The 81,687-nt window shown below is 65.9% G+C and carries 63 protein-coding genes and 1 other RNA gene; 42 read left to right on the forward strand and 22 right to left on the reverse strand.

Annotated elements, in window-relative coordinates:
* Positions 1-260: 260 nt before the first annotated feature.
* The gene (locus NJG22_RS18310; RefSeq protein ID WP_253096489.1) at positions 261-13,208 is read right to left on the reverse strand and encodes a non-ribosomal peptide synthetase; all 12,948 of its coding nucleotides are present in this window, start codon (positions 13,206-13,208) and stop codon (positions 261-263) included.
* A 308-nt stretch (positions 13,209-13,516) separates the two neighbouring features.
* Between NJG22_RS18310 and NJG22_RS18315 the strand changes: the two genes are divergently transcribed.
* Positions 13,517-14,044 carry an RNA polymerase factor sigma-70 gene (locus tag NJG22_RS18315; RefSeq protein WP_217853698.1) on the forward strand — a complete coding sequence of 176 codons (528 nt, stop codon included), beginning with the start codon at positions 13,517-13,519 and terminating at the stop codon, positions 14,042-14,044.
* A 108-nt stretch (positions 14,045-14,152) separates the two neighbouring features.
* Here the strand turns inward: NJG22_RS18315 and NJG22_RS18320 are convergent, their stop codons facing one another.
* Entirely contained in the window at positions 14,153-15,166 is a 1,014-nt protein-coding gene (locus NJG22_RS18320) for a GNAT family N-acetyltransferase (RefSeq protein ID WP_253096490.1), read from the reverse strand.
* 63 nt (positions 15,167-15,229) lie between these two features.
* Positions 15,230-16,024 carry a transporter substrate-binding domain-containing protein gene (locus tag NJG22_RS18325; RefSeq protein ID WP_253096491.1) on the reverse strand — a complete coding sequence of 265 codons (795 nt, stop codon included), beginning with the start codon at positions 16,022-16,024 and terminating at the stop codon, positions 15,230-15,232.
* A 196-nt stretch (positions 16,025-16,220) separates the two neighbouring features.
* Here NJG22_RS18325 and NJG22_RS18330 point away from each other — a divergent pair, with 196 nt between their 5' ends.
* Together NJG22_RS18330 and NJG22_RS18335 are read left to right on the forward strand one after the other, a co-directional pair.
* The gene (locus NJG22_RS18330) at positions 16,221-16,772 is read left to right on the forward strand and encodes an exonuclease domain-containing protein (protein ID WP_253096492.1); all 552 of its coding nucleotides are present in this window, start codon (positions 16,221-16,223) and stop codon (positions 16,770-16,772) included.
* 73 nt (positions 16,773-16,845) lie between these two features.
* Entirely contained in the window at positions 16,846-17,130 is a 285-nt protein-coding gene (locus NJG22_RS18335) for a pyrimidine/purine nucleoside phosphorylase (RefSeq protein WP_134691795.1), read from the forward strand.
* Between the two features lie 30 nt (positions 17,131-17,160).
* Here NJG22_RS18335 and NJG22_RS18340 read toward each other — a convergent pair whose 3' ends face one another.
* Entirely contained in the window at positions 17,161-17,883 is a 723-nt protein-coding gene (locus NJG22_RS18340; protein WP_253096493.1) for an alpha/beta family hydrolase, read from the reverse strand.
* Positions 17,884-17,932: 49 nt separating this feature from the next.
* Here NJG22_RS18340 and ccoN (NJG22_RS18345) point away from each other — a divergent pair, with 49 nt between their 5' ends.
* The 16 genes from ccoN (NJG22_RS18345) (at position 17,933) to NJG22_RS18420 (ending at position 33,554) form a co-directional block, all read left to right on the forward strand.
* The gene (gene ccoN, locus NJG22_RS18345) at positions 17,933-19,357 is read left to right on the forward strand and encodes a cytochrome-c oxidase, cbb3-type subunit I (protein WP_253096494.1); all 1,425 of its coding nucleotides are present in this window, start codon (positions 17,933-17,935) and stop codon (positions 19,355-19,357) included.
* 13 nt (positions 19,358-19,370) lie between these two features.
* Positions 19,371-19,979 (forward strand): cytochrome-c oxidase, cbb3-type subunit II, encoded by a 609-nt coding sequence (ccoO, locus tag NJG22_RS18350; protein ID WP_253096495.1) that lies wholly within the window; start codon positions 19,371-19,373, stop codon positions 19,977-19,979.
* Positions 19,980-19,984: 5 nt separating this feature from the next.
* Positions 19,985-20,176: a cbb3-type cytochrome c oxidase subunit 3 gene (locus tag NJG22_RS18355; protein WP_134691797.1), complete on the forward strand. Its 192-nt coding sequence runs from the start codon at positions 19,985-19,987 to the stop codon at positions 20,174-20,176.
* Positions 20,173-21,114: a cytochrome-c oxidase, cbb3-type subunit III gene (ccoP, locus tag NJG22_RS18360; protein ID WP_253096496.1), complete on the forward strand. Its 942-nt coding sequence runs from the start codon at positions 20,173-20,175 to the stop codon at positions 21,112-21,114. The genes NJG22_RS18355 and ccoP (NJG22_RS18360) overlap by 4 nt, the downstream gene beginning before the upstream one ends.
* A gap of 477 nt (positions 21,115-21,591) precedes the next feature.
* Positions 21,592-23,034 (forward strand): cytochrome-c oxidase, cbb3-type subunit I, encoded by a 1,443-nt coding sequence (ccoN, locus tag NJG22_RS18365; RefSeq protein WP_217853692.1) that lies wholly within the window; start codon positions 21,592-21,594, stop codon positions 23,032-23,034.
* On the forward strand, positions 23,034-23,642 hold the full coding sequence (gene ccoO / locus NJG22_RS18370; RefSeq protein WP_134693551.1) for a cytochrome-c oxidase, cbb3-type subunit II: 609 nt from the start codon (positions 23,034-23,036) through the stop codon (positions 23,640-23,642). The genes ccoN (NJG22_RS18365) and ccoO (NJG22_RS18370) overlap by 1 nt, the downstream gene beginning before the upstream one ends.
* A 5-nt stretch (positions 23,643-23,647) precedes the next feature.
* Entirely contained in the window at positions 23,648-23,839 is a 192-nt protein-coding gene (locus NJG22_RS18375) for a cbb3-type cytochrome c oxidase subunit 3 (RefSeq protein WP_134693554.1), read from the forward strand.
* A complete protein-coding gene (ccoP, locus tag NJG22_RS18380; protein WP_253096497.1) occupies positions 23,836-24,813 on the forward strand; it encodes a cytochrome-c oxidase, cbb3-type subunit III in 978 nt (325 codons plus the stop codon). The genes NJG22_RS18375 and ccoP (NJG22_RS18380) overlap by 4 nt, the downstream gene beginning before the upstream one ends.
* A 280-nt stretch (positions 24,814-25,093) precedes the next feature.
* A complete protein-coding gene (gene ccoG, locus NJG22_RS18385; protein ID WP_253096498.1) occupies positions 25,094-26,509 on the forward strand; it encodes a cytochrome c oxidase accessory protein CcoG in 1,416 nt (471 codons plus the stop codon).
* Between the two features lie 15 nt (positions 26,510-26,524).
* Positions 26,525-27,055 (forward strand): FixH family protein, encoded by a 531-nt coding sequence (locus tag NJG22_RS18390; protein WP_253096499.1) that lies wholly within the window; start codon positions 26,525-26,527, stop codon positions 27,053-27,055.
* Between the two features lie 150 nt (positions 27,056-27,205).
* Positions 27,206-29,677 (forward strand): heavy metal translocating P-type ATPase, encoded by a 2,472-nt coding sequence (locus NJG22_RS18395; protein ID WP_253096500.1) that lies wholly within the window; start codon positions 27,206-27,208, stop codon positions 29,675-29,677.
* Positions 29,659-29,871: a cbb3-type cytochrome oxidase assembly protein CcoS gene (gene ccoS / locus NJG22_RS18400; protein WP_253096501.1), complete on the forward strand. Its 213-nt coding sequence runs from the start codon at positions 29,659-29,661 to the stop codon at positions 29,869-29,871. Before NJG22_RS18395 ends, ccoS begins: the two co-directional genes overlap by 19 nt.
* A complete protein-coding gene (locus NJG22_RS18405) occupies positions 29,864-30,547 on the forward strand; it encodes a sulfite exporter TauE/SafE family protein (protein WP_253096502.1) in 684 nt (227 codons plus the stop codon). The genes ccoS and NJG22_RS18405 overlap by 8 nt, the downstream gene beginning before the upstream one ends.
* Positions 30,548-30,644: 97 nt before the next feature.
* Positions 30,645-32,027: an oxygen-independent coproporphyrinogen III oxidase gene (gene hemN, locus NJG22_RS18410; RefSeq protein WP_253096503.1), complete on the forward strand. Its 1,383-nt coding sequence runs from the start codon at positions 30,645-30,647 to the stop codon at positions 32,025-32,027.
* Positions 32,028-32,216: 189 nt separating this feature from the next.
* Entirely contained in the window at positions 32,217-32,951 is a 735-nt protein-coding gene (gene fnrA / locus NJG22_RS18415; protein ID WP_023630845.1) for a Crp/Fnr family transcriptional regulator FnrA, read from the forward strand.
* 54 nt (positions 32,952-33,005) lie between these two features.
* Positions 33,006-33,554, forward strand: coding sequence for an adenine phosphoribosyltransferase (locus NJG22_RS18420; RefSeq protein ID WP_028692867.1), 549 nt, complete (start codon positions 33,006-33,008; stop codon positions 33,552-33,554).
* A gap of 132 nt (positions 33,555-33,686) precedes the next feature.
* Here NJG22_RS18420 and recR read toward each other — a convergent pair whose 3' ends face one another.
* From recR to NJG22_RS18440, 4 genes are all read right to left on the reverse strand, one after another.
* Positions 33,687-34,289: a recombination mediator RecR gene (gene recR, locus NJG22_RS18425; RefSeq protein ID WP_253096504.1), complete on the reverse strand. Its 603-nt coding sequence runs from the start codon at positions 34,287-34,289 to the stop codon at positions 33,687-33,689.
* A gap of 89 nt (positions 34,290-34,378) precedes the next feature.
* Positions 34,379-34,714, reverse strand: coding sequence for a YbaB/EbfC family nucleoid-associated protein (locus NJG22_RS18430; protein ID WP_253096505.1), 336 nt, complete (start codon positions 34,712-34,714; stop codon positions 34,379-34,381).
* Between the two features lie 63 nt (positions 34,715-34,777).
* Complete coding sequence (gene dnaX / locus NJG22_RS18435) at positions 34,778-36,826, reverse strand: DNA polymerase III subunit gamma/tau (RefSeq protein WP_253096506.1); 2,049 nt, start codon at positions 36,824-36,826, stop codon at positions 34,778-34,780.
* Between the two features lie 138 nt (positions 36,827-36,964).
* Positions 36,965-37,462 carry a DUF2938 domain-containing protein gene (locus tag NJG22_RS18440; RefSeq protein ID WP_253096507.1) on the reverse strand — a complete coding sequence of 166 codons (498 nt, stop codon included), beginning with the start codon at positions 37,460-37,462 and terminating at the stop codon, positions 36,965-36,967.
* 83 nt (positions 37,463-37,545) lie between these two features.
* On the opposite strand from NJG22_RS18440, the gene NJG22_RS18445 reads away from it, so the two are divergent.
* Positions 37,546-37,950 (forward strand): helix-turn-helix domain-containing protein, encoded by a 405-nt coding sequence (locus NJG22_RS18445; RefSeq protein WP_253096508.1) that lies wholly within the window; start codon positions 37,546-37,548, stop codon positions 37,948-37,950.
* 72 nt (positions 37,951-38,022) lie between these two features.
* On the opposite strand, the gene NJG22_RS18450 is transcribed toward NJG22_RS18445, so the two are convergent.
* The 7 genes from NJG22_RS18450 to NJG22_RS18480 form a co-directional block, all read right to left on the reverse strand.
* A complete protein-coding gene (locus NJG22_RS18450; RefSeq protein WP_253096509.1) occupies positions 38,023-39,969 on the reverse strand; it encodes a hypothetical protein in 1,947 nt (648 codons plus the stop codon).
* 25 nt (positions 39,970-39,994) lie between these two features.
* A complete protein-coding gene (locus tag NJG22_RS18455) occupies positions 39,995-40,375 on the reverse strand; it encodes a hypothetical protein (RefSeq protein ID WP_253096510.1) in 381 nt (126 codons plus the stop codon).
* 154 nt (positions 40,376-40,529) lie between these two features.
* Positions 40,530-40,626, reverse strand: an RNA gene (ffs, locus tag NJG22_RS18460) — signal recognition particle sRNA small type.
* Positions 40,627-40,753: 127 nt separating this feature from the next.
* Positions 40,754-43,108, reverse strand: a complete 2,355-nt coding sequence (gene ligA / locus NJG22_RS18465; RefSeq protein ID WP_253096511.1) for an NAD-dependent DNA ligase LigA — start codon at positions 43,106-43,108, stop codon at positions 40,754-40,756.
* 100 nt (positions 43,109-43,208) lie between these two features.
* Complete coding sequence (zipA, locus tag NJG22_RS18470; protein ID WP_253096512.1) at positions 43,209-44,099, reverse strand: cell division protein ZipA; 891 nt, start codon at positions 44,097-44,099, stop codon at positions 43,209-43,211.
* A gap of 204 nt (positions 44,100-44,303) precedes the next feature.
* Positions 44,304-47,792 carry a chromosome segregation protein SMC gene (smc, locus tag NJG22_RS18475; RefSeq protein ID WP_253096513.1) on the reverse strand — a complete coding sequence of 1,163 codons (3,489 nt, stop codon included), beginning with the start codon at positions 47,790-47,792 and terminating at the stop codon, positions 44,304-44,306.
* Between the two features lie 4 nt (positions 47,793-47,796).
* Positions 47,797-48,456 (reverse strand): GntR family transcriptional regulator, encoded by a 660-nt coding sequence (locus tag NJG22_RS18480; protein WP_217853675.1) that lies wholly within the window; start codon positions 48,454-48,456, stop codon positions 47,797-47,799.
* 272 nt (positions 48,457-48,728) lie between these two features.
* Between NJG22_RS18480 and xdhA the strand changes: the two genes are divergently transcribed.
* The 4 genes from xdhA (at position 48,729) to guaD (ending at position 54,887) form a co-directional block, all read left to right on the forward strand.
* Entirely contained in the window at positions 48,729-50,183 is a 1,455-nt protein-coding gene (gene xdhA / locus NJG22_RS18485; RefSeq protein ID WP_253096514.1) for a xanthine dehydrogenase small subunit, read from the forward strand.
* Positions 50,176-52,575, forward strand: coding sequence for a xanthine dehydrogenase molybdopterin binding subunit (gene xdhB, locus NJG22_RS18490; protein ID WP_253096515.1), 2,400 nt, complete (start codon positions 50,176-50,178; stop codon positions 52,573-52,575). Before xdhA ends, xdhB begins: the two co-directional genes overlap by 8 nt.
* Before the next feature lie 151 nt (positions 52,576-52,726).
* Positions 52,727-53,572 (forward strand): xanthine dehydrogenase accessory protein XdhC, encoded by an 846-nt coding sequence (gene xdhC / locus NJG22_RS18495; protein ID WP_253096516.1) that lies wholly within the window; start codon positions 52,727-52,729, stop codon positions 53,570-53,572.
* A 10-nt stretch (positions 53,573-53,582) separates the two neighbouring features.
* Positions 53,583-54,887 (forward strand): guanine deaminase, encoded by a 1,305-nt coding sequence (guaD, locus tag NJG22_RS18500; RefSeq protein ID WP_253096517.1) that lies wholly within the window; start codon positions 53,583-53,585, stop codon positions 54,885-54,887.
* Here guaD and aqpZ read toward each other — a convergent pair.
* Positions 54,884-55,582: an aquaporin Z gene (gene aqpZ / locus NJG22_RS18505; protein ID WP_253096518.1), complete on the reverse strand. Its 699-nt coding sequence runs from the start codon at positions 55,580-55,582 to the stop codon at positions 54,884-54,886. The genes guaD and aqpZ overlap by 4 nt on opposite strands.
* Before the next feature lie 249 nt (positions 55,583-55,831).
* Entirely contained in the window at positions 55,832-56,587 is a 756-nt protein-coding gene (locus NJG22_RS18510) for a GntR family transcriptional regulator (protein WP_217853669.1), read from the reverse strand.
* Between the two features lie 354 nt (positions 56,588-56,941).
* On the opposite strand from NJG22_RS18510, the gene NJG22_RS18515 reads away from it, so the two are divergent.
* Entirely contained in the window at positions 56,942-58,291 is a 1,350-nt protein-coding gene (locus tag NJG22_RS18515; protein ID WP_253096519.1) for an NCS2 family permease, read from the forward strand.
* Positions 58,292-58,582: 291 nt separating this feature from the next.
* Here the strand turns inward: NJG22_RS18515 and uraH are convergent, their stop codons facing one another.
* The gene (gene uraH / locus NJG22_RS18520) at positions 58,583-58,936 is read right to left on the reverse strand and encodes a hydroxyisourate hydrolase (RefSeq protein ID WP_253096520.1); all 354 of its coding nucleotides are present in this window, start codon (positions 58,934-58,936) and stop codon (positions 58,583-58,585) included.
* A gap of 377 nt (positions 58,937-59,313) precedes the next feature.
* On the opposite strand from uraH, the gene puuE reads away from it, so the two are divergent.
* From puuE to NJG22_RS18555, 7 genes are all read left to right on the forward strand, one after another.
* Positions 59,314-60,240, forward strand: coding sequence for an allantoinase PuuE (puuE, locus tag NJG22_RS18525; protein WP_217848824.1), 927 nt, complete (start codon positions 59,314-59,316; stop codon positions 60,238-60,240).
* Positions 60,240-60,755, forward strand: coding sequence for a 2-oxo-4-hydroxy-4-carboxy-5-ureidoimidazoline decarboxylase (gene uraD, locus NJG22_RS18530; RefSeq protein ID WP_253096521.1), 516 nt, complete (start codon positions 60,240-60,242; stop codon positions 60,753-60,755). The genes puuE and uraD overlap by 1 nt, the downstream gene beginning before the upstream one ends.
* A 103-nt stretch (positions 60,756-60,858) precedes the next feature.
* Positions 60,859-61,362, forward strand: a complete 504-nt coding sequence (locus NJG22_RS18535) for an ureidoglycolate lyase (RefSeq protein WP_217848828.1) — start codon at positions 60,859-60,861, stop codon at positions 61,360-61,362.
* A 57-nt stretch (positions 61,363-61,419) separates the two neighbouring features.
* Entirely contained in the window at positions 61,420-62,739 is a 1,320-nt protein-coding gene (locus tag NJG22_RS18540; protein ID WP_253096522.1) for a urate hydroxylase PuuD, read from the forward strand.
* A gap of 184 nt (positions 62,740-62,923) precedes the next feature.
* Positions 62,924-64,279 carry a nucleobase:cation symporter-2 family protein gene (locus tag NJG22_RS18545; protein WP_253096523.1) on the forward strand — a complete coding sequence of 452 codons (1,356 nt, stop codon included), beginning with the start codon at positions 62,924-62,926 and terminating at the stop codon, positions 64,277-64,279.
* 141 nt (positions 64,280-64,420) lie between these two features.
* Positions 64,421-65,206 (forward strand): outer membrane protein OmpK, encoded by a 786-nt coding sequence (locus NJG22_RS18550; RefSeq protein WP_253096524.1) that lies wholly within the window; start codon positions 64,421-64,423, stop codon positions 65,204-65,206.
* 351 nt (positions 65,207-65,557) lie between these two features.
* Positions 65,558-66,340, forward strand: a complete 783-nt coding sequence (locus NJG22_RS18555; protein ID WP_253096525.1) for an outer membrane protein OmpK — start codon at positions 65,558-65,560, stop codon at positions 66,338-66,340.
* Between the two features lie 159 nt (positions 66,341-66,499).
* Here the strand turns inward: NJG22_RS18555 and NJG22_RS18560 are convergent, their stop codons facing one another.
* Positions 66,500-67,414: a DUF808 domain-containing protein gene (locus NJG22_RS18560; RefSeq protein ID WP_253096526.1), complete on the reverse strand. Its 915-nt coding sequence runs from the start codon at positions 67,412-67,414 to the stop codon at positions 66,500-66,502.
* A 132-nt stretch (positions 67,415-67,546) separates the two neighbouring features.
* Here NJG22_RS18560 and NJG22_RS18565 point away from each other — a divergent pair, with 132 nt between their 5' ends.
* A complete protein-coding gene (locus NJG22_RS18565) occupies positions 67,547-68,158 on the forward strand; it encodes a TetR/AcrR family transcriptional regulator (protein ID WP_253096527.1) in 612 nt (203 codons plus the stop codon).
* Positions 68,159-68,283: 125 nt separating this feature from the next.
* Here the strand turns inward: NJG22_RS18565 and NJG22_RS18570 are convergent, their stop codons facing one another.
* On the reverse strand, positions 68,284-68,724 hold the full coding sequence (locus tag NJG22_RS18570) for a heme-binding protein (protein WP_253096528.1): 441 nt from the start codon (positions 68,722-68,724) through the stop codon (positions 68,284-68,286).
* 257 nt (positions 68,725-68,981) lie between these two features.
* On the opposite strand from NJG22_RS18570, the gene gcl reads away from it, so the two are divergent.
* From gcl to NJG22_RS18610, 8 genes are all read left to right on the forward strand, one after another.
* On the forward strand, positions 68,982-70,757 hold the full coding sequence (gene gcl / locus NJG22_RS18575; protein WP_217848842.1) for a glyoxylate carboligase: 1,776 nt from the start codon (positions 68,982-68,984) through the stop codon (positions 70,755-70,757).
* A 53-nt stretch (positions 70,758-70,810) separates the two neighbouring features.
* A complete protein-coding gene (gene hyi / locus NJG22_RS18580) occupies positions 70,811-71,593 on the forward strand; it encodes a hydroxypyruvate isomerase (protein ID WP_253096529.1) in 783 nt (260 codons plus the stop codon).
* A 177-nt stretch (positions 71,594-71,770) separates the two neighbouring features.
* Complete coding sequence (locus NJG22_RS18585; protein WP_217848846.1) at positions 71,771-72,664, forward strand: 2-hydroxy-3-oxopropionate reductase; 894 nt, start codon at positions 71,771-71,773, stop codon at positions 72,662-72,664.
* 260 nt (positions 72,665-72,924) lie between these two features.
* Positions 72,925-74,199 carry a glycerate kinase gene (locus NJG22_RS18590; RefSeq protein WP_253096530.1) on the forward strand — a complete coding sequence of 425 codons (1,275 nt, stop codon included), beginning with the start codon at positions 72,925-72,927 and terminating at the stop codon, positions 74,197-74,199.
* Positions 74,196-75,611 (forward strand): pyruvate kinase, encoded by a 1,416-nt coding sequence (pyk, locus tag NJG22_RS18595; protein ID WP_217848850.1) that lies wholly within the window; start codon positions 74,196-74,198, stop codon positions 75,609-75,611. Before NJG22_RS18590 ends, pyk begins: the two co-directional genes overlap by 4 nt.
* A gap of 207 nt (positions 75,612-75,818) precedes the next feature.
* On the forward strand, positions 75,819-76,694 hold the full coding sequence (locus NJG22_RS18600) for an urea transporter (protein WP_253096531.1): 876 nt from the start codon (positions 75,819-75,821) through the stop codon (positions 76,692-76,694).
* A 45-nt stretch (positions 76,695-76,739) separates the two neighbouring features.
* Positions 76,740-77,561 carry an ion transporter gene (locus NJG22_RS18605; RefSeq protein WP_253096532.1) on the forward strand — a complete coding sequence of 274 codons (822 nt, stop codon included), beginning with the start codon at positions 76,740-76,742 and terminating at the stop codon, positions 77,559-77,561.
* Between the two features lie 166 nt (positions 77,562-77,727).
* On the forward strand, positions 77,728-78,726 hold the full coding sequence (locus tag NJG22_RS18610) for a sulfate ABC transporter substrate-binding protein (protein ID WP_217848856.1): 999 nt from the start codon (positions 77,728-77,730) through the stop codon (positions 78,724-78,726).
* Positions 78,727-78,795: 69 nt separating this feature from the next.
* Here NJG22_RS18610 and NJG22_RS18615 read toward each other — a convergent pair whose 3' ends face one another.
* Positions 78,796-79,725: a class I SAM-dependent methyltransferase gene (locus NJG22_RS18615; RefSeq protein WP_253096533.1), complete on the reverse strand. Its 930-nt coding sequence runs from the start codon at positions 79,723-79,725 to the stop codon at positions 78,796-78,798.
* 160 nt (positions 79,726-79,885) lie between these two features.
* Here NJG22_RS18615 and NJG22_RS18620 point away from each other — a divergent pair, with 160 nt between their 5' ends.
* Positions 79,886-80,515 carry a DsbA family protein gene (locus NJG22_RS18620; protein ID WP_253096534.1) on the forward strand — a complete coding sequence of 210 codons (630 nt, stop codon included), beginning with the start codon at positions 79,886-79,888 and terminating at the stop codon, positions 80,513-80,515.
* A 10-nt stretch (positions 80,516-80,525) separates the two neighbouring features.
* Here the strand turns inward: NJG22_RS18620 and NJG22_RS18625 are convergent, their stop codons facing one another.
* A complete protein-coding gene (locus NJG22_RS18625; RefSeq protein WP_253096535.1) occupies positions 80,526-81,428 on the reverse strand; it encodes a LysR family transcriptional regulator in 903 nt (300 codons plus the stop codon).
* Positions 81,429-81,687 lie beyond the last annotated feature (259 nt).

Below are 81,687 nucleotides of genomic sequence, written 5' to 3' on the forward strand. Positions count from 1 at the left end.
GCAAGCCGGCTCCTACAGGTTTGCGCCGCACCCTGCCCCGTAGGAGCCAGCCTTGCTGGCGAACCAGGCGACGCGGTGGCTGGCACCGGCCATGCCGGTGTTCGCCGGCAAGCCGGCTCCTACAGGTTTGCGCCGCACCCTGCCCCGTAGGAGCCAGCCTTGCTGGCGAACCAGGCGACGCGGTGGTTGGCACCGGCTTTGCCGGTGTTCGCCGGCAAGCCGGCTCCTACAGGGCTAGTGCATTCCTGACGGCAGTCCTTTTACAAAGCCTCCAGCTCCGCCATCAGATCGCTCAGGCGATCGACCTTGTCCTCGTCCAGCGCACTGTCCTGCAACCCCTGCACGTAGCCGGCCAATTCCTCCACGGTGCTGCACTCGAACATCGCCCGCAGCGGCACATTGAGCTGCAATGCCTTCTGCACCCGCGAGGCGATCTGCGTGGCCAGCAGCGAATGCCCGCCCAACTCGAAGAAGTTGTCGCGCACCCCTACCCGTTCAGCCTTGAGCACATCGGCCCAGATGCCAGCGAGGGTTTGCTCGAGCGCGTTGCGCGGCGCCAGGTAGGCCTGGCTGTGCTGGCCACCGATGTCGATGGCCGGCAGCGCCTTGCGGTCGAGCTTGCCGTTGGCATTGTGCGGCAGGCTGTCGAACCAGCCCCAGTGCAGCGGCACCATGTACTCCGGCAGTTCGGCGCGCAGGCGGTGCTTGAGCTGGTCGAGCAGGTCGGCATCGGTGGCGACACCCTGGTGGGCCACCAGGTAACCAACCAGGTGCTTGCCATTGACGCCCTCCTGCACACCGACCGCGGCATCGCGCAACTCCGGCTGCTCGTGCAGGCGCGCCTCGATCTCGCCCAGCTCGATGCGATAACCACGGATCTTCACCTGATGGTCGATGCGCCCGACGTACTCCAGCACCCCATCCGGTCGGCGGCGGGCCAGGTCGCCAGTGCGATACAACCGCTCACCCGGCGCGCCGTAAGGGTGCGGGATGAACGCCTGGGCAGTACGCAGCGGATCGCCCACATAACCACGGCCGACACCCGTACCGGCGACACACAGCTCGCCCACTGCGCCCAGTGGCACCAGGGCCTGGTCCTCGCCGAGCAGGTACAGGCGGTTGTTGTCGGTCGGCGTGCCAATCGGCAGGTAGCTGCCCTGGGTCGAGGCGGCATCGACGCGGAAGAACGCCACATCGTCCGAGCATTCCGCCGGGCCATAGGCATTGACCAGGCCAATGGCCGGGTAGCGCTGCAGCCACTGGGCGGCCAGTTCCGGCGGCATCGCCTCGCCGGTAGGCAGCATCCAGCGCAGGCCGTCGAGGGCCTGGTGGTCGCTGGCGAGCATGCCCTGGATCAGCGACGGCACGCTTTCCAGCACGCTGATACCGGTGTCCTGGACATGCGCCAGCAGGCCCTGCGGATCGTGGGCGATGGCGTTGGGCACGATCTGCACCGTGGCGCCGAACAGCGGCGCGGCGAGGAACTGCCACACTGAAATGTCAAAGCTCTGCGAGGCGGTCTGGGCGATCACGTCCTGCTCGTCCAACGCCAGGTACGGCACCTTGCTCAGCTGGTTGTTGAGCATGCCGCGCTGCTCGACCATCACGCCCTTGGGCAGGCCGGTGGAGCCGGAGGTGTAGATCACATAGGCGAGGTTGTCCGGCGCGCTGTGGATGCCTGGGTTGTGACTGGCCACATGGCTCGCCTGCACCTCTTCCCACACCAGCAACTTCGGCCGCACCGCGCCGGCCACTTCATCGAGCAGCTGGCGCGCCTGCTCGGCGCAGGCGGCGCTGCACACCAGCACCGGCGTGCGGCTGAGCTCGACGATGCGTTGCAGGCGCGCCGCCGGCAGGCCCGGGTCCAGCGGCAGGTAGCCGGCGCCGGCCTTGAAGCTGCCGACGATCATGCCCAGCAGCGCCAGGCCACGCTCGGCCAGCAACGCCACCGGCTGGTCGATGGCCACGCCCGCCGCGACCAGGGCATGCCCCAGGCGGTTGGCCGCGACGTTCAGCCCGGCATAGTCGTAGGACGCCTCCAGGCAACGGGCGACGGTGCGCTGCGGATGCGCGGCGACCCGCGCCTCGAACAGCTCGACGTAGCTCTGTTCCAGGGCATAGGGGTGCGCGCTGCGGTTGCAGTCCTCGAGCAGGAAGCGTTGCTCCTCGGCGCCGAGCAAGGGCAGCGCGTCCACCTCGCCGTCGAAGCCTGCGACCAGCGCCAGCAGCAGGCGCTTGAATTCGGCCAGCAGGCGCTCGACGGTGGGGAAGTCGAAATAGCGCTGGTCGAACGACAGGTGCAGGCCCAGGTCATCGCCGGGGTAGCACACCGCGGTCAGCGGGAAGTTGGTGTGGGTCCGGCCCGAGTCGGAGCTGGCGTTCAGATGCTGGGCATGGTCGAGCACCGCGGTTTCCACCGGGGCGTTCTCGAACACGAACAGGCTGTCGAACAGCGGCTGGCCCTTGGGCAGCTCGCTGCACTCCTGGATCGCCACCAGCGGCAGGTATTCGTACTCACGCAGCTGCATGTTGCGCTCGAGCAAGCCTTGCAACCACTGGCGCACGCTGCGCCGCTCACCCGGCTGGGGCAGCTGCACGCGCAGGGCGATGCTGTTGATGAACAGGCCGACGGTGCGTTGCATCTGCGGCAGGCTCACCGGGCGCCCGGCCACGGTGACGCCGAACACCACGTCGCGTTCGCCGCTGTAGCGCGCCAGGGTCAGGGCCCAGGCCGCCTGGGCGAAGGTATTGACGGTGAGCTGATGGGCCTGGGCCAACTCGCGCAGCCGCGCGCCTTCGCTGACCTCGAGGCGAGTGTAGCAATCGCCCACCCGCATGCCGTCGCCGGCATGCTCATGGCGCAGCGGTCGGTCGCTGGGGATCGCCGTGGCGCGTTCGAAACCGGCCAGGTTGTCCTGCCACCACTGGCGCGCCTCGGCCAGGTCCTGGCGTTGCAGCCAACCGATGTAGTCGCGGTAGCGCGGCGGTACCGGCAACGTCGCCTGGCGGCCTTCACCCAGTGCCTGGTACAGCTCGAAGAAATCGTTCATCAGCAGCGAACGGCACCAGGCATCGATGAGGATGTGATGGTTGCTCATCATGAACCAGTAGCGTGCCTCGTCCACCCGCACCAGGCGCAGGTGGAACGGCGCCTCGCGCAGCAGCTCGAAGCCAGCCTCGCGCTCCTGCTTGTGCAGGGCTTGCAGGCGCAGCTCCTGGGCGGCTTCGTCGAGGCCGCGCCAGTCCTGGTAGTCCACCGCCAGCTTGCCCGGCTTGTGGATGATCTGCAGCATCGCCTCGCCGGCGTTCCAGCTGAACGAGGCGCGCAAGGCCTCATGCCGCGCCACCACGGCCTGCCAGGCCTGGGTGAAGCGTTCGGGGTCCAGGGCGCTGTTGATCCGGTAGCGGTCCTGCATGTAGTACAGGCCCGTGCCCGGCTCCAGCAAGGTGTGCAGCAGCAGGCCTTCCTGCATCGGCGTCAGCGGGTAGACATCCTCGATTTCGGCGGCCGGCACCGGCAGCGCGTCGATCTGCTCCTGGGTCAGCTGCGCCAGCGGGAAGTCCGACGGCGTGAAGCTGCCGTTGCCCTCGGCCAGGCAGTGAGCGACCAGGGCCAGCAGTTCCTGGCGATAAGCCTCGGCCAGCTCGGCGATGGTCGAGGCCTCGAAACGCTCGGCGCTGAACGTCCAGCGCAGTTGCAAGGCCCCGCCATACACCTGGCCGTCGACGCTGAGCCAGTTCGGCAGCGGCGCATCCGGGTCATGGGCCAGGCCCGCCGGCGCATCCAGCGGCTGGAACAACGCCGCGGCGTCGAATTGCTGGTCGAACTGGCCGAGGTAGTTGAAGGTGATGCGCGCCTGGGGCAAGGCTGCCATGCGCTCGCGTCCGGCCTGGTCGGCCAGGTAGCGCAGCACGCCATAACCCAGGCCCTTGTGCGGCACCTGGCGCAATTGCTCCTTGATGCCTTTGATCGATGCTGCCCGCGCCGCCTCGTCATCACCCTGGGCGGGGCTCAGGCTCAGCGGATAGGCATTGGTGAACCAGCCCACGCTGCGGGTCAGGTCCAGGTCCTCGAACAGCCCGTCGCGGCCATGGCCTTCGAGCTGCACCAGCACCTGGGCGCCGCCGGTCCAGCGGCACAGGGTGCGCGCCAAGGCGGTCAACAGCAGGTCGTTGACCTGGGTGTGATAGGCCGCCGGGGCCTGTTGCAGCAACTGCCGGGTCTGTTCGCGATCCAGTTCGATGGCCAGGCTCTGGGCATGACGCTGCAGATTGCCGCCCTGAGGATGGTCGCAGGGCAGCTCGAGGCGCGCGTCGCCCAGTTGGTTTTCCCACCAGCTCAGCTCGTCGCGCAGCGAGTCGCTGCCGGCATAGCTGGCCAGGCGCGCCGCCCAGTCGCCCATGGCGTGGGTCTTGGCCGCCAGCGCTTGACCGCGGTACAGCGCTTGCAGGTCTTCCAGCAGCACGCGCCAGGACACACCGTCGACCACCAGGTGATGGATCGCCAGCAGCAGGCGCTGCCCGCCCTGGCCGTCGGTCACCAGCAAGGCGCGCAACAGCGGCCCCTGGCCAAGGTCGAGGCTGCGCTGCACATCGGTATACAGCGCCTGGCAGTCGGCAAAATCGCTGACCGTGGCGGTCCAGAGCAGGGGCTGGGCGGCCGGCTGGGCGTAGTCGCCCTGCCAGCGGCCATTGGCCTGGCTGAAGCGCAGGCGCAAGCTGTCGTGGTGCGCCACCAGCGCGCCAAGGGCCTGCTCCAGCAGCTCGGCCTGCAACGGCTGACGGGCCTCCAGCAGCACCGCCTGGTTCCAGTGCTGCGGTTGCGCCACCTCGCTGTCGAAGAACCAGTGCTGGATCGGCGTCAGGCCGATACGGCCCTGGCGTGGCCCCTGCTCGATGGCGCTGGGCGCCGCGCTGCGGGTGACCACCGCCGCCAGGGTCTGGATGGTCTGGTGCTGGAACAGGTCGCGCGGGGTGAATTGCAGGCCCAGCTGGCGGGCACGGCTGACCACCTGGATCGACAGGATCGAGTCGCCGCCCAGTTCGAAGAAGTTGTCCTGCACGCCGATGCGCGAAACGTTGAGCACCTCGCGCCAGACTTGTGCCAACTGGTTTTCCAGCTCGCTGGCCGGCGCCTGGTAGTGCTGGCGCGCCTGTTCAAGGTCCGGGGCCGGCAGCGCGCGGCGGTCGAGCTTGCCGTTGCCCATCAGCGGCAGGCGCTCGAGCAGCACCAGGTGCGCCGGCACCATGTAATCGGGCAGGTGCAGGCGGGCATCGGCCTTGACCGCTTCCCGCAGCTGGGCCTGGGCCTCGCTGCCGGCCGTGGCCTGGGCGCACACCAGGTAGCCGACCAGCTGCTTGCCACCGGGCAGGTCGAGGGCCAGGACCACCGCCTCGTCGACCTCGGCATGGGCTTGCAGGCAGCTCTCGATTTCACCCAGCTCGATGCGGAAACCGCGGATCTTCACCTGCTGGTCGGCGCGGCCGACGTACTCCACCAAGCCGTCGGCGCACAGCCGTACCAGGTCGCCCGTGCGGTACAGGCGTCCACCCGTGTGGCTGAAGGGGTCGGCGACGAAGCGCTCGGCACTGAGCCCCGGGCGCTCGTGGTAGCCCTGGGCCAGGCCAGCGCCACCGACATACAGCTCGCCGATGCCACCGGGTGGCAGCAGGGCCAGGTCCTCGTCGAGGATGTACGCGGTACGGGCACCGATCACCCGGCCGATCGGCACGCTGCCGGCCTCGTCGGGCAGCACGTCCGGGGCCAGGCAGGCCAGTGGCATGACCACGGTTTCGGTCGGGCCGTAGGCATTGAACAACTGCTGCGGGGCGAACGCCTGGCGGATACGTTGCAGGTGCTCGCCGGTCAAGGCCTCGCCGCCGGTGATCACCAGGCGCACAGGCAACTGCTCGCCTTGCACGGCCAGGTGCTGGGCCAGCTGGCTGCCGTAGCTTGGGGTGAACCCGAGAATACTGACCTGCTGGCTGCGCGCCAGTTGGCAGATTTCCTCGGCGTCCCATTGACCCTGGGCCCGCAGCACCACCCGGGCACCGCACAGCAAGGGGCTTAGTAGGCGCTCGCTGGCGGCGTCGAAGTTGATCGAATAGAAGTGCAGCTCGCAGTCGTCGCTGCGCATGCCGAACTCGGCGATCACCGCCTGGCAGTGCATGGCGATCTCGCCATGGCTGACCACCACGCCCTTGGGCTTGCCGGTGGAGCCGGAGGTGTAGATCAGGTAGGCCTGGTGGCCGGGCAGGTTGAGGTTGTCCAGCGGCGCATCGCTGTAGGCCGACAGGCTCGCGGCGTCGTCCTCCTGGCACCAGCGGGCCACGCCCTCGGGCAATGGCGCCAGGCGCTCGAGCAGTTCACGCTGGGCAAGCAACAGGCCCAGGCGGCTGTCCTCGATCATGTAGCGCAGGCGGTCGAGCGGGTATTCCGGGTCCAGCGGCACATAGGCGCCCCCGGCCTTGAGGATCGCCAACAGGCCGACCACCATTTCCAGCGAGCGCTCCAGCGCCAGGCCGACGCGTACCTGCGGGCCCACCCCGCGCTCGCGCAAGGCGCGGGCCAGGCGGTTGGCCTGCTGGTTCAGCTCGGCGTAGCTCAGGTGCTGGCCCGCGAAGGTCAATGCCAGGGCTGCAGGGGTGCGTTCGGCCTGGGCGGCGAACAGGCCGTGCAGGGTCTGGTCGAGGGCGATATCCTGTGCGCCCTGGAGCTGGCCGATCAGGCGCTGCTGCTCGGCCACGCCGAGCATCGGCAATTCGCACAGGCGCTGCGCCGGATTGTCGAGCAAGGCCACCAGCAACTGCTGCCAGTGCCCGGCCATGCGCGCGATACGCGGCTCGTCGAACAGGTCGCGGCTGTAGGTGAAGCAGCAGCCCAGGCGACCGTCGAGGTCGGTGACCTCCAGGTACAGGTCGAACTTGGTGGCACTGGCGTCGTTGACCAGGTAGTCCACCTGCATGCCGGCCAGGCTGCGACTTTGCTGGAAGGCCCAGCGCTGCACGTTGCACATCACCTGGAACAACGGGTTGTAGGCACTCGAGCGTGGCGGCTGCAAGGCTTCGACCAACTGATCGAACGGCAGGTCCTGGTGCGACTGGCCTTCGATGATGGCCTGGCGCACCTGCGCGAGCAGCGCTTGGCCGCTCATCTGCCCATCCAGCTCGCAGCGCAGCACCTGGGTGTTGAGGAAGGCGCCGATCAGCCCCTCGCTTTCCGGGCGAATGCGGTTGGCCACCGGCGCGCCGATGCGCAGGTCGCGCTGGCCACTGTAGCGGTGCAGCAGCGCGGCCAGGGTGGCGGTCATGGTCATGAACAGGGTCAGGCCGTGCTGGCTGTTGAAGGCATGCACGCGCTGCACCAGCGCCGGCTCCAGGTCGAAGCGGTACAGCGCGCCACGGTGGCTCTGCACCGCCGGGCGCGGCCGGTCGGCCGGCAGCGCCAGCACCGGGTGCTCAGTGCCCAGGCGCGCCTGCCAGTAGGCCAGTTGCCGGGCGCCCTCGCCGCCTTCGAGCCACTGGCGCTGCCACTGGCTGTAGTCCAGGTACTGCACCGCCAGCGGCGGCAACGGCGACTCGCGCTCATCGACGAAGGCCTCGTACAGCTCGCCCAGTTCGCGGGCGAAGATATCCATGGCCCAGCCTTCGGTGACGATATGGTGCAGGGTCAGCACGAAGTAGTGCTCGCGCTCGCCGGCCTTGACCAGGCAGGCACGCAGCAGCGGCCCGCGCTCCAGGTCGAACGGCAGGTGCGCCTGGGCGTCGGCCAGCTGCTGCAGGCGCTGCTCGCGCACCTGGGCGTCGATGCCGCTGAAGTCGTGCCAAGCCAGTTGCAGGTTGCTGTCGTCGGCCACGCACTGGTAGGGCTTGCCGTCGATGCTGGGGAAGGTGGTGCGCAGGGTTTCGTGGCGCACGATCAGCGCCTGCAGGGCGCGCTCGAAGGCGTCCACGTGCAGCGCGCCGCGCAGGCGAGCCATGCCACCGACGTTGTAGGCCGGGCTGTCCGGCTCCATCTGCCAGAGGAACCACATACGCTGCTGCGAGTAGGACAGCGGCACCGCCTGGCGTCGGTCGACCCGGGCGATGGCGCCTTGCAGGTTGCGCGCGCCGCTATCGCGCAGGCCCTCGACCTCGGCGCAGAAGGCGCCCAGCTCGCTGGCCTCGAACAGCGCCTTGAGCGGCAGCTCGACATCCAGCGCCTGGCGGGTGCGCGAGACGATCTGGGTGGCCAGCAACGAGTGGCCGCCCAAGGCGAAGAAATCATCCTGCAGGCCAATGCGCGGCAGGTTCAGCACCTCGCGCCAGATCGCCGCGACCTGCTGCTGCAGCGCCGATTGCGGCTCGACATGCTCACGCTGCTGCCACACCGGGGCCGGCAGCGCCTTGCGCTCGACCTTGCCGCTCGGGCCCAGGGGCATCTGCGCCAGGTGGATCAGTTGCGCCGGCACCATGTAGGCCGGCAGGCGCTCACCCAGGGTGGCCAGCAACGCGGCAGTCTGCTCGACCCCGCTGTAATAACCGAGCAACTGCGCGCCGACGGCATCCTGGTGGATCAGCACCAGCGCCTGCTCGACACCGGCCTGGGCCAGCAGCACGGCCTGGACCTCCTCGGGCTCGACCCGGAAACCACGCACCTTCACCTGCTGGTCGAGGCGCCCGAGGTAGTCCAGCGCGGCAATGCCCACCTGCCAGCGGACGCGGTCGCCGCTGCGGTACAGCCGCGCGCCGTCACCGTCGGGCTGCGGCACGAAGCGCTCGGCGGTCAGCCCCGGGCGGCCGAGGTAACCACGGGCCAGGCCCGCGCCGCCCAGGCACAGCTCGCCGGGCACGCCCGGCGCGCTCAGTTCGAACTCATCGTCCAGCACCCGGCACAGCACATTGCCCAGCGGCCGGCCGATCGGCGAGCGTTGGCCGTCGCTGGCCTGGCAGTGCCAGTGGGTGACGTTGATCGCGGTCTCGGTCGGGCCGTAGCGGTTGTGCAGCTGCACCTGGGGCAGCAGTTGCAGCACCCGATCACGCAGCGCCGCGGACAACGCCTCGCCACCTGAGAACAGCCGGCGCAGGCTGGTGCACGCGCCAGCCTGCGGCTCCTGGACGAACACCTGGAGCAACGGCGGCACGAAGTGCAGCGTGGTTACCCCAAGCTGCTGCACCAGCTGCGCGATGCGCTGCGGGTCACGGTGCTCGCCGGGGCCGGCCAGCACCAGCTTGCAGCCACTGAGCAGTGGCCAGAAGCACTCCCACACCGACACGTCGAAGCTGATCGGCGCCTTCTGCATCAGCACGTCGCTGGCATCCAGGGCGTAGGCCTGCTGCATCCAGTGCAGGCGCTCGGCCAGGGCGGCATGGGTGTTGCCCACGCCCTTGGGCTGGCCGGTGGAACCGGAGGTGTAGATCACATAGGCCAGGTTGTCGCCGTGCAGGTGCAGGCCGGGGGCCTGGCTCGGCCAGCTGTCCAGGTGCAACTGGTCGAGGGCGATGACGCTGACGCCGTCCACCTGGGGCAGCGTCTGCAGCAGGTCGCTGTGGCTGAGCAGCAGGCCGGCCTTGCAGTCGGCGAGCATGTAGGCCAGGCGTTCGGCCGGGTAGTCGGTGTCGAGCGGCACGTAGGCGCCGCCGGCCTTGAGGATCGCCAACAGGCCGACCAGCAGTTGTGGCGAGCGCTCCAGGGCGATGGCCACGCAGGTGTCGGGACCAACGCCTTTGTCCCGCAGGTAATGGGCCAGGCGGTTGGCCTGCTGATGCAGTTCGGCGTAGTCGAGCTGGCCGCCGTCCCACACCAGCGCGGTAGCTTCGGGCGTGCGCCGGGCTTGTTCGTTGAGCTGTTCCACCACCAGCTGCGGCGCGTTGGCCATGGGCGCCTGGCCCCAATCCAGCAGCTGCGCGCGACACTGTTCATCCAGCAGTCGCACCTCGCCCAGGGCAAGGTGCGGCTCGGCGCACACCTGCTCCAGCAGTGCCAGCAGGTGACCGGCCAGGCGCTGCACGGTGGCCGCCTCGAACAGCCCAGCGGCGTAGTCGAAGGCCAGGGTCAGGCGACCTTGATGGTCTTCCTCGCTGTGCAGTTGCAACGCGAACTTGGCCTCGCGGCTGTGCCACGGCAGCTCCTCGGCCAGCAGGCCGGGCAGCCGGCGCAGGGCCGAGAGGTCGCGTTGCTGGTGATTGAACATGACCTGGAACAGGCCCTGCTCTCGGGCCTGGGGCAGCGCCTCGAGCAACTGCTCGAACGGCAGGTCCTGGTGCGCCTGGGCCTCCAGGGTGGCCTGGCGCACCTGGTTCAGCAACTGGACGAACGGCAGGCGGCCATCGAGCTCGGCACGCAGCACCTGGGTATTGATGAAGAAGCCGACCAGGCCCTGGGTTTCCAGGCGCGGGCGGTTGGCGTTGGGTACCCCGACGCGGATATCGCCTTGGCCGGTGTAGCGGTGCAACAGCGCCTGCCAGCCGGCCAGCAGGACCATGAACAGGCTGGCCTGCTGCGCGCGGGCCAGGTCCTTGAGGGCGCTGCCGAGCGCGGCCGGCACCTTGAGGCTCAGGCGCGCGGCGCGGGCATCGCGCAGGCTCGCCCGCGGCTGGTCGGTGCACAGGTCGAGCACCGGCAGCTCGCTGCCGAGCTTGGCTTGCCAGTACGCCAGCTGCCGCGCGCTTTCGCCGTCGGCCAGCCACTGGCGCTGCCAGTGGCCGTAGTCGGCATAGCCCAGCGGCAGCTCGCCCAGGTTCAGCGCCTGGCCTTGGGCGGCATACAGGCGGGCGAATTCGTCGAGCAGGATATTCAGCGACCAGCCGTCGGCGACGATATGGTGCAGGGTCAGCCACAGCTGGTGCTGCTCGTCGTCCAGGCGCGCCAGGGTTACCCGCAGCAGCGGCCCCTGGCGCAGGTCGAACGGTTGTTGCGCTTCCTGCTCGCGGCGTGCCGCCACCTGGTCGGCGTCCAGGCCTTCGAGGTCCAGGCGCTGCACGGTCAATGGCAGGCTCGGCAGGATGCGTTGCAGCCCCTGGCCATCGACCTCGTCGAAGACCGTGCGCAGCGACTCGTGGCGCGCCACCAGGGCCTGGAAGCTGGCCTGCAGGGCTTGCTCGTCGAGCTCGCCGCGCAGGTGCAGGCCCGCCGGAATGTTGTAGGCGGCCGATTGCGGCTCCAGCTGCCACAGCAGCCACAAGCGGTTCTGTGCCAGCGACTGCGCCAGCGCCTGGTCACGGCCCTGGCGCTCGATGCGCCCGGCAACGCTGCTGCCGTCGGCGAGCAGGGCCGCCACGGCGGCGCTGTATTCGGCCAGGGTCGGCGCTTCGAACAAGGTGCGCAGGCTCAGCGGGATACCCAGCGCATCACCCAGGCGCGCACTTACCTGGGTGGCGACGATGGAGTTGCCGCCCAGCAGCAGGAAGTGATCGTCCGCGGCCACCGCTTCGATGCCCAGCAGCTCGCACCAGAGGCTGGCGATACGGGCTTGCAAGCCTTCGCCGGTGGCCGCGGCGAGCGGCGGCTGCACAGCCGCCGGGAAGCGTGCGTAGCAATCGAGGCTACCGTCCTCCATGCGCAGGCGGCACGCCGAACGCTGCAACTTGCCGCTGGAAGTCTTGGGCAAGGCCCCCGGATTGAGCAGCAACACCACCGCCGGCGCCTGGCGGCAGGCGTCGGCGATTACCCGGCGCAGGGTGTTGATCAGCGCTTCGGGCTGGCGCGCTTTCTGCACGTTGCGGCTGATCTCCACCGCCACGCCGATACCCTCCTCGCCCTGGTCGTCGACGGCGAACACCGCCACCCGCCCCTTGCGCAGGTCATCGACCTCGCGCTCCAGGGTTTTCTCCAGGTCCTGGGGGTAGAGGTTCTGGCCACGGACGATGAGCATGTCCTTCAAGCGACCGGTCACGAACACCTCGCCATCGCGCAGGAAGCCCAGGTCGCCGGTGCGCAGCCAGGTCTGGCCGTCGCGCTCGACGAAGGTGCGGGCACTGGCCTCGGGGTTGCGCCAGTAGCCCAGGGCGATGCTCGGGCCAGCGGCCCAGATCTCGCCGACCTGATTGTCGCCGAGCTGCGCCAGCTGCTGCGGCTCGACGATCCGCACCGCGTGGTCCGGCTGCGGATAGCCGCAACTCATCAGCACGCTGCCCTGGCCTGCTTCGGCGCGATTGCCGGCCAACGCCTCGGCGTCCAGCGCCAGGGCAGCGATGCCCTGGCCACGGCGGCTGCCGCTGACGAACAGGGTGGCCTCGGCCAGGCCATAGCTGGCGAAGAAGCTGCTGGCCTGGAAACCACAGGCGGCGAACTTCGCGGCGAAGGTCTCGAGGCTGTCCTGGCGAATCGGCTCGGAGCCCGAGTAGGCAACGCGCCAGCGGCTCAGGTCGAGCCCGGCCAGGGCCGACTCGCTGACCCGCTCGCTACACAGCCGGTAGGCGAAGTCAGGACCACCGCTGATGGTGCCGCCGTATTCGCTGATGGCCTGCAGCCAACGCAGGGGCCGGGCGAGGAAATAACCCGGCGACATCAGCACGCACGGCACACCGCTGAAGATTGGTTGCAGCAGCCCGCCGATCAGGCCCATGTCGTGGTACAGCGGCAACCAGCTGACGATCACGTCGTCCGGGTTGAGGTCGATACCGAAGCCGCGGCGGATCAATTGCTCGTTGGCCACCAGGTTGCCGTGGCTGACCTGCACGCCCTTGGGCAACGCGGTGGAGCCGGAGGTGTATTGCAGGAAGGCGATGTCATGCCCCGCCAGCGACGGCTCGCGCCATTGCGCGGCGAGCTGCGGGTCCAGGCGGTCCACCGCCAGCAGCGTCGGGCCGTGGTCCGCGGCCAGGACGTCAAGGCCCTGCAAACCGTCGCACAGCGCTTCGACCGTCAGCAGCAGGCGCGGCTCGGCATCGGCGATGATCGACAACAAGCGCTCCTGATGATGCTGGCGCGAGGATTCCGGTGGGTAGGCCGGCACGGCGATCACCCCGGCGTACAGGCAGCCGAAGAACGCCGCGACATAGTCCGGCCCGCTGGGGAACAGCAGCACGGCGCGCTCGCCAAACCCGGCACGGGCCTGCAAGGCCGCGGCAATCGCCCGGGCGCGCTGGTCGAGGTCCCGGTAGCTGAGCACCGCCTGTTCACCGGGCGCGTCGGCGAGAAAGCGCAAGGCAATCCGCTCCGGGGTCTGGGCGGCGCGTTGCGCCAGGGCCTGGACCAGCGAGTGCGGGAGTTCGAAGGCGTCCGTCATGGAATGTTCCTGCCAGTGTCTGGGTGAGTCGTGCCTGGCTGGCCCCGCACATGACAGGCGGGCAGCGTTCGGCAGCCGGATGTACACAGGGGAACGGATAAACCAGGGCAGAAATTAGGCCCGGAACAGGCCGTGGCAAGCGGCAAGGTTGACGTGCTTCACAGCGTCGACGCTTAGAACCGAAATTAATCGAAACTCATTAACTTTCGTATTTGACAATCATTATCATTCTGAATAGCTTGTCGCACGTCGTAGGAAGCATCGCTTTTAGCTGTGCTCCCTTTCCCCTCCGAGACAAGGTGATTTCCATGGCGGAACAACTATCCACAAGTAAGTGCGATTCACCGTTACTCCAGGCGTTCGTCGACAATCGCAATATCCTGGTCAAGATCGCGGCGCGCATCACTGGCTGCCGCTCACGCGCCGAGGATGTAGTGCAGGACGCGTTCTTCCGGCTCAGTGCCGCCCCACAGATCACGTCATCGTTCAAGGCCCAGCTCAGCTACCTGTTCCAGATCGTGCGCAACCTGGCCATCGATCATTACCGCAAGCAGGCCATGGAGCTGAAGTACTCCGGCAGTGAAGAGGAGGGCCTGAACGTGGTCATCCAGAACGCCTCGCCCGAAGCCACCCACATCAACCTCGCCACCCTCGAACACATTGCCGCCTCGCTCAACGAGCTGCCCGCGCGCACCCGCTACGCCTTCGAGATGTACCGGCTGCACGGCGTGCCGCAAAAGGACATCGCCAAGGAGCTCGGGGTCTCGCCGACGCTGGTCAACTTCATGATTCGCGATGCGCTGATCCACTGCCGCAAGAGCAGCCGCCAGGGCTGACGGCAGGGTTCGCCGGCAAGCCGACTCCTACACAGTTCTCGCCCGGCCCTGTAGGAGCCCGCCTTGCTGGCGAAGCAAGCAACGCCGAGTCCTACAGGGCAACGCGCCTCACACCAAGGTGCAGCGATCGAAGAATCGCTCACGCCCCAGGATCATCAGCGCCGCACGCTTGTGCGGAAAATCGAATTCCTTCTCGCAATGGAAGCACTGGTCGTGCATGTAGCCGATCATCTTGCCGTTGTCGGCGCGCGGCTCGGCCACCACCCGCTGGGTGCGCGGGTCGTCGAGGAACAGGTAGTGGACCAGCGCCGACAGCCAGCTGGCCACCTTGTGCGGCCCGCGGTGCGCCTGCTCCCCCACCAGCATGTGGATGCCGCGATCGTAGTCGTCGGCAGGATAGAACGGCGCGATACGATCCTCCTTGGCCCAGTAGGCCTCGAAGTAGGCGAACGGCTCATCGTCGAAGCAGCCGATCAGGGTCAGGGTGTGCGGGTCCTGCTCGAGCTTGCCGAGGTATTCGCGGTGTTGCGCCAGCGTGCCGCCCTCCTGCCAGAACTGCGCGACCCGCGGGCTGTTCTGCCAGCGATTGAAACGCTCCAGGTCCTGCTCGATCTCCAGGGTGCGCAACGACACCCAGGCCCCCAGGCGCGCATCGAAACGCCGGTACACCTCGCCGCGCGGCTTGGGCGCGCGACGTGGGTGGCGCTTGCCTTGGCTGATCTGCATCTGCTGCGGGTAGACGTCGGCCCGCGACTCGCCCAGCCACGGCTGGGGCAATTGCCAGAACAACGCGCGCTCGCACAGGTACTGCCCCGGCGCCTCGCCTGGTACCAGCAAGCCGCTGGCCAAGGCCTGCGACTGTACATCCGGCAAGTGCCAGACCAGGCGCTGACAGCCTGGATCACGGGACAGCAACCAGTAACAGGCTGCCCACAACGCCTGCTCAGGACGCTCCGGGCAAAGCTGCTCGAGGTGCACATGCAGCGCATCCTCCGGCGCCAGGCGCACGCCGATCAACGGGCGTCCTTCCAGGGCAAGACTCAGGCGGCAATCGCCTTCGTCGGCGTGCAGGGTGCGCCAGCGAGGCGCGCAGAGGGGCGGCGAAGCAGCATCGAACGGCATGGTCATGGCTCACGGCAAGTGAAAGAAGGCTCACTCCTGTGAACGTGACCCGCCTTGGGCAATTTAGTCGCGCGGGGCTTCGACAGTGATCTGGTAGGGCTGGAAGATGCGCAGCAGCTCACCGTTCTCGCGCAGGCCGCGCAGCAGGCCGGCAAACGCTTCGGGGCTGATCGGCGCGTCGGGGCGCAGCAGCGCGTAGTGGTGGTAGACCTGGTCGACCCGCTCCGAGGCCATCAACGCGCTGCCGGGGTTGCGCTTGAGAAAATCGATCAGGTACGAACGGGTCACCAGGGCGACATCGGCACGCCCGCGCTCGACCATGTTCAGGTTGCTGTCGTGGGAGTAGGTCAGGGTCGCCCGGTAGCGTTTCTTCAGGTAGGCCGGGTCTGGGTTGAAATCGGCGAAGGCATAGTGATAGCCGTTGAACAGCGCCAGGCGCTTGCCGTCGAGGTCGTCGAAATAGCGTTGGTCACGCTCGGGCTGCTGGTGGGCGACGAAGATCTCGGCATCCTCAAGGCCCATGTCCACGGCCTTGTGCGCGATGCCCTGCCAACCCCATTGCGGGTTCTCGAAGATCGCCATGTCGGTGCGGCCCTGCTGGAAGTCACCGAAGCGCCGGGGGATCGAGGTCGGTACCAGGACGAAACGGTACTGCCCCTGCATCCGGTTCAGCGCCTCCACCAACTGCGGCAGCAAGCCGGTATCGGCCCCCTGCTCCGGGCGCACCGTGTAGGGCGGGAAGTGCGCCGCGCCGACCTTCACCTCATGGCCCTCGTCGGCCCGCGCCGCAGCTGTCAGCAACAAGGTGGCGAACAACAGCAAGGTGGACGACAGCTTGAGGCTGGGCAAAGGGATCAAGTCGGGACACTCATCACAGGTTGGGACCTTAATGCGCCTAAGCTAGGCGTTTTCCCTGACCGGCACAACCGCTGGATATGCCAAAGTGCCAGGGGATGCCGTGCGCGCCGACTTTGGCTACGCTCTACTGGCCCGCGCGCTGGCGCCTCTTCGAGGGCTTGCCGAGGGATCTTCGTGCATTGATAGGGAGCCTGGCATGGGCCATTGGTTGGTGATCGACCTGGAAGCCACCACCGACGAAGGTGGCTGGCCGGTCACGGATATGGAAGTCATCGAGATCGGCGCGAGCCTGGTCACCCGCGACGGCCGCGAGGTCGAGCATTTCCAGCGTTTCGTGCGGCCCAGGCGGCGACCGCAACTGACCCCGTTCTGCCGCGAGCTGACCCACATTCGCCAGGCCGACGTCGACGGCGCCGCGCCGTTCGCCGAGGTCTGGGGGCAGTTCGAGCGCTGGCTGGTGCATCACCAGGGGCAGTTGCAGGCCTGGGTCAGCTGGGGCGACTACGACCGCAAGCAGTTGCTGCAAGAATGGCAGTTGCACCAGGTGCACAGCCTGCTGGCGCAGTTGCCGCACATCAACCTCAAGCAGCGCTTCGCCAAGGCCCGTCAGCTGCAACGACCGGCGGGGTTGAACGGCGCCCTGCAACTGGCCGGGCTGCAGTTTTCCGGACGCCAGCACCGGGCCCTGGAGGATGCGCGCAACACCGCCCGCCTGCTGCCCTTGAGCCTGCCAGCAGGGGATGCCTGAAACAGATGACGCCGCCGTGGGCCTTGGGCATACTGGCCAGCCCATTTTTCAGCCCTTTTTCAGGAGCCGCCCCATGTTCAAGGTCAATGAGTACTTCGATGGCACCGTCAAGTCGATCGCCTTCGAAGGCCATGAAGGTCCGGCTACCGTCGGCGTCATGGCGCCGGGTGAATACGAGTTCGGCACCGCCAAGCGCGAGATCATGCACGTGGTCTCCGGCGCCCTGACCGTCAAGCTGCCAGGCAGCGACAACTGGGAGAAATTCGCCGCGGGCAGCCAGTTCAACGTGCCGGCCGACAGCAAGTTCCAGCTCAAGGTCGCCGTCGATACCGCCTACCTGTGCGAGTACCGCGACTAAGCGCGTATTGGTTCGCCGGCAAGCCGGCTCCTACAGGGAGCAGCGTAACCGACTTGCCGGCGCATCGGTCAAAAACCCCGCCACCCGCTGCGCCGCCGTCTGCAGATGCTGCTCATGGCTGAACCCGGACACCTTCAGCGGCTTCAAGTCATGATCCGCCGCCGCCAGCCAGCACACCTCGATCGCCGGCGATAGTGCATACCCCGCCACCGCCTCACGATTGCCCAGGGCATCCCGCTCGCCCTGCACGATCAGCGTGGGCGTACGCAGCCCCGCCAGGTGCTCGACCCGGGGTTTTTCCGGCTTGCCCACCGCATAGAACGGATAGCCCAAGCACACCAGCGCATCAGCGCCGAGTTCGTCGGCCAGCAAACTGGCCATGCGTCCGCCCATGGACTTGCCGCCAACGGCCAATTTGCCTGCGACTAAAGGTCGCACCTGTTCGTATACAGTCCGCCAGGTTTCCAGCAACACCTTCTGCGGATTGGGCGGCCGTTTAGCACCGCTGACACGCCGCTGGGCCATGTACGCAAACTCGAAGCGCACCACCCCTACCCCTTGCCCCGCCAGCCTTTGCGCCATGTCCTCCATGAACCCGCTGTCCATTGGCGCACCGGCGCCATGGGCCAGGATCAGGCAGCCGCAAACGCCGCGATCCCCCGGACTTTTCGGAGGATCGCAGCGCAAGCCTGGGACATTTGCGATCTTCGCCCATTGATCCCCGTCAATACCGGCACTTTGCCCATTAATCATGCTTGCCTCGCTGTCTAGCCTGCCTATAACCGTGGATGGGAACCCATACATGAACACAACCAGCAGTACCGCCTACAACTATCAGGTGGTCCGCCAATTCGCCATCATGACGGTGGTGTGGGGCATCGTCGGGATGGGGCTCGGCGTCTTCATCGCCGCCCAGCTCGCCTGGCCCGCCTTCAACCTTGACCTGCCGTGGACCAGCTTCGGCCGCCTGCGACCCTTGCACACCAACGCGGTGATCTTCGCCTTCGGCGGCTGTGCCCTGTTCGCCACCTCCTATTATTCGGTGCAACGCACCTGCCAGACCACCCTGTTCGCGCCACGCCTGGCCGCGTTCACCTTCTGGGGCTGGCAACTGGTGATCCTGCTGGCGGCGATCAGCCTGCCGCTGGGCTACACCAGCACCAAGGAGTACGCCGAACTGGAATGGCCGATCGACATCCTGATCACCATCGTCTGGGTCGCCTATGCCGTGGTGTTCTTCGGCACGCTGATGAAGCGCAACACCAAGCACATCTACGTGGGCAACTGGTTCTTCGGCGCCTTCATCCTCACCGTGGCGATCCTGCACATCGTCAACAACCTGGAAGTGCCGGTCAGCCTGACCAAGTCCTACTCGCTGTACGCCGGCGCCACCGATGCCATGGTGCAGTGGTGGTACGGCCATAACGCCGTGGGCTTCTTCCTCACCGCCGGCTTCCTGGGCATGATGTACTACTACGTGCCCAAGCAGGCTGAACGCCCGGTGTATTCGTATCGCCTGTCGATCGTGCACTTCTGGGCGCTGATCACCCTGTACATCTGGGCCGGCCCGCATCACCTGCACTACACCGCCCTGCCCGACTGGGCCCAGTCGCTGGGCATGATCATGTCGCTGATCCTCCTGGCCCCGAGCTGGGGCGGCATGATCAACGGCATGATGACCCTCTCGGGCGCCTGGCATAAGCTGCGCAGCGACCCGATCCTGCGCTTCCTGGTGGTCTCGCTGGCGTTCTACGGCATGTCCACCTTCGAAGGCCCGATGATGGCCATCAAGACGGTCAACGCCCTGTCCCACTACACCGACTGGACCATTGGCCACGTGCACGCCGGCGCCCTCGGCTGGGTGGCGATGATCTCCATCGGCGCGCTGTACCACACCATCCCGAAAGTGTTCGGCAAGGAACGCATGTACAGTCTCGGCCTGATCAACGCGCACTTCTGGCTGGCCACCATCGGCACCGTGCTGTACATCGCCTCGATGTGGGTCAACGGCATCGCCCAGGGCCTGATGTGGCGCGCGGTCAACAGCGACGGCACGCTGACCTACTCGTTCGTCGAAACCCTGGTGGCCAGCCACCCAGGCTTCGTCGTGCGCTTCGTCGGCGGCGTGATCTTCCTCAGCGGCATGTTGCTGATGGCCTGGAACACCTGGCGCACCGTGCGTGCCCCGGCTGCCGAGCAAGCCACCGCCAACGCCCAGCTGGCTTGAGGAGTAGAGCCTGATGAAACACGAAGTCGTTGAGAAAAACATAGGCCTGATGGCCCTGCTGATGGTGTTCGCCGTCAGCATCGGCGGCCTGACGCAAATCGTCCCGCTGTTCTTCCAGGACGTCACCAACAAGCCGGTCGAAGGCATGAAGCCCTACACCGCCCTGCAACTGGAAGGCCGCGACATCTACATCCGCGAAGGCTGCGTGGGCTGCCACTCGCAGATGGTCCGGCCGTTCCGCGCCGAGACCGAGCGCTACGGCCACTACTCGGTGGCCGGCGAGAGCGTGTGGGACCACCCGTTCCTGTGGGGCTCCAAGCGCACCGGGCCGGACCTGGCCCGCGTCGGCGGCCGCTACTCGGACGACTGGCACCGCGCGCACCTGTACAACCCGCGCAACGTGGTGCCGGAATCGAAGATGCCGTCCTATCCGTGGCTGGTGGCCGCGGCGGTCGACAACAGCCACACCGACGTCAAGATGCGCGTCCTGCGCAGCCTCGGCGTGCCCTACAGCGACGACGACATCGCCGGTGCCAAGGACGCGGTCAAGGGCAAGACCGAGATGGACGCGCTGGTCGCCTACCTGCAGGTGCTCGGCACCGCGATCAAGAACAAGAGGTGAGTGCGATGGACCTAGACATCGGCATGATCCGCGGCCTGGGCACCCTGGTGGTGATGATTGCCTTCATCGGCCTGTCACTGTGGGTGTTCAACCGCCGCCGCGACCGAGATTTCGCCGAAGCGCGCCTGCTGCCCTTCGTCGACGACCGCCTGCCCCCCGCCGGGCAGGAACCTGCCATGAGGAGTAACGGGCAATGACCACCTTCTGGAGTACGTATATCAGCGTACTGACCATCGGCAGCCTGATCGGCCTGACCTGGCTGCTGCTCAGCACCCGCAAGGGCCAGAGCAGCGACACCACCGACCAGACCATGGGCCACAGCTTCGATGGCATCGAGGAGTATGACAACCCGCTGCCCAAATGGTGGTTCTGGCTGTTCGTCGGCACCCTGGTGTTCTCGGTCGGCTACCTGATCCTGTACCCGGGCCTGGGCAACTGGAAGGGCATCCTGCCCGGCTACGAGAACGGCTGGACCCAGGTGGACGAGTGGCAGAAAGAGATGGACAAGGCCGACGCCAAGTTCGGACCGATCTTCGCCAAGTACGCCGCCATGCCTGTGGAGGAAGTGGCCAAGGACCCGCAAGCGCTGAAGATGGGCAGCCGCCTGTTCGCCTCCAACTGCTCGGTGTGCCACGGCTCCGACGCCAAGGGTTCCTACGGCTTCCCCAACCTGACCGACAGCGACTGGCGCTGGGGCGGCGACGCCCAGACCATCAAGGCGACCATCATGAACGGTCGCCATGGCGTGATGCCGGGCTGGTCCACGGTGATTGGCGAGCAGGGCGTGGCCGACGTGGCCGCGTTCGTGCTGACCAACCTCGACGGCCGCCAGCTGCCGGCGGATGCCAAGGCCGACCCGGTCAAGGGCAAGGAGATCTTCGCCAGCAACTGCGTGGCCTGCCACGGGCCTGAAGGCAAGGGCACCCCGGCCATGGGCGCGCCCAACCTGACCCATCCGCAGGCGTTCATCTACGGCTCGAGCTTCGCCCAGCTGCAGCAGACCATCCGCTACGGCCGTCAGGGCCAGATGCCGGCCCAGGCCGACATCCAGGGCAACGACAAGGTCCACCTGCTGGCGGCGTATGTGTATAGCCTTTCGCAGGAGCAGACGCCTGAAACCGTAACCGCCAAGTAACACCCCCGTGGAAGCGGGCTTGCACCGCGATGGCATCAGCGCCAACGCCGTCACCGGGCAAGCCCGCTCCCACGAACCTTCTCCCCGCGCTCCTTCCTCCGCGCCTTGCACCCCCTCCGAACACAACTAAGCTTGTTGCCACAGTGGCTCCGCTCGCAGCGACCGGAACAGACGTGGTGCACAGCCTGACATCACGCATCGACTCCACGCTCACGCGCCTGCGGCTTTGGGATGACGCCTTGCGTGCCCGTCCCCGTTTAAAAGCTTGACCGATCGATCAGAAAAATATGGAAAACGGTACACATTACAAATATTTGTTTGTGTACAATCGTTCGACCCCAACGCCACGGGACGGTGGCGAAACGGGTCTGGACACGGGTCGGCGCCCGATCCCTTGCGTTGCCATAACCCTGGTGGTTATCGATACTGGCGCCGATTTACCAACCAACAAGAACACCCAAACCGTGGAACCTTAGAATGAGCACTGCAATCAGTCCGACTGCTTATAACTATAAGGTCGTCCGCCAGTTCGCCATCATGACGGTGGTCTGGGGGATCCTTGGCATGGGGCTCGGCGTCTTCATCGCCTCGCAACTGGTATGGCCCCAGCTCAACCTGGACCTGCCATGGACGAGCTTCGGCCGCCTGCGCCCGCTGCACACCAACCTGGTGATCTTCGCCTTCGGTGGCTGTGCCCTGTTCGGCACCAGCTACTACGTGGTGCAGCGCACCTGCCAGACCCGCCTGATTTCCGACAGCATGGCCGCCTTCACCTTCTGGGGCTGGCAGGCGGTGATCGTCGGCGCACTGATCACCCTGCCGATGGGCTTGACCACCACCAAGGAATACGCCGAGCTCGAGTGGCCGCTGGCGATCCTCCTGGCCATCGTCTGGGTCACCTACGCCCTGGTGTTCTTCGGCACCATCGTCAAGCGCAAGACCAAGCACATCTACGTCGGCAACTGGTTCTACGGCGCCTTCATCGTGGTCACCGCGATGCTGCACATCGTCAACCACATCTCGCTGCCGGTGAGCCTGTTCAAGTCGTACTCGGCCTACGCCGGCGCCACCGACGCGATGATCCAGTGGTGGTACGGGCACAACGCCGTGGGCTTCTTCCTCACCACCGGCTTCCTGGGGATGATGTACTACTTCGTGCCCAAGCAGGCCGAACGCCCGATCTATTCCTATCGCCTGTCGATCGTCCACTTCTGGGCGCTGATCACCCTGTACATCTGGGCCGGCCCGCACCACCTGCACTACACCGCCCTGCCCGACTGGGCCCAGTCGCTGGGCATGGTGATGTCGATCATCCTCCTGGCACCGAGCTGGGGCGGCATGATCAACGGCATGATGACCCTCTCGGGCGCCTGGCATAAGCTGCGCACCGACCCGATCCTGCGCTTCTTGGTGGTGTCGCTGGCGTTCTACGGCATGTCCACCTTCGAAGGCCCGATGATGGCGATCAAGACGGTCAACTCGCTGTCGCACTACACCGACTGGACCATCGGCCACGTCCACGCCGGCGCCCTCGGCTGGGTGGCGATGATCTCCATCGGCGCGGTCTACCACATGATCCCGAAACTCTACGGTCGCGAGCAGATGCACAGCGTCGGCCTGATCAACGCGCACTTCTGGCTGGCCACCATCGGCACCGTGCTGTACATCGCCTCGATGTGGGTCAACGGCATCACCCAGGGCCTGATGTGGCGCGCCATCAACGACGACGGCACCCTCACCTACTCCTTCGTCGAAGCCCTGCAGGCCAGCCACCCGGGCTTCATCGTCCGCGCCCTGGGCGGTGCGTTCTTCGCCTCCGGCATGCTGCTGATGGCCTACAACGTGTTGCGCACAGTCCGCGCCGCCAACCCGGTACAGGCTGAGGAAGCCGCCAAGATCGTCGTCGTGGGAGCGCACTGATGAAGCACGAAGCAGTCGAGAAGAACATTGGCCTGATGGCCTTCTTCATGGTCATCGCGGTGAGCATCGGTGGCCTCACGCAAATCGTCCCGCTGTTTTTCCAGGACGTCACCAACAAGCCGGTCGAAGGCATGAAGCCGCGCACCGCGCTGGAGCTCGAGGGCCGCGATATCTACATCCGCGAAGGCTGCGTGGGCTGCCACTCGCAGATGATTCGCCCGTTCCGTGCCGAAACCGAACGCTACGGCCACTACTCGGTGGCCGGCGAGAGCGTGTGGGACCACCCGTTCCTGTGGGGCTCCAAGCGCACCGGGCCGGACCTGGCCCGCGTCGGCGGCCGCTACTCGGACGACTGGCACCGCGCGCACCTGTACAACCCGCGCAACGTGGTACCGGAATCGAAGATGCCGTCCTACCCCTGGCTGGTCGAGCACAAGCTCGACGGCAAGGACACCGCCAAGAAGATGGAAGTGCTGCGCACGCTTGGCGTGCCCTACACCGACGAAGACATCGCCGGTGCCAAGGACGCAGTCAAGGGCAAGACCGAGATGGACGCCATCGTGGCGTACCTGCAAGGCCTTGGCACCCTCATCAAGAGCAAACGGTGACCATGATGGATATCGGGATGATTCGCGGTCTGGGCACCGCGCTGGTGCTGGTGGCCTTCGTGGGCCTGGCGTTGTGGGTGTTCAGCCCACGGCGCAAGAAGGATTTCGATGAAGCGACGCAATTGCCGTTCGCGGACGATCCCGAGGCCATCCGGCACCTCGAGCAAGCACGAGCTTCTGGGAGCAAACAACAATGACAACCTTCTGGAGTCTGTACGTCAGCGTCCTGACCCTGGGCACCATCTTCGCCTTGACCTGGCTGCTGCTGTCGACCCGCAAGGGCCAGCGCGAGGAAATCACCGACGAAACCGTCGGCCACGCCTTCGACGGCATCGAGGAGTACGACAACCCGCTGCCGAAATGGTGGTTCTGGCTGTTCGTCGGCACCGTCGTCTTCGCCCTCGGCTACCTGGTGCTCTACCCCGGCCTGGGCAACTGGAAAGGCATCCTGCCGGGCTATGCGTACCTGGATAACGACAAGCAGACCGAGTTCAGCAACGGTCAGGCCGGCTGGACCGGCGTGCACGAATGGGAAAAGGAGATGGCCAAGGCCGACGCCCGCTTCGGGCCGATCTTCGCCAAGTTCGCCGCCATGCCGGTGGAAGAAGTGGCCAAGGACCCCCAGGCGCTGAAGATGGGCGCGCGGCTGTTCGCCTCCAACTGCTCGGTGTGCCACGGCTCCGACGCCCGCGGCGCCTACGGTTTCCCCAACCTGACCGACAACGACTGGCGCTGGGGCGGTGAACCGGAGACCATCAAGGCCACCATCATGAATGGTCGCCACGGGGTGATGCCGGGCTGGGCCACGGTGATCGGCGAGCAGGGCGTGGCCGACGTGGCCGCCTTCGTGCTGACCAACCTCGATGGCCGCAAGCTGCCCGAAGACGCCAAGGCCGACCCGGTCAAGGGCCAGCAGATCTTCGCCAGCAACTGCGTGGCCTGCCACGGCCCCGAAGGCAAGGGCACCCCGGCCATGGGCGCGCCCAACCTGACCCACCCACAGGCGTTCATCTACGGTTCGAGCTTCGCCCAGCTGCAACAGACCATCCGCTACGGTCGCCAAGGGCAGATGCCGGCCCAGGCGCAGATGCAAGGCAACGACAAGGTGCACTTGCTGGCAGCCTATGTGTACAGCCTGTCGCATCAGGCGGAACCGGCCAAGGCCGAGTAAGGCAGGCCAGGCCGCTCAAGGATGAATCCGCTCCTACCACCCCCTGTAGTAGCGGATTCATTCCTGATGAGGCCAGCAAACTCAGCACCAGCTGACCTGAATCAATTGACACCCGCCCTATCACGATTCACACCACAAACCCAACGCGACTAAGTGTCGCAGCGCGCCCCAGGCATGCCATCACAGGCGTATCATGGGCCGCAGAGCGCTAGCAGAACGCGCGAGACTGCGGCCGGCAAGCACTGGCCGCGGCATTTCTCCACTGCCGTGGGACTTGATGATGAGCAAGCAAATTCCGGTACATGACGTCACCCCGCCTGCCAACAAAGGGAAGGATTCCGTCGATCTCTACGCTTCGCGCGAAAAAATCTATACCCGCGCCTTCACCGGCATCTTCCGCAGGTTGCGGATGGTCGGCGGCGCGGTGCTGTTCCTGCTGTACTTCGGCACCGTCTGGCTGAGTTGGGGCGGCCGCCAGGCCGTGTGGTGGGACCTGCCCGAGCGCAAGTTCTACATCTTCGGCGCCACCATCTGGCCGCAGGACTTCATCCTGCTCTCGGGCATCCTGATCGTCGCCGCCTTCGGCCTGTTCTTCATCACCGTGTACGCCGGCCGGGTCTGGTGCGGCTATACCTGCCCGCAAAGCGTATGGACCTGGGTGTTCATGTGGTGCGAGAAAGTCACCGAGGGCGACCGCAACCAGCGCATGAAGCTGGACAAGCAGCCCATGAGCGCCAACAAGTTCCTGCGCAAGTTCACCAAGCACAGCCTGTGGCTGCTGATCGGCTTCGTCACCGGCATGACCTTCGTCGGCTACTTCACCCCGGTGCGCGAACTGGTCTTCGAATTCTTCACCGGGCAGGCCGACGGCTGGGCCTACTTCTGGATCGGCTTCTTCACCCTGGCCACCTACGGCAACGCCGGCTGGCTGCGCGAGCAGGTGTGCGTGTACATGTGCCCCTACGCGCGCTTCCAGAGCGTGATGTTCGACAAGGACACCCTGATCGTCTCCTACGACCCGCGCCGCGGCGAAACCCGGGGCCCGCGGAAGAAGGACATGGACTACAAGGCCAAGGGCCTGGGCGACTGCATCGACTGCACCATGTGCGTGCAGGTCTGCCCGACCGGCATCGACATCCGCGACGGCCTGCAGATCGAGTGCATCGGCTGCGCCGCGTGCATCGACGCCTGCGACGCGATCATGGACAAGATGAACTACCCCAAGGGCCTGATCAGCTACACCACCGAGCACAACCTGTCCGGGCAGAAGACCCACATGCTGCGCCCGCGCCTGATCGGCTACGCCCTGGTGCTGCTGGTGATGATCGGCGCCCTGGCCACCGCCTTCGCCACCCGCTCGCTGGTCGGCTTCGACGTGGCCAAGGACCGCGTGCTGTACCGCGAGAACGCCCAGGGGCGGATCGAGAACGTGTACAGCCTCAAGGTGATGAACAAGGACCAGCGCGACCACGTCTACCTGCTCGACGCCGCCGGCCTGCCGGACCTCAAGCTCGAAGGCCTGCGCGAGATCCGCGTCAGCGCCGGCGACATCGTCACCCTGCCGGTGCAATTGTCGGTCGCCCCGGAGCAGCTGCCCTCGACCACCAACGAAATCACCTTCATCCTCAAGGCCGCCGACGACGGTGCCAGCCAGGTTGAAGCCAAGAGCCGCTTCATCGGCCCACAGATCCGCTGAGAGAGAGTTTCGACAATGCCTGCCGCCACCGCCGCCAGCCCCTGGTACAAGCACCTCTGGCCCTGGATCATCATCGGCATCCTGGCCACCTCGGTGTGCCTGAGCCTGACCATGGTCAGCATCGCCGTGCGCAACCCGGACAACCTGGTCAACGACAACTACTACGAGGCCGGCAAGGGCATCAATCGCTCGCTGGACCGCGAACTGCTGGCCCAGGCCCTGAACCTCAAGGCCAGTGTGCACCTGGACGAACTGACCGGCGAGGTCGAAGTGCGCCTGACCGGCAACAGTGCCCCACAGACGCTGGAGCTGAACCTGATCTCGCCGACCCAGCCGGACAAGGACCGCAAGGTTCCGCTGGCGCGCAGCGAGCCGGGGCGTTATGTCGGCCAGCTCGACGACAAGGTCCAGGGCCGGCGCTTCGTCGAATTGCTGGGCAGCCAGGACGACCATGTGTGGCGGCTGTTCGAGGAAGAGAAGGTCGAGCATGGGGTGACCTTGCAGCTGGGGGATGAAGCGCTGCAAGGTGCCGAGCACCAGCAATGAATCGCCACACCGCTGGGGGAGCCTTGCGCCCCTTTCGCGACACAAGGCCGCTCCTACAAGGAATCGCATGCCCCCCTGTAGGAGCGGCCTTGTGTCGCGAAAGGGCCGCAAGGCGGCCCCGGCAATCCCAAGCCAAAAGATAGACTCAACATGACCCACCCCACCCCCTGCTACCACTGCGCCTTGCCCGTCCCCGCCGGCAGCCGCTTCACCGCCGTGGTGCTCGGCGCGCCTCGGGCATTCTGCTGCCCCGGTTGCCAGGCGGTGGCCGAGTCCATCGTCGCCGGGGGCCTGGAGCACTACTACCAGCACCGCAGCGACACCAGCGCCAACCCCGAGGCCCTGCCGCGGCAACTGCAGGACGAGCTGGCGCTGTACGACCGCGACGACGTGCAACGCAACTTCGTCCGCCACGAAGGCGAACTGGCCGAAGCCACGCTGCTGGTCGAAGGCATCAGCTGCGCCGCCTGTGGCTGGCTGATCGAGAAGCACCTGCGCAACCTGCCCGGCGTCGCCGAAGCGCGCCTCAACCTGTCCAACCACCGCCTGCTGCTCAGCTGGGCCGATCACCAGCTGCCGCTGTCCAGGCTGCTCGCCGAGCTGCGCCAGATCGGCTACGCCGCCCACCCCTACCAGCCCGACCAGGCCGCCGAACAGCTGGCCCGGGAAAACCGCAGTGCCCTGCGCCGCCTCGGCGTGGCCGGCCTGCTGTGGTTCCAGGCGATGATGGCGACCATGGCCACCTGGCCGGAATTCAACATCGACCTGTCACCAGAGATGCACACCATCCTGCGCTGGGTCGCGCTGTTCCTCACCACGCCCATCGTGTTCTACAGCTGCGCGCCGTTCTTCAAGGGCGCCGCCCGCGACCTGCGCACCCGCCACCTGACCATGGATGTCTCGGTGTCGCTGGCCATCGCCCTGGCCTACTGCGCCGGCATCTGGACCGCGATCACCGGCAGTGGCGAGCTGTACTTCGATACCGTGGGCATGTTCGCCCTGTTCCTGCTCACCGGGCGCTACCTCGAACGCCGCGCCCGCGAGCGCACCGCGGCAGCCACCGCGCAGCTGGTCAACCTGCTGCCGGCCTCGTGCCTGCGCGTGACGACCGACGGCCAGGCCGAACGCATCCTGCTCGGCGAGTTGCAGTGCGGCGACCACGTGCAGGTGTTGCCCGGCGCGGTGATTCCCGCTGACGGGCGCATCGTCGCCGGTCGCTCCAGCGTCGATGAGTCGCTGCTGACCGGCGAATACCTGCCCTTGCCACGCCAGGCCGGCGACCGCGTCACCGGCGGCACCCTCAACGTCGAGAGCACGCTCACGGTGGAGGTCCAGGCCCTGGGCCATGACTCGCGGCTGTCGGCCATCGTGCGCCTGCTGGAACGCGCCCAGTCGGAAAAACCACGCCTGGCCGAGATCGCCGACCGCGCCTCGCAGTGGTTCCTGCTGTTCACCCTGGTGGCGGCGGCGCTCATCGGCCTGGTGTGGTGGCAGCTCGATGCGCCCCGGGCGTTCTGGATCGTCCTCGCCATGCTGGTCGCCACCTGCCCATGCGCACTGTCGCTGGCCACCCCGACCGCCCTCACCGCCGCCACCGGCACCCTGCACAAACTTGGCCTGCTGGTGACCCGCGGCCACGTGCTGGAGGGCCTGAACCAGATCGACACGGTGATCTTCGACAAGACCGGCACCCTCACCGAAGGCCGCCTGGCACTGCGTAGCGTGCGCCCGTTGGGGCGCCTGGACAGCGACAGCTGCCTGGCCCTGGCCGCCGCCCTGGAGAATCGCTCCGAACACCCGATCGCCCGCGCCTTCGGCCGTGCCGCGCGGCCCGCCGAGGCGGTCAATGCGGTGCCGGGGCTGGGCCTGGAAGGCGACATGGACGGCCAGCGCCTACGCATTGGCCAGGCCCCCTTCGTCTGTGGCCTGAGCGGCGCCGAGGTGCCCGGCGTACCCGAACCACGCGGGCAATGGCTGCTGCTGGGCGATCGCCAGGGGCCACTGGCCTGGTTCGGCCTGGACGACCGCCTGCGCGACGATGCCGCCGACCTGGTGGCCGCCTGCAAGGCACGTGGCTGGCAGACCCTGCTGTTGTCCGGCGACAGCTCGCCGATGGTCGCCGAGGTGGCCGCGCAACTGGGCGTCGACCAGGCCGTCGGCGGCCTGCGCCCGGACGACAAGCTCGCCCGCCTGAAAGCCCTGCAGGCCGGGGGGCGCAAGGTGCTGATGCTGGGCGACGGGGTCAACGATGTGCCGGTGCTGGCCGCCGCCGACATCAGCATCGCCATGGGCAGCGCCACCGACCTTGCCAAGACCAGCGCAGACGCGGTGCTGCTGTCCAACCGCCTGCACGCGCTGGTGCAAGCCTTCGACCTGGCCCGCCGCACCCGCCGCAACATTGTCGAGAACCTGCTCTGGGCGACCCTGTACAATGGCCTCATGCTGCCGTTCGCCGCGCTCGGCTGGATCACCCCGGTATGGGCGGCGATCGGCATGTCGGTCAGCTCGCTGATCGTGGTGCTCAACGCCCTGCGCCTGACCCGGCTGCCCGCCGCGGCCGAGGCGCCTGGCGAGGCGCCGCCGTCGCCTGAAAGGAAACCGCTATGCCCGCCCTCTACGTGATGATCCCCGCCGCCCTGCTGTTGGTCGGCGTCGCCGTGTACATCTTCTTCTGGGCAGTGGACAGCGGCCAGTACGACGACCTCGAAGGCCCGGCCCACAGCATCCTGTTCGACGACCAGGACCCGCGCCACCAGGCGGCCGTGAAGCACGACGAAACCAAGCCTGACGACCAGGACCCGATCCCGCGTGCCTGAGCTGATCCCCCTGCTTGGCTCGGCCCTGGTGCTCGGCCTGCTCGGCGGCGGCCATTGCCTGGGCATGTGCGGCGGCCTGATGGGCGCCCTGACCCTGGCCATCCCCCCCGAGCAGCGCGGCAAGCGCCTGCGCCTGCTGCTGGCCTACAACCTCGGGCGCATCCTCAGCTATGCCAGCGCCGGCCTGCTGCTGGGCCTGGCCGGGGTGGCCCTGGCCAGCAGCCCGCTGGCGACCGGCCTGCGGCTGCTGGCGGCGCTACTGCTGATTGCCATGGGCCTGTACCTGGCGGGCTGGTGGAGCGGCCTGACCCGTATCGAGGCGCTGGGGCGCGGGCTGTGGCGCCATGTGCAACCGCTGGCCACGCGCCTGCTGCCGGTCTCCAGCCTGTCCCGCGCCCTGCTGCTTGGCGCCCTGTGGGGCTGGCTGCCTTGCGGCCTGGTGTACAGCACCCTGCTGTGGGCGGCCAGCCAGGGCGATGCGCTGCACAGCGCGGCGCTGATGCTGGCCTTCGGCGTCGGCACCTGGCCGGTGCTGCTGGCCACCGGGCTGGCCGCCGAGCGCGTCGGCAAACTGCTGCGCAAGCGCGGGGTGCGCATGGCCGGGGGCGTGCTGGTGATTCTGTTCGGCTTGTGGACCCTGCCCGGGCCGCACCAGCACTGGCTGATGGGGCACTGATCGCAGGGCCGCCAACTGCCCTTGATACAAATCAACACAGATTCCTACAGACGCCCCTAGACTCCGGACACTGCAGCTCTATCCGGGGACCACCCACATGCTCGACGACCTACGTTGGGACGCCGACCTGATTCGTCGCTACGATCTGGCCGGGCCACGCTACACCTCCTATCCGACCGCCGTGCAACTGCACGGCGAAGTGGGCTCGTTCGACCTGCTCCACGCCCTGCGCGAGAGCCGTCGCGCCACCCGTCCGCTGTCGCTGTACGTGCACGTGCCGTTCTGCGCCAACATCTGCTACTACTGCGCCTGCAACAAGGTCATCACCAAGGACCGCGGCCGCGCCGCACCCTACCTGCAACGCCTGGAGCAGGAGATCCAGCTGATCGCCTGCCACCTCGACCCTAAACAAGTTGTTGAACAGCTGCATTTCGGCGGCGGCACGCCGACCTTCCTTAGCCATGTGGAACTGCGCCAGCTGATGGCCACCCTGCGCCAGCACTTCAACCTGCTGGACGACGATTCCGGCGACTACGGCATCGAGATCGACCCGCGCGAGGCCGACTGGTCGACCATGGGCCTGCTGCGCGAACTGGGCTTCAACCGCGTCAGCCTCGGCGTGCAGGACCTCGACCCGGCCGTGCAGCGCGCGGTCAACCGCCTGCAGAGCCTGGAACAGACGCGCACCCTGATCGAGGCGGCGCGCACCTTGCAGTTCCGCTCGATCAACCTCGACCTGATCTACGGCCTGCCCAAGCAGACCCCGGAAGGCTTCGCCCGCACCGTCGAGGAAGTCATCCGCCTGCAACCCGACCGCCTGTCGGTGTTCAACTACGCGCACCTGCCCGAACGCTTCATGCCCCAGCGGCGCATCGACAGCGCCGATCTGCCGGCACCGGCGGCCAAGCTGGAAATGCTGCACGCCACCATCGACCAACTGACCGCAGCCGGCTACCGCTACATCGGCATGGACCACTTCGCCCTGCCCGACGACGAGCTGGCCATCGCCCAGGAAGAAGGCACCTTGCAACGCAACTTCCAGGGCTACACCACCCACGGCCACTGCGACCTGATCGGCCTGGGCGTGTCGGCGATCAGCCAGATCGGCGACCTCTACTGCCAGAACAGCAGCGACCTCAACACCTACCAGGACACCCTCTCCACCGCGCAGCTGGCGACCCAGCGCGGCCTGCTGTGCAACCAGGACGATCGCTTGCGCCGGGCCGTCATCCAGCAACTGATCTGCCACTTCGAGCTGGACTTCGAGCCAATCGAGCGGGCGTTCACCATTGATTTTCGCGGCTACTTCAACGATCTCTGGCCGCAGTTGCAGGCCATGCAGCGCGACGGCCTGATCACCCTGGACGCCCAGGGCATACGCATCCTGCCAGCCGGCCGCCTGCTGGCACGCTCGGTATGCATGGTCTTCGATGCCTACCTGGCGCAGCAGAACCGCCAACGTTTTTCACGGGTGATCTAAGGGTTGTATTGAGGCGTTTCACCGCATGGACAGCGGGCCTTTCGAGGCACACTATGGACAGTTGTACGGTGCCGGAACACCCCACCGGACCGAAGCCGGCGCGCACCAAAAAAGCGCATGCTGGCCTACAGCCCATGCCACGGGTTATCCTTACGGCTTATGTGTGCTTTCCCACAAGGATCGAAAGAAATGTCCGAGCCAGTAAAACTGCGCCCACACAACCAGGCCCATTGCAAGGATTGCAGCCTGGCCCCCCTGTGCCTGCCCCTGTCCCTCAACCTCGAGGACATGGACGCATTGGATGAAATCGTCAAACGCGGCCGCCCGCTGAAAAAGGGTGAGTTCCTGTTCCGCCAGGGTGACAATTTCGGCTCGGTCTATGCCGTGCGCTCCGGCGCCCTGAAAACCTTCAGCCTGAGCGACAGCGGCGAAGAGCAGATCACCGGCTTCCACCTGCCCAGCGAGCTGGTCGGCCTGTCCGGCATGGACACCGAGGCCTACCCGGTGTCGGCCCAGGCCCAGGAAACCACCTCGGTGTGCGAGATCCCGTTCGAGCGCCTCGACGAACTGTCGGTGCAACTGCCGCAACTGCGGCGCCAGCTGATGCGGGTGATGAGCCGCGAGATCCGCGACGACCAGCAGATGATGCTGCTGCTGTCGAAAAAAACCGCCGACGAGCGCATCGCTACCTTCCTGGTCAACCTGTCCGCGCGCTTCCGTGCCCGTGGCTACTCGGCCAACCAGTTCCGCCTGAGCATGTCGCGCAACGAGATCGGCAACTACCTGGGCCTGGCCGTGGAAACCGTGTCCCGCGTATTCACCCGCTTCCAGCAAAATGGCTTGCTCAAGGCCGAAGGCAAGGAAGTGCATATCCTCGATCCGATCCAGCTGTGCGCGCTGGCCGGTGGTGCGCTAGAGGTCTGATCCTGGCGTGAACAGGGTATACTGGCGCCTTGGTTTTTCCAGGATACCCGCCCCATGCACAGCGACACCTTCGACCTCAAAGCCCTGATCCGCCCGGTAGTGGACTTTCCCAAGCCGGGCGTGATCTTCCGCGACATCACGCCGCTGTTCCAATCGCCGCGCGGGCTGCGCTATGTCGCCGACCAGTTCATCGAGCGCTATGTCGAAGCCGAGTTCAGCCACATCGGTGCCATGGACGCGCGGGGCTTCCTGATCGGCTCGATCATCGCCCACCAGTTGAACAAGCCGCTGATCCTGTTCCGCAAGCAGGGCAAGCTGCCGGCCGACGTCTTGAGCGAGGGTTACCAGACCGAATACGGCGAGGCCTTCCTGGAGGTGCACGCCGACAGCCTTTGCGAAGGGGACTCGGTGCTGATCTTCGATGACCTGATCGCCACTGGCGGCACCCTGCTGGCTGCGGCCAACCTGGTGCGCCGCACCGGTGCCCAGGTGTTCGAGGCGGCGGCGATCATCGACCTGCCGGAGCTGGAAGGTTCGCGTCGCCTGCAGGCGGCCGGGGTGCCGACCTTCTGCCTGACCGAGTTCTCCCTCAGCGAATATTGAGTTCGCCTGCACATTGGTCGCGCCCCTTGCAGGAGCGGCCTTGTGTCGCGAAAGGGGCGCAAAGCGCCCCCAGCAATGTTGAGCTCAAACGGCCATAGCTTAAAAATCGCAAGACCTTTACGGGGCTGGGCCTTACAGCGAAATCGGCTTGCGCCCGGCGAAGGCGTGGGCCAGGGTCCCACCGTCGACCAGCTCCAGCTCCCCACCCAACGGCACGCCATGGGCGATGCGCGTGGCCGCCAGGCCTTTCTCGGCCAGCAGCTGGGCGATGTAATGCGCCGTCGCCTCCCCTTCCACCGTCGGGTTGGTCGCCAGGATCACCTCGCTGAAGGTAGCCTGCGCCTCGATCCGTGCCATCAACTGTGGAATGCCAATGGCATCAGGGCCCAGGCCGTCGAGCGGCGACAGGTGCCCCTTGAGCACGAAATAGCGACCACGGTAGCCGGTCTGCTCCACCGCATAGACATCCATCGGCCCTTCGACCACGCACAACTGCGTGTCGTCGCGGCGCGGATCGGCGCATTGCGGGCACAGCTCCTGCTCGGTCAGGGTGCGGCACTGGCGGCAATGACCGACGCCGTCCATGGCCTGGCTCAGAGCCTGGGCCAGGCGGGTACCGCCGCTGCGGTCGCGCTCGAGCAGCTGCAAGGCCATGCGCTGGGCGGTTTTCTGGCCAACACCGGGCAGGATGCGCAGGGCGTCGATCAGTTGGCGGATCAGGGGGCTGAAGCTCATGTATGCGGGCCTGCCAATTCAGGAATCAGAATGAACAAGGGAGCAACGCCCGCTGGGTCGTTGCTCCCCCTTATGACGCAAGCCGCCGATCAGAACGGCATCTTGAAACCAGGCGGCAGCTGCATGCCGGCGGTCATGCCGCCCATCTTCTCCTGGCTGCTCTGCTCGATCTTGCGCACGGCATCGTTCAGCGCCGCGGCGACCAGGTCCTCGAGCACTTCCTTGTCATCCGCATCGGTCGACATCAGGCTCTGGTCGATGCTAACGCGCTTGACGTCGTGGCGACCGGTCATCACCACGCTGACCAGGCCGCCACCGGACTGGCCGGTGACTTCCGCATTGGCCAGTTCTTCCTGCATCTTCTGCATCTTTTCCTGCATCTGCTGGGCCTGCTTCATCAGGCCGGCCATGCCACCTTTCATCATGGGGTGTACCTCGATTGGGTCATGTGATGCGGCCCGCCCCGTGGCCGGCCGCATGGTTATCCGTCATTGACCCTGGCTGACCAGGGCGTCTACCGGCTCAATAGTATCCTGTCGTACCGTCGCGCCGAACTGCCGAATCATCTGCTGGATGAGCGGGTCCTGCTCGATCGACACCTCGGCGTCGCGCTGGCGGTTGGCGCGCTTGCGCGCTGCAGCCTGGGCCGGGGTTTCCTGCGCGGGGCGGATCAACTCGATGCTCAGGTTGATGCTACGCCCCAACAGCTGGTTGAGCGCGTCGTTCAGGCGCCGTTGCTGGGTGGCGTTGAACAGCGCGCCCTGGCCTGGGTCCAGGTGCAGCAGCCAGTCGTCGCCCTCGGTGGCGATCAGGGTACAGTTGGCGGCGATGTTGCCTGTCATCCCAGAGACAGGCAACTGTGGGAATAATTCCAGCCATTGCAGGGCCAGACCGGTGGCCGGCTGAGCGGCGGGCAAGGGTTCGGGTGCCTGGGCGGGAGGCTCTTCCTGGACGTGCTCGGCGAGCTCGTCCAGGTAGCTGAAACCGGCCGGATCGCTGTCCGGGACGTAGTAGTCCTCATCGCCTGGCGGTTCGTCATCACGCTCCATGCCCGCCGGGCTGTAAGCGGACGGGTCGAACGGCGGCGCATCATCGTCGGGCTGGTAGTGCGCCGGTTCGGCGGCTGGGGGCTCAGGCTCAGGCGGCGGCTCGATAGCCACTGGCGCAGGCGCGGCGACAGGCTCTTCCCACGGCAAGTCGACGACTTCCTCGGCCGCTGCCGGCAGCGCCACCGGCTCGGCGACGGGCTCTGGCGGCGCTGGTTCGAGCACTGCGGGCACAGGCACCACTGGCACGGGGGCCGCTTCGACAACCTCGGCGGGCGCCGGCGCGGCCTCGTGCGCCACGGGGGGCGCGACGACAGCAGCCGTCGCTGCCACCGGTGTGGTTGGATCAGCTGTGGCCTGGCTGATCCCCACCGGCTTTAGCACCGGCTTCGGCGCATCGTCGGCATCGGCCGGACGGAACGCCAGCATGCGCAGCAGGACCATTTCGAAGCCGCCACGTGGGTCCGGCGCCAACGGCAGGTCACGGCGGCCGATCAGGCCCATCTGGTAGTAGAACTGCACGTCTTCGGCCGGCAGCGCCTGAGCCAGCGCCAGCACGCGGTCGCGGTCGCCCTGGCCGTTGTCGACGGCCTCCGGCAGCGCCTGGGCAATGGCCACCCGGTGCAGCACGTTGAGCATTTCCGAGAGCACGCCGTTCCAGTCCGGGCCTTGCTCGGCCAGGTCGCGCACCGCTTCCAGCAGCGCCCGGGCATCGCCCTCGAGCAGCGCCTGGAGCACGCCGTACACCTGGCCATGATCGAGGGTGCCGAGCATCGCCCGCACATCGGCCGCCAGCACCCGCCCTTCACCGAAGGCAATGGCCTGGTCGGTCAGGCTCATGGCGTCGCGCATCGAGCCGTCGGCGGCGCGCCCGAGCAGCCACAGGGCATCGTCCTCGAACGGCACGTTCTCGGCACCCAGCACGTGGCTCAGGTGCTCGACCACCCGCTCCGGGCTCATGTTCTTCAGCGAGAACTGCAGGCAGCGCGACAGGATGGTGGCTGGCAGCTTCTGCGGGTCGGTGGTGGCGAGGATGAACTTGACGTAGGGCGGCGGCTCTTCCAGCGTCTTCAACAAGGCGTTGAACGAGTGGCTGGAAAGCATGTGCACTTCGTCGATCAGGTAGACCTTGAAGCGCCCGCGGCTGGGGGCGTACTGCACGTTGTCGAGCAGTTCGCGGGTGTCCTCGACCTTGGTGCGGCTGGCGGCGTCGATCTCGATCAGGTCGACGAAGCGGCCCTCGTCGATCTCCCGGCACACCGAACAGGTGCCGCAGGGCGTCGAGGTGATGCCGGTCTCGCAGTTAAGGCACTTGGCGATGATTCGCGCGATGGTGGTCTTGCCCACGCCACGGGTACCGGTGAACAGATAGGCGTGGTGCAGGCGCTGGTTGTCCAGGGCGTTGATCAAAGCCTTGAGCACATGGGTCTGGCCGACCATTTCGCGGAACGAGCGCGGACGCCATTTACGTGCAAGAACCTGATAACTCATCAAAAAACCATCGTGACCGGAGCGGGCGGAAAGAGCGCTAATGCTAGCGGAGCGGGGCCAAAATTGCACCCTGCCGTTGTCGTCCAGGCGCAAGCCCGGGCAGACCGGCAAGGCGCAACGCCCTGCTACCCCGCCCGCCTACCCCTGCAGGCACCAGGCCAGGGCCCAGGCGCTGAGGAACAGCCCAAGGCCAAACACGCAGTGCGTCGCCAGGCTACGCAGGCAACTGCGCAGCGGCGCCGGGGTGTTCGCCGCGAAGTAGCCGGCGCCCAGAGCCGGTTGCACGACGCACAAGGGCACCAGCACGGTCACCGCCCCGACCAGCAACGCGGGCCACAGGGTCGGTGCGCGCAGCCAGGGCTGCCCGGCCACGGCCACCAGCAACAGGGCGAACGCCAGCCCGGTGGCGTAGTGGATCAGCCAACCCCAGCCCCGCTCGCCGCGCACTGGCGCGGCCTTGCCGATCGCCGCATGGCGCCAGCGCCCCTGCAGCAGATGCCCGGCCCAGCGGCCGATCATCGCGTAGTTCAGGGTGGTCACGCCCAGGCGCTTGAGCAGCCAGGTCCACAGGTCCATGAGCAGGGTCGCGCCGATACCGACCAGCACGATGGAGAGAGCAAGGAGTGAGGTAGTCATGGTAAAGCCCTTGGCAAGTTGACGAAAAGGTACCTGCCGAGCAGCATGCAAGTTGAAGTCAACTTCAAGTCAAGGGGATTAGCATGGACATCGCCGATGTCGCCCGGCGCACCGGGGTGCCTGCATCGACACTGCGTTACTACGCGAACAAGGGCCTGCTCAGGTCACTGGCTGGCCGCGGTCAGCGCCGGCAGTTCCCAGCCGACACAGCAGAACGCCTGGCACTGATCGCCCTCGGCCAGGCAGCCGGGTTTTCCCTGGACGAGGTGGCGGCGATGCTCGTGGAACAGCAGGTCGACCGGCAGATGCTGCTGGCCAAGGCCGACGAGATCGACCGCAAGGTCCGACGCTTGCAAGCCATGAGCAAGGGGTTGCGCCATGCAGCGGCCTGCCCCGAGGCGCATCACCTGCACTGCCCGACATTCCAGCGCTTGGTGCAGGTATCGGCTAGCCAGGGCAAGCGCGGCAGGTCAGCCGCCAAGGCCTGAAGCCTGCTCGGCGATGGCTGGCGGCGACTTCGCCGGTATCGCGGGGCGCTGCCGCGCCCCATCCAGCAAGCCTCAGTAGCCGTGCAACTCGCGAAACGGCTGGCCCTTGTGGTAGTCGATCCACTCCTGCACGTCATACGGCAGGTACAACTGCCGGCGCGCCCGCGACAAGGCGATATACACCGCGCAGATCCGCGCATCGAAGGCGTAGGCATCCTTGAAGCGCTGGGTGGTCATCAACTCCGGGGTCAGCAGCACCTGGTCGAACTCCAGCCCGCCGGCCTGCTCGGCCTGCATCAGGGTAAGGCTGCCGCGGCGATCCGCGACCCGGGCATCGAGCAGGGTCAGGTCGGCCAGTTTGAACCCGGCCTCCAGGCGCGCCTCGACCCACTGGAACGACGCATCGAAGCGCTCCGACTCACGCACCTGGGGCCAATCGAGCAGATGGGCAAAATAACCGTGCTGGCCCTCGGCATCCGGCCCCGTGGCATGGAACGCCGACCTGAACAGGCTGATCGCCGTGGCCATGAAGCGGCGCATGTCGGGCCAGTCGGGGAAGTTCAGCTGGCAATTGCAATCGATCAGCTCCATGGCCCAGCGCATCGTGTCCCAGCGCGAGGCGGTCAGCACCACGCAGCCCTCGGGCGGCACGAAGCCTTCAGGAAAATGCTCGATCCCGACATCCACAGCGTCCGCCGCTTCGAAGGCCACCTTGGATTTTTGCGAGTGCACGCCAATCAAGGGGTTGATCAGGCGCTCGACCTTGCGCCCGGAGCGCACGGCAAACGCCATGTCCTTGTGCCGCACCTGGCGCTCGCGGCGCACCACCTCGCCGCTGGCCTTCTGGTATTCGTCACCCAGGGTGATCAGCACCTGGCGACCGCGCTCGATGGTTTGCAACAGCGACGCTGGTACATCCTGGCTCTCATCGATGATCACATGGCTGAAACGCCCGGGCACGCTGCAACCGGCCAGACTCGCGCGCTTGATCAGCAGCAGCGCCTCGAAGCCGGTCTGCGCGCCCCAGGCCGGATTCGCCTGCAGGTAGCGCCACAGCCGGCTGGCATACTCCAGCAGCACCTGCGCGTCGAGGGCCGACAACGCCTGGCGAAAGAACGGCAAGTGGCGGTTCGACAGGCTGTAGTCGCGTGACTCGCAGTAGCGCTGCAGTACTTCCAGGCAGATCTCCAGGGCATGCTCGGCATCGTACTGGCGCAGCCCGACGATGCCCAGCTCTTCGGCCAGGCGGCGCTTGCCCGGCCCCCGCGGCGAGGCCTTGGCCGCCGGCGGCCTGGCCTCCTTGAGCAGCGCGTGGGCGAACTGGCCGAAGGTCATGCCGACCTTGGCCTGGGCATCCAGCCCCATGCGCTGGCGCAGGGCACCGAGCTTGGCCGGCGTGCGCGCCAGGGCCAGCACCCGCCCCCGCGGCAGGCAGTCCATCAGCGCGCCGAGCAGGTAGCTCTTGCCGATCCCGGCATAACCTTGCACATGCAGATCTTCATCGAGGTTGGCGCGCACCACCTTGAGCAGCTTGTCCTGCTCGACGGTCAGCCAGCGCTCCTTGTCGAAGCCCGTGGTCACCTGCTGGCTGAACGGGTTGCCGTCTTGCTGCAGACGGATACGGAAAGCGAAATCCCACTTGCCGTCCGCCAGCAGGTAGGCCCGCGCCTGTACCTGTTCGGCATCGAGCAGGCGCAGGCGCGAGCCTTTGATCACCTCGAGGCCAAAGTACAGCTTGCGCGCATCGAACAGCCGGCGTGCCTCCGACAACAGGCCGACATCGGCCGAATGCGGCCCGTCCACTGCCCAGGCCAGCAACCGGCCCAGCACCTTCTCGGCGGCCAGTGCATCGACCTTGCCGCCCTGGGCCAGGTTCTGGATCACCAGCAAGGCGGCAAGTTCGGGGTCGCTCAGGGCCTCGAGCGCAGGCGCGCCTTCGGCCTGCAACAGCCCCTGGCAGACCTCGGCGGTCACCGGCAGGTAGACCGGACGGGAGAAGTCGAAGTGTTCAGGCTGCATGAGGGCGCAGGTTCCGGGCAATCATTCAGGATTCGCCGGGCTCGACGCTCAGCGCGAAGCGGTAGGCGCCGAGCGAGCCGGCCATGTCGGCGCATTGGCTGCCCGGGCGAGGCTCGGCCAAGGCGTCATCGAGCTCGTGCAAGGCCAGCTCGAGCAACTTGCGCAGATCGCGGGCATTGTTCGCCGAGACCTGCAGGTGCAACTCCAGTGGCGCGGCGCTGGGCGTCATGCTGGCCGGCGGGGTTGCCTGCTCGAGAATCCGCTCATGCTCTTCTTCCATCTGGTCGAGCACCTGCGACAGCTCCAGCACGCGCTCGGGCTGGGCGGCCATCTGGTCCTTGATTTCCAGGCGGCGCAATTGCCACTCACGGATTTTCTGGCGGGTGAGGTCGTCGACATGTTCCACGGTCGCTATCTCCTGGCCGAACGGACTGACACGATGGGATGCATGATAAAGCGCCGCGCACGCTTGTGCAGGTGTAAAACGATGCGAGGAAAGGCGTCGAGCGGGGTAGGAAAGGCGGCGCACCGGAAAATGCCTACGCCCAAAATGGAGGCGGCCCCACCAGCCACACCCCGGCACTCGATGTTCCCGCTATGGCTGCTCCCTTCCGGGCCTGACCAGGTTAACGGGTAATCAATGCGGGGGGACCGATGGGGCCACCACGACGGCTCGCCAAGTGACGAGCCGCGCCATTGTACAGCGCCAGAGCGAAGTTACAACCTTTGATCGTGAAAAAACCATCATTTCTCAAGGACTTGCCCCGCGATAAAGCCAGCGGGCTCAGACGCTGATGCCGCGCTCCGCCAGGAAGCCCACGAATGCCTCCTCGTCCATCACCGCAACGCCCAGCTCAGCGGCCTTGGCCAGCTTGGAGCCGGCGCCGGGGCCGGCGACCACGCAGTGGGTCTTGCCGGACACCGAGCCTGCCACCTTGGCCCCCAGGCTTTCCAGCTTGTCCTTGGCGATATCGCGGCTCATGCGCTCCAGGGTACCGGTCAGCACCCAGGTCTGGCCGGCCAGGGGCAGGCCCTCGGCGCTCTTCTTCTCGCACGACCAGTGCATGCCGAAGTCCAGCAACTGGGCCTCGATGGCACGGGCCAACTGCTGGTTGGCCTCGACCTTGAAGAACTCGCGCACGCCGTCAGCCGCCTTGGTATTCAAGGCCTGGCGCAGGTCGATGCCGTCGGCGGCAATGATCTTGTCCAGGGTGCCCAGCTTGTCGACCAGCTTCTCGGCCCCGGTTGGCCCCACCGATGGGATATCGAGCTTGGCGAGCATGCCGGCCAGGGTGGTGCTGGCCGCGAACTCGGCTGCCAGCTCGCCCTCCTCCTGCAACTGCAGGCCGCTGTCGAGCAGTTGCCTGATCACCGCGCGGTTGTGCGCGTCCTCGAAGAAGTTGTGGATCTCGTGGGCGACTTCCAGGCCGATGTCCGGCAGGTAGGTGAGCACTTGCGGCAAGGCCACCTGCACCCGCGCCAGGCTGCCCAGCGAGCGTGCCAGCACCTTGGCGGTTTCCTCGCCCACGTCGGGGATGCCCAGGGCGTAGATGAAGCGCGCCAGGCTCGGGCGCTTGCTGGCTTCGATGGCCTCCAGCAACTTGCGGCTGGAGACCTCGGCGAAACCTTCGAGCGCGACCACCTGCTCGAACGCGAGCTGGTAGAGGTCGGCCGGCGAGCGAATCAGGTTCTCATCGACCAACTGCTCGACGCTCTTCTCGCCCAGGCCGTCGATATCCATGGCCCGGCGCGACACGTAGTGGATGATCGCCTGCTTGAGCTGGGCAGCGCAGCTCAGGCGCCCGACGCAGCGGTACACCGCGCCTTCGCTGGTGGTTTCCTTGCCCTTGCTGCGCTTGACCAGCTGGGTGCGCTCGACCTGCGAGCCGCACACCGGGCAACTGCTCGGCACCTCGACCGCGCGGGCATCCGCGGGGCGCCGCTCGAGCACCACCTGCATCACCTGGGGGATCACGTCACCGGCCCGGCGGATGATCACCGTGTCGCCAATGCGCAGGCCCAGGCGGGCGATCTCGTCCATGTTGTGCAAGGTGGCGTTGGACACCGTGACCCCGGCGACCTTGACCGGCCTCAGGCGGGCCACCGGGGTTACCGCACCGGTACGGCCGACCTGGAACTCGACATCGAGCACCTCGGTGAGCTCTTCCATGGCCGGGAACTTGTGGGCGATGGCCCAACGCGGCTCACGGGCGCGGAAACCCAGCTCGCGCTGCGCGGCCAGGGCGTTGACCTTGAACACCACGCCGTCGATCTCGTAGGGCAGGTCGTTGCGACGGGCGCCGATATCGCGGTAATAGGCCAGGCACTGCTCGATCCCCGCGGCGTGGCGCAGCTCGCGGCTGATCGGCAGGCCCCAGGCCTTGAGCTTCTCGAGAATGCCGATATGGCTGTCGCCGAACGCCTCGGACACCTGACCGACGCCATAGCAGCAGAACTCCAGCGGGCGGCTGGCGGTGATCTTCGAGTCCAGCTGGCGCAAGCTGCCGGCGGCGGCGTTGCGCGGGTTGGCGAAGGTCTTGCCGCCGGCTTCGGCCTGGGCGGCATTGAGCCGGTCGAAACCGGCCTTGCTCATGTACACCTCGCCTCGCACTTCCAGCACCGCCGGCCAGCCTTGCCCCTGCAACTTCAGCGGGATGTTGCGCACGGTACGGACGTTGGCGCTGATGTCCTCGCCGGTGGTGCCATCACCGCGGGTAGCCCCCTGCACCAACTGCCCATCACGGTACAACAGGCTCACCGCCAAACCGTCGAGCTTGGGCTCGCAGCTGTAGTCGACGGCGGCTCTTGCGGCGAACAAATCGTCACCTGGCAGGTCGAGGCCCTCGACCACGCGTCGATCGAAGTCGCGCAGGTCATCTTCCTCGAAGGCGTTGCCCAGACTGAGCATGGGGATTTCATGACGAACCTGGCTGAATGCCGCGAGCGCCGCGCCACCGACGCGCTGGGTCGGCGAGTCGGGCGTCACCAGGTGCGGATGCTCGGCCTCCAGCGCCTTGAGCTCTTTGAACAGGCGGTCATATTCGGCGTCCGGCACACTGGGCTCATCGAGCACGTAATAGCGGTAGTTATGCTGATCGAGCTCGGCACGCAACTCATGGATTCGGGATTCGGCGTTCATTCTTCGTCTTCTCTTGCAAAGCAAAAGAGCAGCCCCAGGCTGCTCTTTTGCTTGAATCATCACGAAATGGGCCGAGGCAAGGCCCACTCGCTCGGGTACATCAGCGTTTCTGGGTCAGTGCGCGGCGCTCGAACTCGACGATGCGCTGGCGGTAGTGCTCGATGGTCTGGGCGGTCAGCACGCTGCGCTGGTCGTCCTTGAGCTCGCCATCGAGTTCATGGGCCAGTTTGCGGGCAGCGGCGACCATCACGTCGAACGCCTGCTTGGGGTGACGCGGGCCCGGCAGGCCGAGGAAGAAGCTCACGGCGCGGGTGCTGAAGTGGTCGATGTCGTCCAGGTCGAACACACCCGGCTTGACCGCGTTGGCCATGGAGAACAGCACTTCGCCGTGACCGGCCATGCTCTCGTGGCGGTGGAAGATGTCCATGTCGCCGAAGCGCAGGCCGCTTTCCAGGATGTTCTGCAGCAGGGCCGGCCCCTTGAAGCCGCCTTCGTCACGGGAAATCACGCTGATCACCAGCACTTCCTCGGCGGGCGGCAGTTCCTTGGCCGGGGTGCTGGCTGCCGCGAAGCTGGCGTTGCGCTTGCTGTCGGCGGCGAGCTCGTCGCTGCCTTCGTCGAACAGGTCGGGCTCGCGCGGCTCGGCGGCCAGGTTCAGGTCACCCTGCTGCGGCTCGCTGTTGCTGCGCTTGCCACGCTTGGCGGCCTTTGCCGGCTTGGCTTCGCGCTCACGCTCGCGTTCACGGGCAGGCGCGCTCACCGACGGCAGGTCGCTTTCGTCCAGCTCGGGCTCTTTGTGGGTGTCCAGCACACGTGCAGGGCCAAGCACCTCGGCGCTGCCCTCGTCGTCCGGAACGTTGGCGTAGCTACGGTCCAGGCGGAACTTCAACTTGCCCTTGCCGCCGCGCATGCGGCGCCAGCCGTCGAAAAGAATACCGGCGATGACAATGATGCCGATGACGATCAGCCACTCGCGCAGACCGATTTCCATGTAATCCCGTGCCTCTATAAAAAATATGCTTGAAAACAAAGGCTTCAAAGGCCTTTAACACGTGGCGCCAACTCTATGTTCTGACAGGCGTTTTACCCACGCAAAAAACAAGTGACATAAAGCTAGCACGACCAAAGGCAACTTTACACCGTCTGTCGCATCTGCCGCGGAAATTGCCTACAAGATCGAGCCCTTTCATACACCTCATGTGTCAACCATGGCCATGGCCTCTTCCACATCAACTGCAACAAGACGTGAACAGCCCGGCTCGTGCATGGTCACCCCCATCAGTTGATCGGCCATCTCCATGGCGATCTTGTTATGGGTGATGTAGATGAACTGCACGGTTTCGCTCATTTCCTTCACCAGCCGTGCATAGCGGCCGACGTTGGCGTCGTCCAGCGGCGCGTCGACCTCGTCGAGCATGCAGAACGGCGCCGGGTTCAGCTTGAAGATGGCGAACACCAGTGCCAGTGCCGTCAAGGCCTTCTCGCCGCCGGACAGCAAATGGATGGTGCTGTTCTTCTTGCCCGGCGGGCGCGCCATGATCGTCACCCCTGTATCGAGTAGATCTTCGCCCGTCAGTTCCAGATAAGCGCTGCCGCCACCGAAAACTTTTGGGAAAAGTGCCTGTAATCCGGCATTTATCTGATCAAAGGTATCCTTGAAGCGGTTACGGGTTTCCTTGTCGATCTTGCGGATGACGTTTTCCAGGGTGTCGAGCGCCTCGACCAGGTCGGCGTCCTGGGCATCCAGGTAGCGCTTGCGCTCGGACTGCTGTTCGTACTCCTCGATGGCCGCCAGGTTGATCGCGCCCAGACGCTGAATACGCACCTCGAGTTGCTCCAGCTCCTGCTCGGTGCCTTGCTCGCTGGCATCGGCTTCGAGCGTGGCGAGCACGCCTTGAAGATCGTAGCCGTCGGCCAGCAATTGTTCCTGCAGGGTTTTGCGCCGTACATCCAGCCCCTGGGACTCCAGGCGCTGTTGCTCCAACTGGCCACGCAGCAACTGCGATTGCTGTTCGGCCTGGGTGCGGCGGCGTTCGGCATCGCGCAGTTCGCGGTCGGCCTCGTCCATGTGCAGGCGGGCCTGGCGCATCTGCTCGTCGACACTCATGCGCCGCTCGAGCAGTTCCTCGAGCTTCAGGCGCAGCTCTTCCTGCGGCGCCTCGCCTTCCTCCAGGTTCAGGTTCAGCTGTTCCTGACGCTCGCTCAGGCGCGCGGCCTGCTGTTCCAGGCGTTCGAGGGCCTGGCCAGTGGAATCGTGCTGGGCGCGCAACGAACCCAGGCGCACGGCCAGCTGGTGGGCGTGATCCTTGTGCTGGCGAGCTTCCTGGCGAATCCGGTCGAGGCCTTCGCGCAGCGTATCGCGGCGCGCCATCAAGGCTTCGCGCTGCTCGGTGTCCTGGGCCATCAGGTCGAGGGCGTCCTGCAGCATCAGCCGCGCCTCGCCCAGTTGCTCGTGCTCGACGGCGCGCTGCGCCTGCAGTTCGGCCAGCTCTTCCTGCAAACGCCGCCGCCGCAGCTCGACCTGCTCGGCCCGGGCCTTGCCGGCGGACAGGCGCGCCTTGAACTCGCCGTGCTGGCGGCTTTCGTCCTGGCTGCGCCGGCGCAGTTGCTCGCGTTGCGCCTCCTGCTCGCGCTGTCGCTCGCGCAGACGCAGCAGCTGCTCATCCTGCTGCTCCAGCAGGGCTTGCTGCTCCAGTTGCTCCTGGCCCAGGCGCTCGATTTCCTGAGCCCGGGCCAGCACGCCGCCCTGGGCCTCGCCGCCACGACTGACCCGCAGGAAATGGCGCCCAACCCAGTAACCGTCGCGGCTGACCAGGCTTTGCTCACCGCTCAGCGTGGCGCGCAAGGCCAGGGCCTGCTCCAGGGTTTCCACCGGCTTGACCTGGCCCAGCCAGGGCGACAGGTCGGTAGGTGCCTCGACTTTGTCGAGCAGGCTGCCGGCCATCCGCGCGCCCTCGCCGGCGGCCAGCAACAGGCGCAGCTCACCCTGCTCCAGCGTGGCGAAGTCGAGGTTGTCGAAGCCCTCGAGCAACACCGCTTGCAGGTCGGCGCCGAGCACTGCCTCTACCGCCAACTCCCAGCCTGGCTCGACCCGCAGGCCCTGGGCCAGGCGCGGGCGCTGCTGCAAACCTTGCTCGCGCAACCACTCGGCAGCGCCCACGCCTGGCTCGAGCGCGGCTTGCTGCAGGGCCTCCAGCGAGGCCAGGCGGCCACCGCGGCGCTGCAAGTCACCCTGCTGTTGCTGCTGGGCCTGGGCGGCCTGCTGCAACTGCTCGCGCAGCGCCTCGAGGCGCTCGACCACCTGCTGCTCCTGCAACTGCAGGTCTTCGAGCAGCAACTCGCTGCTGGCCAGCTGTTCGGCCACCTCCAGCAGCTCGGCGCCCTGCGGATCACCCTCCAGCTGCTCGCCCTCTTCCCCCAGCTTGCGCTGGCGCTCGGCCAGGCGCTCCAGGCTGGCCTCGAGCTGGGCCAGGCGTGCCTGCTGCACCTCGGCCTGGCGACGCGGCTCGGCGGAGCGGGTATTGAAGCTGTCCCATTGCTCCTGCCAGCCGTGCATGCCCAGCTCGGCCTCCTCCAGCGTCGCCGCCGCTTCCTCGGCAGCGGCCAGGGTGAGTTCCTGCTCCGGCTCGAGCAGCGCCAGTTCTTCGTCCAGGGTCGCCAGCAAGGTGCGGTCGTGTCCCAGGTGCGATTCGGTTTCCAGGCGGGTGCGCTCGGCTTCCTTCAGGTCGTCCTGCAACTGGCGCAGGCGTTGCTGGCCATGCTGGATGCTCTGCTCGACCCGGGCGATATCGCCGGCCACCGAATAGAAGCGGCCCTGCACCTGGTTGAAACGCTCGGACAACTCGTGGTGGCCATCGCGCAGGCGCTCGATGCTGGCGTCGGCGTTGCGCTGCTCGGCCACCAGCGCCTCGAAGGCGATCTCCTGGTCGCCAATGACCGTCTCGCGCTGGCGCACCCGCGCATCCAGCTCACGCCAGCGCAAGGCCGACAGGCGCGCCTTGAGCTGGCGCTCCTGGGCCTTGTACTCGCGGTACTTCTCGGCGGCCTGGGCCTGGCGGTGCAGACGTTCGAGCTGGCGCTCCAGCTCCTCGCGCAGGTCGGTCAGGCGCGCCAGGTTTTCCTGGGTGCGGCGTATGCGGTTTTCGGTTTCGCGGCGGCGCTCCTTGTACTTGGAGATCCCCGCCGCTTCCTCGATGAAGTTGCGCAGTTCCTCGGGCTTGGCCTCGATCAGCTTGCTGATCATGCCCTGCTCGATGATCGAGTAGCTGCGCGGGCCCAGGCCGGTGCCGAGGAAGATATCGGTGATATCCCGGCGCCGGCACTTGGTGCCGTTCAGGTAATAGGTGTTCTGGCCGTCACGGGTGACCTTGCGCCGGATCGAGATCTCGGCATAAGCGGCGTACTCGCCCACCAGGCTGTTGTCGCTGTTGTCGAACACCAGCTCGATGCTCGCCTGGCTGACCGGCTTGCGGCTGGTGGAGCCGTTGAAGATGACGTCGGTCATCGACTCGCCACGGAGGTTCTTCGCCGAACTCTCGCCCATCACCCAGCGTACCGCATCGATGATGTTGGACTTGCCACAGCCATTGGGGCCGACCACCGCCGCCATGTTGCTGGGGAAGTTGACGGTGGTCGGGTCGACGAACGACTTGAACCCGGCCAGGCGAATGCACTTCAGGCGCATGGCGTCAGGCTCGCGCCAGCGCCGCCAGCACCAGCTCGCAGCTGCGCTGGCAATAGGCGGTGAGGACCTCGCGGATGCGCGGCAGGTCGCGGGCGACCACCGCCTCGAGCAGGCTGGCGAACAGGGTGAGGTAGTCGACCATGCTGGCCTGGCGCTGGTCGAGGGCCAGGTAGTAGGCACGGCTCATGGCCGGCTGCAGGTTCTCGACGGTCTCCTGCAGGTACGGGTTGTTGGCGAACGGATAGGCCGCGCGCATCACCGCGAAGCTGTCGGCGACGAAGGCCTTGATGTCCTTGCCGGCATGGGCCTGCTGCAAGCGCTGCTGGATCTCCAGGAACGGGCGCAGGTCGCTGTCGCTGCGCCAATGCTCGGCGACGGCGTTGCCCAGCAGGATGTAGAACTCGCCCATCAGGGTGCACAGGCTGCGCACGCTGTTTTCGTCCAGCTCGGTCACATGGGCGCCACGGCGCGGCAAGATCGCCACCAGGTGGCGACGCTCGAGGATCAGCAGCGCCTCGCGCACCGAGCCGCGGCTGACGTTGAGGGCCTGGGTGACCTTCTGCTCCTGGATGCGCTCGCCGGGTGCGAGTTCGCCGCGGATGATCCGCTCGGCCAGGTAGTGGGCAATTTGCTCGGAGAGGCTGTCCGGCGCCTTGAACGTCATGGTTTTCCTTCGCGATCTGGGTAGCTGTGCACAAGGGCGCGATTGTAGCGCACTTGCCCTGCGCTCGCGCAGCGCGACGAGGTGCTTTGTGCGACCGTCGGGTCGAGCGTGGGCCACGCCGCGAACTATGCTTGGGAAAAGGCGCGATGAGGCGGTCGGGAAAGGGCTCGAGCAAAATCTTGACCTTTGAGTCAGAAAATTATTGACCACAAGGTCAAGCGTTGCTTAGAGTCCGCCCGAACAACAATAAAACCATTGCGAGGCCCTCCCCCGTGATCCAGTTTCTCGTCAACCAGGAGCTGCGCAGCGAGCACGCCCTGGACCCGAACATGACGGTGCTGCAGTACCTGCGCGAGCACCTGGGCAAGCCCGGCACCAAGGAAGGCTGCGCCAGCGGCGACTGCGGCGCCTGTACCGTGGTCGTCGGCGAACTGCTGCAGGACCAACAGGGCGGCGACAGTATCCGCTACCGCAGCCTGAACTCATGCCTGACGTTCGTCTCGTCGCTTCACGGAAAACAGCTGATCAGCGTCGAGGGCCTCAAGCACCAGGGCGAACTGCACAGCGTGCAACAGGCCATGGCCGACTGCCATGGCTCGCAATGCGGCTTCTGCACCCCAGGCTTCGTCATGTCGCTGTTCGCCTTGCAGAAGAACAGCAGCGGCCACCACCTGCACCAAGCCCAGGAAGCCCTGGCCGGCAACCTGTGCCGCTGCACCGGCTATCGGCCGATCCTCGACGCCGCCGAGCAGAGCTGCGCGCGCCCCTGCCGCGACCAGTTCGACACGCAGCAGGCCCAGACCATCGCCCGCCTCAAGGCCATTGCCCCGCAGCAGACCGGCGAGCTCAACAGCGGCGACAAGCGTTGCCTGGTGCCGCTGACCGTGGCGGACCTGGCCGAGCTGTACAGCTCGCACCCCGAGGCCCGGCTGCTGGCCGGCGGCACCGACCTGGCCCTGGAGGTCACCCAGTTCCATCGCACCTTGCCGGTGATGATCTACGTCGGCCATGTCGCCGAGCTCAAGCGCATCGACAAGAACGCCAGCCACCTGGAAATCGGCGCCGCCACCCCGCTGACCGACTGCTATACCGCGCTCAACGAGGAGTACCCCGACTTCGGTGCCCTGCTGCACCGCTTCGCCTCGCTGCAGATCCGCAACCAGGGCACCCTGGGCGGCAACATCGGCAACGCTTCGCCGATCGGCGATTCGCCGCCCCTGCTGATCGCCCTGGATGCGCAGATCGTCCTGCGCCAGGGCGAGCACCAGCGCACCCTGGCGCTGGAAGACTACTTCATCGACTACCGCATCACCGCGCGCCAGGACAGCGAGTTCATCGAGAAGATCATCGTGCCGCGCGCCAGCAACGACTGGACGTTCCGCGCCTACAAGGTGTCCAAGCGCCTGGATGACGACATCTCCGCCGTGTGCGCGGCATTCAACCTGAGCCTCGACAACGGCGTGGTCAGCGGCGTGCGCATCGCCTTCGGCGGCATGGCCGCCATCCCCAAGCGCGCCCGCGCCTGCGAAGCTGCCCTGCGCGGCAAGCCGTGGAACCAGGCCAGTATCGAGCGCGCCTGCCAGGCGCTGGCCGAGGACTTCACCCCGCTCAGCGACTTCCGCGCCAGCCGCGAGTACCGCCTGCTGACCGCGCAGAACCTGCTGCGCAAGTACTTCATCGAACTGCAAACGCCGCACATCGAAACCCGGGTGACCGCCTATGTCTAACCATCACGCCGTCAAGAGCCAGGCCGAGATGGCCGCACTGTTCAGCCAGGGCCTGACCACCGGGGTCGGCCGCAGCCTCAAGCACGACAGCGCCGACAAGCACGTGGCCGGCGAGGCGGTGTACATCGACGACCGCCTGGAATTCCCCAACCAGTTGCACGTCTATGCGCGCACCGCAGACCGCGCCCACGCGCGCATCCTGCGCATCGATACCGCGCCCTGCTACCAGTTCGAGGGCGTGCGCATCGCCATCACCCACGAAGACATTCCCGGGCTCAAGGACATCGGCCCGGTGGTCGCCGGCGACCCGCTGCTGGCCATCGACAAGGTCGAGTTCTTCGGCCAGCCGGTGCTGGCCGTGGCCGCCCGCGACCTGGACACCGCCCGCCGCGCCGCCATGGCCGCCATCGTCGAGTACGAAGACCTGGAGCCGGTGCTCGATGTGGTCGAGGCACTGCGCAAGCAGCACTTCGTGCTCGACAGCCACACCCACCAGCGCGGCGACTCGGCCGCCGCCTTGGCCAGCGCCCCGCACCGCATCCAGGGCAACCTGCACATCGGCGGCCAGGAGCACTTCTACCTGGAGACCCAGATCAGCTCGGTGATGCCCAGCGAAGACGGCGGCATGATCGTCTACTGCTCGACGCAGAACCCCACCGAGGTGCAGAAGCTGGTAGCCGAAGTGCTCGACGTGCCGATGCACAAGATCGTCGTCGACATGCGCCGCATGGGCGGTGGCTTTGGCGGCAAGGAAACCCAGGCCGCCAGCCCCGCGTGCCTGTGCGCGGTGATCGCGCGGCTGACCGGCCAGCCGACCAAGATGCGCCTGCCCCGGGTCGAGGACATGATGATGACCGGCAAGCGCCACCCGTTCTACGTCGAGTACGACGTCGGCTTCGACGACAGCGGCCGCCTGCATGGGATCAACTTCGACCTGGCCGGCAACTGCGGCTACTCGCCCGACCTGTCCGGTTCGATCGTCGACCGCGCCATGTTCCACGCCGACAACGCCTACTACCTGGGCGATGCCACGGTGCATGGCCATCGCTGCAAGACCAACACCGCCTCCAACACCGCCTACCGCGGTTTCGGCGGCCCCCAGGGGATGGTCGCCATCGAGCAGGTGATGGACCATATCGCCCGCCACCTGGCCCTCGACCCGCTGGCGGTGCGCAAGGCCAACTACTACGGCAAGACCGAGCGCAACGTCACTCACTACTACCAGACCGTCGAGCACAACCTGCTCGAGGAGATGACCGCCGACCTGGAGGCCAGCAGCGACTACCATGAGCGCCGCGAGTCGATCCGCCGCTTCAACGCCAACAGCCCGGTGCTGAAGAAGGGCCTGGCGCTGACCCCGGTGAAATTCGGCATCTCGTTCACCGCCACCTTCCTCAACCAGGCCGGCGCCTTGATCCACATCTATACCGACGGCAGCATCCACCTCAACCACGGCGGCACCGAAATGGGCCAGGGCCTGAACACCAAGGTGGCGCAGGTGGTGGCAGAGGTGTTCCAGGTGGACTTCGGCCGCATCCAGATCACCGCCACCAACACCGACAAGGTGCCCAATACTTCGCCGACCGCGGCCTCCAGCGGCGCCGACCTGAACGGCAAGGCGGCGCAGAACGCCGCCGAGATCCTCAAGAAGCGCCTCACCGAGTTCGCCGCGCGGCATTACAACGTCACCGAGGAAGACGTCGAGTTCCGCAACGGCCATGTGCGCCTGCGCGAGCAGATCGTCAGCTTCGAGCAACTGGTGCAGCAGGCGTACTTCGCCCAGGTGTCGCTGTCGACCACCGGTTTCTACCGCACGCCGAAGATCTTCTACGACCGCGCCCAGGCCCGTGGCCGGCCGTTCTACTACTACGCCTTCGGCGCCGCCTGCGTGGAGGTGATCGTCGACACCCTGACCGGCGAATACAAGATGCTGCGCGCCGATATCCTCCACGACGTGGGCGACTCGCTGAACCCGGCCATCGACATCGGCCAGGTCGAGGGTGGTTTCGTCCAGGGCATGGGCTGGCTGACCACCGAGGAACTGGTGTGGAACGCCAAGGGCAAGCTGATGACCAACGGGCCGGCCAGCTACAAGATCCCGGCGGTGGCCGACATGCCGCTGGACATGCGGGTCAAGCTGGTGGAAAACCGCAAGAACCCCGAGGACACGGTGTTCCATTCCAAGGCCGTGGGCGAGCCGCCGTTTATGCTCGGCATCGCCGCCTGGTGCGCGATCAAGGATGCGGTGGCAAGCATCGCCGACTACCGCGTGCAACCGAATATCGACGCGCCGTCGACGCCGGAGCGAGTGCTGTGGGGTTGTGAGCAGATGCGCAAGGCGGTGGCTGCGCAGCAACCTGCCGAACAGCAACTGGAACCGGTGACGCACTGATAACGCGGGCCCCTGTAGGCGCGGCCTTGTGTCGCGAAAGGGGCGCGAAGCGGCCCCAACCCCTGTGCAGCGATGAAGATTTCTGGGGCTGCCATGCAGCCCTTTCGCGACACAAGGCCGCTCCTACAAGGGCACGAGGAGGATGCAAATCATGCACCAATGGATCAACGCCCTCGCCGAGCATCAAGCCCGCGGCGAACCCTGCGTGCTGGTGACCATCATCGAGGAACGCGGCTCCACCCCGCGCAACGCCGGCTCGAAAATGGTGGTCAGCGCCAGCGCCCTGTACGACACCATCGGCGGCGGCCACCTGGAGTTCAAGGCCCTGCAGATCGCCCGGCAGATGCTCGAGGAGCAGCGCAGCACCCCGCACCTGGAGCGCTTCAGCCTCGGCGCCAGCCTCGGCCAGTGCTGCGGCGGCGCCACCGTGCTGCTGTTCGAGCCGATGACCGGAGTGCAGGCGCAGATCGCCGTGTTCGGCGCGGGCCATGTCGGCCGGGCTCTGGTACCCTTGCTCGCCGCCCTGCCCTGCCGGGTGCGCTGGATCGATTCGCGCGAGCAGGAATTCCCCGCGCTCATCCCCAACGGGGTGAGCAAGGTGGTCAGCGAGGAACCGGTCGACGAAGTCGCCGAGCTGCCCGCCGGCAGCTACTGCATCGTCATGACCCACAACCACCAGCTGGACCTGGAACTGACCGCCGCCATTCTCAAGCGCAATGATTTCACCTGGTTCGGCCTGATCGGCTCGAAGACCAAGCGCGTCAAGTTCGAGCACCGCCTGCGCGAGCGCGGCTTCGACGACGCGCTGATGGCGCGCATGCGCTGCCCGATGGGCCTGGCCGAGGTCAAGGGCAAGCTGCCGATCGAGATCGCCGTGTCCATCGCCGCCGAAATCATTGCCACCTACAACGCCTGCTTCGGCCAGCACGACGCTGGCGCCAACGCAGGCCCCATCGCCCAGTTGCTGCCGCCGTCCCGGCGCAGCCAAGCCATTTGACGAGAGCCTCATGAGCGCAACCCGCAAAGCCTACCGAGCCGCCATCCTGCACAGTATCGCCGACCCCGCCGAGGTCGGCCTGGAGGCGTCCTGCGAATACTATGAAGACGGCCTGCTGCTGGTCGACGACGGCCGCATCAGCGCCCTGGGCCATGCCAGCGCGCTGCTGCCGGGCCTGGCGAGCGATATCGTCGTGGAGCACTACCCGGACGCGCTGATCACCCCAGGCTTCATCGACACCCATATCCACTTCCCGCAGACCGGCATGATCGGCTCCTACGGCGAGCAGTTGCTGGACTGGCTGAACACCTATACCTTCCCGTGCGAGAAGCAGTTCGCCGACAAGGCCCATGCCGACCAGGTGGCGAAGATCTTCCTCAAGGAACTGCTGCGCAACGGCACCACCACCGCCCTGGTGTTCGGCAGCGTGCACCCCGCGTCGGTCAACGCCCTGTTCGAGGAGGCCGAGCGCCTGGACCTGCGCCTGATCGCCGGCAAGGTGATGATGGACCGCAACGCCCCCGACTACCTGACCGACACCGCCGAATCCAGCTACCGCGACAGCAAGGCGCTGATCGAGCGCTGGCACGGCAGGGGCCGCCTGCACTACGCGGTGACCCCGCGCTTCGCCCCGACCAGCACGCCGGAGCAGCTGGCCGCCGCCGGCCAGTTGCTCAAGGAGCACCCAGGCGTCTACCTGCATACCCACCTGTCGGAGAACCTCAAGGAGATCGACTGGGTCAAGGAACTGTTCCCCGAGCAGACAGGCTACCTGGACGTCTATGACCACTTCGAGCTGCTCGGCGAGCGCTCGGTGTTCGCCCACGGCGTGCACCTGTGCGACAGCGAATGCCAGCGCCTGGCCGAGACCGGCTCGGCCATCGCCTTCTGCCCGACCTCCAACCTGTTCCTCGGCAGCGGCCTGTTCAACCTGCCCCAGGCCGAACGCTTCAAGGTCAATGTCGGCCTGGGCACCGACGTCGGCGCCGGCACCAGCTTCTCGCTGCTCAACACCCTGAACGAGGCGTACAAGGTGATGCAGCTGCAGGGCGCACGCCTGCACCCCTACAAGTCGCTGTACCTGGCCACCCTTGGCGGCGCGCGTGCGCTGCGCCTGGACGACCGCATCGGCAGCCTGCGCCCGGGCAATGACGCCGACTTCGTGGTGCTCGACTACAAGGCCACCCCGCTGCTGGACTACCGCCTGCAGCAGTCCAGCAGCATCGAGGAGACGTTGTTCGTGCTCACCACCCTGGGCGACGATCGCACGGTGCGCGAGACCTACGCCGCCGGGCGTCGCGTGCACCAGCGCTAGGGCTGTTTCGCCAGCCCCCGGTACAGCGCACCGCCGATCGCCGCGCCGATCAGCGGTGCCAGCCAGAACAGCCACAGCTGTTGCAGCGCCCAGCCGCCGACGAACAAGGCAGGCCCGGTGCTGCGCGCCGGGTTCACCGAGGTATTGGTGACCGGGATCGAGATCAGGTGGATCAGGGTCAGCGCCAGGCCAATGGCGATCGGCGCGAACCCGGCCGGCGCCCGGGCATCGGTGGCGCCCATGATGATCACCAGGAACATCGCGGTCATCACCACCTCGCTGACAAAGCCCGCCGCCAGGCTGTAACCACCCGGCGAGTGCTCGGCATAGCCGTTGGAGGCCAGCCCGTTGGCCAGCTCGAAGCCGGGCTTGCCGCTGGCGATGAAATAGATCACCGCCGCGGCGAGAATCGCGCCGATCACCTGGGCAATCACATAGGGGAGCAATTCTCTAACCGGAAACCGCCCACCCACCACCAGGCCGAACGATACGGCGGGGTTGAGATGGCAACCGGAGATATGGCCGATGGCGAAGGCCATGGTCAGCACGGTCAGGCCAAAGGCGAAAGCGACGCCGAGCACCCCGATGCCGACCGGCGAACTGGCGGCCAGCACCGCGCTGCCACAGCCACCGAGCACCAACCAGAAGGTACCGACCAGCTCGGCACCCATGCGCACACCCAGGGAAGTAGTCATGGACCTCTCCTCAAGTCATTGGACGCAACGATTGCGCAAGCCCAACCACATTGAAAAGGGGTTTGCAACTAGTAAATCTATCAGGGTCCCGGCAAATGGCCAGTAACGACAAGGGCCGCTTCGCGCCCCATCGCCGGCAAGCCGGCTCCTACAGATGCTGCGCAGGTCGTGAATATTGCGCGGCCGAGGTAGGAGCCGGCTTGCCGGCGATGGGCCGCGAAGCGGCCCCTTGTTCATGCAGGCAAACGATCAACCCTTGGCGCTGGCCTTGGGCTTTTTCAGCAGGTGGGAGAACACCGCGTGCAGGTCGTCCGAGGCGCTTTCCTCGTCGAGGTTGAGCTTGCTGTCGATGTGGTCCATGTGATGCATCATCAGGCTCACCGCCTGCTCGGCATCACGCGCCTCGATGGCGTCGATCAGCTGCATGTGCTCGTCGTACGAGCAGTGCGAACGGTTGCCGCTCTCGTACTGGGCGATGATCAGCGACGTCTGCGACACCAGGCTGCGCTGGAAGCTCACCAATGGCGCGTTGCCGGCGGCCTCGGCCAGCTTGAGATGGAACTCCCCGGACAGGCGGATACCGGCGCCACGGTCGCCGCGGGAGAAACTGTCGCGCTCCTCGCGCACCATGTGGCGCAGTTCGTTGAGCTGCTCGAGGGTGGCGTGCTGCACCGCCAGCTCGGTGATGGCGCGCTCGACCATGCGCCGCGAGAAGAACACCTGGCGTGCCTCCTCGACCGTCGGGCTGGCCACCACCGCGCCGCGGTTGGGGCGCAGCAGCACCACGCTTTCGTGGGCCAGGCGCGACAGGGCGCGGCGGATGATGGTGCGGCTGACGCCGAAGATCTCGCCCAGCGCTTCCTCGCTCAACTTGGTGCCCGGTGCCAGGCGCTGCTCGAGGATCGCCTCGAAGATATGCGCGTAGACGATGTCGTCCTGGGTACCGCTGCGGCCGGCCTTGCCAGTGCGCGCAGGTTTTTTCAGAGGTTGCAGCTGTTCGTTCATGGGCTCTCGAGCACAAAGGATCTGCCAGTCGGACCGTGACTGTAATACCTGTCAGCGGGGGGATGGCAAGTCCAGGAAGAAGATAGTGGGCCAAGGTATGGCGCCATTGTACACAGGCTGACCCGTTTCTGCAGGTGGCCTTTTACCTATATAGCCGTTGTACGGCAGTTTGTAGGCACAAAAGATAAAACATTATTTGCATTCTTTGTACACAAAAGCATAATCCTGCGAGCAACTTCCTGACCCAAAGGTCAACAAAATGGTCGGTCGTCTGCCACCCCCCTCGCGAAGCCTCCCAGTGCATGGCTCAGGACCCGGCTTCGAACAACAAGAAAGACTTGAGGAGTACTCGCTGTGGAAAGCCGCAAATCCGAAGCACCTGCGCTGGATCTCGCCCCACCGCTCGAAACGGGCTGGCTGGAGCGGATTTTCAAACTCAAGCAGCATGGCAGCACCGTCCGAACCGAGTTGATCGCCGGCGTGACCACCTTCATCACCATGGCCTACATCATCTTCGTCAACCCCAACATCATGGCCGACGCCGGCATCGACCACGGCGCCGCGTTCGTCGCCACCTGCATCGCCGCCGCGCTGGGCTGCCTGCTGATGGGCCTGTACGCCAACTGGCCGGTGGGCCTGGCGCCGGGCATGGGGCTCAATGCCTTCTTCACCTATACCGTGGTCGGCACCATGGGCTACAACTGGGAAACGGCGCTGGGGGCAGTGTTCGTCTCGGGCGTGCTGTTCATGTTCTTGACGGTTTCACGCGTGCGTGAGTGGCTGCTCAACAGCATTCCGGTAAGCCTGCGCCATGCCATGGGGGCCGGCGTCGGCTTGTTCCTCGGGCTGATCGGCCTGAAGACCGCCGGCATCATCGTCGACAGCCCGGCCACGCTGGTCAAGCTGGGCTCGCTGCATGAGCCCGGCCCGCTGCTGGCGGCAGTGTGCTTTCTGCTGATCGCCATCCTCAGCTACAAGCGGGTGTTCGGCGCCATCCTGATCAGCATCATCGGCGTCACCCTGGCCGGCTGGGGCCTGGGCCTGGTCAAGTTCGGCGGGGTGGTATCGATGCCGCCGAGCCTGGCTCCGACCTGGATGGCCATGGACGTGGTCGGCGTGTTCAATGTCAGCATGATCAGCGTGGTGCTGGCGTTCCTGTTCGTGCACATGTTCGACACCGCTGGCACCTTGATGGGCGTGGCCCAGCGCGCCAACCTGGTGGCGCCGGATGGGCGCATCGAAAACCTGTCACGGGCGCTCAAGGCCGACAGTACCTCCAGCGTGTTCGGCGCGGTGGTCGGCGTGCCGCCGGTGACCAGCTACGTGGAAAGTGCCGCGGGCGTGGCGGCAGGCGGGCGTACCGGCCTGACGGCCGTGGTAGTGGGGATACTGTTCATCGCCGCGATGTTCTTCGCCCCGCTGGCAGGGATGATCCCGGCCTATGCCACCGCTGGCGCACTCATCTATGTAGCGATGCTGATGATGGGCAGCATGGCGCATATCGAGTGGGACGAAGCCACCGACAGCATTCCGGCGATCGTCACGGTGATCATGATGCCGCTGACCTTCTCGGTGGCCGACGGCATCGCCCTGGGCTTCATCAGCTATGTGGCGCTGAAGGCGGGTACCGGCAAGTACAAGGAGATCTCGGCGAGCCTGTGGGTGCTGTGCCTGATCTTCATTGCCAAGTTCGTGTTCCTCTGACCTCGCAGCAACAACCAAGGGCGCCGCGGCGCCCTTTCTTGCGTCTGCTCGGCATGCCGGCTTGCACACATCTCCCTGTAGGAGCGGCCTTGTGTCGCGAATGGGCTGCGCAGCGGCCCCAGGGTCTCGGCCTCATACAACATTGCCGGGGCTGCTGCGCAGCCCTTTCGCGACACAAGGCCGCTCCTACACAAATCGTGCAGCCCAACGTTCCGGGAAAACAGCAGACGAAAAAAAGCCCGCCAGTGTGAGAGCGGGCCAAGGACCTACGAAGATTCTTCTAGCGACCAACTAGCTTCCACGATAGGTCGAATAGCTGTACGGCGAGATCAGCAATGGCACGTGGTAGTGCTCCTGCTGCTCGTCGATGCCAAAGCGCAGCACGACCACGTCGAGAAACGCGGTGTCAGGCAGCTTCACGCCCTTGGCGCGGTAGTAGTCACCGGCACTGAACTGCAACTGATAAACGCCGGTACGGTAATCGTCGCCCTGCAGCAGTGGCGCGTCGACGCGGCCATCGCTGTTGGTCAGTGCGCTGTTCACCAGTTCCAGCTGCTGGCCTTCGACGCGATACAGCTCGACCTTGATCGAGCTGCCCGGGCAGCCATGCGCGGCGTCCAGTACGTGTGTGGTCAAACGTCCCATTTGCTTGTCGCCTCTTGTCGTATGCGTGGGCAAAAAATACACGGCAATCACCGGGCGCGGGGCCTGCGGCGTGCGGGAATGAGGCCATTAAGACAGTTTGATTCGAAATTGTACACAATTTTTTATCTGCCTCCGACGCAACGCCCGCAAACACTCCGCCAGTCGCAAAGACACGGCCCATGCCGACGCCAACGTCATTAGCTGACCAACTGGGCAGGTTTCTTGCAAGGTATCTTGCGCCGACAAATGGGCAGAAATGCGGAAAAACAGGCTTACAAAAGATTTCAGAACTTGTATACAATCACTCCATCCGGTGGTGCGACACCCTGACGCGGCCCGCCCACCCCCGCACTGAACGTACAAGAAGGAAGACTGCAGTGAGCGCTGACTACCCTCGCGACCTGATCGGTTACGGCAACAACCCACCTCATCCGCAATGGCCGGGGAATGCCCGCATTGCACTGTCGTTCGTGCTCAACTACGAAGAAGGTGGCGAGCGCAACATCCTGCACGGCGACAAGGAGTCCGAAGCGTTCCTTTCCGAAATGGTCGCCGCCCAGCCGCTGCAGGGCGCGCGCAACATGAGCATGGAATCGCTCTACGAATACGGCAGCCGCGCCGGCGTCTGGCGCCTGCTCAAGCTGTTCAAGGACAGCGGCGTGCCGCTGACCGTGTTCGCCGTGGCCATGGCCGCCCAGCGCCACCCCGACGTGATTCGCGCCATGGTCGAGGCCGGCCACGAAATCTGCAGCCACGGCTACCGCTGGATCGACTACCAGTACATGGACGAGGCCCAGGAACGCGAGCACATGCTCGAAGCCATCCGCATCCTCACCGAGCTCACCGGCGAGCGCCCGCAAGGCTGGTACACCGGCCGCACCGGCCCGAACACCCGGCGCCTGGTGATGGAGGAAGGCGGCTTCCTCTACGACAGCGACACCTACGACGACGACCTGCCCTACTGGGAGCCGAACAACCCCACCGGCAAGCCGCACCTGGTGATCCCCTACACCCTGGACACCAACGACATGCGCTTCACCCAGGTGCAGGGCTTCAACTGCGGCGAACAGTTCTTCCAGTACCTCAAGGATGCTTTCGACGTGCTTTACGCCGAAGGCGCCGAAGCGCCGAAGATGCTCTCGATCGGCCTGCACTGCCGCCTGGTCGGCCGCCCGGCGCGCCTGGCCGCGCTCAAGCGTTTCGTCGACTACGCCAAGAGCCACGAGCAGGTCTGGTTCGCCCGTCGCGTGGACATCGCCCGCCACTGGCACGCCACCCATCCGTACAAGAAAGAGAACGCCTGATGACCGCCTTCACTACCCTCACCCCTTCCACCCTGGGCCGCGCCGCCTTCGTCGAGGCCTTCGCCGACATCTACGAGCACTCGCCGTGGGTCGCCGAAAAAGCCTACGACCTCGGCCAGCTGGGTGAACTGGACGAGATCGAGGCGCTGCACCAGCGCATGAGCGACATTCTGCTGAGCGCCAACCACGCCGACCAGCTGGCGCTGATCAACGCCCACCCGGACCTCGCCGGCAAGGCCGCGATCCAGGGCGAGCTGACCGAATCGAGCACCAACGAACAGGCCGGCGCCGGTATCCACCAGTGCAGCGCCGAGGAGTTCGCCCGCTTCACCGAACTGAACGACGCCTACAAGGCCAAGTTCCAGTTCCCGTTCATCATGGCGGTCAAGGGCAGCAACCGGCACCAGATCCTCGCCGCCTTCGAAAACCGCATCCACAACGACCCGGATGCCGAGTTCAAGGAAGCCCTGGCGCAGATCAACCTGATCGCCCTGTTCCGCCTGCTGCAGCTGTAAGGCACAGGCTGCGCCCTGGCCCGAGTGCGTGACGCGTCCGCACCCAGGGCCCCGGCCAGCCAGGCCACCAACATCCAGAACAACGAATAGAAGAGATAACCGCATGCGCACCCTGATGATCGAACCCCTGAGCAAAGAAGCCTTCGCCCCCTTCGGTGACGTGATCGAAACCGACGGCAGCGACCACTTCATGATCAACAACGGTTCGACCATGCGCTTCCACAAGCTCGCCACGGTCGAGACCGCCGAGCCCGAGGACAAGGCGATCATCAGCATCTTCCGCGCCGATGCGCTGGACATGCCGCTGACCGTACGCATGCTGGAACGCCATCCGCTGGGCAGCCAGGCTTTCATCCCGCTGCTCGGCAACCCCTTTCTGATCGTGGTCGCGCCCGTTGGCGATGCACCTGTATCAGGCTTGGTCCGCGCCTTCCGCAGTAATGGCAGGCAGGGCATTAATTACCATCGCGGCGTCTGGCACCACCCGGTGCTGACGATCGAAAAGCGGGATGACTTCCTGGTGGTTGATCGCAGTGGTTCCGGCAACAACTGCGATGAGCATTACTTCCCCGAGGAACAGATGTTGATCCTCAATCCCCACCAATAAGAAAAGGTCGGTCATCCCAGGGTCCGCCCCGAGGGTAGCCGGCGAGAGGTACATACTGTGGAAGCACACCTTCACGAATGGCTGAACCTGAGCATTCGCTGGGTTCACATGATCACCGGCGTGGCCTGGATCGGTGCATCGTTCTACTTTGTCTGGCTGGAGAACCACCTGAACCGCAGCAACCCGCGCGATGGGTTGTCGGGTGACCTCTGGGCCATCCACGGTGGCGGTATCTACCACCTGGAAAAATACAAGCTGGCACCCCCGAAAATGCCCGAGAACCTGCACTGGTTCAAATGGGAAGCCTACTTCACCTGGATGTCCGGGATCGCCCTGCTGTGCGTGGTGTTCTACTGGAACCCGACGCTGTACCTGCTGGCCCCGGGCAGCTCCCTGAGCGGTGCCGAGGGCGTGGCCATCGGTATCGGCTCGCTGATCGCCGGCTGGTTCATCTACGACTTCCTCTGCGACTCGCCCCTGGGCAAGAAGCCGGCCCTGCTCGGCGCCGTGCTGTTCGTGCTGATCATCGCCGCCTGCTGGGGCTTCAGCCTGGTGTTCAGCGGCCGTGGCGCCTACCTGCACACCGGCGCGATCATCGGCACCATCATGGTGGGCAACGTGTTCCGCATCATCATGCCGGCCCAGCGCCAGCTGGTGGCGGCCATCGAGAACAACCAGACCCCCGACCCGGTATTGCCGGCCAAGGGCCTGCTGCGTTCGCGCCACAACAACTACTTCACCCTGCCGGTGCTGTTCATCATGATCAGCAACCACTTCCCGAGCACCTATGGCAGCCAGTACAACTGGCTGATCCTGGCCGGGATCGCGGTGGCCGCGGTGTTGATCCGTCACTACTTCAACACCCGCCACGACAGCAACAAGTACGCCTGGACCCTGCCCGTGGGCGCCCTGGCGATGATCTGCCTGGCCTACGTGACCGGCCCCAAGCCGCTGCCGAGCGCCCCTGAGCAGGCCGCCGCCAAGGTCGAGTACCAGCCGTTGCCAGCCACCGCGGTAGGTGGCAAGACTGCCGCCGAGCTGCGCGCCGAGGAGGCCGCCAAGCCTGCCCAGGCGCCTGCCGAGCAACCGGCCCAGGCCAGTGCCCAGGCCGCCACCGGTGGCTTCGGCAAGATCCACGACGTCATCCAGGAACGCTGCACCGTGTGCCACTCGGCCAAGCCGACCAGCCCGTTGTTCAGCGCCGCCCCGGCCGGCGTGATGTTCGACACCCCGCAGCAGATCCAGGCCCAGGCCGCGCGCATCCAGGCGCAGGCCGTGGCCAGCCAGATCATGCCGCTGGGCAACATCACCCAAATGACCGTCGAGGAACGCAAGCTGGTCGGCGACTGGATCGCCAAAGGCGCGCAGGTCAACTGAGACACCCTCGGGGCGAAATCGCCCCGCGACGAGGCCGGCACTCCCGGCCTCGATTACCAGCTCCAAGCAACAAGCAAGCATCGAGCGTACGTCTTCACGCGGGCCACCAGTCTCCTTCACCGGAGCCTGCCACGTGAAGTCGCCCGCTTGGATCCGAGAATAAAAACAAAACTCGAGGTGCTGCATGTCCGAGTCACCCAAGGCGTACATCCCCGTTGCGCCGCCACGACAGCCCCTGCCCCTGTTCCAGCTGATCCTGGTGGGTCTGCAACATGTGCTGCTGATGTACGGGGGCGCCATCGCCGTGCCCCTGATCATCGGCCAGGCCGCCGGCCTGTCCCGCGAGGAAGTCGCCTTCCTGATCAACGCCGACCTGCTGGTCGCCGGCGTTGCCACCATCATCCAATCCTTCGGTATCGGCCCGGTCGGCATTCGCATGCCGGTCATGATGGGCGCCAGCTTCGCCGCGGTCGGCAGCATGGTGGCCATGGCCGGCATGCCCGGCGTCGGCCTGCCGGGGATCTTCGGCGCAACCATCGCCGCCGGCTTCTTCGGCATGCTGATCGCGCCGTTCATGTCCAAGGTCGTGCGCTTCTTCCCGCCGCTGGTAACCGGCACGGTCATCACCTCCATCGGCCTGTCGCTGTTCCCGGTGGCGGTCAACTGGGCCGGCGGCGGGCAACAGGCCACGGCCTTCGGCGCGCCGATCTACCTGATGGTCGCCGGCTTGGTGCTGGCGGTGATCCTGCTGATCAACCGCTTCATGCGTGGTTTCTGGGTCAACGTCTCGGTGCTGGTGGGCATGGGCCTGGGCTACATCCTCGCCGGCGCCATCGGCATGGTCGACCTGTCGGGCCTGGACCAGGCGCCGTGGCTGCAGGTGGTCACCCCGTTGCACTTCGGCATGCCGACCTTCAGCCTGGCGCCGATCCTGTCGATGTGCCTGGTGGTGGTGATCATCTTCGTCGAGTCCACCGGCATGTTCCTCGCCCTGGGCAAGGTGACCGACCGTGAAGTGACCCCGGGGATGCTGCGCCGCGGCTTGCTGTGCGACGCTGGCGCCTCGTTCATCGCCGGTTTCTTCAACACCTTCACCCACTCCTCGTTCGCCCAGAACATCGGCCTGGTGCAGATGACCGGGGTACGCTGCCGCTACGTCACGGTGATGGCCGGGGCGCTGCTGATCCTGCTCAGCCTGCTGCCCAAGGCGGCGTTCCTGATCGCCTCGATCCCGCCTGCGGTACTGGGCGGCGCGTCCATCGCCATGTTCGGCATGGTCACCGCCACCGGGATCAAGATCCTCCAGGAGGCGGACATCGCCGACCGTCGCAATCAGCTACTGGTGGCGGTGAGCGTCGGTTTCGGCCTGATCCCGGTGGTGCGCCCGGAGTTCTTCGCGCAGATGCCGCAGTGGATGGAACCGATCACCCACAGCGGTATCGCCATGGCCACCCTCAGCGCCCTGGTGCTGAACCTGTTGTTCAACATCCTCGGCGGCGCCGAGCGCGCCGCGCACAACGACGCCTGTCATCAGCATTGAGTGACCAGGGGCGGCGCCTCGCCGGCCGCCCCGCTCCACCCCTGTCGTAACGCACTACCGTCGGCCCGCCGGAATGGGCCGCCCGGGGCGCCTGCGCGCCAAAAAAGCCCAAACAAAAACAATAAGTCCGGGAATCACAACATGAAGCGCATCACCTCGTCCGTTTTGCTCGGCAGCACCTTGCTGGCCACCCTCCCCGCCCACGCCGGCGAATGGCTGCAGTGGCACGGCGAAAGCCTGACCTACCTGTATGGCAAGGACTTCAAGGTCAACCCTTCGATCCAGCAGACAATCACCTTCGAGCACGCCAACAAATGGAAGTACGGCGATACCTTCCTGTTCGTCGACAAGATCTTCTACAACGGCAAGGCCGACCCCGGCAAAGGCGTGACCACCTACTACGGCGAATTCAGCCCGCGCCTGTCGTTCGGCAAGATCCTCGACCGCAACCTGGCCTTCGGCCCGATCAAGGATGTGCTGCTGGCCATGACCTACGAACGTGGCGAGGGCGACAACGAGGCCTACCTGATCGGCCCCGGCTTCGACCTGAACGTGCCCGGCTTCAACTACTTCACCCTGAACTTCTACGTGCGCAACACCGAAGGCAGCCGCCCCGGCGACAACGTCTGGCAGATCACCCCGGCCTGGTCGTACACCATCCCGGTGGGCAAGTCCGACATTCTGATCGACGGTTACATCGATTGGGTGGTGGACAACGACCAGACCCGCCGCGGCACCTACCACGCCAACCTGCAGTTCAACCCACAGGTCAAGTACGACCTGGGCAAGGCCTTGAACCTGGGCGCCAAGCAGCTCTACGTGGGCTTTGAGTACAGCTACTGGAAGGACAAGTACGGCATCGACAGCCGCGGCAAGCTGGACAGCAACCAGAGTGTCGCCAGTGCCCTGGTGAAGGTGCATTTCTAACCCGACGGGCGCTCGCCCAACCCCGTGACACCGTGCTCCGGGACGGAGCACTTGAGGCCCGGCGCGCAAGTGAGTAATCTGCGCGCCCCCTCGATCGGGGCAGGAAGGATCCTGCCCGCGTTTGCTGACCGCCAAGTCAATGATTCCGGGCGGTTGGCCGACGTGTTGCCAGCGTGAAATACCCATTTCATCCGTTCAGAAAGACGTCGAGCAGGATGGTTGTGCCCAACGTGGAAAAGTTGGCGCAGCGCTTGCCAAACAGCTGTGGCCAATCGAAAAAAGCTGACCCAAAAGACAAGAACAGCGCCCGAGCGCTGACAACAGATCCAACTCAAGGGAGCGACACTCGCAATGCGTACCATCAACAGCCTGATCCTCGCCGCTGGCCTGCTGGCCTACGGCGCCAGCCAAGCCGGCGACCTGCTGCAATGGCAGAACAACAGCCTGACCTACCTGTGGGGCAAGAACTTCAAGGTCAACCCCGAGACCCAGCAGACCGTGACCTTCGAGCACGCCGATGCATGGAAGTACGGCGACAACTTCTTCTTCTTCGACAAGATTTTCTACCAGGGCAAGAAGGACGCCAGCAACGGCCCGAACACCTACTACGGCGAGTTCAGCCCGCGCCTTTCGTTCGGCAAGATCTTCGACCAGAAGCTCGAGTTCGGCCCAGTGAAGGACGTGTTGCTGGCAATGACCTACGAGTTCGGCGAAGGTGACACCGAAGCCTACCTGATCGGCCCCGGCTTCGACCTGGCGATCCCTGGCTTCGACTACTTCCAGCTGAACTTCTACCAGCGCACCACCGACGGCAGCCGTCCGGGCGACAACGTCTGGCAGATCACCCCGGTGTGGTCGTACACCCTTCCGGTGGGCTCCTCCGACATTCTCATCGACGGTTTCATGGACTGGGTGGTGGACAACGACGAGAACCGTCGCGGCACCTATCAGGCGAACCTGCACTTCAACCCGCAGGTCAAGTACGACCTGGGCAAGGCCTTGCACCTGGGCGAGAAGCAGTTGTACGTGGGTATCGAGTACGACTACTGGAAGAACAAGTACGGCATCAAGGACAGCGATGCCTTCACCACCGATCAGAACACCATGAGCTTCCTGGTGAAGGTGCACTTCTGATCTGATGCATAACCTGTAGGAGCGGCCTTGTGTCGCGATGGGCCGCGCAGCGGCCCTGGCGATTTTGCATGATGCCGAGATCCTGGGGCCGCTGCGCGGCCCTTTCGCGACGCAAGGCCGCTCCTACAGGCGATCCGGGAAAGGCCCCGGGCAGGCGCTTCAGTTGGCCTGTTTTACCGCCCGCCACAACTTGCTGGCCACAGCTACCACCGCCAGCACCACGGCCCCGGCAATCACCCCCGCCACACCATTGAGCAAGGCCCCGGTCAACGCCCCGCCCCGGCCTTCGCTGAACGCCTCGATGGCGTGATGCAGCGGCGCGATGCCATGCACCAGGATGCCGCCACCGACCAGGAACATCGCCGCGGTGCCGATCACCGACAGGCTCTTCATCATGTACGGCGCCGCGCGCAGGATGCCGTTACCCACGGCGCGGGCCAGGCTCGACGCCTTCTGCGTCATCCACAGCCCCAGGTCGTCGAGCTTGACGATACCGGCCACCAGGCCGTAGACCCCCAGGGTCATGACGACGGCGATGCCCGACAGCACGATGATCTGCTGGCTCAGCGGCGCATCGGCCACGGTGCCCAGGGTGATGGCGATGATCTCGGCAGAGAGGATGAAGTCGGTGCGCACCGCGCCCTTGATCTTGCTTTTCTCATAAGCCACCAGGTCGACATTGGCATCGGCCACCGCCTCCTTGCGCGCCTCATGCTCAGCCTGGTCCTGCGCCTTGCTGTGCAGGAACTTGTGCGCCAGTTTCTCGAAGCCCTCGAAGCACAGGTAGGCGCCACCGAGCATCAGCAGCGGGATCACCGCCCAAGGGATGAACGCGCTGATCAACAGCGCCGCCGGCACCAGGATCGCCTTGTTCAGCAGCGAGCCCTTGGCCACCGCCCAGACCACCGGGATCTCCCGCTCGGCGCGCACGCCCGTGACCTGCTGGGCGTTGAGCGCCAGGTCGTCGCCCAGCACCCCGGCGGTCTTCTTCGCCGCGACCTTGGTCATCAGCGAGACATCGTCGAGCACCGTGGCGATGTCGTCGATCAATACCAGTAGACTGCTTCCTGCCATGTTTGCCTGTTTCCAGTGGGTTGAATGCTGCGAATTCTAGCCGAAAGTCGCTGCCTTGAGCGTCCGTCGGAGCGGGTGCTACCATGCCGGACCCTTCTTGCAAGGGGCCAGACACGAGGAAGATCCCCGACAATGAGCACCATTCGCGAGCGCAACAAGGAACTGATCCTGCGCGCGGCCAGTGAAGAATTCGCCGACAAGGGCTTCGCCGCCACCAAGACCAGCGATATCGCGGCCAAGGCCGGCTTGCCCAAGCCGAACGTCTATTACTATTTCAAGTCGAAGGAAAACCTCTACCGCGAGGTGCTGGAGAGCATCATCGCGCCGATCATGCAGGCGTCGACGCCGTTCAACGCCGACGGTGATCCAAAAGAGGTGTTGAGCGCCTACATTCGCTCGAAGGTGCGCATCTCCCGCGACCTGCCGCATGCCTCCAAGGTGTTCGCCAGCGAGATCATGCACGGCGCGCCGCACTTGTCGCCGCGCCAGGTCGAGCAGCTCAACGAGCAGGCCCGGCACAACATCGAATGCATCCAGCGCTGGCTCGAACGCGGGCAGATCGCCAATGTCGACCCGCACCACCTGATGTTCAGCATCTGGGCGGCGACCCAGACCTACGCCGATTTCGACTGGCAGATTGCCGTGGTGACCGGCAAGGCCAAGCTGGACGACAGCGACTACGACGCGGCGGCCGAGACCATCATCCGCCTGGTGCTCAAGGGCTGCGAGCCTGAGGCCGCCTGACCGGCCAATGGGGCTGCTTTGCAGCCCATCGCGACACAAGGCCGCTCCTACAGAGGTTACGCATTTCCCTGGAGGAGCGGCCTTGTGTCGCGATGGGCCGCAGAGCGCCCCCAAAATGACGAGCCTTACGCAGCAACCCCCGCATCCGCCGTCAGCCCCACCTCTTCGATCGCACTGATCGCGCACTGCTCGTCGATATCCGACGTATCCCCACTGATCCCCACCGCGCCCAGCACCTTGCCCTGCTGATCACGCACCAGCACGCCACCCGGCACCGGCACCACCGCCCGTTCGCCAAGGCCGTTCAAGGCGGCATAGAAGGCCGGGCGCTGCTGCGAGTCCAGCGCCAGCAGGCGCGAGCCCTTGCCCAGCGCCACCGCGCCCCAGGCCTTGCCGATGGCCACCTCGGGGCGCAACAGGCTGGCGCCATCCTCGCGCTGCAACGCCAGCAGGTGCCCACCGGCGTCGAGCACCGCCACGGTCAGGGGCGCGGCGTTGATCTTGCGGCCGGCAGCCAGCGCGGCGTTGACCACGCCAACGGCCTGTTTCAGGGTCAATGCGTTCATGAAAAGGTCCTCTTCTTGTTGTGAGAAGCCCTGAGGGCAGTTGAAAACCAATAGACAAGATAGAACACAACAAAGACACGGTTTGTATACAATTTTTTAATTCATTCTCTCTCAGTGCGACGAAATGCCGCCTTTCCGTGGCATGACCGCTGAGTCAAAGCTGCCGACGAAAATGGATTGACCTTTTGCGCCGAGCATGAATACACTCTGCCGCAACACAAGTTGTATACAATTACAAAATCGATGAGGCACAACCCATGAGCAAAATGAGAGCAATCGATGCAGCCGTTCTGGTCATGCGCCGTGAAGGTGTAGATACCGCGTTCGGCATTCCAGGGGCTGCCATCAACCCGCTGTATTCGGCCCTGAAGAAAGTCGGTGGCATCGATCACGTCCTCGCTCGCCACGTCGAAGGTGCCTCGCACATGGCCGAGGGCTACACCCGCGCCAACCCGGGCAACATCGGCGTGTGCATCGGCACCTCCGGCCCTGCCGGCACCGACATGGTCACCGGCCTGTACAGTGCCTCGGCCGACTCCATCCCGATCCTCTGCATCACCGGCCAAGCCCCGCGTGCGCGCCTGCACAAGGAAGACTTCCAGGCCGTCGACATCACCAGCATCGTCAAGCCGGTGACCAAGTGGGCCACCACCGTGCTGGAACCGGGCCAGGTGCCCTACGCGTTCCAGAAGGCCTTCTTCGAGATGCGCACTGGCCGCCCGGGCCCGGTGCTGATCGACCTGCCGTTCGACGTGCAGATGGCCGAGATCGAGTTCGACATCGATGCCTACGAGCCGCTGCCCGTGACCAAGCCAGCCGCGACCCGCAAGCAGGCGGAAAAAGCCCTGGCCATGCTCAATGACGCCGAGCGTCCGCTGCTGGTGGCCGGTGGCGGCATCATCAACGCCGACGCCAGCGACAAGCTGGTCGCGTTCGCCGAACTGACCGGCGTGCCGGTGGTACCGACCCTGATGGGCTGGGGCACCCTCCCGGACGACCACGAACTGATGGTCGGCATGGTCGGCCTGCAGACCTCGCACCGCTACGGCAACGCCACGCTGCTCAAATCCGACCTGGTGTTCGGTATCGGCAACCGCTGGGCCAACCGCCACACCGGCTCCGTCGACGTCTACACCGAAGGCCGCCGCTTCATCCACGTCGATATCGAACCGACCCAGATCGGCCGGGTATTCACCCCCGACCTGGGCATCGTCTCCGACGCAGGCGCCGCCCTGGAGGTGTTCCTCGAAGTGGCCCGCGAGTGGAAGGCCGCAGGCAAGCTCAAGTGCCGCAAGGCCTGGCTGGAAGACTGCCAGCAGCGCAAGGCGAGCCTGCAGCGCAAGACCAACTTCGACAACGTGCCGGTCAAGCCGCAGCGCGTGTACCAGGAAATGAACGAGGTGTTCGGCAAGGACACCTGCTACGTCAGCACCATCGGCCTGTCGCAGATCGCCGGCGCGCAGTTCCTCCACGTGTACAAGCCACGCCACTGGATCAACTGCGGCCAGGCCGGCCCACTGGGCTGGACCATCCCGGCGGCCCTCGGCGTGGTCAAGGCCGACCCGAAGCGCAAGGTGGTCGCGCTGTCCGGTGACTACGACTTCCAGTTCATGATCGAAGAGCTGGCCGTCGGCGCGCAGTTCAACCTGCCGTACGTCCACGTGCTGGTGAACAACGCCTACCTCGGCCTGATCCGCCAGGCCCAGCGTGGTTTCGACATGGATTACTGTGTACAACTGGCGTTCGAGAACATCAACTCGACCGACGCCGCCACCTACGGGGTCGACCACGTCGCCGTGGTCGAAGGCCTGGGCTGCAAGGCCATCCGCGTGTTCGAACCGGCCGAGATCGCCCCTGCCCTGCTCAAGGCGCAGAAGATGGCCGAAGAGTTCCGCGTGCCGGTGGTGGTCGAGGTGATCCTCGAGCGCGTCACCAACATTTCCATGGGCACCGAGATCAACGCGGTCAACGAATTCGAAGACCTCGCCCTGGTCGGCAACGACGCGCCAACCGCCATCTCGCTGCTGGACTGATCGCCTGACGCCCCCGGGCATGCCCGGGGGCCTTCATCGCAAGGAGACAACCCATGCCTCGCTTCGCTGCCAACCTGTCCATGCTGTTCACCGAACAGGACTTCCTGGCCCGCTTCAAGGCGGCCGCCGACGCCGGTTTCAGCGGTGTCGAATACCTGTTCCCGTACGACTTCGACGCCGCCCAGATCAAGCAGCAGCTCGACGCCCACGGCCTGACCCAGGTGCTGTTCAACCTTCCTGCGGGCGACTGGTCGAAAGGTGAGCGCGGTATCACCTGCCACCCCGACCGCGTCGAAGAGTTCCGCGCCGGGGTCGACAAGGCCATCGCGTACGCCAAGGTGCTGGGCAACACCCAGGTCAACGCCCTGGCCGGCATCCGCCCGCAAGGCCCGGACTGCGCCACCGTGCGCAAGACTTTCGTGGACAACCTGCGCTACGCTGCCGATAAGCTCAAGGCCGCCGGCATCCGCCTGGTCATGGAAATGATCAACACCCGCGACATCCCGGGTTTCTACCTGAACACCACCCAGCAGGCCCTGGAGATCCAGGCCGAGGTGGGCAGCGACAACCTGTTCCTGCAGTACGACATCTACCACATGCAGATCATGGAAGGTGACCTGGCGCGCACCCTGGAAACCCACCTGAAGCTGATCAACCACGTGCAACTGGCCGATAACCCCGGCCGCCACGAACCAGGCACCGGCGAGATCAACTACCGCTTCCTGTTCGAGCACCTGGACCGCATCGGCTACCAGGGCTGGGTGGGCGCGGAATACAAGCCCAAGACCACCACTGAAGCCGGCCTGGGCTGGCTCAAGACGCACAACGCAATCTAAGGATGCACTCGGTCCCTGTAGGAGCGGCCTTGTGTCGCGATGGGCTGCGCAGCAGCCCCCGGCAATCGCTGAAATGACCGAAATCGTGGGGCCGCTTCGCGCCCCAATCGCGGCACAAGGCCGCTCCTACAAGGGCCAGGTCGCCTGCTCATACAAATACAAAGAGGCAGAACTCTCATGGCTAAAATCGGTTTCCTCGGCACCGGCATCATGGGCAAGCCCATGGCCCAGAACCTGCAAAAAGCAGGGCACAGCATCTTCGTTTCCACCCACCACGACGCCGCCCCGGCCGACCTGATCGCCGCTGGCGCCGTGGCCCTGGCCAACCCGAAGGAAGTGGCCCAGGAAGCTGAGTTCATCATCGTCATGGTGCCGGACACCCCGCAGGTCGAAGCGGTCCTGTTCGGTGAGAACGGTGTCGTCGAAGGTGTCGGCCCGAACAAGGTGGTGATCGACATGAGCTCGATCTCGCCCACTGCCACCAAGGCCTTCGCCGAGAAGATCAAGGCCACCGGCGCCGCCTACCTGGACGCCCCGGTATCCGGCGGCGAAGTCGGCGCCAAGGCCGGCACCCTGAGCATCATGGTCGGCGGCTGCCCGAAAGCCTTCGAGCGCGCCTTGGCGCTGTTCGAAGCCATGGGCAAGAACATCACCCGCGTCGGCGGCAACGGCGACGGCCAGACCGCCAAGGTGGCCAACCAGATCATCGTCGCCCTGAACATCCAGGCCGTCGGCGAAGCCCTGCTGTTCGCCGCCAAGAACGGCGCGGACCCGGCCAAGGTGCGCGAAGCGCTGATGGGCGGCTTCGCCTCGTCGAAGATCCTCGAAGTGCACGCCGAGCGCATGATCAAGGGCACCTTCGACCCGGGCTTCCGCATCAACCTGCACCAGAAGGACCTGAACCTGGCCCTGCAAGGCGCCAAGGAGCTGGGCATCAACCTGCCCAACACCTCCAACGCCCAGCAAGTGTTCAGCACCTGCGTGGCACTGGGCGGCGGCAACTGGGACCACTCGGCGCTGATCAAGGGCCTGGAGCACATGGCCAACTTCTCGATCCGCGACGACAAGTGATTTGAATCCGGGGGCTGCTGCGCAGCCCTTTCGCGACACAAGGCCGCTCCTACAGGCGGTACGCAATCCCCTGTAGGAGCGGCCTTGTGTCGCGATAGGGGCGCAAAGCGCCCCCAAGATCTCAGATTCAACACCGATGAACCTGCAACCACAGGCTCACCTGGTGACCCCGAGCAACACCCGCCCCTGGTTCGGCCTGCACGGAGGCAGTTCCAGGGGCGTTTTCGATTCTGCAGAACAACAATAACTGGGAGCCTGCCATGTCGGTCGATCCGCAAAAACTTCTCCGCGAGCTGTTCGACACAGCCATCGCCGCCGCCCACCCGCGCCAGGTCCTCGAACCCCACCTGCCCGCCGACCGTAGCGGTCGGGTCATCGTCATCGGCGCCGGCAAGGCCGCCGCCGCCATGGCCGAAGTGGTCGAGAAGAGCTGGCAGGGCGAGGTCTCGGGCCTGGTCGTGACCCGCTACGGCCACGGCGCCAACTGCCAGAAGATCGAGGTGGTCGAAGCCGCCCACCCGGTCCCCGACGCCGCCGGCCTGGCCGTGGCCAAGCGTGTGCTGGCCCTGGTCAGCAACCTCAGCGAAGACGACCGGGTCATCTTCCTGCTCTCCGGCGGCGGCTCGGCCCTGCTGGCCTTGCCAGCCGAAGGCCTGACCCTGGCCGACAAGCAGCAGATCAACAAGGTGCTGCTCAAGTCCGGCGCCACCATCGGCGAGATGAACTGCGTGCGCAAGCACCTCTCGGCGATCAAGGGCGGCCGCCTGGCCAAGGCCTGCTGGCCGGCCACCGTCTACACCTACGCGATTTCCGACGTGCCCGGCGACCTCGCCACGGTCATCGCCTCCGGCCCCACCGTGGCCGACCCGAGCACCTCGGCCGATGCCCTGGCGATCCTCAAGCGCTACGACATCCAGGCGCCGCAAGCGGTGCTCGACTGGCTGCACAACCCCGCCTCGGAAACCGTCAAGGCCGACGACCCGGCGCTGGCGCGCAGCCACTTCCAGCTGATCGCCCGCCCCCAGCAATCGCTCGAGGCCGCCGCGGTCAAGGCCCGCCAGGCCGGCTTCAGCCCACTGATCCTCGGCGACCTGGAAGGCGAGTCGCGCGAAGTGGCCAAGGTCCATGCCGGCATCGCCCGGCAGATCGTGCTGCACGGCCAGCCGCTCAAGGCGCCTTGCGTGATCCTCTCCGGCGGCGAGACCACCGTCACCGTGCGCGGCAACGGCCGTGGCGGGCGCAACGCCGAGTTCCTGCTCAGCCTTACCGAAAGCCTCAAGGGCCTGCCGGGCGTGCATGCCCTGGCCGGTGACACCGACGGTATCGACGGCTCGGAAGAAAACGCCGGCGCCTTCATGACCCCAAGCAGCTACACCCGCGCCGAAGCCCTGGGCCTGTCGGCCAGCGATGAGCTGGACAACAACAACGGCTATGGCTACTTCGCCGCCCTCGACGCGTTGATCGTCACCGAGCCGACCCGCACCAACGTCAACGATTTCCGCGCCATCCTGATCCTCGAGACTGCCCAATCATGACGCCTGATAAAAAAGTAAAGATCCTCGCCACCCTCGGCCCTGCGATCGAAGGCATCGACGACATCCGCCAGCTGGTCGAAGCCGGGGTGAACATCTTCCGCCTCAACTTCAGCCACGGCGAGCACGCCGACCACGCCCTGCGCTACCAGTGGATCCGCGAAGTCGAGCAGCAGCTCAACTACCCGCTGGGCATCCTCATGGACCTGCAAGGGCCGAAGCTGCGCGTGGGCCGTTTCGCCGACGGCAAGGTCCAGCTGCAACGCGGCCAGGCCCTGCGCCTGGACCTGGACAAGACCCCCGGCGACAGCCGCCGGGTCAACCTGCCGCACCCAGAGATCATCGCCGCTCTCGAGCCGGGCATGGACCTGTTGCTGGACGACGGCAAGCTGCGCCTGCGGGTCACCGCCAAGCACAGCGACGCGATCGACACCGAAGTGCTCAACGGTGGCGAGCTGTCCGACCGCAAGGGCGTCAACGTGCCGCAAGCGGTGCTCGACCTCTCCCCGCTCACCGAGAAGGACCGCCGCGACCTGGCCTTCGGCCTGGAGCTGGGCGTGGACTGGGTGGCCCTGTCGTTCGTCCAGCGCCCCGAGGACATCACCGAAGCGCGCCAGTTGATCGGTGACCGCGCCTACCTGATGGCCAAGATCGAGAAGCCTTCGGCGGTCGAGCAGTTGCAGGCCATCGCCGAGCTGTCCGACGCGATCATGGTCGCCCGTGGCGACCTGGGCGTGGAGGTGCCGGCCGAGAGCGTGCCGCAGATCCAGAAGCGCATCATCGGCACCTGCCGCCAGCTGGGCAAACCCGTGGTGGTGGCCACCCAGATGCTCGAATCGATGCGCTTCTCGCCGGCCCCGACCCGCGCCGAGGTCACCGACGTGGCCAACGCCGTGGCCGAAGGCGCGGACGCGGTGATGCTGTCGGCCGAGACCGCCTCGGGCGACTACCCGCTGGAAGCGGTGCAGATGATGAGCAAGATCATCCGCCAGGTGGAAAACGGCCCGGACTACCAGGCCCAGCTCGACGTCGGCCGGCCCAAGGCCGAGGCCACGGTGTCGGATGCCATCAGCTGCGCGATCCGCCGCATCAGCGGTATCTTGCCGGTGGCGGTGCTGGTCAACTACAGCGAGTCGGGGGCCTCGACCCTGCGCGCCGCCCGCGAGCGGCCACGGGCGCCGATCCTCAACCTGACGCCGAACCTGAACACCGCGCGGCGCCTGAGCGTGACCTGGGGCGTGCACTCGGTGGTCAACGACCGCCTGCGCCAGGTCGACGAGGTGGTCTCCACCGCATTGGAAATCGCCCAGGCCCAAGGCATGGCCAGCCGCGGCGACACCCTGCTGATCACCGCCGGTGTGCCTTTCGGCAAGCCGGGCTCGACTAACACCTTGCGGATCGAGACCTTGGTCTGAGATCGCCGGGGGCGCTCTGCGCCCCTTTCGCGACACAAGGCCGCTCCTACAGGGATCGCCCCCAGGCATGAATACACGATCCCTGTAGGAGCGACCTTGTGTCGCGATTGCAGGGCGCAGCCCTGCCCATACACCGATGCAAACGAACTGCGCAAAACCGAGCCCCAAAGAGGCCCACCGCTCCCCCACTCACCTTATCGACTGCCCATGTACACCAAGAATTTCATCAACCCGTGCCCCGACTGGGCCACGGCCTTGCTCAACGGCTTCAGCCAGGTGCTGCTGCTGCGCAACCCGTTGTGCGGCCTGTGCTGCCTGCTGGCGATCCTGCTGACCGCGCCGAACCTGGTCGGCGGCGCCCTGCTCGGGGCCCTGGCCGGCCTGCTCACCGCCCAGCGCCGCGGCTACGAACGCGCCGACCGCCAGGCCGGGCTGTACTGCTACAACGGCGTGCTCATCGGCCTGCTGATCAGCGCCGTGCTGCCCTGGTCGGCAATCCTGCCGCCGCTGATCATCGCCGCCGGCGGCCTGTCGAGCATGCTCACCCACCAGTGGCGCAAGCGCGGCGGCAAGCTGCTGATCGCCTACACCGCGCCCTTCGTGCTGCTCGGCTGGGCCGCCCTGCTGCTGGCCAGCCCCGCGGCCAACGGCCCGGTCGAGGCCGATGTGGCCTACGCCCTGCTGCGCGGGGTCGGGCAGATCTTCCTGCTGGACAAGCCCATGGCCGGCCTGCTGATCGTCATCGGCCTGTACCTCGCCAACCCCTATGCCGCCACCTGGGCCTTGATCGGCTCGGCCATCGGCGGCGGTATCGCCTTGCTGGCCGGTGAAACCCAGGCTGCCTGGCTGGGCCTGTATGGCTTCAACGCCGCGTTGGCCGCCCTGGCCTTCAGCCGCCAGGGCGAGAAACCCTGGGTGACCTTGCTTGCCATCGCCTGCGCCCTGCTGCTACAAGCGCTGTTCAACCTGCTGCCGATTGCCGGGCTGACCGCCCCGTTCGTGACCGCCTGTTGGTTGATGCACCTGGGCAGCCACCTGGCCCGGCTCAACCAGCGGCGCGACGCGCCTCGCTTGCACAGCTGAAACCCAACCCCTAGGCTCTGCCCATTCGCACAAGGGAACGAGCCCATGGACAACCCCGCGAGCCTGCGCGAGCGGCTCTACGTCATCGTCTTCCAGACCGACACCACGGCCGGAAGGCGCTTCGACAAGATTCTCCTGCTGATCATCCTGGCCAGCCTGGTCACGGTGATCCTCGACAGCATCGACGACGTGCACCAGAACTATGCCGGGCTGCTGGCCGGCATCGAGTGGGGCTTCACGGCGATTTTCCTCGCCGAGTACCTCACCCGCCTGTACTGCTCGCCCAAGCCGCTGCGCTACGCCTTCAGCTTCTACGGGCTGGTCGACCTGCTGGCGATCGTGCCGGGGATCATCGCCCTGTACTACAGCGACGCCCAGTACCTGCTGATCATCCGCGTGGTGCGCATGCTGCGGATCTTCCGCGTGCTCAAGCTCAGCCCCTACCTCAAGCAGGCCCACTACCTGCTGGCGGCGCTGCAGGGCAGCAAGCAGAAGATCATCGTGTTCCTGGTCAGCGTCTCGACCCTGGTCACCGTGTTCGGCACCCTGATGTACGTGATCGAAGGCCCCGAGCATGGCTTTACCAGCATCCCCAAGGGCATCTACTGGGCCATCGTCACCCTGACCACCGTGGGTTTTGGCGACATCGTGCCGAAGACCCCGCTGGGCCAGGTGCTGTCGTCGCTGGTGATGATCACCGGTTACTCGATCATCGCCGTGCCCACCGGCATCTTCACCGCCGAGCTGGCCAATGCCCTGCGCGGCGAGCAGTTGCAGCATGACTGCCCGACCTGCGCCAAGAAGCACCATGAGCACGGCGCGGCGTTCTGTTCGCGGTGTGGCAATGCGTTGTTTGCAAAGCCGTGAAGCGCTCGCCGGCAAGCCGGCCCCTGCGCTAGGAGCCGGCTTGCCGGCGAACAGGGCGACACCGACATAACCAAAGACCGTTTTGTTCTTTAGCCCGCGCAAAGCCACCCGCTATAGTCGCTGGCATATCGCCAACCCTTTGAACCAGAACAAGGAATTCGCCCCAGTGAAAAAACTGTTAAGTGCCTCGCTCCTGACCGCCGGCCTTGCCCTGGGCAACCTCGCCCAAGCCGCGCCCACCCTGCTCAACGTCTCCTACGACGTGATGCGCGACTTCTACAAGGACTACAACCCGGCGTTCCAGAAACACTGGCAAGCCGAGCACAACGAGAAGGTCAACGTGCAGATGTCCTTCGGCGGTTCGAGCAAGCAGGCACGCGCGGTGATCGATGGCCTGCCGGCCGATGTCATCACCATGAACATGGCCACCGACATCAACGCCCTGGTCGACAACGGCAAGCTGGTGCCGGACAACTGGGTCACGCGCCTGCCGAACAACAGCGCGCCGTTCACCTCGGCCACCGTGTTCATCGTGCGCAAGGGCAACCCCAAGGCGCTGAAGGACTGGCCCGACCTGCTCAAGGATGGCGTGCAGGTGATCGTGCCCAACCCCAAGACCTCGGGCAACGGCCGCTACACCTACCTCTCGGCCTGGGGCTACGTGCTCAAGCAGGGCGGTGACGAGGCCAAGGCCCGCGACTTCGTCGGCAAGCTGTTCAAGCAGGCGCCGGTGCTCGACACCGGTGGCCGCGCCGCCACCACCACCTTCATGACCAACCAGATCGGCGATGTGCTGGTCACCTTCGAGAACGAAGCGGAGATGATCGCCCGCGAGTTCGGCCGCGACCAGTTCGAGGTGGTCTACCCGAGCGTGTCGGCCGAGGCCGAGCCGCCGGTGAGCGTGGTCGACAAGGTGGTGGCCAGGAAAGGCACCCAGGCCGTGGCCGAGGAATACCTGAAGTACCTGTGGTCGCCGGCGGCCCAGGAAATTGCCGCCAACAACTACCTGCGCCCGCGTGACGCGACAGTGTTGGCCAAGTACACCGACCGCTTCCCGAAAGTGGATTTCCTCTCGGTGGAAAAAACCTTCGGTGACTGGCGCACCGTGCAGAAGACCCACTTCAACGACGGCGGCGTGTTCGACCAGATCTACACCGACAAGTAAGCCTCCTTCGCCAGCATTACCCGGCTCCTGCCCCTGTAGGAGCCAGCCTTGCTGGCGAACAGCCCGCCCTCAAGGCTGCTGGCGAAACACCAACGCCTTCAACCCACCTTCAGGGTCGGCATCGGCAAACTCCGGCGGGTTCGCCAACCGCTCGACGAACGCCAACCCCGGCGCCTGCTCGGCCATGCCATCGATCAAGAACTGCGGCCCGATCCCTGGATCGTTGACGCAGGCCAGCACCGTCCCCCCCTCGTGCAACAACTCCGGCAACCGCCGCAGGATCTTGGCGTAGTCCTGGGTCAGCACGAAGCTGCCGCGCTGGAAGGTCGGCGGGTCGATGATGATCAGGTCGTACGGCCCGTACTTGCGCACCTTGCCCCACGACTTGAACAGCTCATGCCCCAGGTACGCCACGCGCGAGGCGTCATGGCCATTGAGCCGATGATTGTCGCGCCCGCGCGACAGCGCCGACTTGGCCATGTCCAGGTTGACCACCTGCTCGGCGCCACCGGCAATCGCCGCCACCGAGAACCCACAGGTGTAGGCGAACAGGTTGAGCACCCGCTTGCCCGCCGCCTGCTCGCGCACCCAGCGCCGGCCATAACGCATGTCGAGGAACAGGCCGTTGTTCTGGCGCACGCCGAGGTCGAGCAGGTAGCGCAGGCCATCCTCGACCACCTCGCGCTGCTGGCAAGGTTCGCCGAGCAACCATTGGCCCGGGCTGTCGGGCAGGTAGCGGTGTTGCAGCAGCATGGCCTGGCCGGCCCACTGCGGGCGTTCGGCCAGGGCGCGCAGCATCGCCTCGAGTTCGGCCAACTGGCCCTCGGGCGGCTCGCGAAACAGCGCCACCAGCAGCACGCCATCAAGCCAGTCGACGGTGATCTGCTCCAGCCCCGGCCAGCAGCGGCCACGGCCATGGAACAGGCGACGGGTTTCGCTCGGGGCGGGGTCGAGGGCGGCGAGCAGGTGCTGCTCGAGGGTGACGATGGCTGGGCTCATGTAGGTCTTGGATCAGGCAAAAACGCCATTCTACCCGCTCGATACCGGCACTGGCCGCCATTGATGAACAGGATGAGTGGATTGGCGCCATTTTTGTCGCTTTTTTCCCAGCCAGGTACTGGGGATAGTGCCGCCCTCCCCTTTGCAAACGGAATTGCCCATGCGCCCGCTCAAGGTCGAATTTTTCCACGATGCCGTCTGTGCCTGGTGTTTCGTGCTGGCGCCACGCCTGCAAGCGCTGCAGGCCGAACTGAACCTGGACATCCAGCACCGCACCTTCATCCTGCAAACCAGCCGCGAGGCGATGATCGAGCGCTTCGGCTCGATGACCCAGGCCAAGCAGACCATCCTCGAGCACTGGCGCGCCTGCGCCGAGGCCGAAGACACCCCGCGCATCAATATCGAGGGCATGCGCCAACAGGCCTTCGACTACCCCACCGGCCTGCTCGCCGGCCTGGCCTGCCAGGCCGCCACGCTGCTGGCCGGCAACCCCGGCCACGCCAGGATGTTCGAACGCCTGCAAGAGGCGCACCTGGTGGAAAACCGCAATATCGGCGACCACGCCACGGTGCTGACCCTTGCCGAGGAAACGGGCCTGGACACCGCCGCATTCGCCTTGGCGTTCTACGAGCAGGGGCCGCAATTGCTGCACGACGAGCTGGCGCTGGGTCAGCGCCTGGGCATCCGTTCGGTGCCCAGCCTGGTGATCGACGGGCGCTACCTGGTATCAGGCGCCCTGGGCCTGGATGAGTTGCGCCAGGCCATCGCTCGCGTGCGCGAGGCGCAGTAGGCGGGCAGCCTCACGGCTCGGCGGGACACTGCTGCCGGCAACCCTGGCGCAGGGCCTGGGCCAGCCGCTGCACCTGTGGGCTATACCGATAGGCTTCTGGATAGCCTATGTACATCGGCACCTCGCGTGTCTGCTGGTGCTGCAGCTTGACCCGCCGCAAGCGCCCTTGGCGCAGCCCAGGGTTCACGCAGTGTTCCGGCAACCAGGCAAAACCCAGCCCCTGTTCGACAAAGCGTTCGGCGGTTGCCAGGCTGCTTACCGTCCAACGCTGGGAGGTACCCAGCCAACCGCTGTTTTGCGAGTGACGGATGCCAGAGTCGCGAATCACCACCTGGCGATGCGGCTTGATGTCATCCAGGCTCAGCTTGCCCTGCGCCAGGGCCAACGGATGCTCGGCGCCCGCCACGCAGACCAGGGTAATGTTCAGCAGCAGCTCCTGCACGTAACCCGCCGGCAGGCGGCTGGCGATGGCCAGTTCGACCTTGCCGTCCTCGAGCAGCTCGCACGCCCCGGAAAGCGCAGGTTCGTACAAACGGATGCGCTGATCCGGGTAGTCCTCGGCGAACGCCACCAGCGCCTGCTGCAGCACTTCGAGGGGGAACAATACATCCACTGCCAGCGCCTGTTCGCTGAACAATCCCGGCTGGTACTGGTTGGCCAGGTGCTCGAGCTTCTGCGCTGCGCCGAGCAGGTGCTTGGCCTGGGGCAACAGCGCCTGGCCCAGAGGGGTGAGCACGGCCTTGCGCCCCTCGATGACGAACAACTCCTGGCCGAGCAACTGCGCCATGCGGTTGACCGCGTGGCTGACCGCCGACTGCGACTTGAACAGGCGCTCACCGGCTTGCTGGAAGCCGCCGCATTCGACGGTGCAAACGAATGCCCGCCATTGTTCGAGACTGATTTTGGAGAACATCACGACTTCCTTGTTCTGGACGGCGACCGGTAACAGGCTGGACTTGGGGTTACTTTATGACATACCTACTATTGGATGCGGAAAAAGTCGCTTCATCGGTGAATACGCCCCTCCCCTTGATGAGAGGGGCTGCCAATCAGGCCTGTTCGACGACGCAAAAAGGACCAAAAAGGGGACAGATGGGCCTGTCCCATGGCAGCGGACGCCAAGAAGCTGGCTAATGAGCCAACTGCCTCAAGCCTTTTGCATATTCGTTCGG

The sequence above is a fragment of the Pseudomonas sp. VA159-2 genome, assembly GCF_024126635.1.
GTDB classification, from domain to species: domain Bacteria; phylum Pseudomonadota; class Gammaproteobacteria; order Pseudomonadales; family Pseudomonadaceae; genus Aquipseudomonas; species Aquipseudomonas muyukensis.

Bases quoted from the DNA above. Each gene is read 5' to 3' on its own strand.
- hyi (WP_253096529.1), top strand. From the start codon at position 70,811: ATGCCTCGCTTCGCTGCCAACCTGTCCATGCTGTTCACCGAACAGGAC.
- NJG22_RS18605 (WP_253096532.1), top strand. From the start codon at position 76,740: ATGGACAACCCCGCGAGCCTGCGCGAGCGGCTCTACGTCATCGTCTTC.
- NJG22_RS18450 (WP_253096509.1), bottom strand. From the start codon at position 39,969: ATGCAGCCTGAACACTTCGACTTCTCCCGTCCGGTCTACCTGCCGGTG.
- NJG22_RS18430 (WP_253096505.1), bottom strand. From the start codon at position 34,714: ATGATGAAAGGTGGCATGGCCGGCCTGATGAAGCAGGCCCAGCAGATG.
- xdhB (WP_253096515.1), top strand. From the start codon at position 50,176: ATGTCTAACCATCACGCCGTCAAGAGCCAGGCCGAGATGGCCGCACTG.
- NJG22_RS18420 (WP_028692867.1), top strand. From the start codon at position 33,006: ATGCACAGCGACACCTTCGACCTCAAAGCCCTGATCCGCCCGGTAGTG.
- NJG22_RS18510 (WP_217853669.1), bottom strand. From the start codon at position 56,587: ATGAACGAACAGCTGCAACCTCTGAAAAAACCTGCGCGCACTGGCAAG.
- NJG22_RS18310 (WP_253096489.1), bottom strand. From the start codon at position 13,208: ATGACGGACGCCTTCGAACTCCCGCACTCGCTGGTCCAGGCCCTGGCG.
- ccoG (WP_253096498.1), top strand. From the start codon at position 25,094: ATGAGCAAGCAAATTCCGGTACATGACGTCACCCCGCCTGCCAACAAA.
- NJG22_RS18625 (WP_253096535.1), bottom strand. From the start codon at position 81,428: ATGTTCTCCAAAATCAGTCTCGAACAATGGCGGGCATTCGTTTGCACC.
- hemN (WP_253096503.1), top strand. From the start codon at position 30,645: ATGCTCGACGACCTACGTTGGGACGCCGACCTGATTCGTCGCTACGAT.
- NJG22_RS18535 (WP_217848828.1), top strand. From the start codon at position 60,859: ATGCGCACCCTGATGATCGAACCCCTGAGCAAAGAAGCCTTCGCCCCC.
- xdhC (WP_253096516.1), top strand. From the start codon at position 52,727: ATGCACCAATGGATCAACGCCCTCGCCGAGCATCAAGCCCGCGGCGAA.
- NJG22_RS18445 (WP_253096508.1), top strand. From the start codon at position 37,546: ATGGACATCGCCGATGTCGCCCGGCGCACCGGGGTGCCTGCATCGACA.
- NJG22_RS18480 (WP_217853675.1), bottom strand. From the start codon at position 48,456: ATGACGTTCAAGGCGCCGGACAGCCTCTCCGAGCAAATTGCCCACTAC.
- NJG22_RS18550 (WP_253096524.1), top strand. From the start codon at position 64,421: ATGAAGCGCATCACCTCGTCCGTTTTGCTCGGCAGCACCTTGCTGGCC.
- NJG22_RS18585 (WP_217848846.1), top strand. From the start codon at position 71,771: ATGGCTAAAATCGGTTTCCTCGGCACCGGCATCATGGGCAAGCCCATG.
- NJG22_RS18615 (WP_253096533.1), bottom strand. From the start codon at position 79,725: ATGAGCCCAGCCATCGTCACCCTCGAGCAGCACCTGCTCGCCGCCCTC.
- NJG22_RS18335 (WP_134691795.1), top strand. From the start codon at position 16,846: ATGTTCAAGGTCAATGAGTACTTCGATGGCACCGTCAAGTCGATCGCC.
- ccoO (WP_134693551.1), top strand. From the start codon at position 23,034: ATGAAGCACGAAGCAGTCGAGAAGAACATTGGCCTGATGGCCTTCTTC.
- dnaX (WP_253096506.1), bottom strand. From the start codon at position 36,826: ATGAGTTATCAGGTTCTTGCACGTAAATGGCGTCCGCGCTCGTTCCGC.
- recR (WP_253096504.1), bottom strand. From the start codon at position 34,289: ATGAGCTTCAGCCCCCTGATCCGCCAACTGATCGACGCCCTGCGCATC.
- gcl (WP_217848842.1), top strand. From the start codon at position 68,982: ATGAGCAAAATGAGAGCAATCGATGCAGCCGTTCTGGTCATGCGCCGT.
- NJG22_RS18390 (WP_253096499.1), top strand. From the start codon at position 26,525: ATGCCTGCCGCCACCGCCGCCAGCCCCTGGTACAAGCACCTCTGGCCC.
- uraD (WP_253096521.1), top strand. From the start codon at position 60,240: ATGACCGCCTTCACTACCCTCACCCCTTCCACCCTGGGCCGCGCCGCC.
- NJG22_RS18545 (WP_253096523.1), top strand. From the start codon at position 62,924: ATGTCCGAGTCACCCAAGGCGTACATCCCCGTTGCGCCGCCACGACAG.
- NJG22_RS18570 (WP_253096528.1), bottom strand. From the start codon at position 68,724: ATGAACGCATTGACCCTGAAACAGGCCGTTGGCGTGGTCAACGCCGCG.
- ligA (WP_253096511.1), bottom strand. From the start codon at position 43,108: ATGAACGCCGAATCCCGAATCCATGAGTTGCGTGCCGAGCTCGATCAG.
- NJG22_RS18620 (WP_253096534.1), top strand. From the start codon at position 79,886: ATGCGCCCGCTCAAGGTCGAATTTTTCCACGATGCCGTCTGTGCCTGG.
- smc (WP_253096513.1), bottom strand. From the start codon at position 47,792: ATGCGCCTGAAGTGCATTCGCCTGGCCGGGTTCAAGTCGTTCGTCGAC.
- NJG22_RS18375 (WP_134693554.1), top strand. From the start codon at position 23,648: ATGGATATCGGGATGATTCGCGGTCTGGGCACCGCGCTGGTGCTGGTG.
- NJG22_RS18440 (WP_253096507.1), bottom strand. From the start codon at position 37,462: ATGACTACCTCACTCCTTGCTCTCTCCATCGTGCTGGTCGGTATCGGC.
- zipA (WP_253096512.1), bottom strand. From the start codon at position 44,099: ATGGAAATCGGTCTGCGCGAGTGGCTGATCGTCATCGGCATCATTGTC.
- ccoN (WP_217853692.1), top strand. From the start codon at position 21,592: ATGAGCACTGCAATCAGTCCGACTGCTTATAACTATAAGGTCGTCCGC.
- guaD (WP_253096517.1), top strand. From the start codon at position 53,583: ATGAGCGCAACCCGCAAAGCCTACCGAGCCGCCATCCTGCACAGTATC.
- ccoO (WP_253096495.1), top strand. From the start codon at position 19,371: ATGAAACACGAAGTCGTTGAGAAAAACATAGGCCTGATGGCCCTGCTG.
- NJG22_RS18340 (WP_253096493.1), bottom strand. From the start codon at position 17,883: ATGATTAATGGGCAAAGTGCCGGTATTGACGGGGATCAATGGGCGAAG.
- NJG22_RS18330 (WP_253096492.1), top strand. From the start codon at position 16,221: ATGGGCCATTGGTTGGTGATCGACCTGGAAGCCACCACCGACGAAGGT.
- NJG22_RS18355 (WP_134691797.1), top strand. From the start codon at position 19,985: ATGGACCTAGACATCGGCATGATCCGCGGCCTGGGCACCCTGGTGGTG.
- NJG22_RS18555 (WP_253096525.1), top strand. From the start codon at position 65,558: ATGCGTACCATCAACAGCCTGATCCTCGCCGCTGGCCTGCTGGCCTAC.
- fnrA (WP_023630845.1), top strand. From the start codon at position 32,217: ATGTCCGAGCCAGTAAAACTGCGCCCACACAACCAGGCCCATTGCAAG.
- ccoP (WP_253096496.1), top strand. From the start codon at position 20,173: ATGACCACCTTCTGGAGTACGTATATCAGCGTACTGACCATCGGCAGC.
- ccoS (WP_253096501.1), top strand. From the start codon at position 29,659: ATGCCCGCCCTCTACGTGATGATCCCCGCCGCCCTGCTGTTGGTCGGC.
- NJG22_RS18590 (WP_253096530.1), top strand. From the start codon at position 72,925: ATGTCGGTCGATCCGCAAAAACTTCTCCGCGAGCTGTTCGACACAGCC.
- aqpZ (WP_253096518.1), bottom strand. From the start codon at position 55,582: ATGACTACTTCCCTGGGTGTGCGCATGGGTGCCGAGCTGGTCGGTACC.
- ccoP (WP_253096497.1), top strand. From the start codon at position 23,836: ATGACAACCTTCTGGAGTCTGTACGTCAGCGTCCTGACCCTGGGCACC.
- NJG22_RS18315 (WP_217853698.1), top strand. From the start codon at position 13,517: ATGGCGGAACAACTATCCACAAGTAAGTGCGATTCACCGTTACTCCAG.
- ccoN (WP_253096494.1), top strand. From the start codon at position 17,933: ATGAACACAACCAGCAGTACCGCCTACAACTATCAGGTGGTCCGCCAA.
- NJG22_RS18600 (WP_253096531.1), top strand. From the start codon at position 75,819: ATGTACACCAAGAATTTCATCAACCCGTGCCCCGACTGGGCCACGGCC.
- NJG22_RS18395 (WP_253096500.1), top strand. From the start codon at position 27,206: ATGACCCACCCCACCCCCTGCTACCACTGCGCCTTGCCCGTCCCCGCC.
- NJG22_RS18320 (WP_253096490.1), bottom strand. From the start codon at position 15,166: ATGCCGTTCGATGCTGCTTCGCCGCCCCTCTGCGCGCCTCGCTGGCGC.
- pyk (WP_217848850.1), top strand. From the start codon at position 74,196: ATGACGCCTGATAAAAAAGTAAAGATCCTCGCCACCCTCGGCCCTGCG.
- NJG22_RS18560 (WP_253096526.1), bottom strand. From the start codon at position 67,414: ATGGCAGGAAGCAGTCTACTGGTATTGATCGACGACATCGCCACGGTG.
- NJG22_RS18565 (WP_253096527.1), top strand. From the start codon at position 67,547: ATGAGCACCATTCGCGAGCGCAACAAGGAACTGATCCTGCGCGCGGCC.
- uraH (WP_253096520.1), bottom strand. From the start codon at position 58,936: ATGGGACGTTTGACCACACACGTACTGGACGCCGCGCATGGCTGCCCG.